We start from the raw sequence: 115,343 nt of genomic DNA, 5'->3' as shown, positions 1-115,343 counted from the left end.
CGACCACCGGAACTTCGATCTCTTTCGCCAAAAGCTTGATGCTGCGCGAGAATTCAGAGACCTCTTGCTGACGGGACTCCACCTTCTTGCCCGATGACATCAGCTGCATGTAGTCGATCACGACAAGCTTGAGATCGTGCTTCTGCTTCATCCGCCTTGCCTTGGCACGGATTTCCATCATCGTGAGGTTGGGTGAGTCGTCGATGAACAGTGGCGCCTCGGAGATTTCACCCATCCGCCGCGCCAGTCGCGTCCAGTCGTCGTCGCTCATCCGGCCGGCGCGCATGTCACCGAGTTTGATCTTCGCCTCGGCGGAGAGCAACCGCATGACGATCTCGGTTTTGCTCATTTCCAGCGAGAACATGGCACTGGCCATGCCGTGCTTGATCGAGCAGGACCGCAGAAAATCCATCGCCAGTGTCGACTTACCGACACCGGGGCGTGCCGCGACGATGATCATCTGGCCGGGATGAAGTCCGTTGGTGAGTTCGTCGAGATCGTGAAAGCCCGTCGGCACACCCCGGGAGAGCCCACCCGTTGAGGCGATGGAGTCGATCTCGTCCATCGTCGGCTGCAGCAACTCTTCCAGTGGCACATAATCTTCGGTGGTCCGGCGCTCGGTGACCTCGTAGATCTCGGCCTGCGCACGGTCGACCACTTCGGCCACATCCTGGCCGTCGGCACCGGCGTAACCGAACTGCACGATGCGGGTACCGGCCTCGACGAGCCGCCGCAGGATCGACTTCTCGGCGACGATTTCGGCGTAGTAACCCGCGTTGGCTGCGGTCGGAACCGTGGAGATCAGCGTGTGCAGGTACGGCGCACCGCCCACTCGACGCAGTTCACCCATCCGGTCGAGCTGGCCGGCCACGGTGACAGCGTCGGCCGGCTCGCCTTTGCCGTACAGGTCGAGGATGGCGTCGTACACGGACTGGTGCGCGGGCTTGTAGAAGTCTCCCGGACGCAGCTTCTCGAGAACGTCGGCGATGGCGTCTTTCGAGAGCATCATTCCGCCCAGGACGGATTGCTCTGCAGCCATGTCCTGCGGAGGTTGACGACCAAAATCCTCGCTCGGGGGTGCCTGATCCCTAGGTTCGGCATGTCCGCGGTCATCAACGACGGCCAAGATGCCACCCTTCGCTAGTTTGTTCGGTTCAAGTCTCGCAGGCCTGTCCGACAGGGCGGAGCAGCCATGCCGGAGTCGACTTGATTCGACACGCTCCGGCAGACACTAAGGGTTGGTGACCATCCCGCCAAACGGGCCTGTGCACCATCCTGTTGACCAGCTGTGGACCGTCCGACACATCTTGTTAGCGCCCTGTGTGCAACTTGTGGATAACACAAGTTGCGGTTCCCAACGTCGCAGGTCAGGTACCATTTAAGAAGTTTAGTTACTGTGGATAGCGTTCTTGCGGCGTGTCCCGAGATGTCCGATTTCGGGCGTGTTCGGTTTGACTCACGATGAATTACAGGTATCGCCTAGCTTTCGGAACTTCGAACACCCCGGAAGTTAGTTTTGGTGGCAAACCTGATCGCCACCATCGTTTCCGCAAGGACCCCGAACCTGCCACACGATCGCATCCAAAGTGGTGCAATGATGTGTTCACAGCATCGACTGCGGGGAGGCGTTCGTGCGAAAAATACTTGGGGTGATCGCTGCGGTCGCCACGGTGGCGGCATTGCTGACAACGGGCTCGGTGGCCTCGGCGGCACCTGCCCCCGACTATCACCAGGTGCCGGACCTGTCCGGTTACTCGGCGGTCGATCCGGCGCCTTACCGCTCCCCGGATTACGCCGACAACGGACGCACCTTCTTCGTCACCCCGAGCGGTCGCACCTGCGCACTGGGCCCCGGCCGCGGCTACAACGGCTGCAGCGGACATCCACAGACCGCGCCCCCGGGAAAGGCCGGCGCGGCAATCTCAGGTGGGCAAAACGGGCCTTACTGGATCCCGTCCAACACCAGTTACCGGACCACACCAAAGGGATGGTTCAGCGCCCCGCTGCTCGACATCGGACAATCCATCACCGTCGACGAATCAAAATGTGCGGTCAGCTCTGACGGGGTGACCTGTGTTGCCGGTCCGCGTGCGTTCACCCTCACCGCATTCTGGTTCAAGTTCGTCTATCCGGCCGGCGACCAGTATCACGACGTGAACTCCGACCCGAAATTCCTACCTGCCGACCAGCGTTGACAACTGGTTCTCGACAGCCCGTGCACGCCCGCCCACCTCGCCTCGATTCACTTGTCGTCACCGAGTGCTTCCGAATAGGTCTGCATCGCACCGCACATCGCCTCGAAAACGCGGTGCGCGGCTTCGAGGTCGGCGTCGGGTAGGTCCGCGATCGCGTCGCGCATATGCCCGCCCAGCGGCGCAAAGAATGCCCGCGCGACGGCCATCCCGTGATCGTCGTAGTGCAACATCACTTTTCGGCGGTCGGCGGCGTGCGAAGCCCGCCTGATGTGATTGCTCGCGATCAGTCGCTCCACCAGATGCGTCACCGCACCGCCGGTCACCTGCATCCGGTGGCCCAGCGCACCCGCGGTCAACGGTTCACCCTGTGAGTCGGCGACCATCACGTACAAGAGCGCACGAAAATCGTTCGCGGTGAGGTTGTTCCGCTGCGCGAACACTCGCGTGATCTGATCCGATTCGGCATTGAGTTGTCGCAGGTCGGCGGACATCTGTGCCTCCAGCGCCCCGCGCGGATCCTCTGCGTGCGGTTCGTCGGGCACTGGAGTTCCTCCTTCGGCCGCCACCAGGCGAACCAGATAGTTTAGTTGCTCAATAGTTGAACATATGAGACGGTTTTGCAATGGTGACCATCAGCCCCATCGATTCTCGCACCCCATGGGACCGGTTTGCCGCGGTTGTCACCGGGCGCCGGTCGTGGTTGGTCGCATTGGTCGTCTTGATCCTCGCCGGCAGCGCGATGGGCTTGATCGGCGACAACGACTCCGAGGGCAAAGCGCCCCAGTCGCTACCCGCATCTGCAGATTCCGCGCAGGTCAAGGACGTTCTCGAAGAGTTCCCCGACGCCGACGTCGCCCCTGCGGTGTTGGTGGTCGAACGCGTCGACGGTGCACCCCTGACCCCGGCTGATCAGCAGTCCGTAGCAGCCGCCCAGGAGCGAATGCTTGCCGTTGATCGATCCGTTCCCGCGGATACACCGGCCGGCCCGCCGGTCATCATGTCCCCCGACGGCAAAGCCGCGATCTCGATCGTCCCCGTCAACACCGACCTCAGTGGCTTCGAACTCACCGACCTCGTCGACGAACTCCGCAGTGCCGCCGACGACGGACTGCCTGCCGACCTCAAGACCTACGTCACCGGAGGCCCCGCATTCGGCGCCGACACCGCCAATGCGTTCTCGGGCGCCAACACCACGTTGCTCGCCGTGACCGCGCTGGTGGTCGCGATCCTGCTCATCGTGACGTACCGGTCGCCGACCCTGTGGCTGATCCCGCTGCTCGTCATCGCGTTTGCCGACCGCGTGGCCAACTCGATCGGTATCTGGCTGGCCGACCTCACCGACTTGTCGTTCGACGGATCCACCGCCGGTATCACCAGTGTTCTGGTCTTCGGCGCCGGAACCAACTACGCACTCTTGCTGATCTCTCGCTACCGGGAAGAACTCCGCGCCGAACCCGACCATCGGATCGCACTCCGGCATGCGGTACGCCACGCCGGCCCGGCGATCCTGGCATCCAACGCCACCGTCGTCCTGGCATTGCTGACACTGCTGTTCGCGGTCCTGCCCAGCACCCGCAGCCTCGGCGCGCTGGCTGCCGCCGGTCTGGTGGTCGCGGTGCTGTTCGCCCTCGTGGTCCTGCCACCTCTGCTGGCACTCTTCGGAACTCGCGTGTTCTGGCCGTTTGTACCCAAGGTCGGTGACCCGGTTCCCACCGAGGGTGGCGTGTGGTTCCGGATCGCCGGTGGTGTCTCACGACATCCGGTTCGCGTGTTGGGCATTTCCCTCACCGTGCTCATCGCCTGCGCGCTCGGCCTGGCCGGCGCCGACATCGGGCTGTCCCAGACCGAACAGTTCCGCGTGAGCTCCGACTCGGTGGACGGTTACGACGTGCTGGCCGAACACTTTCCACCCGGCCAGGCCGATCCGACCACTGTTGTCGCGAAAACTGCGACAGCAGAACAGGTTCAGGTGGCCATCGACAACACCGACGGTGTGGTGTCGGGTACCGAGAACGGACAGTCCGACACCGGATGGACCCAATGGTCAGTCGTGATCGACGCCGCTCCGGGCTCCCAGCAGGCCTTCGACATCATCGAAGACCTGCGCAGCGCGACCGCCGATGTGCCGGACTCCGAAGCACTGGTCGGCGGGTCCGACGCCGAGGCGCTGGACACCCAAAATGCCGCCACGACAGACCGATTCGTGATCATCCCGCTGATCCTCGCCGTCGTGTTCATCATTCTGATCGTGTTTCTTCGAGCCCTGGTTGCACCGGTGGTCTTGGTGGCCACCACGGTCCTGAGCACTCTCGCCGCGATCGGCGTGGGCAGCCTCATCAGCGAACATATCTTCGGCTTTCCGGCCCTCGACGACAACGTGCCGCTCTACGCCTTCCTGTTCCTGGTGGCATTGGGCATCGACTACACCATGTTCCTGGTGATCCGGGCGCGCGAGGAGACCCCCGGCCACGGGACCCGCAGCGCGATCGTCCGCGCCGTGGCCTCGACCGGAGCTGTGATCACCAGTGCCGGAATCGTTTTGGCTGCCGTCTTCTGTGTCCTGGGCATCCTCCCGCTGATCACCCTCACCCAGCTCGGCATCATCGTCGGAATCGGCATATTGCTCGACACCTTCCTGGTACGTACCGTGGTGATCCCGGCGATCTTCAGTCTGATCGGGCCACGCATCTGGTGGCCCGGCAACGTGGATACACAAGCGCGTCCACACTCACAATTGGAACCGCTATCGATGTAGGAGACGACGATATGGCGTTCTCATCTCGACGAATCAGTCAGCTGGTCACCGGAGGTCTGGCGGTGGTGTTTGCACTCGCTTGTGCCGCACCGGCATCCGCCGACATCAGCTCCACCCCTCCACCGTTGAAACCCGTGGCGAAACTCGACACACAGCGCTACCTCGGTGACTGGAATCAGATTGCCGCAGTTCCACAGCCGTTCAATCTCATCTGCGCCCGCGATACGCAGGCCAACTACCAACTGATCGACGAGTCGAACATCCGGGTCGAGAACACGTGTACCACCTGGACCGGCGGCGACAACCGGATCGTCGGTAATGCCCGCGTCAACGACACCGTCACCGGCGCGCAGCTGCATGTCAGTTTCCCCGGTGTCCCGTCACAGGAATCCAAGAGCGGCCCGACCAATTACGTTGTCTCCCATATCGCCGATGACTACTCATGGGCCTTTGTCGGCGACCCGTCGCGCTCGTCGGGGTTTGTGCTGTCCCGCGATCCGGGGGTCAGCGCCAGTCGGTGGAAGGAAATCCGCAAGGTTGCCGAGGACGACGGCTACAACGCCTGCCTGATCCTCACCTCACCGACAACCGGTGGCTTCGGGGAGATCCGGCCACTCTGCACGGTCTGATACCTGACGGCTCGCCCATCATCTCTCTCGCCCACCCGTTTTCGCACGGCCCAACCACAATTGTGGCTGGATAACGCAAAAACGGGTGGGCAGCGGGCGAGGGTGGCCCCAACTACAAAAAGACCCCCGACCCAATGGGCCGGGGGTCTTTCTTGTGAAGCAGTGACTACTCGGCAGCTGCCACGGTCAGGTCGAACTTCGCAACGATGTCGTTGTGAAGGCTGACCACGACCGGGTACTTACCGGTGGCCTTGATGTGCCCCTTGGGCAGGTTGATGCTCCGCTTGTCGAGCGCCGGTCCACCGGCGGTCTTGATTGCGCCGACAACGTCGTTGACGGTCACAGAACCGAACAGCTTGCCGGAATCGTGGGTTTTGACACCCAGCTTGACCTCGGCGAGCCCTTCGATGGCCTGCTTGATCTCGTTGGCGTGCTCGACGCCGCGAACTTCGCGGGCCGCACGTGAACGACGGATGCCTTCGACCTGCTTCTCTGCGCCGCGGGTGGCGGTGATCGCCAGTCCACGCGGGAGCAGGAAGTTACGGCCGTAGCCGTCCTTGACCTCGACGGTGTCGCCGGGGACGCCCAGGTTCTCAACCTCTGCGGTGAGGATCAGTTTCATGTTCTTGGTCCTTTCCGCTTATCGAGAGGTGGAGGTGAAGGGCAGCAAGGCAACCTCGCGCGAGTTCTTCACCGCGATGGCCACGTCACGCTGATGCTGGACGCAGTTACCGGTGACCCGACGCGAGCGGATCTTGCCACGATCCGACAGGAAACGACGCAGCAGCGCTGTGTCCTTGTAGTCGATCAGTAGGTTCTTCTCTTTGCAGAAGGTGCAGGCCTTGGCCTTGACAACCTTTTCTGCGCCACGGACCTTCCGTCCGCCTTTAGCTTTTCCAGCCATGTGTACTTACTCCAAAAGGTTCAGACGTCTCGGGGTTGATCCCGATGGCGTCTGGAAATGTTCGTCAGAACGGTGGTTCGTCGTCCCCGCCACCAAACGATCCACTCGCGGGAGCACTGCCCCACGGATCGTCGTTCGATGCAGCTGCAGCCTGACCGCCGCCTCCGCCGCCACGGTTTCCACCGCCGCCGCTGGATGCGAAGTTGCCACCGCCACCTGCACCGCCGCCTCCGCGCGAGGCCCGATTGACCTTCGCGGTGGCGTAGCGCAGTGAGGGACCGATCTCGTCGACCTCTAGTTCCACCACTGTGCGCTTCTCGCCCTCACGGGTTTCGTACGACCGCTGCTTGAGCCGGCCGGACACGATCACCCGCGAGCCCTTGGTGAGAGATTCGGCAACATTCTCCGCGGCATCGCGCCAGATGTTGCACCGCATGAACAGTGCTTCGCCGTCTTTCCAATCATTGGACTGCCGATCGAACGTCCGCGGCGTCGAAGCCACGGTGAAGTTCGCGACAGCCGCACCGGACGGTGTGAACCGGAGTTCCGGATCGGCTGTCAGGTTTCCAACGACGGTGATGACGGTATCGCCTGCCATGTGTATCTCCCGAGTTCAGTTGCGGTTGCGCAGTGGTTTGGGGTCGATGTGCACCGAGCGAGCCCCCTTGGAAAGGAAGCCTAGAGCCCGGTACCGACACGCACTAGGACGTTCATGGAGAACGTTCGGTTCTCCGTGAACAACCAGATAGCTACTTGGCTACCTTCGGCGGCTTGGCCGCAGCCTTGGCAGCGAACTTGGCAGCGATCTTCGCCCGTCGCACCTTGGCACGCTCGTCCACGCGCATCACCTTGGTGCGGAGCACCGACTCGTTCAGCTTGAGCTGGCGATCGAGCTCGGTGACCGTCGCCGGTTCCGCGTTCAGATCGACAACTGCGTAGATGCCCTCGGTGTGCTTGAGGATTTCGTAAGCAAGACGACGCTTGCCCCAAACATCCACACCTGCAACATTTCCGCCATCTTGGCGAATCACATTGAGGAAAGTATCCAACGATGGAGCAACTGTTCGCTCATCCAGGTTGGGGTCAAGAATGACCATCAATTCGTAATGACGCATAAGACCTCATCACCTCCTATGGACTAGGTAGGCCACGGACGTTCCGTGGCAGGAGGGTCGCCTGCGTCGGCAACCGGCCCAGACTACCCCACGTGACCTTGACCAGCGAAATCCCCCAAACGGGCCAACGAAAAATGCACCACGCGTTAGCTTCTGCTGATGAGCACCCCGACTGTGATCGCCGTCACCGACGATCTGACCACCGGCTGGCTGACCGGAGCGATCGGCGCCGGCACGGTCGCGTCGTTCGAGACCGCCGCGATCGGGACCGGGCAGATGAGCGAAAGCCACCGCGTCACACTCAGATACGGCGACGGCACCGGGCCGGACACCGTGGTGCTGAAGATCGCGGCGTCGGACGAGACCAGCCGCTCGACCGGTGTCTCGCTCGGGCTGTACGAACGGGAGGTGCGTTTCTACTCCGACATCGCCCCCACCATCGGAAACGGCGCACTCGCCCACTGCCACCACGCGACCCACGAACCCGAATCCGGAACGTTCGCCCTGGTCCTCGAGGACGCCGGACCTGCGGAGGTCGGCAACGACATCGCCGGCGCCACCCTCGACCAGGCCGTCCTCGCGATCCGGGCCCTGGCACGTATCCAGTCCGCTGTCGTCGGCAGCGATCAGCTCGCCGCCACCGACTGGCTCAACCGCGAACCTCCCATCACCCAGGTACTGCTCGCCTCGCTCTTCCCCGCATTTGTCGAGCGGTACCGCGATCGGCTCGACCCACGTCATATCGAATTGGCCCAGAGGATGGTCGACAGCTGGGACCAGTACCTCGCCGAGGAACTCGATCAGCCACATCAAAGCCTGGTCCACGGAGACTTCCGGCTCGACAACCTGCTCTTCGGACAACCCGGTGCCGCCCGCCCGGTGACGGTCGTCGATTGGCAGACCGTCACGTGGGGCCCGGCGACCAACGACCTTGCCTACTTTCTCGGTGCCTCGCTGCCCACCGAGCTGCGTCGGGCGCACTTCGACGAGCTGCTGCGGACCTACTTCGACGAACTCGGCGGACGTGGGCCGGCCACCGTCGACGAGGTTCGCGAAGGCGTGCGGCGGCACACCTTCCTCGGAATCCTGATGACCATCGTCCCGTCGGTGCTGGTGGAGCAGACCGAGCGTGGTGACGAGATGTTCATGACGATGTTCGCGCGACATTGCGAGCTGGCCCTCGACCTCGACTCCACCGCAATCCTGCCCGCGCCGGCCACCGTCGAGTCGCTTGCACCCGAACCGTCCGACGAGTTCGCCCACGCACCCGGCCCCGAAGATCTGTGGAACGAGAGCTGGTACTTCGATCTGGCGGATGTCGATGCCGGCGTCGGCGCGTATGTCCGGCTCGGGATCACCCCCAACCAGCGGAGTTCCTGGTACACGGCGATGATCTGCGGACCCGGACGGCCGACCGTGGCGGTCCTCGACTTCGACCTGCCGACACCGGATGACCTGACCATCACCACCGGATCCCTGCAGGCCACCCATCAGTTCGATGAGCCGCTCACGACCGCGACCGTCACCCTGCGCGGCCGGGGTGAGGCCTTCGACGATCCGTCGGCGATCCTGCGTGGCGAGCACGGAAGAGTCGTCGACGTCCGGATGGATCTGCACTTCGCCAGCGTCGGCACGGCATACCAATACCGGCTGACGCCGCGGTACGAGATTCCCTGCCTCGTCAGCGGGACCATCAGCATCGACGACGAGACCATCACGCTCGACGGGGTACCCGGCCAGCGTGACCATTCCTGGGGTGTCCGGGACTGGTGGGGCATGGACTGGGTGTGGAGTGCGATCCACTTCCCCGACGGCACCCACCTCCACGGACTCGATCTGCGGATCCCGGACCTCCCACAGATCAGTGTCGGCTACGCGCAACTGCCGGGGCTGCCGCTGATCGAGCTGTCGGAGCATGTCGCCACCTCGGAGTTCACGTCGGACGGTTTGCCCGTCTCCACCCGGCTGACCATCGAACCCGGGCGGGCGATCCTCGACTTCGAGCCCCTGGGTCACGGGCCCTTGCGGCTGGAATCGGAAGACGGACGTCTGGCCTTCTTCGCACGCTCGTGGGGTCGCGTGATCAGCGCCGATGGCCGCGAAGGGGCCGGTTGGGTGGAGTGGAACCGCAATCAGGGTTCGTGATCGGGGACGGGGGTCCGCTCTCACGATGACCGGATCTCTACCCTGTAGGCCATGCCTTCGCCGCCGGTCCCTTCAACGTGGGAACTGACGACTCCCGACAAACCGTCCTGGCGCACGCGTCTGAGTTCTGGGCGTGGCGAACTGGTTTTGATCCTGCTCATCGCGCTGGTGATCAGCTCGCTGTTCATGTGGCTCGGCTATCTCGGCAAGGCCACCTGTGGCGGACCGCCGTTCGACCAGTCCGGCCGGAGCGCGCACTGGCCGGTCGGAACCGGCGAGATCATCATGCCGTGCTACTCCGACCTGCAGTTCCTGTGGATCGGACGGGACATCAACAATCACGTCTTCCCCTACATCCACGGTGGCATCACCGACAACGGTGTGCTCTACGGCGGTGTCGTCGAATACCCGGTGCTGTCGGGGCTGCTGATGTACTTCGGTGCCAGCGGCGCACACACCGATTCCGACTTCCTCTTCCAGTCCGCTCTGCTCCTCGCACCATTCGGCATTCTGATCGTCATCCTGCTCACGCTGCTGGCGCGCTGGTGGGTATTGCTGTGGGCGGCCGCGCCGGCACTGATTCTCTATGCTTTCCACAACTGGGAACTCCCGGTTGTCGCCACGACCGTGGTCGCCGTCGCGATCATGGTGTTCGGTGCCCGTATCAATCCCCGTACCGGACTGCCCTGGCTGTCGTTGCGCACCAGTGCATTTTGGACGTCGTTTGTCCTGGCGCTCGGATTCTGTCTGAAGATCTATCCGGGCCTGTTCGTCGTACCGCTGGCGATCCTGGTGCTGACCCGGGCGCTTCGTCCGACCCAGATCTCGAAATCCGAGCTGGACTGGAAGGGCGCCGGCGGTGTTGTCGGAGTGGCGGTCGCCACGGTGATCGCCGTGCAGTTGCCGTTCATGATCGCCGGCTTCGACGGCTGGAAGGCGTCGTTGACGTTCCAGGGCAAACGCAAGGCCGACGTCGACACCAACACCATCTGGTACTGGGGCCTGCGGCATCTCGTCGGCGACGGGCCACAGGATGGGGGCAGTGTCTACAACTCGATTGTCGGCGTCGCCTCGCCGCTGCTGATCGTCGTCGGAATGGCCGCGGCCGTCTGGTTCGGTGTCCGGCATTGGCAGCAGGGCAACGTCTTTCCGTGGATCGGCACGAGCGCCGCCATGCTGGCCGCCTTCATGCTCTTCCACAAGGTGCACTCACCCCAGTACACCCTGTGGATCCTGCCGTTTTTCGTGCTGCTCGCCGTCGACTGGCGGATCATCGCGCTCTATCTGATCGGCGATATCGCCCTCGACCTCACCATCTTCCGGATGTTCGGCATCCTCACCCGCGGTGACGACATGACCTGGTGGGTGATGGGCGGTGTCCAGCTGGGTGTTTGGTCGCACGCACTGTGTCTGCTGATCCTGATCTACCACTTCGTCGGAGCGCCGCTACGGGTGCCGCCGAAAACCACTTTTCCGGAGAGGTCCGCAGGCGCTACCGTTCCGGCATGAACTGGTTCACCGCACCTGTCCTGACCGGAAGCCGAGTCACCCTGCGCCCGTTGGCATTGTCCGACGCGTCCGAACTGTGCGCCGCGGTCGACCGGCCGCAGGCCTACCGATGGACAACCGTCCCGACAGACACCGACGGCGCCACCCGCTACATACAAACCGCCCTCGACACCCCGGATCGGGTGGCGTTCGCAGTTGTCGACAACGACAGCGGACACGTCGTCGGATCGACCAGCTTCTACGACATCACCCCCGCGAACTGGACGCTGGCGATCGGCCACACCTGGTATTCGACCGCGGTCCAGGGCACCACGGTCAACCCCGAAGCCAAGCTCCTGCTGCTGCAGCGGGCCTTCGAACAACTCGGTGCGGTCCGCGTCGTGTGGCACACCGACGAGCGAAATGCCCAGTCCCGCGCCGGGATCGCCAAGCTGGGAGCCACCTTCGAGGGACTACTCCGCAAACACCGGCCGCTTCCCGGGCCGCCGGAACAGACACCTCACAACGGCCCTCGGCCCTCCCTGTGGCGCACCACCGCGCAATATGCGATGACTGACGTCGACTGGCCGGGCGCCAAGGCAGTCCTGGAACAGCGAACGCTGGGGTGAGGCACCCCTGAAAGCGCGTCAGACCCTCACGACCGCCTCGAACGCCTCGGTGGGTGGATCTGTTTCCCGGACAGGGGTTTTGGTGGCCTCACGCGGCCACGGCATCCGGTCCGGCGCATTGTCGAGAACGCCACCACCGGGATCGTCGACCACGATGGCGCGCCATCCCCGGCCGCGGCGGACAAGGTCTTTCACCGGGTGGTAGATCTGCCAGATCACCATCACGCACAGACCGATCACGGCCAGGTCGCGGATCACTACCATCGACAGGAACCACTGCTCGGGCAGGCCGTCACCGGTTTCTTTGAACAGATACCACATCATCCGCGGCACCCAGACGAGCGCGTCGATCAGCATCCAGCCCAACAGGATTCGTGTGTGCGGCAGTGCCAGCACCGCCAGCGGCACCAGCCACAGCGAGTACTGCGGGCTCCATACCTTGTTCACCAGCAGGAACCCGGCCACGGTCAGAAACATCAACTGCGCCAGGCGTGGACGCATCGGCGCATGAAATCCGATGAACACCAAGGCCAGAGCGACGAGAACGAACAAACCCATGCTGATGGCGTTGAGCAGCGCCGGTGCCTGACCGGGCTCATTGCCCCACTGATAGCCGGTGATCTCGGAGATGACGTTGAACAGGGTGTCGGGGTCGGTGCCGCGATCTGAGTTGTACCGGAAGAATTCGGTCCAGCCGCGGTAGTGCGTGATCATGATCGGCAGGTTGATCACCAGCCACGTCGCGGCCGTCAATGCCGCGGTCACGCCGAAGTCGCGGACCTTGCCGGCGCGCAGACACAACACCAGCAGCGGGATCAGTAGCAACGCCGGATACAGCTTCGCCGACATACCGATACCCAGGAAAATACCGGTGAGCCAAGGGTTTCGGCGCGACCACGCCAACATGGCCACCGAGAGTGCCGCGATGGCGATGGCATCGAAGTTCGTGAAGATGTGCACGACCACCAGCGGTGACGCCGCGGCCAGAGCCGCGGCCCACACCCGCCGCTGTGCGGTGAGCGCCGTGGCCCAGATCGTCACCAGCCAGCACAGGGCCAAACCCAATGCCACCAGGTTGAAGAACAGGACGACGTCCAATGCCCCTGGCACACCCCAGTTCTCGTGCGCCCACTCCCAGCCCTGGGCACTCTGGGCGGCGGCATACATGAACACGCCCGTCAGGACGGGATACTCCATGAACCGTTGCTGTTGCCCCCCGGCACCGTCGTCCTCGTACCAGGATTTCTTGTAGGGGAACGCACCCTCGTCGAGCCGTTCGGCGCCGTACAGGGGAATGGTGTCTGCATAACACATTGCGGTGTATTGCCGGTGGTTGTCCCAGTCCAGCCCCATCACGCCGGTATCGGCGTTGGGGCCTTGCTGCAGACAACCGGCCTTCGTATACCAACCGAGTGCCAGGAACACCAGGGCGATCAGCATCAGAACCCGAACCGGTGTCCAGGTGCGGCCGCGGCCGACAACGGCGTGCAGCCCGATCGGGCCGCCGATCACGAAACTGCCCGGCGCTACCACGGGGTCGGTGCGACTGGGTAGGTCGCGGGTGGTCACCTCACGCCGGTCCGCCGCGTACACCGCCGGTGAATCGAACAGATTCAGCGTGTCGGTGGGGTGGTTGTGGTCAGGATTTGTGTCCTGCTCCGGCACGTGATGTTCGGCCGGTACCGCAGAGCCCCCCAGATCCCCGTCGGTAGCCACAACCCGCCTACGGATTCCCGATGGGTGGCCCGAACTCAGCAGATGGGTCCGCCGGTTCCGTCTCGGTTTCAGGAACGGTCTCGGTCTCTTCGTCCTGCTGCCCACCCGGCAGCGGGATCACGATGCCCGGCGCCAAGGTCACACCCGGTTGGCTGGTCGGCGTCTCGGTTGTCGTGGTCGGAGGCGTGGTGCGGGTCGCGGTGGCCGACGTCGTGGTCGGGGCCTCGTACGGAACACCCGAAACACCTCCGATCGCGGCCGGCTTCGGGAATTCCTCGATCGGCTGTCCGTCGAGCGCGCCGTTCATGGCCGTCCGCCAGATCTGCGCAGGCAATCCCGAACCGTAGATCGTCGAGCCGGAGTAGTTCACCAACTCCGTGCCGTTGTCGGTGCCGACCCAGACCGCCGTGGACAGCTGCGGCGTGTAGCCCACCATCCAGGCGTCCTTGTTCATCCCGGTGTCCCCGAGCTGAGTGGTGCCGGTCTTGGCGGCCGACGGGCGCTCACCGCCGTCGAGCGCATTGCCGTTGGAGTACGCGGCGATGGGTTGGAGTGCGGCGGTGGTGTTGTCGGCGACCTCGGCCGGGAGGCGACGTTCACCCGGGCTGTCGGCGCGTTCGTAGAGCACCTCACCCTGGGAGTTCTCGACCTTCTGCACGAAGTGCGGCGCCTGGTACATCCCCGACGCTGCCAGGGTTGCGTACGCCGACGCCATGTCGATGACACGCGAGTCGTACTGGCCCAGCACCACACCGCCTTCGACGCCGCCGTCTTCGTTCTGCAAGGTTGCGGTGCCGTCGGGACGCGTCTCCGGGATACCCGCCCGGTGGGCGGCGTCGGCGACCGCGTTGGGTCCTCCGTTGAGGTCCATCATCAGCCGGTAGAACACCGTGTTGAGCGACATCTTCATCGCGGTCGCCAGGTTGCAGGTACCGCATGACGAGCCGTCCGAGTTGTTGATGGTGATACCCGAGTTCTCGAACGGTGCCGAACTGTAAGTCTTCGACAGCGGGATGCCCTGCTCGAGGGCGGCCACCATCGCGAAGACCTTGAACGACGAGCCGGTCTGCAGATCGGCCTGTGCGTAGTCGAAGCCGTTGCCGTCGTTGCCGCCGAAGTAACCCCTCACGGCGCCGGTTCGCGGATCGACCGAGACCACCGCGGTCCGCAGTTCCTTCGGTTCACCCTCCAGCGAACCGTTGGCTGCCTTGACATTTGCGTTCTGCACCTGCGGATCGATAGTGGTGGTGATCTTCAGTCCGCCGGTACGGATCTCGTCTTCGGAGATGTCGAGGCCACCCAGTTCGGCGAGTACCTGGCGTTTGATGAGTCCGTTGGGTCCGTCGCTGGCCGGATCGCCGGCCGCGGCCTGCGGATCGACGACGTTCGGGTACTGCTGCGCAGCAGCCTCGTCCTTGGTGATCGCGCCGGTGCTGACCATGCCGTCGAGCACATACTGCCAACGACCTTGGGCAGCTTCGAGATTGGTTGCCGGATCGTAGTACGAGGGTGACCGGATGGAACTCGCCAGCACCGCCGCCTCGGGCAACGTGATGTCCTTGATGTCTTTGTTGAAGTAGGCCTTTGACGCCGCGGCAACGCCGTAGGCACCGCGACCGAAGTAAATGGTGTTCAGGTAGGCGGCCATGATCTCCGGCTTGGACCACTCGTTGGCCATCTTGGTGGAGATCGCCAGCTCACGGAACTTGCGCTGGTAGCTCGCCTCATCGCCGGTGAGCACGTTCTTCACGTACTGCTGTGTGATCGTCGAACCACCGCCGGCGCTTTCGTTGCCGGTGACCTTGCCGACCACGGCCCGGCCGTAACCGCTGATCGAGAAGCCTGCGTTCTCCTCGAACTCACGATCCTCGGCGGCGATGACGGCTTCCTGGAGCACCGGCGGGATCTGTTCGATCGGGACGTCGGTGCGATTGCCTTCCGCCGGGACGATCCTGGCGATCTCACCACCGTTGGTGTCGACCACCGTGGCGACCTGACTCTGCTTGATCTCGCCGGGAGCGGGCACGGTCACATCTGCGTAGGTGAACAGGAAGACCGCCGCCATCACCAGAACGAAGCCGGGCAGCAGGGCTCCACCGAGCCCGAGAATCCACGCGACCACCTTCTGCCAGGTCCGCTTCTTCTCCACCGGACTCCGACCGGCAGGCGCGGATTGCCGCGCGTCACCATTGTCGGTGGTCCAACCGGACCGATTCGGTCCGTCAGGGCCGTTACTCACAGATACTTCTCCATACCTTCTGTGCCCATGCCTGCTGGGCCTCCATCGGCGTCCACATTCGCGGAACGACCGGTAGTCGCATTGTTCGATGTCCGTCCGCCGGCAACCCGACGGCTCCGCCGCACCGGCGGCCGTGGTGGCAATCCCGACACATACGACTGGACCAGATGGTTCCAGCTGCACGTGCGGCACACTTCCACCACGTGTACCGAGAATTCCTCCCGGCTCATCGCCAGGTGCTGAATCTCTTCATTTGTACGGGCCGAACCTGAAATTTGGCCAAGTTTTTCCCCGAATACCCAGGAGACAATCGTCACCTGCTCTTTTCGGCAGATCGGGCATCGCTCTGAGCTGGTCAGTCCATGAAACTTGGCCGCACGCAGCAGATAGGGGCTGGCGTCGCAGACCTCGGCCACACCGGTACGCCCGGCGTAGACCTCGGCCAGCCGGGACTTCCGCTGTAGCGCGTAGTCCACCACCTGTCGCTGCGATCGCACTCGTCAAGAGTACGTGGCCCGGACCGGCAATCGTTCAGGGTCATCCGACGCGGCGGCTGTGAACAACCTCCCCGCCCGTCCGCCGACCGGGCCGAAAACCCCGTCGACCGTGCCCTTACGACCGCCGACCGTGCCAATCGGTGCAGGTCAACCCATCGTGACGTACCGGTTATATCGGCGCGATACATATGTGTGTAGCATCAGACTCACAGGTTTCTGCAACACGTCGGATGGAGGTGTAATCCCGATGCTCGAACTCGCAGTACTCGGCTTGCTCCTCGAGTCACCGATGCACGGCTACGAGCTGCGTAAGCGGCTCACCGGTCTGCTCGGTGCGTTCCGCGCGTTTTCGTATGGATCGCTGTACCCGTCGCTGCGCCGTATGCAGGCGGACGGTTTGATCGCTGAGGATTCGGGTGCACCGGGGACCTTGAAGCGACGCGCTCGCCGCGTCTACGCATTGACCCCGAAGGGACGGGAGCGGTTCGCCGAACTGCTCGCAGACACCGGCCCGCAAAACTACACCGACGATGGCTTCGGAGTGCACCTCGCATTCTTCAGCCGGACTCCCGCAGAGGCGCGCATGCGCATCCTCGAGGGTCGGCGCCGGCAAGTGGAAGAACGCCGCGAGGGTCTCCGAGAGGCTGTCGGTCGTTCGAACCGCACAGTCGATCGCTACACCAAGCAGCTCCATCAGTTGAGTCTCGAGTCCAGCGAGCGTGAAGTCCGCTGGCTCAACGAGCTCATTGCCGCTGAAGGTTCAGAGCGGGCCGAGGGTTCGACAGAGGTGTCGAGAAACCCTGGGCCGTTGCCTTCAGAAACGGTCATTGCAGAACCCGAAACAACCTCAGTAACACCACACAAAGAAGGGGAACCCGACCATGGGTGACAACAATTCAGTTCGCGTGGCGATTGTTGGCGTGGGAAACTGCGCCTCATCCCTGGTCCAGGGCGTGCAGTACTACCAAGATGCCGATGAGAACGCCAACGTTCCCGGCCTCATGCACGTGAAGTTCGGCCAGTACCACGTCCGCGACGTGCAGTTCGTCGCCGCGTTCGACGTGGACGCCAAGAAGGTCGGATTCGATCTCTCCGACGCCATCTTCTCCAGCGAGAACAACACGATCAAGATCGCTGACGTGCCGCCGACCGGCGTCAACGTCCAGCGTGGCCACACCCTCGACGGACTCGGCAAGTACTACCGCGAGACCATCACCGAGGCTGACGGCACCGGCGTCGACGTGGTCCAGGTCCTCAAGGACAACAAGGTCGACGTCCTCGTCTCGTACCTGCCCGTCGGATCCGAAGAGGCCGACAAGTTCTACGCACAGTGCTGCATCGATGCCAACGTCGCATTCGTGAACGCCCTCCCGGTGTTCATCGCCAGCGACCCGGTCTGGGCCAAGAAGTTCACCGATGCCGGTGTTCCGATCGTCGGCGACGACATCAAGAGCCAGGTCGGTGCCACCATCACCCACCGCGTGATGGCGAAGCTGTTCGAAGATCGCGGCGTCACGCTCGATCGCACGTACCAGCTGAACGTCGGCGGCAACATGGACTTCAAGAACATGCTCGAGCGTGAGCGCCTGGAGTCCAAGAAGGTCTCGAAGACCCAGGCCGTGACGTCCAACCTGACCGGTGCCCTGGCCAACAAGATCTCGGACAAGAACGTCCACATCGGACCTTCGGACCACGTCGCGTGGCTCGATGACCGCAAGTGGGCCTACGTCCGCCTCGAAGGCCGTGCCTTCGGTGACGTGCCGCTGAGCCTCGAGTACAAGCTCGAGGTCTGGGACTCCCCCAACTCGGCCGGCATCATCATCGACGCCGTGCGCGCCGCCAAGATCGCCAAGGACCGCGGTATCGGCGGACCCATCCTCCCGGCATCGGCTTACCTGATGAAGAGCCCGCCGGAGCAGCTCGCCGACGACGTCGCACGCGATCAGCTCGAGGCCTTCATCATCGGTGCAGACGCCTGATTCAGGTCTGCACACCGGTCCACGACCGGTTTTGACAAAACAGAGTGCCGCACACCTTTCGAGGTGTGCGGCATTTTGTCTTCCCTGGGCCGCTGCCCTGAAAACCGGTCCCTACTGGGGCTCCGAGGGAGAATAGCCCTCGGCGATCCGCCATAGGACAGCTTTCAGGGCCGGAGCCGGTCTCACATCTGCCAGTGCACGGGGCGCGAGATGATGTCCGCCAGACGACGCCGGTAGTACTTCGCGGACTCCTCGTTGAATGCGTTCATGGCCGCAGCAGTTGCCTCGGAGTTCCGCTCCCGCATCGCGTCGAGAACATCCTGCTGCATCTCGATCGCGGCGAGCCGGGTGGCCATCGGATGCTCGTTCGGCTCGGCATCGCGCACCAATAGCCAGAGCGTCTCCATCACGATCTTCAGGACGGGGTTACCCGCGGCCTCGTACACGCTGCGCTGAAAGACGGCATTGTTGTCCTGGAAGTTCGGATAGTCACCGGGATCTTCGCGCATGCGGTCGAGGGCGGTCTGCATCACCTCGATCTGCTTGTCGGTGACGTTCGCCGCGGCCTCACGGGCCACGATGGGTTCGAGCATCAGGCGCACGTCGATGACATCGCTGATGTTGGCCCCGTCGATCTGCAGGAACAGCTTCATCGTGTTGCCGAGCGACTCCAGCTCCGGTCGCTTCGCCACCGGGCCACCGCCGATACCCGACTTGATCGTCACCAGGTCGCGGCTCTCGAGCAGGCGCAGCGCCTCGCGAACGGTGGTCCGGGCGACGCCGTGGTCGGCGACCATCTCCTTCTCGGTGGGCAGGCGCTGACCCTCGACGATGCCTCCACCGAGGATCTCGTCAGCGATCAGATTCGCGACCCGGGCCGACACCTTCGGCACGCGGGCACGCGGCCCGGAGTTCTCATCGACGGTCATTCGGCCCCCAACTGGTTAATCACGCGGGTGGTGCGTGTTATCGCGACCTTACCCAGAGCTGAGTGTGATGTACGGCAAATCTGTACATAGTTAGCGTTTTTAGATACTGTAGTCACTGTCAGGAAAGTTGGCGAGCATGACAGGAGGTCTCGGATGTTGCCGTCGCGGCCACCGAATGCCGAAGTCGCACAGTCGTTCCGCTCGTCAGGATACTGGCAGGACCTCCCGGTGGGCCATTTCCTTACGCGCACCGCAGCGCGGTATCCCGACGCCATTGCGGTGATCGACGGCGAGCGTCGACTCACATTCGCCGATGTGAACCGGGAGGCCACCTGTCTGGCAGCGGCCCTGCGGGCCCGTGGGGTGACGGCCGACGATGTTGTGTCCTTTCAACTCCCCAACTGCACCGAAGCCGTGATCGTCTTCCAGGCGGTGATGAAGATCGGCGCGACGGCGAACCCGATCGTGCCCATCTACCGCGGCCGCGAGCTCCGCTTCATCCTCGGCCAGTCGCGGGCGAAGATCGTATTCATCCCGGGCACGGTGCGCGGGGTGGACTACTGCGCGATGTATGCCGACCTCGCCGCCGAACTGCCCGACCTCGAACTGGTCGTGACAATCGGCGACGATTCCTCTTCCGCGCCGGTGACGGCGTGGGACACCCTGATGTCATCGGTCACCGCACCCATGATCTCGGCGGTGGTCTCGCTGGCCGAGCCGGATCCAGACAGCATCTGCCTCCTGCTCTATACGTCCGGGACCACCGCCGAACCCAAGGGCGTCCTCCACAGCCACAACACTCTCGTCTACGAAAACCGTTCGATGATCGAGTGGTTCGGGCTGAACGAACGCGATGTGATCTTCAATCCGTCCCCGGTCACCCATGTCACCGGCGTCAACTGCGCGCTGATACTGCCTTTCCTCCTCGGCGCACCTGTTGTCCTGCAGGACATCTGGGATCCGGCCACCGCCCTGCACCGGATCACCGAGGAACGCGCCAGCTTCATGATCTTCTCGACGCCGTTCCTGCGCGGCCTGCTCGATGCAGCCGAATCGTCGGGGCGGCGAACCCCGTCGATCCGATACATCGTCTGTGGCGGCGCCGACATCCCCGACACCCTCACCGCAGCCGCGACTGAACAGCTCGGTGTGGTCACCCGCATGTACGGGGCAACCGAAGGTCCCTCAGTAACGGCCGCGACCCGGTGGGATTCATTTTTCCTGCGAACCAAGACCGACGGTCGACCGATGGCACCCACCGATGTGGTGGTCTCGGACGGACAGGGCGGTGTGGCCCCGGCCGGTGTGGTGGGTGAAATCCTCTGGCGCGGACCCGATACCTTCCTCGGCTACCTCGATGCCACCCTGAACGACGAAGCCTTCACCCCGGACGGATACTTCCGCACCGGCGACCTCGGCAGATTCGACAGCAGCGGCGGAATCCACATCGTCGGCAGGATCAAAGACATCATCAACCGCTCCGGCGAGAAGATCAGTGCTCACGACGTGGAGAACCAACTCAGTGAACATCCGGCCGTCGTGGAGGTCGCAGTGGTCGCCGGACCCGATCCCAAGAACGGTGAACGCGGTTGTGCCTTCGTCGTCACCCGCGATCAACGTGACCTGACACTGTCCGAGGTGTACACGTTCCTCGTCGAACGCGAGATCGCCGTCCAGAAGATCCCCGAGAGTGTCTTCATCGTCGACTCCCTGCCCAAGACGGCCAGCGGCAAGATCCAGAAGTTCGCGCTGCGTGACTGGACCCGTGACCGCGGCGCCGTACCACCCCAGATGCAGGCGATCAATTTCGCCGCCACACACGAGAAATAGAGGCCGAAGATGTCTGTTCAGCCAGCCGGGGTAGAGCACCTGGTGGTCACCGAACCGGAGCCGGGTATCGCGCTGGTCGAATTGGCCCGGGGCAAAGTCAACGCGATCGATACGCAGATGTACGGCGAGATCGCGACGGTCTTCGATGCCCTCTCTGACAATCAGGACATCCGTGCCGTCGTCCTCACCGGTCGCGGCCGGATCTTCTGTGCCGGCAACGATCTCGGCAACTTCCGCGTCATGGACGCGATCAGCGGTGAGATCGAGATGCGCGAGGTCCGCCGTTCCCTGTTCAGCGTGCTGGACTGTTCGCTGCCCGTGATCGCAGCCGTCAACGGTCCCGCGCTCGGTAGCGGATTCGGGCTGGTGGCGCTGGCGGATCTTGTGGTCGCCTCCGAACGCGCCACGTTCGGACTGCCCGAAATGGGTGTCGGGGTCCTCGGTGGTGGCCGTTTCACCGCCCGGATGCTCCCGCAACAGGCGATGCGGCGAATGTTCTTCACCGCCGAAGCCGTTGATGCCGAAACACTTCGGACCTGGGGTGCACCGATCGAGGTCGCCCGGCACGACGATCATCTCGAGATCGCGATGTCACGGGCCCGCTCGGTCGCCGCCAAGAGCCGGTATGCGATCACCCTCGCCAAACAATCACTGAACGCCTGTGAAGCCCTGGACGTCAAACGCGGCTACGAGCTCGAACAAGGATTCACCGTCCGCCTGTCCGAACATCCCGATTCCAAGATCGCCGTCGAGGCGCGCATCGCCCAGATGGCGAAAGGAGCGAAATAGTCGTGGCAACAGCCAGTTTCGATCACGAGGCACGGACCGAGATGATCAGCGTCGAAGCATTCGCGGACAAGGCCGCGGCCTGGCTCGAGGAGAACCTCGAACGTCGCACCGACGACTCGTCCACTGCACCGGAGCCGAACTACGCGATCTTCCACAACCGGACCCACGACGAGGAACGGGTACTCATCGATGCGGCCCGGGCGTGGCAGGGCCGCCGTGTGGACGCCGGTTTCGGTGCGATCACCTGGGGTCCGGAGTGGGGTGGGCCCGGTCTGACCGCCAGTCATGAACGCGTCTATGCATCCCTGGAACGTCGATACCACGCACCTGATCGCCACGAAAGCGTCTTGGTGACAGTCGAATTGGTCGCCCCGACACTCCACGTACTGGGTACCGCCGAGCAACAAGAACAATTCGTCGCTCCCTTCCTGCGCGCCGATGAACTGTGCTGCCAGCTGTTCTCGGAACCGGGCGCCGGTTCTGACCTCGCCGGCCTGTCGACCAAAGCCGTCAAGGGCGAACATGGTTGGCGCGTCACCGGGCAGAAGGTCTGGAGTTCAGGCGCGCAGTTCTCGGAATGGGGCCTGCTCATCGCCCGGACAGATCCGGCAGCAGCCAAGCACCGTGGAATGACCGCGTTCATGGTCCCGATGGACACACCCGGTGTCGAGGTACGGCCGATCCGTCAGATGTCCGGGGGATCGACGTTCAACGAGGTCTTCCTGACCGACGTCGAACTACCGGATTCGCTGCGTATCGGCGCGGAGGGCGACGGCTGGAAGGTGGCCCTGACAACACTGGGTTTCGAGCGCAGTTCCAGCGCGGGCATCGTAAGCGCCGGCGGCAACGGCACCGACCTGGTGCGCTTGGCGAAGAGTCTCGGAATCACGGACGATCCCCTCGTCCGGCAACAGCTCGCCGACGTGGCCATCTACGAACGGGCTTCGGCCCTGATGGTCGCGCGGTACGCCGAGCGTGAGCTCGCCGGAGGTGTTCCCGGAGTTGAGGGTTCGATCGGCAAGCTGGTCTGGACACAGAACCTCAAGCGGATCGGCGACGCGGCGGCCGCATTTCTCGGGCCCAAGATAGTCGCCGACACCGGCGAACCGGACACGTTCGCCTGGACCGAACATCTTCTCGGCGCCCCCGGCTACCGCATCGCCGGTGGTTCGGACGAAATCCAGCGCAACATCATCGGTGAGCGCGGCCTGGGTCTGCCGCGCGAGCCACGTTAGGAGCAACCATGGCACTCGAATTAACGGTCGAACAGTGTGATCTCGAAGACAGCCTGCGGGGGTCGCTGGCGAAAACAGCCCCGGGAGACAATGTCTGGGACTCGCTCCGCGAGATGGGACTCACCGAGATCCCCTTTCCCGAGAGTTACGGCGGGGCCGGGTTCACCCTCAAGGACACCGCCGTGGTCATGTCGGAGCTGGGTCGATCACTGGGCAGCTCGCCCTACTTTCCATCTGTCGTCCTCGCCGGCCTCACCCTTCTGCACGCCGGCTCCGAAACTGCTTGCGCGCAACATCTTCCCTCGATCGCCGACGGTACCTCGGTCGCGGCCCTGGTGACCGGCTACCCGTTCGAATCGTCGGACGTGACCGCAGTCGACGATGGTCACGACGTCCTGGTACTCGATGGAGCGCAGGAGGCGGTCATCGCCGGGGCGAGTGCCGATCTGCTCGTGGTGATCGCCGGTGGAGCCGATGGTCCGGAGCTCGTGGTGGTCGATGCCGAGGCAACCGGGATCACGCGCACCGTCCGCGAGTCCCTCGATCTGACAAGGGAGTTGGCACGGATCGAGTTCGACGGAGTGCGGGCACAGCGGGCCGGCCGCGGCGACCTGTCGGATCGGCTGGCACGTGCCCAGGCAATGTCGATCACAGCGCTGGCCGCTGAACAGGTGGGCGCGGCCCGGGCCTGCCTGGAGATGTCGGTGGCCTACGCGATCGAACGACAGCAATTCGGACGTGCGATCGGGTCGTTTCAGGCGATCAAGCACCGACTGACCGACATGCTGGTCGCGATCGAATTGGCCGAGGCAGCCGTGCTCGACGCATCCGGCGCCGACACTCGTTCGGACAGTGAGTTCATCGTCGCGGCCGCCACCGCGCGGGTACTGGCGTCACGCGCCGCCACCTATGCCGCCGAGGAGTCCATCCAGGTGCACGGCGGCATCGGATTCACCTGGGAACATCCACTGCACCACTACTTCCGGCGGGCAAAGACCAGTGAGTTGCTGTTCGGAGACACCCGCGTACACGCCGAGACCGTGGGCCGCGCCCTCGTGGCGGGCACCTGACCACACCCACGGAGGATGCTGTCGCCCGGGCATGGCCGGGCGACAGCATCTGATCAGGGACGGTTCACTGCACCGGCATCAATCGAGTACTGCGACGCGGTGACGTGCCTGGCCTCGTCCGATGCCAGCCAGGCGACGAGATCGCTGACCTCTCGGGGTTCGATCCAGGGAATCGGGAGCAGATTCGACACCTTCATCGCCTCCGCCGCCTTCTCTTGACTGGGGTTGGGATCATCCGGCGAGAACAGACCCCAGGTGCGTTTGTTCTGGATCATCGGGGTGTTCACTCCCGTCGGGTGGATCGTGTTCACGCGAATACCGTGCGGACCCAGTTCCTGCGCAAGGCTTTTCATCAGTCCGACCACACCGTGTTTGCTCGCCGTGTAGTGCGGTGCGTTCGCGTAGCCCTGGATACCGGCGGTCGAGCTCGTCAGCAGGATCACGCCCCCATCCCCCTGCTCGATGAGGTGCGGAATTGCCACCTGCGCGGTGAAGAACACTCCCGTCAGATTGATGTCGATGACATCGCGCCAGGCTTCCTCTGGCATGTCGGCCGCGTCGTGGCTGATGAAGATTCCGGCATTGGCGAGCACTATGTCGACCCTGCCGAGTTCTGCAATTCCTTCGGCTAGAGCCGCTTTCAGCGCTCCGAGATCGCGGACATCCGCCTCACGCGCCACGATTCGTCGATCCAGGGCTTCCACCAGGCGGACCGTCTCTGCCAGGTCGGACGGTTCCGCCAGCGAATAGAACGGCGTGACACTGTCGATCGGCCGACAGATGTCGATCGCGATGATGTCGGCCCCCTCTTCGGCGAGCCGCACTGCGTGCGACCGGCCCTGTCCCCGTGCAGCTCCGGTGATGAAGGCGACTTTGCCTTCGAATCGACCTGTCATCTGATTCTCCTTTGTTCAGTTGCTTTGTTACGAGGGCTCGCCCGTCACCAGCAGCAGATCGCCGCCGTCGACCTGCGCGGCGACACCGATCGGAACCCGGGTGACGACGCCGGTCCGTGTGGCCGTGATCGTGGCCTCCATCTTCATGGCCTCGATCGTTCCCACCGAATCACCCTGCGCCACAGTGTCTCCCTCTTTCACCGAGAGGGTGACCACGCCGGTGAACGGTGCCGGCAGATGTCCCGGATCGGAGGGGTCTGCCTTCTCCGCCGATCGGACGGCGGTCTCGATGCCGCGATCTCTCACCTGTACCGGACGCAGCTGCCCGTTGAGGATGCACAGGACACTGCGCATGCCCTTCTCATCCGGTTCGGAGATGGCCTCGAGCCCGATCAGGAGTTGGACGCCTTGCTCCAGCTGGACCCGATGTTCCTCGCCCTGGCGCAGTCCGTAGAAGTATTGATTTGTCGAGAGCTGTGACGTGTCGCCGTAGCTGTCACGGTGTGACTCGAATTCGGCAGTGGGAGCGGGGAAGAGCAAGCGATTCAATATCTCTCGCCGCTCCTCCGACGATCCGTCGAGTGCTGCCTGTTCTCCATCGGTCAGGGGTGTGACCGGGCGCGGCTCACGGCGGCCGACGAGCGCCCGGGTGCGCAGGGGCTCCGGCCAGCCGGCCGCTGGTTCGCCGAGGTCACCGCGAAGGAAGTCGATCACCGAACCCGGGATGTCGAAGTTCGCGGGCTCGGCGGCGAAGTCGGCGGCGGTGGCGTCTGCACCCACCAGCGCCAGCGCCAGGTCGCCCACCACCTTGGATGACGGCGTGACCTTGATCAGTCGGCCGAGTACCCGGTCCGCGCCCGCGTAGGCGGCCTCGATGTCTTCAAATCGGTGGTCCAGGCCCAATGCGGCCGCCTGCTGTCGAAGATTCGACAGTTGGCCACCTGGGATCTCATGCGTGTACACCCGGCCCGTCGGTGCCGGGAGTCCCGACTCGAACGGCGCGTACACCGAACGGACTGCGGCCCAATATGGTTCGAGGTCACAGACCCCGGCCAGGTCCAAACCGGTGTCGCGGTCGGTGTGTTCGGTCGCCGCGACGATGGCCGACAGGGACGGCTGGCTGGTCGTTCCTGCCATCGCGGCACTGGCACCGTCGACCGCGTCCACACCCGCCTGCCAGGCGGCGTAGTAGGTGGCCAGCTGTCCACCCGGGGTGTCGTGAGTGTGCAGGTGGACGGGCAGATCGAAACGTGAACGCAAGGCGCTGACCAGTGTTGTCGCCGCCGCGGGGCGCAGGAGGCCGGCCATGTCCTTGATCGCCAGCACATGCGCGCCGGCGTCGACGATCTGCTCGGCCAGCCGCAGGTAGTAGTCGAGGGTGTAGAGCGTCTCGCGGGGGTCGGCGAGGTCGCCGGTGTACGACATCGCCACCTCTGCCACAGCGGTCCCGGTCTCCCGCACCGCGTCGATCGCCGGCCTCATCTGGTCGATGTTGTTGAGTGCGTCGAAGATCCGGAAGATGTCGACGCCGGTGGCGGTGGCCTCCCGCACGAACGCTTCGGTCACCTGTTCGGGATAGGGCGTGTAGCCGACGGTGTTCCGCCCGCGCAGCAACATCTGCAGGCAGATGTTCGGCATCTCGCTACGGAGGACCGCGAGACGCTCCCACGGGTCTTCATGGAGGAATCGCAGCGCCACGTCGTACGTGGCGCCGCCCCATGCCTCGACCGACAACAACTGCGGGGTCAGTCGCGCGACGTACGGCGCCACGGTAGCCAGGTCCCGGGTGCGCACCCGGGTCGCCAGCAGCGATTGATGCGCATCCCGGAACGTGGTGTCGGTGACGGCAAGCGCGGTCGCCGCCCTCAGGTCGGCGGCGAAGCCCTCCGGCCCGAGGCGTACCAGCCGATCACGAGAACCCGGCGGCGGTGCGATCGCCATATCGATCGGCGGTAGCTTGTCCACCGCGTAGACCGACGACGGGCGCTCCCCATGCGGGCGGTTCACCGTGACATCGGCGAGGTACCTCAGGATTCGGGTTCCCCGGTCCGCGGAAACGTTCTGGGTCAGCAGTTCCGGATGCTCCTCGATGAACGAGGTGGTCACCCGCCATTCCAGGAAGTCCGGGCTGTCGAGGACGGCCTGCAGGAACGGGATGTTGGTCGCCACACCACGCACCCGGAACTCGGCGATCGCCCGGCGCGACCGGGAGCAGGCCGTCGCGAAGTCACGGCCGCGACATGTCAGCTTCACCAGCATCGAATCGAAGTGTGATCCGACCTCGGAGCCCAGTCCGACACTGCCGTCGAGACGAACACCCGAACCACCCGGCGTTCGGTAAGCGGTCACCCGGCCGGTGTCCGGTCGGAAGCCGTCGGTGGGATCCTCCGTGGTGATCCTGCATTGCATTGCGGCGCCGCGTATCTGGATGGAATCCTGGGTCAGGCCGAGGTCGCGCAATGTCTCACCCGACGCGATGCGCAGCTGCGATGCCACCAGATCCACGTCGGTGATCTCCTCGGTGACGGTGTGTTCCACCTGGATCCGAGGATTCATCTCGATGAAGACATGGTTTCCGTTCGGATCGACAAGGAACTCGACTGTGCCCGCGCAGGTGTATCCGATGTGCCGGGCGAACTTCACCGCGTCGTCGCAGATCCGTTCTCGTAGTTCGGGATCGAGACCCGGTGCCGGAGCCACCTCCACCACCTTCTGGTGCCGGCGCTGCAGCGAACAGTCCCGCTCGAACAGGTGGATGACATCACCGGTCGCGTCAGCGAGGATCTGGACCTCGATGTGGCGGGGATCGACCACAGCCTGCTCGAGGAACACGGTGCCGTCACCGAACGCGGTTCGGGCTTCGCGCGACGCGGCCTCGATCGCCGCCCGCAGCAGCGACGGCTCGGCAACGCGTCGCATCCCGCGTCCACCACCGCCTGCCACCGCTTTGACGAACAGCGGAAACTTCATGGACTCGGCGGCCGAAACAAGCTCTGCCACATCATCCGAGGGCTCGGACGACGCCAGGACCGGCAGGCCCGCCTCCCGGGCTGCCGCCACGGCGTGGGACTTGTCGCCGGTGAGCCTCAGGATATCGGCGGACGGGCCGACAAAAGTGATTCCCGCCGACGCGCAGGCCGCGGCGAGCCCCGGGTTCTCGGAGAGGAATCCGTATCCCGGGTAGATCGCGTCGGCCTCGGCACGCTGGGCTGCGCCGATGATCTCGTCGATCGACAGGTACGCGCGGACGGGATGGCCGGGTTCACCGATCTGATACGCCTCGAAGCCTTTGGCCCGGTGTGCCGAGTTCCGGTCCTCATAGGGGTAGACGGCGACCGTCGACGCGCCCAATTCGACTGCTGCCCGGAACGCGCGGACCGCGATCTCTCCGCGGTTCGCGACGAGGACCTTCTTGAACATTTCGTGCTCCCTTGAGATGTGTGTCTGGCGCCGGCCGGATGGCGGATGGAGAAATACGCCGCGCAGAGGATTGCTCGCGGCGCACAACAGGGGATGTGAGCTGAGTCTCCCACAGAATCGACCCTGTTACTAGATGCACCGTCAAGTTAGTGGATCGTACGATATCGCGGAATAGTTGCTCAACTTGCTGAGGAATATCTCTGTACATGTTTCAATTCAGGCGATGTTTCTATAGTGTGACTTGAAATACAGTCCGGCACCGACTTCCAGGAGGACTCCATGAGCAACGAGCAGGAACCCACGTCGGCTGTGCCCGATCGATGGATCACGGACTGGGACTTCAGCGAGGAATACCCCGTCTACACCCGGGCGAATGCCGGCGAGGTCCTACCTGATCCGTCGAGCCCACTGAACGTCACATTGGTCTGGAACAAGGGCCTCAACATCGGCTGGCGCGAGGGATACGTCGAGCATCTCGGGACCCATCTTCCGTCGGAGATCGACGAAGTCATGCCCCAGATCATCGGCAACTTCGGCGGCTACCACTACACCAATTTCTCGATGACCGAACTCAACGGCGCCCGCCTGCCGGGTTTGACGGTGCCCGTCTGGAACACCCTGTGGGTCGGCGATCATCCCGACATTCCGGAGTACGTCGAGAAGCCCGGACACGCGAACGCCGAGTTGACCGCCGGGCTCGCCGAAAAGACCGCGTGGTCGCTGACCACCGATACCTATCCCGAGGCCGAGGAAACCAAGCGTCGCGCTGATCTCGCTCGCGAGCAGCGCCCGGACCTGACGTCGCTGAGCGACCAGGAACTCATCGATCATGCGCGCTCATTCGTCCCCGACCTCATCTTCTGCTACGCCTACCACCCGGTCACCACCACCCTCTCGACGATGGGTCCTGCTGTCGCAGGTGCCCTGCTGGAGACAATCGGCGAGGCCGACAAACTCGGCGACCTGCTCAGCGGACTCGGTGGGGTCGACTCGGCCGCACCGTCTTACGCCCTGTGGAACCTGGGCCGATCAGTCGCGGCTTCCGAAGAATTGACCGCGATGTTCGACAACGGTCTGGCCACGCTCCTCGATGATCTCGCCGCCAGCGGTTCCCCCGATGCCAAGCAGTTCGGAGCGGACTTCGACGACTTCCTCTACAAGTACGGTTCGCGCGCGCCGAACGAGTGGGATATCCGTTCGGACAGTTGGGAATCCAAGCCCGTCCTGGCCTTGCTGGCCATCAACGGGATGCGGCTGAGCCCGCCGGAGGCGGACCCCGCATTGATCCGCGAACGCAACGAGGCCAAACGAATCGCGCTCACGGCTGAACTCGCAGCGAAGATGCCCGACGCCGAAACCCGGCAGAGTTTCCTCGATGCCGCCAAATCGATCACGAAGTTCATGCCGTGGCGCGAGCGCACCAAGACTGCCTGCGTCAAGGTGATGGGCGAGATGCGCATGGCCCTATACGAACTCGGTCATCGCATGGTCGACCGCGGGATCATGGAAGATCATCACGACATCACCATGCTGCTCGACGACGAGCTCGACTCGTTCGCGGCCGATCCCGAATCGTTCAAGGGCACCATCGCCGAGCGCCGTGAGCAGTACCTCGCCCTGTTCGACCTCCAACCGCCGTTCTTCCTGTTCGAGCCGCTCCCGCTCTCCCAGTGGCCCAAGCGAACCGAGCACAAGGCTCAGATCGCGGTCCCGGGTGATTCGTTGTCCGGTGTGGCCGGCGCCCCCGGTGTCAGTCGCGGACGCGCCCGGATCCTGCACGACCCGTACGACATCGGCGACCTTGGTGAAGGCGACATCATCGTTGCGCCCCAGACGGATCCGGCCTGGACGCCGCTGTTCGTCTTCGCGGGCGGCGTGGTGGTCAATGTCGGTGCGACCATCACCCACTCGTCCATCGTCTGCCGTGAACTCGGCATCCCCTGCGCGGTGTCGGTACATGACGCGACCGCCCGCATCCCCGACGGTGCCATGATCGAGGTCGACGGCAACACCGGAACGGTCACGGTGCTCTAGATGCTGAAAGTAGGTCTGACCCTGCCCCAGCTCGGCGAACACGTCGACGCCGGCGCGATCTGCGACTTCGCCAGATCGGCAGAAGAATTGGGCTTCGCGAGCCTGTGGGTCCAGGAACATCTGTTCTACCCGGAAGCGAACGAGTCGGTCTACGGCGGCCGGCACACCACCAGCGTGCACCCGGCTTATCGATCGGTGCTCGGCGCCACCGAGTTGATGGCCTTCGTGGCGGCTTGTACCGGGGACGTGACGATCGGCAGCAGCATTCTGGTCGCCGGCTATCACCGTCCTGTCGAACTCGCCCAACGTCTTTCGACACTCGATGTGCTCTCCGGGGGACGCCTCGTCGCCGGTCTCGGGGCGGGCTGGTCCGATGAGGAACACGCCCAGATGGACGTCGATCCCCGCACCCGCGGCCGGCGGATGAGTGAACTCGTCGCCGCCGTGCAGGCCTGTTGGGGTCCCGATCCGGTCGAGTTCTCGGGCGAGTTCTTCACCATCCCTCGCTCGGTGATCCGGCCCAAGCCCATCCAGCAACCGCATCCGCCACTGCTCTCCGGTCTGCGCTCGGCCACGGGGCTGGCTCGCACCGCGGCGCTCTTCGACATCTGGAATCCCAGTAGCGGAACATCCGAGGCGCTGCTCGAGCAGCTGGACACGATGCGCGAGATGCGTCCTGCCGGCAGGGATCCGGTGCGATTGTTCCTCCGTTCCTATCTGCAGCGGCCGACCGACGCGGTGGGATCCGGCGGGCAGGGCATCGAGGGTGTGCGTGGTGACATCCGCACAGCCGTCGCCGCCGGTGCCGAACAGTTCATCATCGAGATCAATTTCTGGGACGAGATGCGATCCGCGCATGACTGGGCGCAGGCACCGGCCCGGCTCGCGTCCTTGCTCGAGACCGCCCGTGACGAATCCGAGGCGGCGGAAACCACGAAAGAGGTTTGTCAGTGAAGGCAGCAGTATGGGACGGCTCCGGCCCGACCCTGACCATCGAAGACATACCCCGGCCCGAGCCACGGCGCGGCGAGATCCTGCTGAAGGTCACCGCATGCGGCGTCTGCCACACCGATCTGCATGTGTTGAAGTCGGAAGTGAAGTTCCCGGCGCCCGCGGTCCTCGGTCACGAGGTGTCCGGTGTGGTCGAGCACATCGGAGAAGGAGTCGACAACGTCGCCGTCGGCGACCGCGTGGTCTGCAGCTTCATCATGCCGTGCGGGGACTGCCGGCATTGTGTGCGGGGCCTGGAAGACCTGTGCGAGAAGTTCTTTGCGCACAACCGCCTCAACGGAACCCTGTACGACGGGGAATCGCGCCTTGCCCGGCACGATGGCACCCCTCTCGCGATGTATTCGATGGGCGGACTGGCCGAATACTGTGTCGTCCCCGCGTCCGACGCCTTCAAGGTGCCCGACGGTGTCGGCCTCGGCGAGGTCTCCATCCTGGGCTGCAGTTCATTCACCGCGCTCGGTGCAGTGCACAACGCAGACCTCGAACTGGGCGATCGCATCGCCGTGATCGCTGCCGGCGGCGTGGGATCGTCGATCGTGCAGTTCGCGGTCGCAGCGGGTGTCTCGCAGATCATCGCGATCGACGTCAACGACGACAAGCTCAAAGCCGTTGCCGCCCTGGGTGCCACCCACACGATCAATTCGCGGGACACCGATGCGGTGGCCGCGGTGAAGGCATTGACCGACGGGCACGGTGTCGATGTCGCATTCGAGGCGCTCGGCAACCCGCACACCTTCGCAACCGCGATGGACATTCTCGACGACGGTGGCCGTGCGGTCGTCGTGGGTATCGCCCCGGCCGGGAGCACCGGCCAGATCGATCTGGCGCGCCTGGTTCGACGCAAACTCGAGATCCACGGTTCGTATGGAGCCAAGGCCCGCAGCGATATGCCGGCGCTCCTGCGCATGGTGTCGGCCGGAATCGTCGAGCCGGAGCACATCATCACCCGGCGCTACACGCTCGACCAGGTAGACGAGGCATACCAGGCATTGGCCCGCGGTGAGATCGTCGGCCGCGCAATCATCGAAATGGAGGCGACAGCATGAACAATCCAGCCCGCGGCATCGTGGCAGTGGTGACCGGTGCCGCCTCCGGTATCGGACGCGCGGCGGTCGAGATCATCCTGGAGCGCGGTGGGTCCGTTGTCGCCTTCGACACCTCACCCGAATCGCTGACCTGGTTGAGCGAGTATCCGAACGCGGTTCCGTTCATCGGCGACGTCACGATAGACGCCGACAACCGCGCTGCCATCGAACTGGCCGAGACGTCGTTCGGTCGCGTCGATGCCCTGATCCTCAACGCCGGAGTTCCGGCGTCCGGATCGATCGAGACCCTCGACATGGAGGTGTTCGATCAGTCCATCAACGTCAACCTGCGGGCGGTCGCTCTCGGTGTCCGCGAGGTCATCCCGGCCTTTCGCCGCAACGGTGGCGGCTCGGTGGTCATCACCGCGTCCGCGACGGCGCTGGGCGGCGAGCCGAACCGGTGGCCGTATGCGGCCGCGAAGGCAGGCGTCGTGAACCTGGCCCGCTCATTCGCCCTCGATCTCGCGAACGACGGCATCCGGGTGAACACCGTCTGCCCCGGGCCGATCAGTACCGGTATGACCAAGCGCATCGAGGAGAACACCCCCGACCGCTACGAGTCACTCAAAACCATGGTCCCCCTGCATCGTTGGGGAACCGCACGTGAGGTCGGTGAGGTCATCGCCTTCCTGGCCTCACCACTGGCATCGTTTGTCACCGGCGCCACGATCCCGGTCGACGGTGGCGCGACCTGCGGCAGCGGCCAGACCATCCCCGTCCCCCAGCGCGCCGCGGTCTGACCACCCACCACCCCCGCTCCTCCGCCGAGCGTGCCGATAACGCCGCCGACCGTGCCCTCGTTACCGCCGAGCGTGCCTAACCTGCTTGTGTGCAATGCTTTTCGGCACAATGGACGGTGATTTCGGCACGCTCGGCGGTAGCATCGGCACGCTCGACGGTGGTCGGTTTGAGCACGGCCGACGGGGCACAAAGTGCGGCGGCGGTCTGACCCCCGCCCCCTCCGTCGAGCGTGCCGATAACGCCGCCGACCGTGCCCTCGTTACCGCCGAGTGTGCCTAACCTGTTCGTGTGCAATGCTTTTTGGCACACTGGACGGTGATTTCGGCACGCTCGGCGGCGTTATCGGCACGCTCGGCGGCGGGCGGCGGGCGGTTGGGCACGGTCGACGGTGATTTCGGCACGCTCGACGGGGGTGGTGGGGTGGTGGTCAGCGGCGGGGGTCGACCAGGACTTTTGCGTGTTTGCTGGTGCCGGAATCCAACTCGTGGAACATGGGGACCAATTCGCCGAGACCGATGGTGCCGGTGTGGAGCGAGCGCACATCCACCCGTCCTTCGGCGATGAGTGTCATGGCGCCCAGGAAGTCTTCGTGTGAATAGGCCAGCGATCCGATGACCGTCAGCTCTCGGCTCTGCCAATCTCCATAACTCACAGATGAATTGGTTCCCGGGTAGCCGAGCAGGGCCAGGGTGCCGCCGCGACGTACCAATTCGGCGGAGGGCTGGAACAGCTCTGCCACACCGCTACATTCGAACAGCACGTCTGCGCCGAGTCCGGACGACACCTCCGTGAGCAGAGCAGACAGGCCTCCCGGTTCGACGACGTCCGTGAATCCGAGCGCGGACGCCGCGGCGCGGCGGGCCTCCGACGGCTCGCTGACCAGGACTCGGCCGGCACCGCCGGCGCGGGCGTGCTGGGCAGTCAGCAATCCGATGGGTCCGGCGCCCTGGATCACCACCGTCGATCCGAGGCGCAGGTTTGCGCGTCGAACCGCATGGAACGTCACCGTCGCCGGTTCCATCAATGCCGCCTCTTCGTCGGAGAGGGCGTCGAGGACGGGTATGGCCCGCCGTGCAGACACTTTCAGCCTGGTGGCGAATCCGCCATGCACCGGAGCATCGTCGGTGATCCCGTTGGCCTCGGCGAAGGCGAGATCACAGTTCGCGGCGTGCCCGGCCCGACACTGGGCACAGACGCCACAGGCCGGTCCGACGCCGGCGACCACCCGCTGCCCGACCTCGAGATGGGTGACGTCGGCACCGATGGCGCTGATCCTTCCCATCCACTCGTGCCCGAACACCGCAGGCGGCAGGGCGGCCGATGTGAATCCGTGGGTGTCGGTCGCACAGATCCCGCAATAACCGATGTCGACGATCACCCCGTCCGGTGCGGGGACCAGGTCTTCACCGACCACGGTCTCCGCGACACCCGGCGCGCTCATGTGTACGTACTTGCTCTCGGTCGCTGTCGTCATCACTGGGTCTCACTTTCCGGTCATACGCTCGACGACCGGCGCGAACTGCTCATACGCCCGATCACCGATGGTGAAGTAGGAGAAGCCGAACTCCTCGCGGCGTTGCTCCAGCTGGTCGCAGATGTCGTCGACGGATCCGACCAGCGCATGCGGGAACGCACGGAGTTCCTCGCTGGAGAACCCGGTGCGACCCATCAGGGCCTCTTCGGTGACGTCGGTCTGGCCGTCGATGGCAACGAAGTAGGCCCCGGTCTCGAGTTCGATGTCGTCGAACCGATCGCCGGCCCCGGCACGTACCCAACCGATCTTCTTGTGCGTCTCGTCGACCGTGGACGTCAGGACGCTGTCGGACCCCAGCACACCGGATCGATTGTTGAAATTGATGCTGACGATGTCGGCGGACCGGCCCGCCAGCGTGAGTACGCGCCGGGCGCCACCGCCGATCATGATCGGTGGTGTCGATTCCGGAACCGGTAGCGGGAGGAAGTCCTGTGCCTTCACGATCTGACCGTCGACCTTGATCTCCCTGCCGGAAAAATGCTGGGCGATCAGGTCCACGGTCTCTTCGAGGCGGTCGACGCGCAGTCCGGCGGACGGGAACTCGATACCCATGGCCTCATACTCGGCCCCGAGCCAGCCCGCACCCAGCCCGATCTCGATGCGGCCCGGAGCGAACATGGCAAGTGTTGCAGCCTCTTTCGCAAGGACCACCGGCTCGTGATAGCTGGTGCAGAACATTCTGCACCCCACCGTCAAGGTATCGGTGACCTCGGCAGCGACCGCCATGCTCGTGATCGGCGCCATCGTCACCGGGCGATGACCGGTGGGGTCGAGCGCCGCACCCGGGCCGATGTAGTGATCGGACACATGGAGAGCCGAGTAGCCCATGTCCTCAACCTTGTGCGCGACGTCGCGCCATTCCTGCCCGGTGTTCGCCCGGTAGACCTGAGCAGCGAACCGAAAGGGTTTATGGAGTTTATTGGCCATGACTACAGTTTCTCATTCTTTTCGGGTTTTCACTATGCCTGGCTTGGTATTTGGGTCACCGACTCGAGCACTTCACGCGTGGCCTCACCGAGTTCGGCAATCCATCCACGTGGATCGGAGACACTCCGGGCCGACGGTGCCTCAACGCTTATCGCGACAGCCGAGGGCATCGCACGGAGGAGTTCGGTGAGTGGCAATGCTCCCCTGCCGGGAGCGAGCCGATCGGTCCTCGCCTCGGTGATCGCCGCGTTGTGATCGGTGGCAGGTTCGGCGGAGACCGCATCGCAGATCTGGCAATACGGCAGCAAATCGTCGTCGATCGCTTCGAGCTCGGCAAGATCGGACCCCGCGCGCGACCAGTGCAGGGCATCGATGAGCACACCCGCATCCGAATTATGTGCGTCGGCAACGAAGTTCGTCGCTGCGGCCACGTCACGGACCGACGAGAAGATCATCGGCTCCAGACAGCATCGGAGACCGTGGTCGGCAGCGAGCCCCGACAGTTCCGCGAAATTCGCGGTGGCCCTGTCGTAGTCGTCGTCGAGCACCGTCACCAACAGGAAACTCGCATCCAGTTCCGCACCGGCCTCGAGCACCGCGACCCAGTCGGCTCGCGAGCTGCCCGGGTGGAGCTTGACCACTTCGACGTCCAGGACGCGCATCCCGTTGTCGGCCAGAGCCGACTTGGTGTCGCGCAGCATCGCCGATCCCGCGATCAGCTGGAATCCGCGATCGGTGGGTGTCTGCGCCACCCGGACACCCACGGCGTTGAACCCGCCGAGCGCAGCGTACTCGATGAACTGCGGTGGTGGAACCCGAATTGCCGACAGGTGTGAGAGGGACACGATGCGTTGTGCTTGAGGAGCTTTCACTGGCAGATCCGATCTACGGTGTCAGGTCAGATGAACGGACACTGCCCGGGCGGTCACGCTCGGCCCGGGCAGTGTCGCGTCATACTCTGTTGTTCTCTACTTGAGCCACAGGGCCTTGAACTGGTCCTGGTAATCGGCCACACCGACGTAGTAGCCGGTGTCCTCGTCCAGCACCGCCGAGTCGATGTTGTCGGAGTTCAGCAGCTGCGTCGGCAGGAAGGCGGCATCGGCCGGCGCGAGGTCGTCGCCGTTGAAATGCCGGGCCAGCATGTCGAGGACACGCCATCCGAGGATCTGGACCGGGAACCCGACCCACACGCTGTTGTCGCCGTCCTTGAGTGCCTTCAGGTTGTCCGGGGTAGGCGTCTGACCGGCGAAGGTCACCTGATCCTGCAGTCCGGCCGCTCGAAGGGCCGCGTCCACACCGAGTACGAGGTCGCCGAACGAGAACACCACGTAGTTGATGTCGGGATCACGCTGCAGCGTACTGACGATGCTCTGCGGGGTCTTGGTTCCCAGATCGGTGACCTGCTGGTTGACGAGTTCGACCTTGCAGTCGGGGCACAGGGCCTTCATCTGCGCGGTGAAGGCGTCGGTGTACACGTTGAGGATCGGGTAGTCCGTGATGGTGATGACCGCGACGTTGGCGTCACCTTCGCTGTCGGCGACCACCTGGCTGGCGACCATCTTGCCCCACTCCTGAACCTGAGCGGTTCCGTCCAGAGACGTGGAGATGAGGCCGGGGATCGGTTCGTCACCGACACTGTCGGCGATCACCGCGATACCGGCGGCATCGGCCGCGTCGATCTGCTTTTTCAGCATCGAGACCGGCGTACCCGAGAAGTGAATGGCGTCCGGCTTCAACGCAATTGCCTGATCAAATGCCTTGGGTGCGGCTTCGGCATCGGTTCCCATCAGGATCCGCTGGTAGCGCCAGCCGAGCAGATCGGCGGCCTGCTGGATCGCATCGTTCTTCGCACTCGAGATGGGCTGCGGGGTTTCGATACTGATGACGTACTTGCCCTCGGCCGGGGCTTTGCTCAGCGGGGTGTCGAGGACGAGGTTGGTGGGCGCCGTCTCATATTGGTCCGCAACGGCTTGGGCACCGGATACGTCGGCCGCCTGACCGGTTCCACCGTCGTCCCCACTACTACATGCTGTCGCGAAGACGCTCGCGGACACAATGGCGACGATCGCCTTTGTCCAGGTGCTGGTTTTCACTGAATTTCCTTTCAGAGGTAGGCCATTCGGCCATGAAGGTGACGCTGGTGCCGTGGCCGGTGTGGCCGCGGCGCGAAGTCAGGCCCGCCGGGCCGTCCTGGCGGCGAGCGCCACGGCGATGATGAGGGCGAGACCATTGAAGAGGTCGTTGACATAACTCGGGGCGCCCGCCAGCTGCAGCCCCTTGACGCCGGTGGCGAGGAGGTAGATCGCGATGAGGGTGCCGAGCACGTTGACGCGGCCGGCGCGGATCTGGGTCGAACCGAGGAAGACGGCCGAGAATGCCGGGAGCAGGTAGGACGGACCGATGTCGGGTGCGGCGGTACCTAGCTTGGCGGCCAGGATCACCCCTGTCAGCGCTCCGATGGTCGCTGATGTGACCAAGGCGCCGAACATGATTCGCTCGACTCGGAGTCCGGCCAGACGGGACGCCTGACGGTTACCTCCGGTGGCGTAGAGATAGCGGCCCAGTGGTGTCTTCTCCAGTACCAGGTACATGACTGCAGCGACCGCGATCATGTAGTAGAACGGCAGCGGCAGACCGAGGAACGGCTTGCTTCCCATGTCGAGGAAACCGTCGCTGAATCCCTCGGTGATCTGCTTCCCGTCGGTCACCCAGTAGGTTCCGGCGAGCAGGATGCTGGACATACCCAGGGTGGCGATGAACGAGTCGACGTTGAGTTTGACCACCACGAAACCGTTGACCGCACCGATGAGGGCACCGCAGAGCAGCGTGGTGATGATCGCTATCGGGGCACTGATCCCTTTGGAGAGCTGATAGGAGACCATCGCCACGGAGAAGCCCATCACGCCGGCGATCGAGAGGTCGAAAACCCCTGCTGCCAAAGGCACGATGAGGCCGATGGCCAGCATCGCGGTGATGGCCTGATCTCCCGCGATGATGCGGAAGTTGCCCTCGGTCAGGAAGAGATCCGGAATCCAGATCGCGAACAGCACGATGATCGCGACCCACACGTACAGGCCGCTGAATCGATCGAGTCCGAAATTGATCTTGCGGCGCGTGGGCGCGTCTGGAACGGGGCCGCCACCACCCGGCGGTGGGCTCTTCGGCGGCATCGCCTTACCTTCGTGCGATTGCGTTGTCATGGTGATCCTTTCACGGATGCTCGGAAGGAGGTCACGCCTCGGCGCGAGCGGGCTTCTTCAGAGTCGAGGCGGTCAACCGATCAGGGTCGATCCGGGGACGGGAGAAATCGTCGACCACACGGCCGACCGACAGAACGATCACGCGGTCACACAGACGGGCCAGTTCCCCGTGATCGGTGGACACCACCAGTACCGCCGCGCCGGCCTGGGCGGCTTCGTCGACCAGCGTGTGGATATCGGCTTTCGCACCGATGTCGACGCCCTGGGTGGGCTCGTCGAGGAGCAGTACCCGTGGCTTGCGTCGCAGCCATCGCGCCAGCACGACCTTCTGCTGATTGCCGCCGCTCAGGGTGCCCAGATGCCGTTCGGTGTCGCCGGTCGGGCGAACGCCGAGACGCTCGAGCCACGTTGCGACGTCGGACTTTTCGCGCTTGACCCGCAGCATTCCACCCTTGGTGTAGGCCCACGGGTCGGCCACCGAGACATTCTCGCGCAGGGATGCCGAGGCAAAGGCGGCGTTGCTCAACCGTTCGGCGGGAACACAACCCATCCCGGCCGCCATCGCCAGGTCGGGGCGCCCGTTGCCGACCTCCTTGCCTTCGATGACAACCGTGCCGCCGCGTGTTTCGGCCCCGAACAGGGCCGGCACCATCTCTTCCCGTCCCGAACCGGTGATCCCGGCGATGCCGAGAACCTCACCCGCCCGGATCGTGAAGCTGAGGTCTTCCACCGCTCCGCAGGTCAGTCCGCTGACCTCGAGGACCGGTTCGCCGGTGAAGTCTGTGGTCTGCCCCTCGGGATCGGCGAGGAACTCGTCGACGCGTCGGCCGATCATCAGCTCGACGAGCCCGGGTTCGTCAAGTCCTTCGAGCTTGCGGGTGGTGACGACCTTGCCGTCCCGCATCACGGTCACCGAATCACACAACGAGAAGACCTCGTGAAGATGATGCGACACGAAGAGCACGGCGACACCACGATCACGGATCCTGCGGACCAGATCGAAGAGCCGAACTGCCTCGGCTGCAGGAAGATTGGCGGTGGGTTCGTCGAGGACGAGGACGTTGGCCTCACCGGCACGTCCCTGCACGGCCCGGGCTACGGCGAGCATCGTGCGCTCACTCATGGTGAGGTCGGAGGCGAGCTTCTTGAGGTTCAGGTCGAACCCCAGTTCGGCGAGCGCAGTTTTGGCCTGGGCCCGCTCGGCACGATTGTCGATGGTGCCGAAGGAAGTGGTCTTGTAACCGTGCCCGAGAGCCAGGTTGTCGACCACGTCCAGGCTGTCGACGAGGCCCAGCTCCTGATGGACGAATCGGAGGCCGGCAGCCTCGCCACTACCCGGGAGGCCGAGGTGCAGCTCGTGTCCGGCCACCTTGATCTCGGCACCTTCGTCCGGATCATGGTATCCGGCAAGAACTTTGATCAGCGTTGACTTCCCGCAACCATTTTGGCCGACCAGGCCCCGGATTTCGCCCGGCGCCAACAAGAGATCCACGTCGCTGAGGGCCCGCTGGCCGCCGAACGTCTTGGATAGACCGCTGATTGTGAGCGCATCTGTCATGAGTGCCTACCTACGTGAGGTGAGTTACTTGAACTGAACTTTTGTTACCTAGATCATACTGAACTATGTACATGGATATGTCCAGCGTTCGAGCAAGAATCATATTCTGCCGATTAACCTGCACTGTTAGTGCTGAGCGGGGAGCAAAATCTAATCGTTTCGATCATCCTGCTCCTGCGGACAGGCCTATCTATCTATAGTCACTTCAAAGTTAGCCAACAGCCGGTGACGGCCGGGCACCCCAACAGTGAGGACTGGTTCAGTGGTTGATTACGAACTCGGGAGCGTCGTCCAGATCGCCTACATGGTCGACGACGTGGCCTTGGCCGCGAAAGAGTTCTCATTCCGCACCGGGGCGGGCCCCTTCTTCGTCCGGCGTAACCCGGTGACAGACGCTCGTGGTCCGGGTGACACCGTCGGTGGTTTCGATCATTCCTCGGCCTACGGCCAATGGGGCCGCGTCCAAGTGGAACTGGTGCAGACCCACACCGCGCAGCCGGCGGAGTTCGCCGAGACGACGTTGGCACGCAATCGGATCCATCACGTCGCGATCATGGTTTCGTCGTTCGACGATCAGCAACGCCGCTATGCCGAGATGGGCTGGCCCGCCCTCCTGACGGCAACCACCCGCAACGGCAACAACTTTGCCTTCCACGACGCCCGTCCACAGCTCGGACACCTCGTGGAGATCTATGAACCACGGCCGACGATTCTGGCCCTCTACCGCAAGGTCGCCGACGCTGCCACGAACTGGGATCGCACCGACCCGGTTCGTGACATGTGAGCGCTCAGGCGGCGGCGAGCAATGCTGCCGCGCGTTCGCGCGCCATCGTGAGGACCTGCGGATTCCCGGAGTTCCAGAGAACTGTCAGCTGCTTGCGGCAGATCTTCCACTGACCATCCACCCGCACAACGGAATCGGTGTAGTACCCGCCGATGGTGAACATCGCGTCACCTGCCGTGTTCGGCAGGACGTGCTCGGCGCGCACGTAGGAGATGACCGTACCGCGGTCTCCGTCGACGGTGATGTCGAGGTTCGACAGGAAGTGTTGCGACGCAGTCAGTCCGGGAAAGAGCATCCGGCCGCGCTGCACCCAGTCGTCCGCCTTGAACGGGCCTGCGTTGCCCGGCCGATAGCTGCTGTAGTCGATCTCGATCTCGTCGGTGAACACCGACCGGTAGAGCTCCCAATCGCGAAGGTCGATACCGCGTGCGAAACGCGCCATCAGTCCGGTGATCTCACGATGTGCGGTGTTCAGGTCTGCGTCACTGGTCATCGGCATATCACTTTCGTCGTCGGTTCTGGGGTGTCACGAGGGAAGCTGGAGGGAGATCGTCTCGAAGTACTCGTCGAGTCCGTCCGGACCCAGCTCGCGGCCGATCCCTGACTTCTTCATCCCACCGAACGGTGCCAACGGATTGAACCGGCCACCATTGATCGAGACCTGACCCGTCCGCAGCCGGCGCGCGATCGCGATCGCCGCCTCGTCATCGGCCGCGAAGACCCCGCCCGAGAGCCCATAGTCGGAATCGTTGGCGATGCTGACCGCTTCGTCGACACCCTCATAGGTGAGGACGGCCAGGACCGGACCGAAGACCTCTTCACGCGCGATCGCCGCGTTGTTGTCGATACGGCTCACCACCGTGGGCCGCACGAAGAATCCGGTCTGCAACCGCTCGTCCAGGTCGGCCGGTTCTCCGGGACCACCGACGAGGAAGTGCGCCTTCGCCGGCACCTCGGAGAGGAGCCGCTGCACAGTCTGCTGTTGCTCGCGCGATGCCATCGGCCCGATGTCGACCGCCTCGTCCAGTGGATCCCCGACCCGTTGAGATCCCACCAGTTCGACCAGCTTCGCCTCGACCTGCTCAAGCCGGTCGACCGGGACGAGCAGCCGGGTGGTGGCGGCACAGGTTTGCCCGTTGTTGATGTAGCAACTCCGGACCGCCGCCGTGACCGCCGCGTCGACATCGGCGTCCGGCGCAACGATGAAGGCCGACTTGCCGCCGAGTTCGAGGGTCACTTTCTTGATGTCGGCTGCAGCTACCTGCCCGACGCGGGCGCCGGCGGACGTCGAACCGGTCAAACTGACGAGGTCGACATCCGGATGTCCGGCCAGTCGCTCCCCGACCCGGCCACCGGCCCCGGTGACGACGTTGAGCACGCCCGGGGGCAGGCCCAACTCGTCGGCGATCTCGGCAACCACGAATGCGGCAAGGGGCGCAACACTGCTCGGCTTCACGACGGTGGTGCAGCCGGCAGCGATCGCCGGCGCGACCTTGGCCGCGAGCTGGTACAGCGGATAGTTCCAGGGCGTGATCGCCCCGACGACACCGATCCCGACCTTGAGGATCAGCGAGTTACCTCGACGTTCCTCCAGCGGCGTCTGTTCGAGAATGTCGGCCATCGAGCGGAAGATCGTGACACCCAGCCCGACCTGGACGCTGCGCGAACGCGCGATCGGGGTGCCGACCTCGCGGGCCATCATCTCGGCGAGTTCAGTCTCGCGGTCGACCAGCCCGTCGGCGATCTGCCTCAGCACGGCGACGCGGTCGGCGACTGCCGAGTTCGACCACTCACCGAAGGCCGCCCGGGCCGCCGCCACGGCGTTGTCGACGTCGTCTTCCGTGCCTGCAGGCACCGTCGCGAGCAGTTCACCGGTCGCCGCTTCGACGACGCTGATCCGTTCATCGCCCGAGGACGGGACCCATTTGCCACCGATGTAGAACTCGTGCCGATCGTCCATCCGAGGACTCGCTTTCTCTGCCTGTTCGCCCCGAGTGGCGGCCATCACACATACCCTAGCCAACTTAGACGAGTCTGTGTCAAGTAACTAGCACGTTTCAATTCTGTACATATTTCTGATGGCTTTCTTGACATCCACTACTATTTGGGTAGGTTATGAGCACCGTCACAGTCAGGCCCGGTGGCGCGCGTCCGTCACCTGCCAACCAGTCCCCGACCGGGACCCGAACCGTTTTCAGGAGCACCCATGAACGACCTCGCGACCAACACGCCCGCACCAACCGCTTCGAGTGAACTGGTCGATCTCGTGGTCAAGGGAATGGTCCGTGGGCCGATCAGTCCGGAGCTGCAGATGGTCATCGATTCCGGTGACGCGATCGCCAAGGGTCCGATGGTGATGCCCACCCCGGCCGGCAAGGCCACTGCGGGCGAGCTGGTCCGGCTCCCCCAAGGTGGCGAGGAAGAACAGGTCGTCACCGACTTCCTGCACGCCTTCCTGCCCGTCAACCGCCGTCTGCGCGAACTCTGCACGGCCTGGCAGTGCCGCCCCGACGGTTCGCCCAACGACCACTCCGACCCGCAGTACGACGCGGGGATCCGGGATCAACTCGACGACATCCACACCGCGGTCTCGAAGATGCTGCGCCGGGCGGGCAAGCAGTCCGCACCGCTGCTCGACTACCGCGACCGCCTCGGTGTCGCCCTCGAGCGCTTCGACGGCGGTGACACCGCGTCGCTGACCTCACCCCTCACCGATGGCTACCACACGGTGTGGATGTGGCTGCACCAGCACGTCCTGATGATGCTGGGTGTCAGCCGCGCCGAGGACGAGGCCCTCGAAGAGAAGCTCGTCCAGGGCAGCGCCGAATGACACTGTTCGACAACTCCCTTCACACCGCGACCAGGGTGGCCGTACCCTACGGCCAGGGCCGCGCCCGCGGTCTGGGCGCCGATGTTCTCGGCGTCCACGGCGTAGAGATGGACAATCTGGTCGCACTCGGACTCCCGGTCGTACCCGGACTGACGGTCCCGATCGGCTCCGGTACCGGGCTCCAGAATCGGGAGACCGCCAACACCGCGATCGACCTGCTCGAGAAGCTCGCGGTCCGTGGGATCTGGCCCGCCGTGCGCACCGGGCGTCGCCCCATGCTCATGCACTTGCGTTGCAGCGCACCGGTTCCGGTCTCCGCACTACCCCCGGCCATCTCGGTCATCGGCCTGTCCAGCCGGAACATCGACGCGCTCGTCGAGGTCATCGGCCGCGACCGCGACATCTACGACTCGTGGGCCGCCAACCTCCGCTTCGTCGCCGAGGGCGCGCTGGACGTCGACGTCGATGATCTGGATGATCTCGACGACGACCACCCCGACAGCCGGACGCGGGTTCCCGCGCTCCTCGAACTCATCGAGAACACCACCGGTGCACCCTTCCCCGCCGATCCGGCAGAACAACTCGGGTTGGCCGCCAAGGCCATGCTCGCCCGCTGGGCTTCGCCGCGCGGACAGCGGGTACGCAAGGCACTGTCGCTGCCCGACGATCTCGGCATCGCTCTGCACGTTCGGGCGCTACGACTCGGGTCGTGGAACGAGTCCGGATACGGCTCGGCGATCAGCCGCGATCTCGAGACCGGAAAGTACGCACCCCACGGTGTCTTCCATCTCGGTGTCCGTCGCGCCGACCCGAATCCGGGCCCCGGTGAGTCGCTCGGGCACACCCCCGGCGGCGTCGCGATCCTCGACCAGATCTTCGCGACGCTCGAACCCCACCTGCGTGGCGTCGCGGAGATCGAGTTCGAGGTCCGCGACCGTCAACTCGCCCTGCTCAGCGCCGGTGCCCTCGAACATCCGGGGCCACGGGCGGTCACCAACCTCGCCGTCGATCTCGCGAACGCGAACTCGATCGACCGGAGCGAGGCGGTGCGCATGCTCGAACCCGACCTCATGCAGGATCTTCTCCACGCCCAACTGAAACTCACCGGCGGTGAACAGCTCCTGGCCCGCGGGCTGCCGGCTTCGCCCGGTGCCGCGACCGGCGAGATCGCGTTGTCCAGTGAGCGCGCACTGCAGCTTGCCGCCCAGGGCAAAGACGTCATCCTGGTCGCCTCCGAAACCAGTCCGGCCGATGTCCCGGCACTGATGGCGGCCACCGCGGTCGTCACCTCCAACGGCGGGCTCGCCTCGCATGCCGCCGTGGTGGCCCGCGGTGCCGGACGACCCGCGGTGTGCGGTGCCACGACGCTGCGTATCGACGCCGGAGCCGGAACGGTCTCCGCCGACGGCACCACACTGGCCGAAGGTGACACGGTGTCGGTCAACGGCCGCACCGGAGACATCTACTGCGGCACCGTCTCCATCCGTCCCGCCGAACCCTCCGCGGAACTCGAGGTACTGCTGGGCTGGGCCGACGAGATCCGGCAGCTACGGGTCCGCACCAATGCCGACAACGCCGAAGACGCCGCCACCGCATTTCGACTCGGCGCCGAGGGAATCGGTCTGTGCCGCACCGAACATCAGTTCCTCGGGCCGCAGCTACCTCTGGTACAGCGGCTGGTTCTCGCCGAATCCGAGGCCGAGGAGATCGAGGCGATCGCGGCGTTGACCGCCGCCCAGCAGAGCGACTTCACCGACCTGTTGCGCGTCGTCGGGGATCGGCCGATCACCGTTCGGCTCCTCGACGCGCCGCTGCACGAATTCCTGCCCTCCGACGGTGAATACCGGGACGCGGCGCAGGCCGAAAGAGCCGCGGCCACACACGAATCCAACCCGATGCTCGGTCTGCGAGGAGTTCGCTACGCGATGGTGCAGCAGCGGCTGTATCCCGCGCAGGCCGAGGCGCTGTTCCGGGCGTGGGTGACAGTGCGCGCCGAAGGCCTGACGCCGGTACTCGAGGTCATGATCCCGTTGGTCTCGCTACCCGGCGAACTCGAAAAGGCCATCGAGCAGGTCCATCAGGCGGCCGAGGTCGTCGCGACCGATACCGGGGTCCAGGTCCCGTATCTCGTGGGCAGCATGGTCGAAACCCCGCGCGCGGCACTTCTCGCCGAATCTCTCGTCGAGCACGCACAGTTCATGTCGTTCGGGACCAACGACCTCACGCAGCTGACCTACGGGTTCTCCCGCGACGACGTCGAGAAGACGATGCTCGTGCACTACCTGGAGCACGGCCTGCTCACGGACAGTCCATTCGCGGTCCTCGACAGAGACGGGGTGGGCGCGCTCGTCTCGATGGCCGCGCGCGCCGCTCGTGCGGCCCGGCCCGGCGTCAAACTCGGAGTCTGCGGCGAGCACGGCGGCGACCCGGCGTCCATCTCCTTCCTGAACAAGGTTGGCCTGGACTATGTCTCGTGCTCCCCACGCCGCGTTCCCGTCGCCCGACTGGCAGCGGCCCACGCCGCCCTCGAAGAAGAGTGAACTCGATGAGTACCGAACTGGACGACCTGCGGGCAGCCGTACACGCCGCGGCCACCGAACTCGGCGGTCCGGACCTGTGTCGTCGCCTCGACCCGAACGGTTCCGGATGGGACGAGCCCGCGTGGTCGGTCCTGGCCGAACAGATCGGCGTCAGTGCGATCGGGCTCCCCGAATCCGTCGGCGGCATCGGTGGTTTGGCCGAACTGGTTGTCGTTGCCGAGGAACTCGGCGCGGCGTTGCTGCCGGTGCCGTTCCTGTCGTCGGTACTCGCCGGCCAGGTACTCATCCGGGTCAACGATGCCGAAGATGTGCTGACGAGCATTGCCGAAGGGGAACCTGCCGCGTTTGCCGGCCTGAATCGCCAGGGCTGGTGGTCACCGGACGACACCCTGTTCACCGCAACGAAGTCAGATGATCGATGGCTGCTCGACGGCCACGCGCCGTCGGTTGTCGGTGCCGAGGCCTGCCCCTGGATCGTCGTCGTCGCAGATACCGAGTCCGGGCCCGACGTCTTCGTCGTCGAGGCACCGCACGACGGAGTCCTGATCTCCCCGCTGGAAACCCTCGATCTGTCGCGCGCCCAGGCATCGGTCACCCTGTCGAAGGCATCGGGTCGACGCCTGACGACGGGTGGAACAGCTTCCGCCGCAGTCCTTCCCGCACTCGATGTCGCCTGTATAGTGCTGGCGGCAGAGCAACTCGGTGGAGCCCAGGCGAGCCTCGACAACACCGTCGCCTACGTCAAGGAACGCCGCCAGTTCGGACGGGAGATCGGCAGCTTCCAGGCCGTCAAACACACCCTCGCCGACCTGCTGGTGCTCGTCGAGTCGAGTCGCTCCGCCATCACCCGGGCCGTCGATGCGGATGACCTGACCGAGGCGAGTGCAGTTGCCCGCGCCTGGTGCTCGGACGCCTACCGCACGGTCACCGCCGAAGCCGTCCAACTCCACGGCGGAATCGGGTTCACCTGGGAACACAACTGCCACCTGTACTTTCGCCGGGCCCGGGCCGACGCCCAACTTCTCGGCGGCTCAGCGATGCATCGCGAACGCCTAGCTGCCGCTCTCGCCTGGTAACCCGCCCCTACGCACAAAACCACACGCTCCAGTCATAACCAGCAGTTGCAACACCTGGTTTTGACTGGAGCGTGTGGTTTTGTGCGTCTGCCGATCAGCGCTTGTCGCGCTGCGACCACGGCTGATCGCGGTTCTCGCGGGGTTCCGGCGGGAGACCGAGGACCCGCTCACCGATGATGTTGCGCTGGATCTGGTCGGTGCCACCGGCGAGGCGGTAACCCGGACTACCCAGAAGATGCTCGGTCCACGCGAACTGATCGTGATCGATGTCCGCAGTGATGTTGTTGCCCAGCAGATCTGCCGCGATCTCACCGATTCGCCCCAGGACGTCCGACGCCATCAACTTGCCGACCGACGCCGCCGGACCCGGCGACTTCCCGGCTGCGGCGGCCCGGGCAACCCGATCGGCGGTCGCTGCCCGTAGCTCGGAACGGATGTAGACGTCGGCGATGTTCTGACGCACCAACGGATCGTCGGCCATGCCGAGGGACTGCGCGAGTTCGACGAGTTCGGCGACCGAGCCGCCCTTCTTCCGGGTGACCGAACCCGACGCGGTGCGCTCGAAAGCCAGTGTGGCGTTCGCGACCTTCCACCCCTGCCCGACCTCACCGAGACGCATGCTGTCCGAGACCCGCACGTTCTGGAGGAATACCTCGTTGAACGAGCTGCCACCACTCATCTGGCGGATGGGCCGGATCTCCACGCCCGGTGCGTCCAGTGAGATCAGAAATGCTGTGATCCCTTTGTGTTTCGGCAGATCCGGATCGGTGCGTGCCAGCAGCATGCCCAGATCGGCGAACCGCGCACCCGACGACCACACCTTCTGTCCGTTGAACACCCATTCGTTGCCCTCGCGGACACCCCGGCAGCTCAGCGCCGCCAGATCGGAGCCGGCGCCGGGTTCGCTGAAGAGCTGACACGCCAGCAGGTCGGTCCGCAGCAGCGGATTCGCGTAGGCGATGCGCTGTTCCTCGGTGCCGAACATGGCCACGGCAGGTCCGACCAGACCTGTTGTGACGCTGATCAGTTCGGTCGACGGCGGGACCTCGAAGTCTCGCTCGGCCTGTGCGATGGCGGATGCGAACGACGCCGGCAGCCCCCGCCCACCGTGCTCGACTGCCAGGGTGACCGCGCCGTAGCCGGCATCAAAACGCCGTCGCCGATAGTCGCGCACCGCGTTCAGCAATTGCAACTCGTCCTCATCGGACAGATTTCGGAAGACCGCGAGGTCGGGTTTGTCGCGTGAGGACTGCGCCGATCGCGGTGCGAACATGGACGACAGCCAGGCACGTACCTCCTCGGCGAAGTTCGAGAGTTCCGGTACCTGATCGAGTGTTCTTGTCACTGTATGCCTTTCGTGATCACGCTGTCAGGACTGTGCAGGCGGACAGCCCCGGCGCACCGTAGACATGGGTGAAGCCGACAACCGGTCCACCCGGGACCTGATTGCCCTCGGCCCGGCCTTGCAATTGCCGGACCACTTCATGGACCTGCCGGAGGCCGGAGGCCCCGATGGGTTCGCCGCCGGCCAGGCATCCACCGTCGGTGTTGATCGGCAGGCTGCCGTCGTGGTGGGTGGCACCGGACGCCAGCAACTTTCCCTGCTCGCCGTGCGCACACAACCCGGTTTCGGCCATGTGGATGATCTCCGAGCCGGAGTCGGTGTCCTGCAACTGGGCGACCTGCACATCGGCCGGAGCAACGCCGGCACCGGCGAAGGCTGCCGCGGCCGCGTCGATGCTCGGACTGTGGACGGGGTCGGTGTGTAGCCAGGGCGAGAAGACCTCGAACGAACCGAACCGACGCGTCCGGACCTCGACCGCTGCGAGCCGGATCGGCTTGTCGCACATGTCGTATGCGCGATCACCGCGGGCCAGGATCAAACCGACCCCACCTTCTCCCGGTGAGCAGAACATGTACTGGGTGAGCGGATCGTTCACCGGCGCCGATGCGAGCACCTGTTCGGCCGTCAACGGTTTACGTCGCCAGGCCATCGGATGCGCTGCGCCGTTAGCGAATGCGCGTTCGGACACCGCGGCCAGTGCGTGTTCGTCGAGTCCGTGTTCGTGGAAATAGCGTCTGGTCTTCATCGCGAAATACTGTGTGGTGACCATCATCCCGGTGCGGGCATACCACTGGCCGAGACCGTAGGCCGCGGGATCGGTGCCGAAGGCACCCCGTGGATGCTTGTCGAATCCGACCACCGCCACCACATTCGCCCGCCGCGACGTCAACATGTCGGTGGCCGTCGACAGCGCGACTCCTCCGGTGGCGCATCCGTTCTTGACTGTGGTGAACGGAATTCCGGTCAGACCGAGGCGCGACACAAGCGAATCGGGTTTGCCCGAGACGTTGCTGCCACCGACGGCGGCGTCCACGTCGGACCAGCCGATCCCGGCATCGGCCAACGCGGCCCGCAGAGCGTGTTCGCCCATGTCCATACCGGAGACACCGTCGTGCCGCCCGAAGGCATGCATTCCGGCGCCGACCACGTAGATGTCGGACGCGCTCATGGGGCCACCCTCTCGAAGGCGAAGGTGAATTCGGTGTCGTTCACCGGGATCAACCGCAACTCGACCTGATCTCCGATCGCCACCGCACCCACGATGCGTGACTCGACGAGCACCGAACCCAGGTCGATGTACCCGACCACAAAGGGCTCGAATCCCGACGCCGGCTTCTCATACGGCGGTTTGGGGGCGAACGACTGTGTCGTCCAGGTCCAGACCGTGCCGCGAGTCGGCAGCGCTTGGAGCGCCACATTCTCACCGGCACAGCCCGGACACCGTGCCGTCGCGGGAAAGACCACCACATCGCAATCCGCGCAGCCACTTCCCGCCAGGGCCGGAGGATCCAGCTGGGCGAAGAGTTCGTCGTCGACCGGTTTGCCATTCACGACGGCACTGTTCGTCACGATCCGCTCCTCGTCACCCGGCCAGCAGGCTCAGCGGTCGAGCCAGAACACCACGCAGGGTGCGCAGGTACTCCGCGGCCGGAGCCCCGTCGACGGCCCGATGATCGAACGTCAGACTCAGTGTGAGGACCTGGGTTTTGACCGGAGTCTCACCCTCCCATCGGAATCCGTCCTTAACCCGCCCGACACCGAGAATCGCGACATTGCCGGGATTGATGACGGGTGTGAAGAAGTCGACACCGTAGGCGCCGAGCGTGCTCACCGAGAACGTCGCGCCTTCCATGTCTGCCAGAGCCAGCTTTCCGGTTCGGGCGGCGGTGGCCAGTGCTGCTGTCGCACTGCCGATCCCGGACACAGACAGCTCGTCCGCCCCGCGCACGACCGGCACCACCAGACCGTTCTCGACCGCGACGGCCACACCGACATTGATCTCCTCGAAGAGGACGATCTTGTCGTCGGTGATGCCCGCGTTGAGCAACGGGTGCTCGCGAAGTGCCATCGCAGCGGCCTTCACGATGAAGTCGTTGAGACTCGGCGCCTTCGAACCGGACTGCGCGGCTTCGGCCTTGAGCTGTTCGCGTACTGCGACCAGCGCGGTCACGTCGGCTTCGTACCCGTGGGTGAGTTGAGCCATCGTCTGCAGGCTGTCGACCATGTTGCGGGCGATCGCACCGCGCATGCCCGTCAGTGGGATCACGTCGCCGGGTTGCGGTCCGGCCACGAGGGCCGGCGTGGAGGACGGCTTCGCTGCTGCCGGTGCGCTTGACGAGCCGGCCGCCTTCTCGACATCCGACTTCGTGATGCGGCCACCGACTCCGGTGCCGGTGATGTGCGAGAGGTCGACACCGAGCTCGGCCGCGCGACGGCGGACGATCGGTCCGACGAATTGTCCGGCGACCTCGCCGGACACGGTGCTTGCCGGCGCCGGGACGGCAGCGGGAGCTGCGGCCACGAACTCTTCGACATCTTCGGAGACGATCCGGCCGCCGGGACCCGACCCGCGAACGGCCGAAAGGTCGACGTTCGCTGCTGCCGCGACGCGGCGGGCATTCGGTGACGACTTGATGCGAGACCCGTCGTCGGGGCCTCCCACGACCTGGGCCACCGGCGCGGCCGTCTCGACAACCGTCTCCTCTGCAGCCGCCGGAGCAGCGCCCTCGGGAGTCGATTCACCTTCGGCGAGCAGCCAGCCGATGAGTGCCCCCACGGGGAGGACCTCTCCGGTCTGGGCCACGGTGGCGAGAATGCCTTCGCCTTCTGCCTCCACGTCGACGTCGACCTTGTCGGTCTCCAACCGCAGCAAGGTGTCGCCGAGAGCGATGTGCTGGCCAGAACTGGCCACCCACTCCCCGATGACACCCTCCTGCATCGTGAGCCCCAACTTCGGCAGCACGATCTGCTGAGCCACGATCAGTTCCTTTCGAGCAGTCGGCGCGCTCCGGCCACGATGCGATCCGCGTCGGGGACATACGCCTTCTCCAGTGGCGTGCTGAAGGGCACCGGGGTGAACGGCGCACCGATGCGCAGGACCGGGGCATCGAGGTAGTCGAACGCCTCTTCCTGGATCTGGGCTGCGACCTCGGCGCCGATGCCCCCGAACGTCACGGCTTCGTGCACGACGAGGATGCGGTTGGTCTTGGACGCCGACTTCACGATGGCCTCGGTGTCGAGGGGCTGGACCGAGCGGGGGTCGACGACCTCGACGGACACTCCGGATTGCTCGAGGATGTCGGCGGCCTTGAGTGCCTCGGCGACCATGCGGCCGAACGCGACGATGGTGACGTCGTCACCTTCACGCGGGATCGCGGCCTTACCGATCGGGATCTCGTAGATCTCTTCGGGCACCTCAGCGCGTGCGCCGAGCAGCACCTTGTTGAGCATGAAGATGACCGGGTTGTCGTCGCGCACCGCGGCCACCATCAGGCCCTTGGCGTCATAGGCGTTGGACGGCATGACCACCTTGAGACCAGGGGTATGCGCCAGCCAGGTCTCCAGGCTCTGGGAGTGCTGCGCACCGGCGCTCACGCCCGCGCCGTAGGCGACGGCGATGACCATCGGGACCTTGACCTCGCCGCCGTACATGAATTTCATCTTGGCGGCCTGATTGACCACCTGGTCGAGAGCGACCGCGAGGAAGTCCATGAACATGATGTCGACGATCGGGCGCAGTCCGCGGGCGGCGGCACCGACTCCGAGACCGATGAGTCCCATCTCGGCGATCGGGGTGTCGACCGCCCGGCGGGGACCGAACTCGTCGAGGATCCCGTCGTACATGTGGAAGACACCGCCGTAGCCGGCAACGTCCTCACCGATGATGAAGACGTTGTCGTCCTCACGCATCACCTGTGCGACGGCTTCGTTGTAGGCCTTGACGTAGGTGGTCTGGCGGGCTGCGGGTGCCTTTTCGGCTGCCAATTCGGTTGCAGTAGACATAGTTTGAGCTCTCTCGGGTTCAGTCGCTGTAGACGTTGAGGGCGAAGTCGGCCAGGTCTGGGAACGGGCTGTTCTCGGCAAAGGCCACAGATTCGGCGATGTCGGCATCGACCTCGGCCCAGATCGCCGCGAACTCGGACTCCGTGACGATGCCCTCGGACACCGCGCGCGCTTCGAGCAGTTTGATCGCGTCCCGGTCTTTCCAGGCTTCGACCTCTTCCTCGGTGCGGTACGTCTTGCGCAACCCCTTCACACCCTGGTGGTCGTAGTAGCGATAGGTCTTGGCCTCGACGAGCGACGGTCCGCCACCAGTGCGGGCACGCTCGACGGCGCGTCCCACGGCCGCGCGCACCGCGATCGCGTCCATGCCGTCGCAGATCTCACTCGGGAAGCCATATGCCGGAGCACGATCGGCGACGTTCTCGAGTTTCATGTGATTGCGCAGCGCGGTGAACTCGGCGTAGCCGTTGTTCTCACAGACGAAAACCACCGGAAGGTTCAGGATTCCGGCAATGTTCGCGGCCTCGTGAAATGCGCCGATGTTGCTGGCACCGTCACCGAAGAACGGGATGGCCACCGTGTCCTCGTCGCGGTATTTCGCGGCGAACGCAGCACCGACCGCGATCGGGATACCGCCGCCGACGATGCCGTTGGCACCGAGCATGCCGATCGACAGGTCGTTGATGTGCATCGATCCGCCACGCCCTTTGCAGTACCCGTCGACGCGGCCGAAGAGTTCGGCGAACATCTGCCGGAACTGGGCGCCCTTGGCGACGGCGTGTCCGTGCCCTCGGTGGGTGGAGGAGATCTGATCGGTATCGCGCAGGTTGCTCATCGCGCCGGCGGCCACCGCTTCCTGGCCGACATAGAGATGCAGGAAGCCGGGAAGCTTGCCGCCCTCCATCAGACGCCCTGCCTCGGTCTCGAACTGCCGGATCCGCACCATGCGTCGATGCAGATCGAGTAGTACGTCCTTGCTCGGTGTCGGATCGTTGGAGCCGATCGGTTCCGAGACGGAGTCCGCCGGGGCCGCCGACGTTGCGTTGGTCGCGGTCGAAGTCACCACGAACACCTCTTCTCTGGTCTGGGCAAGGCAGCGACGGAGATCGACTGACTTTGTTGATTTGTTCTTCAGTATGGACCACAACAGTAGCCCAATGTAAGTAGAATCACTATAAAGTTACTAAACAATTGACCCAAGCTTGCTGTGTTACTTGACTTGATGTCCAGTAAATCGCACGATAGGGCTCTACGTGGACACTTTGGAGGACTGAGCCGATGCTCGACCGCATTCGAGACCGTGCAACGGTCGACCCCACCGGCGTCGCCCTCGTGGACGACCACACCACCATGACCTGGGGTGATGTCGTAAATACTCTCGATGCCCTCGGTCAGAGCCTGCTGGCACTCGCCGCCGATCCCGATGAACGCGTGGCAGTGGTCGGCGAGAACTCGATCGAAACCCTCCTCGCCCACACGGCCGCCATCGCCCGCGGCGTCGGGACGGTCGCCGTCTCCCGCCAGCTGAAGGCCGACGAGATGGCCGACCAGTTACTCGACTCCAGGTCCGTCGCGATTGTGACAGGGCCCGCAGGCCTGGACGCTGCCCGAGCCGCCGCCCAGAAGGCCGGATTACGCGCGGTCATCGCCCACAACACTGACGGCACGGCCGACGTGACGCCGTGGTCGCAGATCGTCGCTCCCGGCGCTCCGGCCGGACCCCCACCGACCGAGCGACCCGCACGACCTCCGCTGGTCTACACCTCCGGTACCACCGGGCGGGCGCGGGGCACCGAGGTCCGCTGGTTGCCCGGTCAGTCGGATAGCGCCGACGATTTCGCCGCCCGGGTCGCCGCCCGCTCCGGCTATCCCACCGGAACGCACCTGGTGGTGGGTCCGTTGCAGCACAACGGGCCACTGACCTCCATCCGGCATCTGCTGTCCGGTCAGCCCGTGGTGGTCCTCGGTCGTTTCGACGCCGAGCGTGTCCTCGCGCTCATCGAGGAGTACGCCGTCACGTCCACTCTGATGGTGCCGACGCATTTCCAGCGGCTCCTGGCACTTCCGGATGAGGTGCGTGGCAGGTACAGCGTCACGAGTCTGCAGTATGTGGCGCACACCGGCTCGGCCTGCCCGCCGGACGTCAAGCGGGCGATGATCGACTGGTTCGGTCCGGTCCTGATCGAGTCATACGGTGGCAGCGAGATCGGTACCGTCTGCAAGATCGACTCGACGGAATGGCTCGCGCATCCCCGGTCTGTCGGACGCGCGGTACCGCCCTTCGAGGCGATCGTCGTCGGCAGCGACGGCACCGAGCTCGAACGCGGCAATGTGGGTGTTCTCGGGTTCCGGACACCACCCGACCGCAGCGTCGTCTACCACTCGGATCCCGAGAAGACCGCTTCCGCATACATTCTCCCCGGTGTCGCCACACTCGGCGATGTCGGATACGTCGACGAGGACGGCTACGTCTTCATCACCGACCGGATCGCCGACATGGTGGTGTCCGGTGGCGTCAACCTCTATCCCGCCGAGAGCGAGCGAGTGCTGTCGACCCATCCCGGCGTCGCCGAGGTCGCGGTCATCGGCGTGCCCGATGCCGATCTCGGCGAAGCCCTACTCGCCCTGGTGGTTCCCGCTCCCGGTGGCACCCTCGACATCGACGATCTCGCCGCATTCGCGAAGCAGTCGATGGCGTCGTACAAATGCCCGAAGAAGTACGTCGTGGTCGATGAACTGACCCGCAACGTCATGGGCAAGCTCGACAAGAAGGCTTTGCGGGCTCCGTATTGGAGCACCGACCGCACCATCGCCGGCTGAAGTCCGGCACCCGCCCCCCTGAAAGGCACACATGATCGAGGTCCTGTTCGTTCGGCACGGCCAGCCCGTCTCGGGGGTGCGTAATCCGGAGTTGGCGCCCGAGGGCATCGCGGACGCCGAGAAGCTCGCCACCTGGTTGCGTCATGAGCACATCGACGCCATCGTCGCGAGTCCCCTGGCAAGGGCTCTGCAAACCGCCGAAACCATTGCCGCCGGCCTTGATCGGGAGGTCGATCTCGTTCTCGAGGACCTCCGCGAATGGGACGACGACATCAGCCCGGAAGACTACGTGGCCCTGGAGGACATGGGTCCCGACGATCCCAGACTGCGTGCTGTGATCGATGGTCGTTTCGAGGACTATGTGCCGGCCCTCAACCTCCCCAAGTTCCGGGCGCGGGCACGGTCGGCATTCGAGCAGATCATCGACAAGTACGGTTCCGGCCGCATCGTTGCGGTCGCCCATGGTGGAATCATCAATGCCACCATCGCCGACGTCCTCGAGATGCCGAAGACGTTCTGGCACAACCCCGCCTACACGTCGGTGGCCCGGCTGCGGCGGCTCGATTCGGGTGTGACCATCGTCGACTGCATCAACGACACCGCCCACCTGCGCGGCACGGTGTTCGCATGACGGAATTGGTCGATGCGCGAGCGGTGTCGACCGATGACACCGTCGCCGCCGCGACCACCATCATCCTGGTGCGGCACGGACTGCCCGCCGCCTCCGGCGTCGCCGATCCAGGTCTCGGGGACGAGGGCATCGAACAGGCTCGACGACTGGGTGAATGGCTCCGGAATGAACCTGTGGCACAGGTTGTCTCGAGTCACTACAGCCGCGCGTATGAAACGGCACTGTACGCCGCCGGGCCGCACGGACTCGACGTTGTCGTGGACAAACGGCTACGCGAATGGGACAGCGACCGCACCACATACGCCACACCGGAGGCCATCGCCGACACTCCTCGCGGACGAGCATTCGCCGAGGGCCGGTACGACGAATTCATCCCGGACTACGACAAAGTCGCCGCCGCCGAGCGCATGCGCGCCGCGGTCCTGGAAGCGGCTGCACGTAAACCCGGAGAACTCACGGTGATCGCCTCACACGGCGGCGTGATCAACACTCTGCTCACCGACATCCTGCAGGCGCCATCTCCATTCTTCTTCAACCCCGGCTACACATCGATGAGTCGTATCGCCGTGCTGCGGTCCGGGCGATGTGTCATCCAATCAGTGAACGAGACCGCGCACCTGCGGTGATCCCCCCACCACCCGCGCCACCGCCGAGCGTGCCCAAATCACCGCCCGCACCACCGTCGAGCGTGCCCAAATCACCGCCGAGCGTGCCGAACCAACCATCGAGTGTGCCAAAACTGCTCGGATTATCGATCTTTGGCACGGTCGGCGGCGATATTGGCACGGTCGGCGGCGTTTTGGGCACGGTCGGCGGTGGTTTCGGCACGGTCGGCGGGTTTTTCGGCACGGTCGGCGGCAGGTAATGGTTGGGATCAGTTACTTGACAGTCATACCTGTTTGGTGGTTGACTTCCATTAACTGAGGCGCAGATCACACAGTTCGCGCCGGTGATTCGAGGGATCTCTCCATGAGCAAAGCCGGACTGACCGCAAGTCGCATTCTCGCCGACAGGTATTCGACCGTGGTACGGAGCCTTACACCTGATGAGTGGGAGGCTCCGAGCCGCTGTGCCGGCTGGTCCGTGAAAGACCTTGTCGCTCACACCGGTTCCAACTTCAAGGTCATGGTTGAGCCCCCGGAGGAAGACCCCTCCGTCCCTCCGCCCACGACCGCCGAGGAGCTCCAGAATCGACTCGTCGACGTGCGCCGCGACTGGACACCCACCCAGGTCGCAGACGAGTTCCTGGCCAGTGTCGACGGCGCGATGGGTGTACTCGACGCACTGCAGCAGGACGAACTGGCATCGACGCCGATGACGCTCACCGACCTGGGAACCTATCAGTCACATCAACTTTCGGATGCCTTCGCCTTCGACATGTGGTGCCACATGTATGTCGACCTCCTCGGCCCGGAAGCGCCGGTGACCCGCGAGGTACCCGATCCCGAGGACGATCTGGTCCGCATCGCAGTGGACTGGATGTGGTCGGGCCTGCCACAGATGTGCAAGCCCGTGAGCGGCGTACTCGACCGTCCGCTCGGCGTGCGACTGACTGGCGCCGGCAGTGGCGAGTGGACGTTGAAGCCGGGCTCAGACCTCCTGGTCGTCGAACCCGGGTTGTCCATCGCCGACACCGTGATCACCTCAGCGGCAACAGATTTTGTCCTCTGGGGCACCACGCGATCACCGTGGCGCGAGCATGTCACAGTCGAGGGTGACACCGCCTACGCCGAGACCGTGCTCGACACCGTCGACATCGTCTGACGCGCGTCACTGCGCCCGCCGCAGCAAAATTCGCTCCACCTCCCTGCATGTGATCCTGTTGCAACTGGATCGAACGCAGGGAGGTGGAGCGAATTTGCCGGAGGGGCCGGTCTCAGCCGAGACCGACCAGCATCTTGCCGACGTTGCCGCCACGGAGCATGGACAGGAAGGCGTCGACCGCGTTGTCGAGGCCGTCGTAGATCGTCGATTCGGCCACCAGCTCACCGGCGTCAAGCCAGCCGGCGACCCGGTCTTCGAACTCGGGGCGCAGGTCCTCGTGGTCCCGAACGATGAACCCCCGGATGGTGATCCGCTTCAGGATGGCGTTCATCAGATGATCGATCGGCGGACTGTCCGGGCCGCCGTTGGAGATCATGCCGCACAGGGCGATGCGTCCACGCAATCGCAACGCCGTCAGTGCTGCCACCAGGTGGTCGCCGCCGACATTGTCGAAATAGAGATCGATTCCGTCGGGTGCCGCCTCGCGAAGACCGGCCCCGATGGGCTGGGCGCGATAGTCGATACCCGCGTCGAAGCCGAGGCGCCCGGTCAACAGCGACGCCTTCTCCGCCCCTCCGGCGCTGCCGATCACCCGCGAAGCGCCGAGAAGTTTCGCGAACTGGCCGGCCGTACTGCCCACGGCTCCGGCGGCCGCGGACACAAAAACCTCGTCGCCGCTGCGTAATTCACCCGCACGTACCAGCCCGCAGTAGGCCGTGAACCCGGTTTGGCCGAGCACGCCGAGCCAGTGGTGCAAGTCGATTCCGCGGGGGTCGATCACGGTGGCCGCGGCGGTGTCGACCACCGCATGTTCGCGCCAGCCGAGTCGATGCCTGACGTATGACCCGGCAGGTACCTCCCTGTTGCCCTCAACGACCACACCCAGCGCGGACCCGTCGAGCGGCGCGTCCACCTGAAAATTGGTGGTGTAGTGCATTTCTGAAGTGCCCAGGCGTCCACGCATCGACGGATCAACGCTCATGAACAAATTGCGGACGAGAAGCTGCCCGCTGGTCCGCTCGGGAATCGCCAGGTCCCGGACCTCGAAATGCTCGGGACCGGGATCGCCGTCTGCAGGACGCTCGGACAGGAAGACCGCCCGCGTCGTGGTCATCACGCCGCTACTCAAGGCAGTTCCAGGATCGTGACCGTGCCCTTGGACCCGTCGACCTCGACGAGCGCGCCGTTCGGGATACGCCGCGTGGCCGCCTGAACACCGGCAGCACAAGCGATTCCGAGCTCACGGCTGACGATCATGGCATGCGAGCCCATCGCACCGACATCGGTGATCGCGCCACCGGAGACCATGAACAGCGGTGTCCACGACGGATCGGTTTGCGGCGCCACGAGAATCTCGCCGACCTCGAACTCGTCCAGCGCTGCCATCGAGGTGATCACGCGCGTGCGCCCACGCGTGATGCCCGGCGATGCACCTGAACCCTGCAACACATCGCCCACCTTGACGGCGTCGACCGCGGTCTGACCCTTGCGGCCCAGCGACGACAGCGGCGGCAGCGGTTCCCGTGCGTCGAGGAAGGTCGGCAGTTCGAGTCCGAACAACCCTTCCCATTCCTTGTGGCGCTCGGCCAGCGTGACCTTCATCGACTCCGGGGCGCTGGCCAGCGCGTCGAGTTCGTCATCCACGGCCATGAACACGTGGTCGGCCGATTCGAGATGACCGTCCGCATGCAACCGGCGGCCGAGTTCGACAAGTGGGACCCGGGCCTCGTGGATCACCTTGATGCAGTTGGTCTTGGCCCGCTCGCGCCACGCCGCGAACCGGCGGGCCGATGCCAATGCTGCGGTGAGGGTGGCCTGCCCCTCGGCGTCGTCACCCACGATGGCAACCGCCTGCGCCATCGCGGCCTCGGTGGCCGCGGCATGGTCGGAGAGTCGCGCCCCTGGTGAGGCCGCATCGTCCTGTAGCCGGAGACGGTCGATGAGCCCGTATACGAGCTCGGGCTGGGTCTCCCACGACACCGATCCGAGATCCCATTCGTTGGGTCCCCGGTAGCCGAAGTCGAGGATGAACTGATCGAACGTGTCGTCGAATTTGGGATCGACTCCCGCGATCCGGTCTCCGACACCCTTCACACCGGCGTCGAATGCGGCCATCAGCTTCTCGTCGGCCCGCACCATCCGGCCGAGTTCCCACAATGCGTAGGACGGCAACGCCGAGTCCACATCGCCGGCCGCACCCACGAGGGTGACGATCAAGTCCTGGTGCTCGGCGCCGAGCAGCTGGCCGAGAACCGCCGGGCCGACCGCGGCGCAGTTGGTGGCAACGACCTCGCCGCGCCACGCGACCCGCTCGAGCGGCATCACCGAGCGGGCCCGCGCGACGAGCGCGGCCGGGGTCAGCGAGCGCAGGTCGGGCCGCTCGGTGCGCAACCGGTCGGCGAGGGTGCGGTCTTCTTCGAGTTCGGGGAAGGTCTCGGTCGACAGCGCCCAGGCGTTGCGCGATTCCAGCCGACGACTGGCATCGGCGTTCTCGTCTTCCGGGTGTCCGACATAGGCCGGAATGTTCGGGTCGCCGCCGTACCAGAGCTGGTCGACGAGTTCGACCGGGATCCCGCCGCGGATGCCGACCAGGCGCGACATGGACAGGTTGATGTAGAGGTGTCCGTAGAAGATGCCGGACGACGCCGCCACGTCGGGCTTCTCCGCGAGGGAGTAGCTACCGAGGCTGGCGTAACCGAAGTTCCATCCCGGAAGGATGTTCTGGATCCAGCCGAGATCGGCGCCCAGGGGCGTGATCGGGTCCGACAGGACATCGCTCGCATTGAGCCGTGTGTAGACGGGGAGACGGTCGCTCGGATCGGTGTCGACCAACCAACGCTGTTCGGACATTTGTGTTTCTCGTCTCTGCTCTCACCGATCGCGCCGCGATGGGTAGTTTCTTTATTCGGACTTGACTAGTGTGTGACATGTGACACTCTACATGCAAGACTGTAGTCGATCACAAGTTACTTGTCTGTGGTCCAGCCTGAAATCGTAGAGGAGAACTTCGATGAAACTGCAAGACAAGGTTGTTGCCATCACAGGCGGCACCCAGGGAATCGGTCGCGGCATCGCCGAGGCGGCTTTGGCAGAAGGCGCGAAGGTGTCTCTCAACGGTCGGTCAAAGGAGAAGGGCGATAAAGCTCTGGCCGAATTCGGTGTCGGTGACCGCGCCGCGTTCTTTGCCGGTGACGTGACCGTGCAGGCCGATGTCGAAGACTTCATCGAGCAGACCGTGGCCAAGTTCGGCCGGATCGACGTACTGGTCAACAATGCCGGTGGCGCAAAGGATCTCCAGCCCACCGTCAACCTGACGGACGAGGAATGGACTCTGGTCATGAACTGGAATCTCAACTCGAATTTCTGGGCCACTCGACGCGCCTTGCAGCACATGCTGCCGAACAAATACGGCCGGATCATCAACATCTCCTCGGTGGAGGGCAAGCACGGCAAGCCGGTGTTCACCGCCTACGTGGCCGCCAAGCACGCGATCAACGGGATGACGAAGTCCATCGCCCGCGAGGTGGGTACCGAGGGCATCACCGTCAACTCCATCTGCCCAGGCCTGGTGATCACGGACATCATCAAGGACAACGGCCCCGACACCGCGAAGGCGATGGGGATGTCGTTCGAGGAGATGGTGGCACTGTTCGCCGAGGAGTCCGCCCTCAAACGCCCCAACACCGTCGAGGAAGTCGCCGCCATGGCGATGCTGCTCGCCTCGGACGCCGGCGCCGGTATCACCGGTGCGCTGATCAGCGTCGACGGCGGCACCGCCTCGTACTGATGCTCGCTCGCCGGTTTCGACCGGCGGGCAAAGAAGAAGGTGGTTCACCGGTCGACCCCTCCAAGGACCGGTGGACCACCTTTTCAGTTCAGGTGAGACCTTCTAGGCCGCCCGGGAGATCTCCCCGGTGACAGCCCAGGACAGGCAGCGCCCCAGGATGGTGTGGAACTCCGGTACGGCCCAGCTGCCGAGATCAACCCTGCCGAGGTCGTCGATGCCCAGATCCTGCACGTCGAAGCGTCCCCGGCAATGCCCGAGCGTGAAGTAGCAGACCGTTCCGCTGCCGTGCTGCTTGAGGTACAAGACCGGTCTCGGCTCGTCGACCGTCGTGTGGCCTTCTTCGAATCCTGTTGACTCACCGACGAAACGGGTGTGCGCCAGGACATCGAAGGGTGGATGCAACTCACTGATGTAGAGCTCGTCGGTGACCTCGAACGGTTCGACGCCGGCGACAAATGGATGCTCGGGCGCAGTGATTTCGACGAGATAGGGGGCAATCGGCGGATGTCCGAGGAATTGACTGCCGAGAACCTCGGGGAGATCTCCCAGAGTTCGCGGTGTCACGTACTTGCTCGCCGAACCGGGAGGTGTCCGGTCGATCGCGGAGTTGGTCCCGTGCAGCGCCAGCCATCGGCCCCCACCGGATACGAAGTCCGCCAAAGCCTTCTGCTGCACTTCATCCGGCACCCGATTGCAGGTGTAGGTGATCAGCAGATCGGCCGATGCCAGGGCATCGAGGCAGTTGTAGTCCTCGAAGACCCTGGTGCGGACGTTCTCGTACTCGCCGAGAGCCGAAAGTAACTGCAGCCGAGCGTAATCGAAGTCGTGCCACTGACCACCGCACACCACGACCGCGTCGAGCCGGCCTGCTGGTCCCGACATTGTTCCTTCTTTCTGCGACGGCGGCCGTGTCAGCCGTGCGCGTGGAGTGCCTTGCCCGCGAGTGCCAGATGCGCTTCTCCCAGGGCCTCGGCCTGCGTGGGATGGGCATGGATCAACGGCGCCACGTCTGCGGCGGTCGCCTCCCAGTTGTAGATCAGTTGCGCTTCGCCGATGAGTTCCCCGACGCGCGCTCCGACGAGGTGGATACCCACCACCGGCCCGTCATCGCCCTGGCGCACGAGTTTCACGCCGCCCGAGGTACGCAGGATCCGGCTCTTGCCGTTGCCGCCCAGGTCGTACACCGCGGTGCTCACCTCGCCGTATTCCGCAGCGGCCTCCGCCTCGGTGAGACCGACCGAGGCGACCTCGGGGTTGGAGTACGTGACGCGTGGAATTCCCTTGTCGGCGATGGGCATACAGTCGACCCCCGCCAGCTGTTCGGCGACGAGGATGCCCTGGGCGAAACCTCGGTGTGCCAGTTGCGGTCCGGCGACGATGTCGCCCACGGCGAACACACCGGGAACCGAGGTCTGCAACCACTCATCGGTGACGACGAAGCCACGATCGATGTCGATGCCGGCCTCGGCGAATCCCATGTCCGCGGTGCGTGGACCGCGACCCACCGCGACGAGCATCAGGTCGGCTTCGATGTGTGAGCCGTCGGCGAGTTCGACGTCGACGCCCGCCTGATCGCCCTGGGTGACGGCGGCGAAGGCCGTCTTCGTCCGGAGCACCAATCCACGTTTACGGAAGGCACGTTCGACCTGTTTCGAGGTCCAGACATCCTCTGTGGGAAGGAGATTCGGCGCCGCCTCGACAATCGTGACGTGCGCACCGAGAGAGGACCAGACACTGGCGAACTCACACCCGATCACTCCACCGCCGAGCACGACCACGCGATCGGGAACGCTGTCTAGTTCCAGTGCACGATCGCTGGTCATCACCCGCCCACCGATCTCGAGCCCGGGCAAGGATTTCGACTCCGAGCCGGTGGCCAGCACCAGAGCTTCACCACGGTAGGTGGCAGTCCCCCCATCGGCGAGTTCGACCTCGACGACGCGATCACCGACAACACGGCCACGACCGCTGACGAGCTCGATCTCACGCGACGCGACCAGCCCCTGCAAGCCGCGGTAGAGACCGGCGATGACGTCGTTCTTATAGCTGTTGACCGCGCTCATGTCGATACCATCGAGGGTCGCCTTGACCCCGAAACCCGGTGCCTCGCGGACAGAATCGGCAACCTCGGCCGCGTGGAGCAACGCCTTGGTCGGGATACATCCGTTGTGCAGGCAGGTTCCGCCGAGTTTGTCGGCTTCGATCAAGATGACCGACATACCCAATTGCGCGGCCCGCAACGCGCACGCATAGCCACCCGAACCTCCACCGAGGATCAGGACGTCGGCACTGCCGGTAACCTCACTCGCCATGTCGATCTCAGAAATCGAAGCGGTTGGTGAATCCGCCGTCGACGACCAGATTGGTTCCGGTGATGTGGCCGGCGGCCGGAGAAGCCAAGAACGTCACCGCATTTGCGATGTCCTCGGCCGCGCCGAGTTTGCCCAGCGAGGCGACGGCCAGGGTGGACTCATACAGTTCCGGTCGATTGGTCTTGATCTTGTCCCAGTCGCCGCCATCGAAGTAGATCGGGCCGGGCGACACCGCGTTGAATCGGATGCCCTTCGGGCCGAGCGCCCGCGCCTGAGCCGAGGAATGCTGCAGCACAGCGGCTTTCAACGCACCATAGCTGTTGGCGGTCGTGAAGGGACCTGCCTCGAGCGCCGACGTGGTGGCGATCGTGACCACCGCTGCCGCCTCACTGGCTTCGAGATGGGGTTTCGCCGACTCGATGAATGTCACATAGCTCATCAGGTCCACGTTGAAGCTGTTCACCCACGACTGTGGGCCTTTGCCGGTGGACGCCGAAGCGTTGACCACAACGATGTCGAGACCACCCAGCGCTTCTGCGGCCTCGCCTACGAACGACGTCACTGCGTCCGCGTCACCCACGTCGAACGCTTTGTGAAAGACCGTTCCCTGCTCGGATAGTTCGGCGGCGATTTCATTGAGATGGTCCGCACCACGAGCACAGATGGCCACCGACGCACCCTCGGCCAGCAGAGTGCGGGCGATGGCCAGACCGATGCCGCGGCTGGCTCCGCTGACGAGTGCTCGTTTGCCTTTGAGGTTGAGATCCATGGGGACTCCTTTGTATGAACCGGGCTTTCACACCCAGCTGGTTTCTAGAGATTCATCGCTCCGACGTGGGTCTGGAACGGAAGTACGTGCGAAAAGTCGTTGACAGACTGGACGGCCCGGCGGGTGTCTGCGCCGCGGAGCACGGACAGCGAGGTGTGGTGAACCCGGACCGGCATGTCGAAACCACTCCCGAGCGCGTCGGCGAGCACCGCGTTGATGACGCCACCGTGGCAGGTCACCACCACCCGTTCGCCCAGGTGATCGTCGACGATCGCGGCGATCTGGCCCAGTACGCGGGCGCGGAACTCGATCGGGTCTTCGGCGTAGGGGAACGCCTCGTAGCGACGAGTCCGGATGTGTTCGCGGAAAATTTGTGAGATCTCGTCATGAGGCAGCACCTCGAAGGGTGACTGGTCGGCGGGAAACCGCTGCCACGGTTCGTACTCGGTCAGTTCGTCGCGAACCACCGGTACCAATCCGTGTTGGTCCGCGATCTCGGTGCCGGTGCGCAGCGCTCGGCGCAGTGGCGAGCTGTAGACCGCATCCACTTGCTTGGTGGCCAGGCGTTGCGCAACGGCACGCACCTGGCGTTCACCGAGTTCGGACAACGGCGGGTCGACGGTCTCGCCGGCACTGAGTTCTTTGCTGAGCTGCTGTTCGCCGTGACGGACCAACACCAACTCACACAGCCCGGTCAACGGCGCGAAGGGGTTGTCGAGGTCGATGGACCGGGCGCGGGACTGGTTGAGCACAACGACAAGTCAACCACAAACTGTCGCTGGTCTAAAGATACTTTCGATAATTGCCTGGTCAGACCACTCTGGGCGTGGGGTTACTGCTGATAATCACCAGCGATGTGGATCACACACTTCCGATGTCGGCCGCCAGTTCGCGTACCTCGTCGGAGAACTTTCGGCGCCCGAGGTTGGCCAGTACCGCGTCCTCGGTGAGCCACGAGGAGGCCGACACCTCGAGCAGACTCGACAATGCCGTTGCGGCGGCGGCCTGTTTGGCGCGCGCGGTGATCCCGTTTCGGGTACGCAACTCGTCAGAGAAGAGGTTGAGCATCTCCAACCGCACCTCGCGACGCAGGGCCTCGATCGACAGACTCCACCCGGGTGAACGCACGAAGTACACCAGCGATGCCGCACGGTGCCGATCCGTCCACTCGAGCAGTCGCACGATGATGTCACCGAGCGGAGCGTCCCGGTCGTTCGCGAGTTCGGCCCGGAGCTCGTCGAGGAGTCCGTTGGCATACAACCGGAGTCCACCGAGCAGGACTTCATCCTTGGAGGGGTAGTGGTAGTAGACCGCAGCCGAGGTCATGTGAGCCTCGGCGGCGATATCCGCGACGGTGACGTCCTCGATCGACCGCACCGAATACAGATGCATGGCCGCCTCGACCACGACCTCGCGGCGAGACGGGCGGTGCGCCGCCCGCTTCGTCCCCTTGCCGGACGGTGCCGTCGCCGATTTCCGTTTCGCCCCGGTCTGCCCAGACGTCACTTCGTTGCCTGCCATGGGCTAGATCATGACACCAAACGGCCGGGCACGGATCCCGCCAGCTGCCCGGAGGAGTAACTTTGGGGTGAATCCAGTGATCCAGGGCCGAGGAAGGACCGCTGTGCCACGACGAAGCAGCAGTACGGAACACGTCACCGCGGAAGCCGACGGGCTCGAACCCGACCGGCTGGGCTGGGACTCGTCCCCCGCCGCCGACGACATCTCGCCAACCCTGGTGGTCGCGGACGCGCCTGAGCCGGACCTCGACGACGCACCACCCGCCGAGCCGACCACCCCGACCAAAGGTTCGGCCCATCGGCCCTCACGGCGACATCTCATCGTGAAGGCCGCGGTCCGGGTGTTCTCGAAGAAGGGCTTCGCCGAGGCCTCGATCCAGGAGATCGCCGAGGAGGCCGGCATGGTTCCAACGGCCGTCTACTACCACTTCGCCAGCAAAGAAGAGTTGTTCGAGAGCGCCTTGGGCTATGCCATGGACGCAAGCTCCGCGGCCGCCCAGGCAGCCCGCCCAGACGATGTCTCAGGTGATGCCGACTCGTTCAAGGACGTATTGTCCGCCGTCTGGGACTGGACTGCCGAACATCCCAATTCCGCGCGAATGCTCTTCCTGCAGATGGCCGGTGGTGCGACCCCGGGCACCCGACTGCTCACCAAGGAGTACGAGGAACGCCACATCCGCCGCGCGTTCGACTACTTCCCCGTTGAGGAGACACCGGCCAACAAGCGGTCGGCCGCCGCGCAACAGGCAGCACGTTCGCTGCGAGTGCGGACGATGATCGCCACCACCATCGCCATCCAGCCGCTCCGCATCGAGGGCGGACCACTCTCCAACATCTCGGTGCCACGGCTGCGATCGGCGACCACCGATGTGTGCTCGAAAATGATCGAAGGTCGCTGAACCCCCTCGTCGCGGACACTCTTGTCGAGTAACTTGACTGCAACACCAGTTGAACTTCTCAGACAGGAGAGCGGCCATGCGCATTGCGGCCTTCACCGGCGGACACTCGTTTGATCGCGCGGCCTTTGCCGATTTTCTGGATTCGCTGCCCGGCGAGGTCACCTGGCACGAGCATCCGAACGCCGACCTGAGCCCGGACGACCTCGCGGCGTTCGACGTCTCGCTGCACTACGACATGCCCGGCACGCTGCCCACACCGTCGGACCCGCCGGCCACACTCCGCGCAGCGGTCGCCGCGGCACCGGAGACCGGGCACGGCTATGTGGTGCTGCACCACGCCATCGCATCCTGGGCGCAGTGGGACGGGTGGGCGGAGTTCGTCGGCGGTCGCTATCTGTACCAGCCCGGAGTCGTCCGGGGCGTTGATTGCCCCGATTCCGGTTATCGCCATGCCGTCGAGCAGCAGATATCTGTCCTCGACACCTCCCATCCGGTGGTGTCCGGCCTACCCGCGACGTTCGACCTGATCGACGAGACCTACCTGTGTGAGGTCTTCGAGGACGACGTGACACCACTGCTGCAAACCGACGCGGAGATGACCGACGCGGTGCATTGGTCGACGGCGCTGGCGATGGCCGGCCGACGTGATGAGCGGGAGGGCTGGCACCACCGGCCGGGCTCCCAGCTCGTCGGGTGGACGAAAACCAACGGACGCAGTCGATTGGTGTATCTGCAGCCGGGCGACAAGGCTCCCACGCTGTCCGATCCCACCTACCGGCGCCTGGTGGCCGGCGCGCTCGAATGGGCCGCCCGAAAGCGCTGACGGCACTCGTCCCGCGCCCGGCTCCGCTTTGTCGCGCTAGTTTTTGGAGCCAACCTAAAGAAAATTGTGCTCGCGGTCACCTTTCGCTGCTACAGTTAGTGCATTCGGTACCAAGTAAGACCAACTCAGCCGACAAGGAGACCGTGATGCGACAGATCCAGCATCCGATGAGCCGCGCAATCTACGAGTTCGACGAAGACTTCAACGTCCTGGTGACCACCAAGGACGGCAAAACCGGGACCTTCGATCCCGAGGGCCGATACCTGCACGGCGAAGTGAAGTCGGTGGACCCCGAGCTGGCCCGATGGGTGGGTCTCGGTCCCCGAGAACCGGTCCCGATCACCCAGAACCGGCGCTTCATGGGTGCAGCGAAAATGCTCAAGAAGATGCAGGCCCACAAAATGGCAGACGACGCCCGCGCGATCGCGCTGGAACAGGGAGGCAAACTGTGACCAACATCGAAGAGCGCCGGGCCGGCCAATCCGCTGATGCCGGTTTCATCGACAACGGCACGGGCTACCAGCGACTGCTGGACACCGACACCCACCCGGTCCCGGACATCCTGCGCGAGGAATCGCACGAGCTGTACGAAGACCAGAACTTCGTACCGGTCTCGCGCTACATCAGCCGCAAGTATCACGAGCTCGAACGTGACCGGGTCTGGTACAAGGTCTGGCAGATGGCCTGCCGTGAAGAAGAGATTCCCGAGCCCGGCGACACGCTGGTGTACGAGATCTGCGAAAAGTCGATCTTGCTCGTCCGCGGCAAGGACATGGCCATCCGGGCGTTCTACAACTCCTGCCTGCATCGCGGCCGGACGCTTCGGGAGGAAGACGGACCGGCAGGCGATATAATACGTTGCCCATTCCACGGATTCGCCTGGAACTTCGACGGTTCCCTGAAGTCGATGACCTGCGCGTGGGACTTCCCCCAGGTCGACAAGGGCAAGATGGACCTGCCGCAGGTCAAGGTCGACACCTGGGGTGGCTTCGTCTTCATCAACATGGATCCCGCGTCCGAATCGCTCGACAGCTTCCTCGGCGACCTCGGAAAGCATTTCGAGGCTTGGCCTTTGGAGGACCGGTACATCCAGGCTCACGTCGCCCAGGTGATCCAGGCGAACTGGAAGATCGCACAGGAGGCCTTCTCCGAGGCCTTCCACGTGGTCACCACGCATCCACAGCGCGTGATCGGTACCGGCGACTCGAACAGCCAGTACGACAGCTGGGGCAACTTCAACCGTGGCATCACCGCCAACGGGGTGCCCAGCCCGCACATCAACTTCGTCCCCACGGAGCAGGAGATGTTCGACTCGATGGTCGACGCCCGCATCGACGAGGATCCGATGCTGACCCTGCCCGACGGTGTCACCGCCCGCGAGATGTCTGGCCTGCTGGCTCGCGAGGGTCTGCGCGACATCATCGGAGATGTCAAGGCCGACAACATGTCCGACGCCGAATCTCTCGACAGCATCTACTACACCGTGTTCCCGAACTTTCACCCGTGGGGGGCGTACCAGCGCATCGTCTACCGGTTCCGGCCCAACGGTGACAACCACGAGACCTCGATCATGGACGTATATCTGCTCGCCCCGTTCAAGGGTGAACGGCCCAAGCCTGCGAAGACGCAATGGCTCGAGCCGGATCAGTCGTGGATCGAGGCCACCGTCCTCGGTAGTTCGGCGCGGGTGTTCGATCAGGACGCCTACAACATGCCCAAGGTGCACAAGGGTTTGAAGTCGGCGCAGTCGAAGACTCTGCCGCTGGCCCGCTACCAGGAGGTCAAGATCCGCCACATCCACCATCTGCTGGCGAAGTGGATCGGCGAGGAAGCGGACTGACGCCATGCCGACGATGAGGGCCTTGCAGTACCGCGAGTTCGGAGCCCGCCCGGAGGTGGTCGAGATCGCCAGGCCGGTGCCGGGAGCCGGTGAGGTCTTGCTGAAGATGACCGCGTCCGGAGCCTGTCACTCCGACGAGTTCATCATGTCGACACCCGCGGATCAGTATGTATTCGCGCCGCTGCCGCTGACCCTCGGACACGAGGGCGCGGGAGTGGTCGCCGAGCTCGGACCCGGCACGACCGGAGTCGAGGTCGGCGACGCGGTGCTCGTCTACGGACCGTGGGGCTGCGGGGTCTGCCACTCGTGTGCTCAGGGCAGTGAAAACAACTGCGTCAAAGGCATTTCCGCACCGGGTATCCATCGTCCCGGCACGATGGCGGAATACCTGATCGTCGACGACGTCCGGCATCTGGTTCCGCTGGGCGATCTCGACCCGATCCCGAGTGTGTCGCTCACGGACGCGGGACTGACGCCGTACCACGCGGTCAAACCGTCGATCTCGCGGTTGATACCCGGGACCACGGCGCTGGTGATCGGCGTCGGCGGCCTGGGTCATGTGGGTGTCCAGCTCCTCAAGGCCCTGACACAGGCCTCGATCATCGCCGTGGACATCAATCCGGCGAGCATCGAACACGCTCTGGAACTCGGTGCCGACCATGCCTTCGCGTCGGATGCCGACGCAGCCGCCCGCATTCGGGAACTCACCGATGGGCGTGGAGCCGACGTGGTCTTCGACTTCGTCGGGGCCGAACCGACGGCGGCGCTCGCGCAGTCGTCCGTCGCGGTTGCCGGCGAGATAGTCATGATCGGCGTCAGCACCGGTGCGGTGCCCGTCGGCTACCTCACCGTCCCGTTCGATGTGTCTGTGCGCGTGGTCAACTGGGGTACCCGAGCAGAACTGATCGAGGTCGTCGAGTTGGCCCGTCGGGGCGCGATCGAGATCGCGGTGGAAGAATTCTCGATGGCCGACGCACCCGTTGCGTATGAACGACTCCACGCCGGTGAGATCCGCGGACGGGCAGTGGTCGTTCCGACCAGATAGCCCCGCGCGATCCCCAAAGTGGTGGGTTCTGGAGAGCCTGACCTGCGAGAACGCTCACCAGAACCCACCACTTTCGGAGTTACATATCTCCGTCGAGGTATGCCTTGTAGGCCGGCAGGTCCAGTTGACCGTGGCCGCTGAGGCCGATGACGACGACCTCTTCGGTATCCGAATCACGGACGCGGTCGACGGCGGCCGCGATCGCGTGAGTGGATTCCGGGGCCGGAACGATGCCCTGTGTGCGAGCGAAGAGGACACCGGCAGCGAACGCGTCCTTCTGTTCGATCGCAACGCCGTCGACGTAGCCGAGTTCGACGGTGTGGCTCAAGGCCGGCGACATCCCGTGGTAGCGCAGGCCGCCGGCGTGGATGGGGTCGGGCACGAAATCCATACCCAGCGTGTGCATCTTGAGCAGCGGCGTCAGACCCGCGACATCGCCGTGGTCATAACGGTATTCGCCCTGGGTGATCGATGGGCAGGCGGACGGCTCGGCGGCGATGATCTTCGGGTTCGACCGCCCATGGATCAGCTCGCGGATGAATGGGAACGCCAGGCCGGCGAGGTTGGATCCGCCTCCGGCACAGCCGAAGACGTAGTCGGCGCCACCGGCCTCCACCAGGGCCAGCTGATCGACGGCTTCCTGACCGATGACACTCTGATGCAGCACAACGTGATTGAGGACGCTACCGAGCGCGTACCTGGCGCCGGGATCCTTCACCGCCGCTTCGACCGCCTCACTGACCGCCATGCCGAGGCTGCCGGTGGTGTCGGGGGTTGCCTTCAGGATCGCGCGGCCGGCCTCGGTCAGCTCCGAGGGGCTCGAATGCAGCGTTCCACCGTAGGTTTCGATGAGATGGCCGCGGTATGGCTTCGACTCGTACGAGGCGCGCACCTGCCACACCTCGACGTCGATTCCGAACAGCGCGCCCGCGAACGCCAGTGCGCTACCCCACTGCCCGGCGCCGGTCTCGGTGGTCAGACGGGTGACACCGTCCACGGAGTTGTAGTACGCCTGTGCCACTGCCGAGTTGGTCTTGTGGCTGCCGACCGGGCTGACACCCTCGTATTTCACGTAGATCCGCGCCCTGGTGTTCAGCGCCTCCTCGAAGCGACGCGCACGGATCAGCGGCGATGGCCGCCACATCTTGTAGATCTCGCGGACCGGCTCGGGAATCTCGATGTAGGTCTCCGAGGACACCTCCTGCGCGATGAGTCCCGCCGGGAACAGCGGCGCAAGATCGTCGGGGCCGACCGGCTCCTTGGTCCCGGGATGCAGATGCGGCGGGATCGGCTCGGGCAACTCCGCTGCCAGGTTGTACCAGTGTGTCGGGACGTCGACGATTGTCAGGTCGGCAGTGACCTCAGGGGTGTCAATGGTCATGCACACGACTGTAGGTCGTCCCCCCGGCACCGTCACCCGGGTTACGCCGATTCCGGGACAGGTGGCGGCGATACCCGGCTAGCATCCGTGGTGATGATCAAACGCATTCGTAATCGCCACGTATTCCACCCTGACCTGCGCTTGCCCTCGCTGTTCATACCCCAGCGAGTGGTCACGCCCCGGACCGTGCCGGTGATCCGCAGGCTGTCCAAGCGGATCCGCGGCAGTTCCACCGCAACCGTCCACCACGTTGCTCCCGGTGTGAGTGTGCGGTTGTTCCGGCCGACCACACCGACCGCTGTTCCGGGGCCGGCGATCCTGTGGATCCACGGCGGCGGCATGGTGATCGGCACCGCCGCGCAGGACGATGCCACGTGCAGGCATTTCGCCGACGCGGTGGGCGCCACCGTCGCATCTGTCGAGTACCGGCTGGCCCCCGAGAACCCCTATCCCATCCCCGCGGAGGACTGCTACGCCGCACTCCGATGGCTTGCCGAACGACCCGAGGTCGATTCCGACCGGATCGTGGTCGGTGGTGCGAGCGCCGGTGGCGGACTGGCCGCGACTGTCGCGGCCTTTGCCCACGACCGCGGTGAAGTCACCCCGGTCCTGCAGTTGCTGGTCTATCCGATGCTCGACGACCGCTCGGTGACGCCCGATCCGAACCATCGACTGTGGGACGCGAAGAGCAACCGATTCGGCTGGGAGAGCTACATCGGTGATGCCTCGCCAGAAGACGCGGTCCCGGCCCGACGCGCCGATCTGAGCGGACTGGCCCCGGCCTGGATCGGCGTCGGGTCACTCGACCTTTTCCTCGAAGAAGGCCGGACCTATGCCGAGCGGCTGGAGGCAGCCGGGGTGCCCTGCACGTTGACGGTGATTCCGGGGGCCTTCCACGGCTTCGACGCAGTCGCCCGGGCGCGCGTCTCCAAGGATTTCCGGGCCGCCCAGACCAGTGCCCTGCAGACCGCGCTGCGTTCCGGCGAACACTGCTAATAGATCGCGGCCGGGTACGGGTCGAAGTGGTGGCGAGAACCGAGAAGTCGCGGTGATCAAGGGATCCGAACTGCTTGAGGACGAAACCGTTCACTACGAGACGATCGGCGTCATCCAGGGCATGCGGCACGCCGGTGACGGTCCGGCGCGCCGCCGCGGACCTGTCGTAGCTGACCGATCCGGAGAGGCGCCGTCGAGCGTGCCGATCCGACCGTCGAGCGTGCCGATCCGACGGCGATTTGGGCACGGTGGGCGGCGTTTTCGGCACGGTCGACGGATGGTCGGGTGGTATTGGCTACTGTCGGTGGGCTCAGTAGATCGCGGCCCGGTCCGGGTCGAAGTAGTGGCCGATCCGGCGGGCGGACAGCTGACGGAAGATCTCGCCCGCCGCCGATGGCCAGGCGGACGTGGTCACCGATTCGCTGGCACGAAGAATGGTCACCGTGATCAGCCCGACGCGCCCTAGCGGAGTGTCGAATCCGCTCGGCGCACCCCAGCCCTTGTTGCTGAGGAGAACGCCGGCCGTGTTGTTCACCAGCCACTCCCGGGGGCCGGTGATACCGGGTAGTTCGACATAGACGGCGTCGGGTGCCCCGGTGATCGACCCGACAAAATCAGAACCGTCGGTGGCCGTCCGTTCCGCAACCGCCGACAACACCGCGAAAAGCCAATGCTCACGGGCACTCTCGTCGGGCCGGAGTCCGGGATCGATCGACTCGAGGAAGAACTCCGCGCCGACACCGAGCATCGAACCCCCGGGTACCGGACCGTATGCGGTGATCTTTCCGCCGCCGGTCAGGCTCGGTGCCGACAATCCGTCGGTGGCGATCAGGGTGGTCCGCTCACGTCGCACCGCCCGGTAGGCCCGCGTTCCGCCCGGCCAGAGCACCCCGTCCGTGTCGGTCGGGGAGAGTAGCGACTCGTACAGGTTCCCGACACTGCGCCAGAGGTTGTCCCGAGCCGTCTGGGCCTCGCGGGCACCCGGGATATCCGCGGTGGACTCGGGTTCGCCTCGACTGGCGACCGCAACGCCGCCGTGGTGCACCGGAGTGGGGGCCGACGGTATCTGGCTCGCCAGATGAGCGCGCTGGAAAGCCCGTTGGGTGAAGGCCATCTCATTCGCGTCGGGAGTCATCGCCGGCGTGGGTATCTCGACGACACCGTCATCGGCGACGAGGAAGATCAGCCGCATCTGGCCACCGGCCCGGGACGGATCGGCGGGCACCTGGGTGAAAACCCGCCATCCGGCCTGAATGCGTTGCGCAGTCAGGGAATACAGATTGTGTCCGACGAAGTCGATGCGCCGGACGCGAATGAAGTCGAGAGCGATGGCAACCGCCGCGCCGGCGTCGGTCGCGTGGGACGGCACCGATTCCGGGTTCGGAAATGGGAAATACGTCCCGGACAGCAACTGGGCCAATGGCATTCCACCGACATAGTCGATCAACCACTGCGGTGCGGCCCGCGGATATCGGAGCAGATCGTCCCGATAGGAGTCGGGATCGAAGATCAGCCCAGGGTCGATCGGACCCATCTCCCCGTGGTCGAACCGAACCACCGGCGGTGCCGCACTCAGCGTGATCTCGAGGATCAGCGCCGCGTCGTGGCCGGCCTGATAGCGCCCGACCCGCAGATCTCGGGCCAGATCCAATGCAACCGGCGGCGCCGGGACCGGGGTCGGCGGGACCTGACCGAAGTAGGTGAGCGTGTAGCGGGTGGCGGTTCCGGCGAAGCTGAATCGGATCTTCGCCCCGTTGGCCCCGGGCGGCGCGACGGCCTGGATCGCGTGTCCGATGGCGGCGACGAACTCGGCTTCGGGCAGCAGACGGTTCTGCGATGTCGACCAATAGGTCATCGCATCTCACCTCGCTGCCTGACTCGCCGGGCCCCCCGACAGGCCTGGATGGAACACGGATCGGACGTACAGCGACCATTATCGCCGAAATTCACCCACCCGTAGTTCATCCGAGTGGGTGAATTCTCGCCGAAACGTGGACGCTACGCGCCGTTGCGCTTATCTCGCCAGGCACACAGCTCGGTGACCAGCGACAGATCGTAGTCCGGGCCGTTCAACCCAACGGTGAACAGTGTCACGCCCTCGGCGACCAGACTGTCCGCCAAAGAGATGGTTTCGTCGAGCGTCCCCTTGTTGGCCAGCTCGCTGGATCGGACGATCTCACTGGGATCGCGGCCGACCGCTGCGCAATGATCGGCCAGGACCTGGGCTTTGTGACGGTAGGTCTCGACATCGACAAACGAATGCCAGTAGTGCGCATGTTGGGCGACGTACTTCAGGGTCTTCTTCTCACCGCCGTCACCGATCAGGATCGGGATCTCGCGGGTGGGGGCCGGGTTGAGTTTCCCGAACCGGTCTTTGATCCGGGGCAGCGCCTCGCCGAGCGCATCGAGCCGACCGCCCGCGGTGCCGAACTCGTATCCGTACTCGCTGTAGTCACGTTCAAACCAGCCTGATCCGATTCCGAGGATGAGCCGTCCATCCGAGATGTGGTCGACCGTGCGTGCCATATCCGCGAGCAGTTCCGGATTGCGGTAGCTGTTACAGGTGACGAGCGCACCGATCTGGATGTTCGACGTCTGTTCCGCCCAGGCACCGAGCATCGTCCAGCACTCGAAGTGCGCACCGTCGGGTTCGCCGTACAGCGGGAAGAAATGGTCCCAGTTGAACGCGATGTCGACGCCGGCGTCTTCGGACCGAAGGACCGCGTCGCGGATGTCGGAGTAGGTGGCGTGCTGGGGCTGAAGCTGAACGGCGATCTGAATGGGTGTGGTCATGAATCCCAGTCTGCCTGAGAGTCAGCCTGAATTCTCCTGGGCTATCGCGGCTTCCGCCGCGTATTTCCCGCACATTCCATGGACGCCCCCACCCGGCGGGGTCGACGCGGAACACAAAAAGACTCCGGGTACCGGCGTTGCATACGGCACCCGGGCAGCCACCGGCCTGGTGAACTGCTGCCGCAGATCCGAAATGCCCGAATTGATATCACCGCCTACATAATTCGGGTTGTATACCGAATACTGCTTCGCGGTCATCGTGTGCCGAGCGATCACGACGTCCCGAAAACCCGGTGCGCACCGCTCGATCTCTGCCTCCACCACTTCCGTCATGTCGACGTCGCTGCCGTGTGGTACATGGCAGTACGCCCAGGCCACGTGCTTGCCGTTCGGCGCTCTTGTCGGGTCCAACACGGACGGTGTGCCACCGATCAGGTTCGGACGTTTGGGGATCCGACCGGCCTGCACGTCTTTCTCGTTCTCCCTGATCTGTTGGTCGCTCTCCGCGATGTGGAAGGTGACCGAGGATCCGGTGTGGGGATCGGCCCACGGGATGGGTTCGGACAAGGCGTAGTCGACCTTGAACGTGCCGGGGCCGAAGCGAAACCTCCCGAGCCGGCGGCGATACCGGGCCGGCAGCCGATCGCCCATGACCGCTGCGAACTGCCGGGGATCGATGTCGAAGAGCTTCACCGGCGCATCCGGCAGATCCTCGAATTTGTAGACCGGGTGATCGGTCTCGACGTGTCCGCCGAGTTCCCGGAGTCCGGCGGCGAGCGCATCGGCGATCGACTGACTGCCGCCGCGCGCCAGTGGCCAGCCGCCGGCGTGGATCAGCATCCCGAGCAGCAGACCCACAGCTGCCGTCGCGATCGCATCAGGTGGCCGGACCACATGCGTGGCGATCGCCGAGAACACTGTGCGCGTCCGCGGATCCCGAAAAGCGATCCGGTTGAACAGATCCGCGCTCAGCAGCGCCTGCGGACCAAAACGGGCGGCGGGCAACGGGTGCCGCGGAATCCGAAACGGCCCGAAGAAGTCGGAGATCAGCGCGTCAGAATGCGCGGCCAGGTACCCCAGGGTTGCCGACCACGCCCGGGCGTCGCGGCCGAGGAACTGCGCGCTACGTGCCAGGTCGGTGTACAGCGGCAACGCGGTGCCGTCACCGAACACATGCGAGAGACCGATCTCGGGTACGAGCCACTGCAGGCCGTGCCGGGACAGGTCCATCGAATTGAATGCCGGCGATGCCATCCCGGTCGGGTGGACCACCGAACACACGTCGTGAAGAAAGCCCGGTTCGGTCAATTCAGCCGTCCGGGTTCCGCCCCCGATCGTGGGTTGCGACTCGAGCACCAGCACCTTACGGCCTGTCTTGGCCAGGGTCAGTGCGGCGGACAAACCGTTCGGACCCGAGCCGACCACCACCGCGTCATACCCGCCTGATCCCATAGCCCACAACGGTAGACCCCGGAGTGCAGAACTTAACCGCTGATTCATCGCGGGTTCGGGTGCCGGTTGGTTGTTCCGCCTAACGTTCGACCGGTTGCTCGACTTCTGTCTACCGGGGGGATCTGCGGTGCGTATTCCGCTCACAATCATCGACAAACACCAGGGCGCGTCCGCACGTTCGTTCATCACCTGCCGATACAAGTGTGGCGACGCCTGCCGGCACGAACCGCCCAACACCAGCACCAACACCTACTTTCGTGACATCGCGCGGGGCGCCATTTCGCGACGCTCCATCTTGCGGGGTTCGGCGGCCGCGGTGGTTGCGGTCGGCGCCACCTCGGCCCTGGCCGCCTGCGGCGACGACAGTGGATCGTCGGCCGGCGGCAACAGCACCTCTGGTGCCGGTGACACCGGCGCGGCCGGCGGAACCGTCGGAATGAACTTCCAGCCGGTTGCACCGAATACCGAAGACGCCCTGTTGATTCCGGCCGGCTACGAGCAGGCGGTGGTCATCAAGTGGGGCGAACCGGTAGTGCCCGGTGCCCCGGAGTTCGACTTCGACAACCAGACCGCCGAAGCGCAGGAGAAGCAGTTCGGATTCAACAACGATTTTGCCGGACTGATCCCCATCGACGGGCAGGCCGGGAATTTCTATCTGGTGGTCAACCAGGAGTACACAACCGAAGAGTTCATGTTCAAGGGCTACAAACCAAAGGAACCCACCGAGCAGCAGGCCCGGGTCTCGATGGCGGCACACGGGATCACGGTTGTCGAGGTGAGCAGCGAAAACGGTTCAGGCAAGCTGACACCCGTGGTCGGTGACCGCAACCGCCGGCTGACCGCGATGAGCCCGTTCACCCTCACCGGTCCGGCGGCGGGGAGCGAGTTCGTGAAGACTGCCGCAGATCCTGCCGGTACCACAATTCTCGGCACGATCGGCAACTGTTCCGGAGGCCTGACACCGTGGGGCACGATGGTCTCCGGTGAGGAGAACTTCAACAACTACTTCACCGGCGCCGCATCGGTCACCGAACCCGTCGCCAAGGAACGTCTCGATCGCTACGGCTTCGACGACGAGGACGACCACCACCAGTGGGGCCGATACGAGACCCGTTTCGACCTGGCTTCAGAACCCAACGAGGGCAACCGATTCGGCTATATCGTGGAGGTCAACCCCCACGATCCGACCTCCACGCCGGTAAAACACTCCTCGATGGGCCGCCTCAAGCATGAAGGCGCCAACATCTATGTCACCGACGACGGCACCGTGGTCGCCTACACCGGCGACGACCAGAAGTTCGAGTACATCTACAAGTTCGTTTCCGACAAGAAGATTCAGCCGGGTCCCGGCGCCGCGGCGATGCAGCACAACATGAGCATCCTGACCACGGGCACCCTGTATGTCGCCCAATTGACCGGTAACGAACCAGATCAGATCGACGGCAGCGGAAAGCTCCCGTCTTCCGGATCCTTCGCCGGTACCGGCGCGTGGTTCCCGCTGCTGACGGTCACTGACGACGGCGCCCAATCTCGCGTCGACGGGATGACCGCCGAAGAGGTCGCGGTGTTCACCCGGCAGGCCGCCGACAAGGTCAACCCGACCAAGATGGACCGCCCCGAGGACATCGAGGCACATCCGCTGACCGGCAAGGTGTACTGCGCACTGACCAACAACGACGACCGTGGCACCGAGGGTGAGGCCGCGGCCGATGAACCGAACCCGCGCAACGAGAACAAGAACGGCCAGATCATCGAGATCACCGACAACCACGCGGGCACCGACTTCACGTGGGATCTACTGCTCGTCTGTGGCGACCCCGCGGCCGCCGACACCTACTACGGTGGCTTCGACAAAACCCAGGTCAGTCCGATCTCCTGCCCCGACAACGTAGCCTTCGATCCCCACGGCAACCTGTGGGTATCCACCGACGGAAATGCACTCGGCAACAACGACGGTCTGTTCGCGGTCGCACTGGAAGGTGAGAACCGCGGTGAGACAAAGCAATTTCTCACCGTGCCACGCGCAGCCGAGACCTGTGGCCCGATCATCGGAACCGACCGGGTCATCGTGTGTGTTCAGCATCCCGGCGAAGAGGACGAATACTCGGCCGACAGGCCCTACTCGCATTGGCCCGATGGTGGCGACAGCCAGCCCCGTCCGGCAGTGGTGTCGGTGTGGAAGTCCGGCGGTCAGATCGGCACCTGAGACCGCCGTCAGGCCAGGGGGCGGTCGAGTTTCCGGAAACAGTGGTCACGAAACCTATCCACGCGGGCCGCAATAGGTTACGTTTCCAGGGATCCGACGGGGAGGGATCTACGGGGCGGGAGCATTTCCTGGCATCTTGACCAGGGCTGATTCGGCGCGTGAATCACCAACCAGACCGATCACCCATTACCGACTATCCACGGAGCGTACGAACGTGTCAGAGCAAGCCAAGGAACCCACCCGTATCCAGAAAATCATCGGGGCGATCGTCATCAAGGCCTACCAGCTGAAGCAGAAGATCAAACCCGCCAAGCCTGCGCCGCCGGCCGCGCCACAGCCCGAGGCCGAGACCGAGTCCACGAACCCCTGATCTGGTCCGCTAGGTGAACAGCTTTTCCATCACGTCGATCACCTGCGCGGCCAGATAGTCCCCGGCGGTGGTGTCACCGCCGAGCCAACGGAGCAACGCCTGCTGGAACAGTCCGTCGATCAGCGCGTACGCCTGCGGCGGTGTCAGCGCCGGGGGCGCATGGTCCAACTCGGAATAGCGGACGGCGACCCGCCAGATCATGTCTTCGAGACCCTTTTCGATCTCACCGACCGCCGGCCGGAAACTTTCGTCGAAGTAGCTCTGCGCCCGCATGTCGTACCAGAGCCGGTGCATCTCGGCGTCTTCGACGACCGTGTCGTTCAACGCCGCGGCAAAACGGACGCACAGGTCGGCCGGGCTGTTCGCAAGTTCCAAGGCAGTGTCATATCGCTTCACGCATTCAACTTTGTACTCACGGACCACAAAGATCATGAGTTCGTTCTTGTCCGCGAAGTAGTAGTGCAGGACACCGTGTGTGAAGTCCGAATTGTTTGCGATGTCGCGCAGACTCGTGTTCGCATATCCGCGCTGCGCAAGTGTCAACAGCGCCGACTGCGCGAGTTCTCGGCGACGGTCCCCGAACTTGTCGGGACGCCGCTCCGCTCGCGGCTTGTTCATTGGCGTACTCATCACAGGGGATTCTATGGCCCTCGATCGCCGCGACCAATTATCTATCCATTCGTCAAGAGAATTGGCGGATCCGTCAAGAGGCCTCCGTTCATCACGAATTCCGGCGCAAATAGCCGACGATCAACTCCCCGACGACCTCCGGCCGTTCGAGGTGCAAGAAGTGTCCGGCATCGGCCACCACATGGGACTCGCTACCCGGCGGCAGGACCTTTGCAGCACGTTCGGCGAACCCGGACTGCATACAGCCGTCGATGGCGCCGTGGAGATACAGCAGCGGCGTCAGCGGCGCACCGAACGCCGCGGCCCGCATCCGGTGATTGCGGCCACTGCCGCGCGCCGGGCGCAAGGTCGCCCGGTAGTACCCGAGCACCGCGCTGCGATGCCGTCCGGCCGGCAGCGCGGCGAAAATCTGACGCAGATCATGGCGTGCGTCGTAACCCGGTGACCAGCGACGCCACAGCAGCGGGATCAGCCGGCCCAGGCTGCGCTCCGACACGCGCGGCAGCTGTACGAACACCATGTACCAACTCATGAAGAGCTGACGGCCGAGCAGTTTGACCAGCTGTGCCGTGTTGTCCGACAGCGACGTGAATGCCCCGACCGGTGGCACCGCCATCGACACCACCGCCGCGAACGGGGAATCCCCATACGCAGCAAGTCCATTGGATGTGAGCGCACCCCAGTCGTGGCCGATCACCACCGCGCGGTTGTCGGCCTCGAGCACCCGATGGATGTCGACGGCGTCGGACATCAGCGCGCCCACGTGGTAGTCGCCGTCCGATGCGACCGTCGACGGCGCATATCCCCGGGTGAAGGGTGCGACCACCCGATATCCCTCTGTCGCCAGCTGTGGCCCCAGATGCCGCCAACTGTGCGCGGTATCCGGGAAACCGTGCAGACACAGCGCAAGTGGGCCATCGATCGGGCCCCACGCAAAGGCCTGCAAAGTGACCGTCGGCAATTCCAGGGTGATCACCTCGGCGCCGCCGGGCACCGTGAAGTCAGATGGAGTCGCTTCGGATGGTGTCCCCTCTGTTCCCATCGGATCACTCAAGTCGAAGACCCGTGCCCTTGTCCAGACCCCAATAGTGCGGCCTTCGAGGTGTTGGTCAGTCGAGCCAGTCGAGTACCGCCGCGGCCGTCCACGACTGCTGCATGCTGCCCAGCGGCGCGCCGGTGAACGGTTCGTAATACTCGGCGAACGACCCGTCCTGGGCCTGCCGCAGGCCTTCTTCGCGCAGTTGCGCCGACCGCTCCGTCCACCCTCGCCGGGCAAACGCCCACGAGAACAGCCAGGTCATCACGGGCCAGACCGGTCCTCGCCAATACTCACGTGGCTTGAAGTCCGCGGAGATCGGGGACGTCGACGGCGGGACCGCGTATTTCAGGTCGGGGTGCCCGCAGAAGCGCGGACCCTCGAACAGACGGAGCAGCGCGCGTTCCCGGTCGCGGGGCAGACCGCCACAGAGCAGCGGTGCAAACATCGCGATGGTCTCGGTGTTGATCCAGCGGTTCGCGCGGATGTCGAAATCCCGCGCTGCGCCGTTGCGCTCCGACGCCGAGGCGGCGACCCCGGATCGGAAGCGATCAGACCAGGCCCGCAGGTCCCGGACGTCGGCACGCGGCTTCGAGTAGTCCTCACCGATCGTTGCCAGTACGTCGCAGGCGACCGCAAAGATTGCGCTGACGAACACGTCCTCGATCGCGAAACTCATCACGTCGGGCAGGACGGCGTCGTCGTAGTTGGCGCGTTTCATCTGCTCGACGAGCCACAGGTACCGGTCGTATTCGATGTCGGTGGGACGCATGGACGCATCGGCGCCGTGCGAGAGATCCGCCCTCGTGTACGACGGGAGGTCGGCACCCGGGATCACGTTGTTGTAGGCCGCGTCCCACCGCGGCGAGTTGTCCATCCCGGACTCCCACCCGTGATAGAGCGTGATCCGGCCCCGGCCCTTCGGGTCCCGCGCGTGCGCCAGCCATCGGTGCCAGCGCACCAGGTCACCCCAGCGCCGGTCCAGGAACTCCGCCGCCATCGACCTGGTGGTGCGTCCTTGCCGGCGGGAATGATCGAGGATCCGCTGAACGGCGATCGCGTGCACGGGCGGCTGCGTGATGCCTGAGGTATGCGGCGCCCGCGGCGCGTTGAACGCGAGTTCGGCGCATTCCCAGCGGGCCGGTCCGGGGAAGTAACCGTCACGACCGTTGGCGAACACGATGTGCGGGATCATCCCGTTGCCCCACTGCGCCGAGAGAAGCGTGTCCATCTCGACCACTGCCCGCTCGACGCTCAGCGGCGCCAGACCCACCGTGACAAAAGCGGCATCCCAGCTCCACATGTGCGGATACAGGCGCGGTGCCGCGCTGGTCATCGTCCCCAGATCGTTGCCGCGCAGAAGGTACGCCGCCCGGGCGGAGAGTTGTGTGTTCGTGAAGCCGGAATATCCCACGCTCCACATTCTGACGCCCCGCAACCATTCGTGCCCGTCCTGGTCGCCCGACCCGCCGGACTCCGGCGACTCGGGACACTAGGGTCGAACGCATGCCAACAGCGTTGATCACCGGTGCCAGCCGCGGACTGGGTGCAGCCATCGCCCGCCAGCTTGCCCCCACCCATGACCTGCTGCTCGGCGGTCGTCCGTCGACCGAGCTCGACAACATGGCGCTCTCGCTCGACGGCGCGAGCACATGGCCGGTCGAGTTGACCGATCCCGAGGAACTCGAGGCCGCCACCGAGGCGATCAGTTCGCTCGACGTGCTGGTCCACAATGCCGGGGTGATCAGCTGGGGCACCGTCGAAGAGTCCCCCGCCGACGAGTGGCGACGGGTCCTGGAGGTCAATCTGATCGCGGCAGCCGAACTCACCCGGCTGTTGCTGCCGGCGTTGCGCCACGCCGGAGGACATGTCGTGTTCATCAATTCCGGTGCGGGCCAACGTGTCAACCCCGGCTGGGGTGTCTACGCGGCAAGCAAGTTCGGGCTGCGAGCGCTGGCCGACGCGGTCCGCGTGGAAGAACCGGCACTACGGGTCACCTCGATCTTCCCGGGCCGGATCGACACCGACATGCAGGCCGAACTCAATGCGCTGGAAGGTGGCGGTGACTACGACGGCACCCGCCATCTTCGGCCGGAGACCGTGGCCGCTGCCGTGGTCTCGGCCATTCACACACCCGTCGACGCCCATCCGCACGAGATCATCCTCAAACCCACCGGGCGGCGCTGACCGGACTCAGCCGACACATCACCGGTCGAGCGTTGTCGCGAACTCCACCAGGGCGTCGCTGACCTCGTCGGCGCGTTCCATTTGGATGAAATGACCTGCGCCATCATATGTTTCGACTGTGTAGAGGCGAGGCATCATCTCGCGCATCCGGGTGATCGCACCCGCGCCCGCGATCGTCAGCACCGGGTCGTTGGCACCGCAGAGGAACATCGCGGGCACGTCGAGTGTCCGTGGCCGGTCGCCCTGCCGCTCCCAGTTGAGGTCGGCGGCGCGGTACCAGTTCAGCCCACCGGTGAAACCCGCTTTGCGATAAGCGTGTTCGTAGACATCCATGTCGGCTGCCGTCAGCCACGACCACGGCAGGGGTGGTGCTTCGGGCAGGACGTCGAGGTATCCGAGCCGGTGACCGGCGCGATGACTCGGGTGCTGCCAGATGTCGAGGTACCGGTACGACCCCGACAGCGCGTGATGAATGCGGGTGAGGAATTCCCTCGGATTCGCATCGAGTTCCGCGTCAGCGGGTCCTGGCTGCAGGAAGTACTCGAAGTGGAAGAAGTGCTTCTTCGCCATGTGGGCGAATGCCTCGGACGGCCGGACCGGAATCCGGTCCGGCGCGTACGGCATCGACAGCAGTGCCAGTCCCGCGACACGAGACGGGTGCTCGAGCGCCAGCGTCCACGCCGTGGGTGCACCGAAGTCGTGGCCGACCACAATCGCCTGTTCCACATTCAGGGCGTCGAGCAAGCCGATCAAACGCCTGCCGACGGAGGTGTACGTGTAATCGATGAGGTCCCTCGGTGCTGCGGTGCCCCCGTATCCCGGCATGTCCGGGGCGATCACCCGGAACCCGGCGGTCACCAGCGGCGCGATCTGGCGTCGCCAGCTGTACCCGAGCCCCGGAAAGCCGTGGCAGAGCAGGATCGCCGGACCCGAACCCTCGTCGATGAGGTTCCAGTCGAATCCGGCGACCCGCAGTTGCCGACTGCGCACGAAACTAGAGCTGCTGCAGGTCCTCGGGACGCCACACGGCACGCATCGTCTTGATCTTGCCGTTGTCGTCGAACACCATGATGTCGACCGGGGTGATCTTGAATGACATCCCGGCGGTTTCGGTGATCAGTGTGAACTCAAAGACCGCCGTGTTCCCGGCGATCTTGGTCCACAGCAGTTCTGAGGTGACCTTTTCCATCGCCGCGATCACGCCGTAGAACTCGATCAGCGACTCGCGGGTGTTCCGGATCTCGGCGCCGATGGGATCTTCGACGGTGGCGCCGTCTGCGTAGAGGTCTGCGACCTGTTCCGGCGTCCCGTTCGCGACCAGATCCACGTAGGACTCGACGATTTTCTGCAGTTCTTCAACACTCGCCATCTGGCGTCTCCCTCGACTGTGTAGAACGTGTTCTAGTTCGAAGGGCGACAATACCCCGCCGACAAGTTCTGTCGACGGGGTATTCACAGATCGATCAAGCGTCGGGTCAGCGACTCTTCTTTGCCGCAGCTGCCTCGGTCTTGGTGCCGGCATTGGACAACTCGCCCGACGAGTTCTCCAGGTGCGCCCGGACAAACCAGTGGAACTTCTCGAGTTCCGCGGTCTGACCGATGAACATGTCCTCGGTGACCGGATCGATCTCACCGGCGATGGCGATCGCCTCGCGGTGGGAGGAGATGAAACCGACGTACACCAGGTCAAGCGCACCGAGATGTGCCTGCACGGTGTCGCGGCCGACGGAATAGTCCTTCCACGACCGATCGTGTTCGATGGCCTTTGCGGTTCCGTTCGGAGATCCGCCCAGGGTCGCGATTCTCTCGGCGACGGTGTCTGCGTACCCGCGCGTCAGCTCCACTTGCGGATCGATCATTTCGTGGACACCGATGAAGTTGGCTCCGACCACATTCCAGTGAATGTGTTTGAGGGTCAGATGGAGGTCATTGAACGCACTCAGTCGTTCCTGCATGACGCCGATCAGCTTCTTGGTGGCCTTGTTCGAGAGGCCCGGTGCGGTGAATGTCATGTCTGCCGGTTTCCCTCACCCACCGATGCCTAAACTTGTCGTGGCCTGATCGATTCGCGACGCCCGCGAACGGCCAGGTCGCGAAAGGTTCCCGTTCGTGGCCACAGATCCCGCACCTGTCGATCTTCGTACCTACGTCGACGCCGATGAAGTCCTCGCACACGGCCGTCGCCTGCGCGAACAACTCCCGCAGTCGGCACACGATCACCAGACCGCCGCCGACAACCGGCCCGGCGTACTCGACTACATCGAGTCGAGCAACGTCGGCAGACTGCCGGATCTGACACCGCTGCGCATCGGACGGATGAGCGCATCACCGTATGCATTCTTTCGCGGCGGCGCCGGTCTGATGGCGGCCGACCTCGCCGCCACCCCGAACAGTGGGTTGGTAGCCCAGTTGTGCGGTGACGCCCACGCCGCGAACTTCGGCCTGTACGGCACTCCGGATGGTCAGATTGTCATGGACATCAACGATTTCGACGAGACGATCCCCGGTCCGTGGGAGTGGGACCTCAAACGTCTCGCGGCGAGTCTGGTTCTGGCGGGCCGCGAGGGCAACGTGTCGGAGACAGGCTGCCTCGAGGCCGCCCGCGATGCCGTGAAGTCCTATCGGAAGACCGTCCACAAACTCGCCAAGACGCCCTTCCTACGCTCGTGGTCGGCGTTGCCGGACGCGTCCATCCTCGATCGGGTCAAGGCCGATGCGCTTCTCGACAACTTCAACGATGCCTCGAAGAAGGCTCGGCGCAACACCAGTTCGAAGGTGGTCGCCAAGTGGACCGAACACCTCGAAGACCACACCACCGGTATCCGGCGACACCGATTCGTCACCGACCCGCCGATCCTCACCCACGTCGACGCGGCCACTGCCGACGCGGTGACCACCGGGTTGAGCACCTACGTCGACACGCTGCGCGAGTCCAGGCGCAATCTGATCACCCGGTTCGCGGTCTCGGACGTCGCCTTTCGCATCGTCGGCACCGGAAGCGTCGGACTGCGCAGCTACGTGGCGCTGCTGCACGGTAATCGCTCGGAGGATCTGGTGCTGCAGGTGAAACAGGCCGGCCCGTCTGCCCTGGCGCCGTTCGTGACGGCCGCAACTCCGCGACACGAGGGCAAACGAATCGTGCGAGGTGCCCGAATGGTCCAGGCCGAGACCGACATCCTGCTCGGCTGGACCACCATCGACGGACTGCCCTTCATCGTCCGGCAGTTCCGCAATCTCAAGGGGGACATCGACCCGACCTCCCTGAAGCGAACCCTGCTCGACGATTACGGTCGCCTTGCCGGCGCTCTTCTCGCCCGGGCACACTCGAGGTCACTCGACCCGCGTTTGTTGTCAGGGTATTTCGGTGAGGGTGGCGCTCTCGACAAGGATTTCGCGAGCTTCGCCGTCCGCTATGCGGACCAGACCGAGAAGGACCACTCCGTCCTCGTATCCGCAGTGACCGCGGGAACGATTGAGGCACAGATCGAATAGCCACGCGCCGATGTCCTTGACACCCCATACCCGGTGGGATTGGGTCAATTGAACACTTTTGCCGAAGTCCCAACGGATTGTCGAAGGATTCGAAAAATGACGCAGAACCCGCCCCCGCCCGGGAACGAACCGAACGTTCCCCTCGGAAAGAATCCAGGACAGCCCGAACCACCGCAGGGCGGGCAATACCCACCGCCCGGCGGCTACCAGCCCCCGCAGGGTGGTCAGTACCCACCGCCGCAGGGTGGGGGTGGTCAGTACCCGCCGCCGCAGGGTGGCGGTGGTCAATACCCGCCGCCGCAGGGCGGTTACCAGCCTCCTCCGCAGCAGGGTGGCTATCAGCCCCCGCAGGGTGGTTACCCGCCACCACCACCGGCCGGTCAGTACGCACCGCAGGGCGGCGGTTACCCCGCGGCCGGCGGCTTCGGACCGCCGCAACTGTCCGTGGGCGCGGCGATCAACTACGGCTGGGACAAGTACAAGGCAAATCCCGGACCGTGGATCGCGATCTGCCTGCTTGGGTTTGTTGTCAGCGTGTTTGTCCAGTTTGCGTTCTCGGGCTTCAGCTTCAACAACGATTCGCTGGTCCTGAGCCTGCTCGGCAGCCTGGTGTCGTTTGTCGTCAGCACACTCTTCAAGGCCGCCTTCACCAACGGCGCCCTGTCCGAACTCGACGGACAGCGTCCCACCTTCAGCGCGTTCTTCAATTTCAGGAACCTGAGCGCGGTGTTCATCGTTGCCATCATCGTGGGCATCGCCACCGTGATCGGCTTCATCCTGCTGATCATCCCGGGCCTGATCGTCATGTTCCTGACCTGGTACGCACTCACCTTCGCGATCGATCGGGACATGGATGCGATCACCGCTATCAAGGCGAGCTTCGAGCTGACCTCGAAGAACGTCGGACCGCTGTTCCTGCTGGCACTGGCCTGCATCGGCCTGAACATCGTGGGCGCGATCCTTTGCGGCCTCGGGCTGCTGGTGACCATCCCACTCACGCTCATCGCGAGCACCTACGCCTACCGCGTCCTGACCGGCGGTACCGTCTCGCCCACCGCGTAATCGACAGCGGATAGGCGAGTAGACAACTCGTCCAAGCCCGATACCGGCACCGATCGTGGTGCCGGTATCGGGTTTTCGTGTCCCTGGCCTGGTACTAGCCTGAACCGGTGAGTGGACATCGTCAGTCGAGTAGTCGCCGGCCCAGCGTGGTTCTCGCCTCCTGCCAACAACTTCCGAACAGCGACGGCGACGACGACGGGCTCGTCGAAGCCCTCGCACGGGCCGGTGTCGACGCCAGGTGGTTGCCATGGGACGACCCGACAATCCACGACGCCGACGCCGTCATCCTGCGGGCGACCTGGGATTACCCGGAGCGATTGGCCGAGTTCATCGACTGGACCAAAAGTGTTCACCGACTGATCAATTCGCCGGCCATGGTGCAGTGGAACCACGACAAGGGATACATGCTCGACCTCGAACGCGCGGGGATCCCGATTGTCCCGACCGCGGTCTTTGCGCCCGGTGATCACGTGACGATCCCGGACGGCGAAGTGGTGGTGAAGCCGGCAGTGGCCGGCGGCAGTCGCGGTGCCGCACGGTTCATCGAACCCGCCGGCGCGCTTGCCCATTCCGCGTTGTTGCACCGCGACGGCCACCGGGTGCTGGTGCAGCCGTTCGATCCGTTGATCACCGCCGGGGAGACCGCGCTCGTATACCTCGCGGGCGAGCGGTCGCACGCGTTCAGCAAGGGCCCGATGCTCCCGCAGCCCGGTGAATCTGGAGAGCTGGATGAGTCCGGTCTCTATCTCGTCGAGAAGCTCACACCGGCGTTGCCGCCAGAATCGTTCTGGGCGTTGGGTGATGCCGTCATGAAAGCCGCCGCCCACGCGGTCGGCGTGGTGCCGTCGGATCTGCTCTACGCACGGGTGGATCTGGTGGGCACCGCCGAGGCAGGTCCCAAGCTACTCGAGTTCGAGGCGATCGAACCGTCACTCGGTTGGCGGCAGATCGCTGCTGCCACTGACCGCGGAATGGCGATGGACCGCTTCGCTGCTGCCACCGCCGCTGCCCTCGCCGGGCACTGACACCGCCGCAGGTACCGGGACTTCGATGGGTCGGACCCGAGCTTCGCGGCGCGCCCCGCCGCGGGTGACCAGGACGCCCACGATGGCGATGAACCACACGGCGAACTGCACGGTCCAGGCGACGCGGAACGAGCCGAAGGAGTAACCGCCCATCGCGCCGATGATGCTGCCCATCGTCTGCATCACCACCATGGACACCAGGAATCCGCCCATGTTGACCAGACCCTGCGCGGTACCCAGGACCGAACCCGGGTTCGAGGTCCGGGCGAAGTCGAATCCGATCACCGACCCGGGACCCCCGACCGAGATGACGACCACCAAGAGCACCAGCAACCACATGGGTGCCTGTGTGGGAAGCAGCAATACGATCGCCCAGATCACCACGTTGCTGCCCATGATCACCAGGACCAGATCAGACCGTCGCGCCGGATGACGCCCGGTGAACACTCCGATCCCGATCCCGGCGACGATCATCACGCCGACGGACACCGTCAGGATCCCACCGGCGGTCTCTTTGGAAAGTCCCTGCGCAGTGGTCAGGTACGGGATGCCCCACATCAGCGCGAACACCGTGAGCGAGAACTGGGTGCCCATGTGGGTGAAGAGGCCCAATTTGGTCCCGGACCGCGACCACACCGTCTTGACGCCACCCAACGTGCGGCGCAGCGATGTCCGCGGCACGGCGGTTTCTGTTCCGGCCGGCGCATTGCGCACCACTGCCACTGTCAGTACCACCGACAACATGCCGAGGGCCGCGGCCGACATGTACGCCGCCGTCCACCCGCGGGCATTGAGCAGCATGAGGAACGGCACCGCCGACAGCACCTGGCCGAACTGCCCACAGATACCGGTCAATTGGGTGACCAGCGGAACCCGGCGCGGAGTGAACCACCGCGGTACCAGCCTCAGCACCGAGATGAACGTGAACGCGTCGCCGATCCCGACCAGGACGCGCGCCGCGATGGCGACCGGCAGTTCTTCGGTCAGCGCCATCGTCATCTGACCGGTGACCAGGATCAACCCACCGGTCACGAGCATCGCGCGCGACCCGAAGCGATCCAGCAGCAACCCGGCGGGTACTTGCGAGAGTGCATAGACGGAGAGCTGCAGGACCACAAAAGTCGAGAGCACACCGGGCGGCGCCGAGAATCGTTCAGCGGCGTCGAGCCCCGAAACACCCAGTGTCGTCCGGGCGAGAATCGCCACCACATAAGCGAATACACCTGTCGCCCAGATCACCCATGAGCGCACAGCTGTCCCTTCGCGTTTTCGGTCCCCAGATTTCAAGCATGGTCCTGACCGATTCGCCGGCGTCATCCGCCCCTGGAACACCGTGGGTGATGCGCGATGATGGAACCGTGCCGACTCCGGATGGTTCACCGAGGGACCCAGGGCCCACTCCTGGTGCGGTCGACGCCCGCTTCACTCTCGCCGCCGAGCGAACGGTGTTGTCGTGGATCCGGACCGCACTCGGGCTGATCGCAGCCGGGCTCGCGGTGATGCACGTGCTGCCCGACTACTCGACGCAGACCTCCCGCGACGTACTCGGCATCGGCCTGGTGGCATTCGGGGCATTCACCGCGATCGTTGGCGGTGTTCGCTGGCGACAGACCACCACAGCGCTGCGCGACGGCGGCGACATGCCCGGTCCGCTGCCGGTGTGGCTGCTGATCGCGCTGCTCACCTTGTTCTCGGTGCTCGCCGTGATTCTCGGGCTGCAATCGCACTGATCGAGACCGGGTCGATGGAACACTCGCCAGTCGGGACGATGGAACACCGCGGCGTCGTCCGTCGTTATACAACCGAGCTCCACGACTCCCGCCGAATGCCCGACACGGGCACCCGGTGGTGACAATTTACGAAGGAGAGTCCACGTGTCGAATGAGTACCGCAAAGACCCCGACGCCATCGCCCGGCTGAACCCGGCGCAGTTTGCCGTCACGCAGGAATCGGCCACAGAACCGGCCTTCCGGAACGAGTTCTGGGATAACCACGAAGCCGGCCTCTACGTTGACATCGTGTCCGGCGAGCCGCTGTTCACGTCGACCCAGAAGTTCGACAGCGGTTGTGGCTGGCCGAGTTTCACGACTCCGATCGAACCGGCCAATGTTGTCGAGAAGCGCGACGCCACGCATGGGATGGTCCGCACCGAGGTGCGTTCAACCCACGGCGACAGCCACCTCGGCCACGTCTTCAACGACGGACCCATCGCTGAGGGTGGTCTGCGCTACTGCATCAACTCCGCTTCGCTTCGCTTCATCCAGGTCGCAGACATGGAGAAGGAAGGCTATGGCGAGTACCTGAAGCTGTTTTCAACCGAGGAGGCGAAGTAGATGACCGACAAGGCGATTCTGGCGGGTGGATGTTTCTGGGGCGTGCAAGATCTGATCCGTAAGCGCCCGGGTGTTGTCTCTACCCGGGTCGGATACACCGGCGGCGACGTACCGAATGCGACGTACCGCAACCACGGCACGCACGCCGAAGCCCTGGAGATCGAATACGACCCGGAACAGATCACCTACCGCGATCTGCTCGAGTTCTTCTTCCAGATCCATGACCCGTCGACCAAGAACCGGCAGGGCAATGACGTCGGCGCCAGCTACCGGTCGGCGATCTTCTACACCGACGACGAGCAGAAGCAGGTTGCCCAGGACACGATCGCGGACGTCGACGCATCCGGTTTGTGGCCGGGCAGGGTGGTCACCGAGGTGACCCCCGCCGGCGACTTCTGGGAGGCAGAGCCCGAGCATCAGGACTACCTCGAACGCATTCCGAACGGCTACACGTGCCATTACGTGCGGCCGGGCTGGAAGCTCCCACGGCGGACGCAAACCACCAGCTAGACGTCGATTTCTCAAATCCCCGCCCGACCACGGTCGAGCGGGGATTTGACTTTCCCATCAGGAAAGTAGAGACTACTTTCCAACCAGGAAAGTGAGATTTCATCATGGCCGACATCGATCCAGAAGAAGCCCGCGGTGCCTTGGAGTCCGCCGACCGCGCCCGCCGCCAGATGAGCGACGAAGTCGGTTTGCCCGCCACGTACTGGTGGGGCCTGGCCGCCGGCTGGCTCCTGTTGGGAGTTGTCGTCGAATTCTGTCCGTGGTGGATATCGATGGCGGCAACAATCCTCTTCGGCATCGGGCATTCCGTCGTCGCTTCGCGGCTGCTGAGCGGCCGTCGGCGCACCTCCGGAGTCCAGGTGAGCCGCGAGGTGACCGGCGCAAAGAACGCGATGCTGGTGGTCGGGATCCTGCTGATGCTGGTGGCGCTGACCATCGCGTTCGCGCTCATCCTCGACGCCCAGGATGTCGGGATGCCCGCGCTGTGGTCGGCACTGATCGTCGCCGTACTGACCGGAATCGGCGGACCGGAGATCCTCGCGGCCGTGCGCAAGTGGACACGTGCGTGAGCGCAACCGACGGTTTCGACGAACTCATCCACCCGAGTACGCGTCTGACGTTGGTCGCCACCCTGGCAGCTGCAGACTGGGCCGAGTTCGCATTCTTGAAGGAACACCTCAATCTTTCCGATTCGGCGTTGTCCAAGCAGCTGTCGACGCTGGAGGGTGCCGGTTACCTGATCACCGAACGGGCCACCACCGGGCGTAGGCGCACTGTCCGGGTCAGCCTCACCGAGGCGGGCCGACAAGCATTCGACGGCCATATCGCAGCGCTGCAGGCCATTGTCGGCGGCAGCGACCCCCGCTCTCCCGAACCGGGATCACACACCCCGACCTCGTAACATCCTTGATGCCGTCGCGCCAACCACTGGGGCTCGTGCCTCCTGAGCGTCGACCATCCGCTCCCGGCGGTCCTGTTGCGCGACAACGGTTCTGGCCTGAGAAGACATAGCCGACGCTCGCGTCCAGGCTGCCTCAAAACTTCGAACGACGAGCGCCGTAGTACGTCCGTACGATTCTGCGACAAAACGGTCATTTCGGCCAACTCGGAACGCGGGCATTCCATACGATCCAGCAGTCACCCCCGCTGAGATCCAAGGAGACCAAAGTGAAGCCCTCGCAGGCAAATCGTGCTGATCGTCGTCAATCTGCGCGCGAACATGCGCGTTCCTCCAAGAAACTGACGAAAACGGTGGCCGCGCTTGGGGCTGTACTGGCGATCGGCACCGGGGTGGCAGCCCCGGCGATGGCCGCCGAGCTGAACGCCGGACAGATCGCGCAGAACAACTACGCGACAACCGAGAACATCATCACGATCACTGACAACCTAGGGCGCACGCAGGTCGCGTTGCTTGCCCCGCTGGGTTCGGTGCTGCCCGCCGGGTGGGTACCGGCGGTGACGACCACGACGTCCTCGACCACGGAAACACTCAACATCCTCGGGATCATCCAGGAGACCACCGGGATGTTGCTCGCGGTTCCCGATACCGGCCACGTTCCCGGAATTCCTGCACTCGCCGGTGTCGGCACGCTCCCCGCGCAGCTACTTCTCGGCGGAGAGCTCCTCGAACCGCTGGTCGGATTGGGTGCCGCCAATCTACAAGTCGCCCTTGCCGCCGGCCTCCTGGGGACGATCAATCCTCTGACCAACGTTGCAAACACCGCAGCAAACGTCGTCCAGACGGTTGGCGGCGACAAAGTCACCCAGCAGGCAGGGCAACTCACCGGGATTCCGTCCATCGATGAGGCCCTTGGCTTCGTCGGGGGAACCAAGAACTCGAGCTCGTGGAATGGCACGTTCAACTGGCCCGTAGCCGGAATCAGCAATCAAAGCTGGATCACACAGGACAAGCTGACAGTCGACTCGATCAGCTCGGACGAAATCCAGGAGAAATTCTCCGCCGGCCTCAACACGCCGGATTATTTGAAGGTGCAGAAGGGCAAGACCAGGTACTACCTATGTGGGTTCAAGCTGTGCTCTGAATGGGTACCGACGAAGGACGTGAACGGCAACCCGGTTTACGCCGTCACATACGACCCGAACTCGCAGGTCGCTAACATACTGGCGACGCTCGACAACGTCGATGTCCAGGGCTTCTCCCTCATCAAACGCGAGATCGGCAGCAAATCCAGCCTCCCATTTGACGGTTCGGCGGGCTGGCTGGCCGGTGTGACGCAGGTGATCGTGCCGGGCGCCGAGGGTGAGCCGGACAAGGTGTCGACGGTCCCGATCATGGCCGGCGGATTCGCGTCCCCGGGTGATCTGTTCACCGTCGGTGGCCTGTACTCCCCCGGCATCGTCACCAACGGTCCCCAGTCGATCCAGTCCATACTCGGCAGCCGGTCGTCGAGCTTCTCGATTCCGCGGGCCGGCTTCGGCGTCGAACAGACGTCGATCCTGCAGTCCTTCTACATCGGCCCCGACGGGTTCATCTCCGACTCGGGGTGGACCATCGCGATGATCAACGTCGGTGGCACCCCGATCCCGGTGATCTACTCGCTCGGGTCGGTGAACTTCGGACCGCAAGGAGTTGGGTACACCAGCCCATCGATCTTCGGCGTCGGGTTGCCCGGCTTCCAGCTCGGCACAACTCCTACGGGTGCCGGCGAGTCCACCGGTGGACTCCTTGGAGGAATCGGCGGTATCGACATTCCGACATCGCTCATCGTGCTCGACCCGAAACTGGTGTTCGACGCACTCGGCATCACCGACCCGACCGGACTCGGACTCAACGATCCCGTCGGGACGCTTCGCAAGGTGGAAGCGGTCCTGAGTCCGCTGTTCACCCAGTATGTGACGCCAACGGCCTCCCAGATCTCGCAGGCTCTCGCCGACGCCGCAACGGACATCGTGAACGAGGGATCGGCCGCGGTGAAGGACACGGCGACGTCCCTGGTTGGCATTACCAACGAGATCGCCGACACCGTCGAAGAGGTCACCGACCAGACGGACACGACGTTGACTGCCGGCAGGCACGCGCTCGACGACACCACCTACACCGGAAAGCATCGCGCGGACGACTCCGATGCGCCGCTTGTGGCGACCTCCTATACCGACGAGCAGGACTCCACCCCCTCGACCGACACAGAGGAGACTGATGGTGGGTCAAACGACGAGGGCGAAGCGACCGACGACAGCAAGGCCAACGACGACAACGCACCGAACGAAGACAACGGTGCCAACGACAGCGGATCTGATCCAACCGGTTCCAGCGGTGACAGCAGTTCGTCGTCAGACGAGTAGCATTCGAGCGCGTCTATCTCTGGTCGGCGGTGGACCCAGGCTAAAAGCCCAGCCCCATCCAATCGGTGGCGGTGAAGGCCTTCTCCAGATGCGCTGCCTCGACCTTGACCTCATCGGGGTCCGGGTCGAGGCCGTCTCCGGCAATGGCACGCAAGGCGGCGGTGACACCCGCCTCGTAGGTCTCGAACCCGCCGATGACCACGCTGTCGGCACGCCACCACACGAGCAGGTGGGATCCACTCGGGGACGGGCAGAAGCCGATCACCTGACCATCGCGGGCCAACGTCGGGCAGCCGTCCGGGAAGGCGTCGGTTTCACTCATGGGAGCACTGTATTCCGGGCTTCCGACGCCCCTGTGAACAGCGACGACACCGGCCGCACCGAACCGATTTGTTTGCAGCCACGACCCGGCGGGTAGTCCTACAGCAACATCAATCATTGGAGCTGATCATGGACACCGTTGTCTGGATTGTTATCGCAGTTGTGGTCGTACTTCTTCTGATCGCTCTCGCGTTCGCGCTGATGCGCCAGCGGAAAGCCCGGCGTCGCGTCCAGGCCGGGGAAATCCGGGAAGCCGCCTCTCGCCGTGTGAACGATGTCCAGCGGGAAGAGGCCATCGCCGAGGAAGCCGCCGCACGGGCCCGTCGCGCGAAGGCCGATGCGGACGCCAAGGCAGCCGAGGCCAAGCGCCTGTCGGCCGAGGCCCAGAACCGCCATGGGGTTGCGGCATCGTCGCGTGAGGAACTGCAGTCCGAGTTCGCACAGGCTGACAAGATCGATCCCGATGTGCCGAAGAACCAGAATCGGAACCAGAACGAGAACCTGAACCCGAACCAGAACCCGAACCAGAACCAGAACCATGGTCGGCACGAAAGCCCGCAGAACATCGGGAACGACGGCGTGCCGAACAACCGGAATGACATCCCGCAGAACAACCGGAACGACGGCGTGCCGAACAACCGGAACGACATCCCGCAGAACACTCGGCGCCAGACCCCGGAGAACACACAGAATTTGTGAGGCGCGTTCGGCGCGTTTCCGTTTAGGCTCAGCAGATGCGCTATGGGATCTCGATTCTTCCGGATCAACCATGGCGGGAAGCTCGCCCGAAATGGGAACGCGTCGACGCGATGGGTTTCGACCACGGGTGGTTCTTCGATCACCTGGTGTGGGGTGGACTTCCCGATTCCCAGTGGTTCTCCTGCATTCCCACCATGACCGCCGCCGCGGCGGTGACACCGATCAAGCTCGGAACGTTTGTCGCAACACCCAACTTTCGACATCCGGTGTCGTTTTCCCGCGAGATCGAAACTCTGCTCGACATCGCCGGTGACCGGATCCTGTTGGGGCTCGGGGCGGGTGGAACACCTGACGACGTTGTCGAGGGAAGGCCGCCGTTAACCGCAAAAGAGAAGGTCGACAGGTTTCAGGAGTTCACCGGCCTGCTCGGACAGTTACTAGGTGAGGACCATGTCACCGCTGACGGTGACTACTACCAGGCCCGGGACATGCGCCTGGTCGGTGGCGCCGTCCGCGACAACGTCCCGTTCATCCTCGCCGGCAACGGCCCGCGATCGGTTCGCTTCGCCGCGAAACACGGCGACGCCTGGATGACCACCGGCACCAAGGTCGAGACCCTCGACGAGTGGTTCACCGGGATCGCCGCGAATTGCGGACTACTCGACAAGACACTGATCGAAAATGACCGCGATCCAGAAACGTTCGATCGCTATCTGAACCTCGACGCCTCACCACAATTCTCGCTGGAGAGCATCGGGGTCTTCGACGATATGGTCGGTCAGGCAGCGGAACTCGGATTCACCGATGTGATCACGCACTGGCCACGGGCCGACGATCCCTTTCGAGGATCGGTCTCGGTCCTCGAATCATTGGCCGAGCGCGGATTCGAAGGTCGGTAGAGCCGACGAATTCATGGCCTCTCAGCGTCGGCCCATTCGGATACAAACATCTGCCCGTTCGCGCAACACTGACCGCAATCCTGCCCCGGCGGCTGCTGCTCGGTCTGACGGGTGAAGATCGGGTAATTCGGTGGCGCCTGCTTCAGCTTGTTCGATGACAATGGCCAATTGATGACCCCGCTGGTGGCCATGTAACCAGATCCCGCACCGATCTCCGGAACATCCGGAGAATCTTTTCGTAGTGTTTGAGGGTCGGTTCGCAAGTCGACTCAACCTATCATCTCCGCGTAATCAGTTGGGCCACAATACTATTAACACTTCTTCGTGGATGACGCCATGAATCATGAAATCAAGACTGGCCTGGGCGGAAAATGCCACTTCTAGGCTAAGCCCTGAGTTCCCGACTTTGGGGGCTCGCTCTACCAACGAAGGGTTCGAAGATGGTGCTTCTATTGACAGTTACGTTCGCGGCCATCCTGATGCTGGCGGGCGTTGCCGGCTCATATTTCAGGGAAGTTGTGAGCGATGGCCCAACACCACCCGCAGTCGCGATCGGATCGGCCGCAGGCCTGATGGCCGTAGTGGGTTGCGGATTGCTCTACTCCTACGCAATGGCTATTGCCACGTGACCGGAATGATCGCAGTGGAATCTGTAACCCGATCAATCTCGGCGGCCGGGTAATCGACTGTTGGAACAAGGGTCTCGTCTGACGGATCTAGGCGACGGGACCCTTGTTCCAATGCGATCAGACAAACTGCGGCTTCCGCGAGGGGGCCAGCGCTGGTCTTGATTTCTCAGGCACCGTCAGGTCTGGTGGGCTCAGAAGTGCAGGTATATCGTTCGCCGCGCCTTCGAGGTTGCAATTCTCGGTATCGGCTTGGAAATTCACTTCTCGTTTGGGCCCATTTTCCTTGATCACAGTACGGGTTCCAGTGTGTAGCTCCGTGGAATACACAGACTCGGTTTCGGTTTCGACGACGGCTGGTTTGTCATCGCCAGACCCCGCCCCCTTTGCGGCCTCTCCCCGCGTTCGATTGCTCGTTCGCGATGCCCGCTGTGTGCGGTCGGACAGAAACGGGCTGGCTCGGGCGGAGCCGGAGTTTGCCGCAGCGTGATGGGCCAAGGACCTGGCGCAGTACTTGCAGTGCGCCGGTGTGCGCTCGATAAACACATCCACACCGCGGCGTTCGGGGCGAACCAGGCCTGCGTCTGCTTCCCCGGGCATGGATCCTGGTTTGTTCAGGCTGCCGATTCCCGAACCGTTGCCGATTTTCGATGTCGATATGCAGCGCAGATTAGCGGGACGCGCCGAGCTACTTTATCCGATCTCCGGCGCGTCGCCCGGCCCCGCTAATTCGAATGTGCAGTCAGTCAGACGATGGCGAACCGAGTTATCGCCTTCCTTCGTCAACTGTTGCCGGCCGTCACCCAGCCGTCAGGGAACCGGAGGATCGTCAGCATCGCCGTCAAGGTCCTCAACAACGACGCATCGAGCTTGTCGAACGCAGCCCTGATTGTCGCCTCCTGATTGCGCTCAGCACAGGACGCACCCTTGATCCACTGCTTTGTGATCCGAGGTCACCGCCTGGACGTTGACCATGAGGTGCTAGCACCCTTCGCGCGGACCCGACGACGCGAGTCGTATGACGGGGAAGTGTGCCGCGCAACCCCACAGCCGCTGTCAGAGGAAGCTGACATACTTGACGTGAGCGTCGCAGCGAGGCACGAGGCGGTCGCCGACGAGAAGGAGAGAGCACGCATGGACGACGCGCCTGACGAGGTTGCCAGCGAAGACGACGGCGTTGACATGCGGCCTGATGAAGAGGGGCAGAACAGCTCGGATGCCCTGGAGATCGCACCATCCACGACCCTCGTCGAGGTGACACCCGGTGTCGCAGTGGTGTTCGGTGAAGTCCCCGAAGGCCTTGAACTCATCAGCCTTGATCTGGTGCCATCATTCGACCGAACACAGCTCTCGACTGCTCTGGGCTCGATCGGCAACGTGGGCGCGATGGCTGGAAACGTTGCGGAGGCTGTAGCAAGCGCGCAGGGCCTCTACCGGGTCAACGACGCGACGATGTCTCTGCTGAAGGGCGGCGGGCAGTTGGCCGCAAAAGACGGCGCCCACCTCGGAGCGATCTTCCAAAATGGCAAGCTGATCGGACAGGCACGCTTCATCCCGGCTTCGATGACGGCCGCCGCGGCCATCGCAGCAATCGGCCCGGCCGTGGCTATGATCGCACTCCAGATGCAGCTCGGTGAGATTTCGGGTCTCGTCCGCACCAACATCGCGCTCACCACACAGACACTCAAGACCATCCGAAACGAGCAGTGGGCCGAACTTGAAGGACTCGCGGAGGCCGTCGATGAGGCGATCAAGGAGGCTCGCGAACTCGACACCATAACGGACTCTGTCTGGGAGCCCATCGCTCCTAGCCGCCCCATGATCCACAAACAGGTGAAGCTCTACCGAAAGAACGTGGCCGGACACGTTCAGGAGCTAGGGAAACTGGACGGACGCGCGCGCCGCCAATACCTCGAATCCAGCGCCGAGGCAACCGTCTTCGACACCCATGCGCTGCTCAGTTCGCTGAAGACACACGCTGAGTACCAGGCGATTCGTGCTGCGCTCGCCCGAACCCGAAGCGCTAACGACGAGAGCGAGGCGCAGCTCTTCGACATGATCGCGCAGAAAATACCCGCCGAGATCGAAGACTCTCTCCACGAGATCAGGCTGCTCACGGAATCGCTCGTGCGTGAATTACGGATCATCGCTGAGCTCCCCAACCGAGCTACAGTTCCGCTCACGAAGAAGCGCAAAGATGCGAAGGCATCCCGACTGACGTGCAAGCAGCTCCTCGATGCCATCGAACCCCTAGCCAACATGCTCCATCCGGCAGTCGAGATGCCTGCCGTACCAGAAACTCTATGCGCGCCCAACGGCCTTGATCTTGAGCCGTACCTTCATATCCTTCGGTGGTTCCTTGAGGACGGCGAGACGCTTCGCAGCGTCGCATTCCCCTACGAGGCAGGACCTCACAACCTCACTGGAGTCGTACCAGCAATCCTCGCCAAACGAGTTGACGCCACCTGGGACGCACTCGCACCAGGCAAGGCTGGCGCGGTGGTCGAGAAGCTCACTTCGAGCACCTTCGTGGCAGTAACTGACCGCCGGATCGTCACCGCCACCCCGAGAACCCTTCTGCGACGCGGCGAACTCGGCTCGATCTATCCACTGGACGAGATTAAATACGTGCGCCCACGATCGAATCACGGTGCGGGCGTGCGCCCAACCATCGGCATAGCCACGGACCGTCGCGACGTCCAGTGGATGTTCCCGGGCGACGCCGACCACGAACACATAGACAACCTGGCTGCGGTGATCTCAGACGGAGCATCCGCCACAACCCAGGATCCAGCGGCGATCGACCACTCCGCCACACGAGGCATCACCGTCGGTTCCTAAGCTCGGCGACACAGCGGCACGGTGGCCGGGAGTCCGACCGACCAACGCCTACAGGACTGAGACAACTGTTCGACCTTATGTCCCTCGGCAGCCGAGATCCCCTCGTTGATCTCGACGAACACCAGCGCGCTCGCGGATCAGTATCGGTGCGGGTCGACGAGCGTGACGACCTCGTCATACGCCGCGACGGTCCAGTCGTAGACCGGGCCGTTCGAGAGCACCAGGACATGGCCGCTCTCGCGCCGGGCACCGACGGCAGCTCTCACTCGAACTTCTCGTCGGCACCGATACCGAGCCCGGCGGGGTAAGTCTTCCGTGCAGTTCGCCCCCGACACCCAGGTCGATGATCATCCGGCACACCGTCGCCGCGTCTAGTGGGGTCGGATCCGAACTTGGTGCAGCGCCATCCAACGAACAGCCGGCGGCTCCCAGGGCCACGGAGAGCGACGAGTGGCACCAGGCGCCACGCCTTGATCATGAGGTACTCCATACAGCAGTCCCAACCCATAGATCACAGGCAGACACACAGTCGGCACGTAAGGGCACGAACAACCGACAGACATGACGCCCAGGAGTGAAAAACACGCGCACAACAGACTTCCCACTGGCAGCGCGGGAGTCAGGGGTTCGAGTCCCTTTGCTCCACAGAAGGAAACCCCTCCGACTCAGGTCGGAGGGGTTCCTTCGTATATGAACCAGACGGGCGATTTCGCTGTCGATGAACAGGACCGACATGGGGAACAAAGCTCCTAAAAAAGAAGTTGAGCCCAGAGTACTTAACTTTGGAGGAAACATGACGGAACTCAATCGTTTGCCGGTGCTGTTCCTGACCGACCCCGTTTTGCTGCCTGGCATGGTGGTCCCGGTCGAGCTGGATGACGCCGCACGCGCTGCTGTCGATGCCGCGAAGGCATCTGACGCCGGCAAACTCCTGGTCGCTCCACGCCTGGACGACCGCTATCCCGCCTACGGCGTCGTCGCCTCGATCGTGCAGCTCGGCCGGATGGCCGGCGGCCAATCGGGTGCTGTGCTCAAGGGCGAATCCCGAGCCCACATCGGGTCCGGCACCACCGGACCGGGCGCCGCGCTCTGGGTCGAGGTCGAGCCCGTCGACGAACCCGACGTCACAGACGACGTCCGCGAACTGGCCGCCGAATACAAACAACTGGTGCTCGCGATGCTGCAGCGCCGTGAGGCCTGGCAGGTCATCGACTCGGTGAACAAACTGAGCGACCCCTCGGCACTCGCCGACACTGCCGGGTACGCCTCGTACCTCACCGATGTGCAGAAGCGCGAGATGCTCGAGACGCCCGATGTGGGCGAGCGTCTGCGCACCCTGATCACCTGGACCCGTGACCATCTCGCGGAGGTCGAGGTCAACGACAAGATCGCCGGTGACGTCCGCGACGGCATGGAGAAGACCCAGAAGGAATTCCTGCTGCGCCAGCAACTCGCCGCGATCCGCAAGGAACTCGGCGAAGACGAGCCCGACGGTAGCGACGACTACCGCGCCCGCGTCGAATCCGCCGAGCTGCCCGACAACGTGCGCGAAGCCGCGATGCGAGAGGTCGGCAAGCTGGAGCGGGCCAGCGACCAGAGCCCCGAATCCGGTTGGATCCGAACCTGGTTGGACACCGTCCTCGACCTGCCGTGGAACGTCACCACCACCGACTCCACCGACATCAAGGGCGCCCGCGCGATCCTCGACGCCGATCACCACGGTCTGGACGACGTGAAAGATCGCATCGTCGAGTACCTCGCCGTGCGTGCCCGCCGGGCCGAACGTGGCCTGCAGGTCGTCGGCGGACGTGGCTCCGGTGCCGTGATGGTCCTGGCCGGGCCTCCCGGTGTGGGCAAGACATCGCTGGGCGAGAGCGTGGCCCGGGCTCTGGGCCGCAAGTTCGTTCGTGTCGCCCTCGGTGGCGTCCGCGACGAGGCCGAGATCCGGGGCCACCGGCGCACCTACGTCGGGGCCCTGCCCGGACGCATAGTGCGAGCCATCGGCGAGGCGGGATCGATGAATCCCGTTGTGCTGCTGGATGAGATCGACAAGGTCGGCGCCGACTATCGCGGCGACCCCAGCGCGGCACTGCTCGAGGTCCTGGATCCGGCGCAGAACCACACGTTCCGCGACCACTACCTCGACCTGGACCTTGACCTGTCCGACGTGGTCTTCCTGGCGACCGCCAACGTGATCGAGCAGATCCCGTCGGCCCTGCTCGACCGCATGGAGCTCGTCACCATCGACGGCTACACCGAGGACGACAAGGTGGTCATCGCTCGCAACTACCTGCTGCCCCGGCAACAGGAACGCGCCGCGATCACCGGTGACGAAGTGGAGGTCACCGACTCGGCCCTGCGGAAGATCGCCGCGGACTACACCCGGGAGCCAGGCGTCCGTCAGTTCGAGCGATTCCTTGCGAAGCTGATGCGCAAAGTCACTACAGCACTGAGTGATTCGTCCGACGGCACCAAGATCACGGTCGACGAACCCGATCTGGTCGGCTATCTCGGCAAGCCGCGATTCACGCCGGACTCGGAAGAGCGCACGGCGGTGCCGGGTGTCGCAACCGGGCTCGCGGTCACCGGACTCGGCGGCGATGTGCTCTACATCGAGGCCGGTTCCACCGACGGAGAAGGGCTGGTCCTCACCGGACAGCTCGGAGACGTGATGAAGGAGTCCGCGCAGATCGCACTGAGCTATGTGCGTTCGCACGCAGTCGAATTCGGCATCGATCCGAAGTCCCTGGAGCGCAGCATCCACGTCCACGTCCCGGCCGGTGCCACTCCCAAGGACGGACCGTCCGCGGGTGTCACCATGGTCACCGCCCTGGTGTCGATGGCAACCGGGCGTAAGGTTCGCGCGGACGTCGCGATGACCGGCGAGGTGACGCTGAACGGACGCGTCCTGCCAATCGGCGGCGTGAAGCAGAAGTTGCTCGCCGCGGCGCGATCGGGAATGAAGACCGTGTTCATCCCGCAGCGCAACGAGCCGGATCTGGATGATGTTCCCGCCGAGGTTCTGGAGGCACTGACCGTGCATCCGATGACCGATGTCGCCGACATCATCGCCCAGGCGCTGGAGCCGGTGGAGCAGGACGCGACCGCCGCGGCCTGAAGACAATCGACACCAAGACCCCACCGACATCTCGACTGTCGGTGGGGTCTTCGTCTATCGTCCATGTGGTGCCGACTGATCGTCGTAACCGCATCACCCTCACTCTCCAGAGGCGAGTGGGCAACCCCATAACCAAACTGTCCCCGTTCCAGACACTCCTGGAGACCACCGGCCGGAAGTCCGGGCAACCGCGTCGAACGGCCCTCGGAGGCAGACGGGTGGGCAACGAGTTCTGGCTCGTGTCGGAGTTCGGGACCGGGTCGCAGTACATCAAGAACATTCAGGCCGATCCGACTGTCCGGGTGCGCCTGCGCGGTAAGTGGCACACCGGAACCGCTCATCTGCTTCCCGACGACGATGCCGCCGCACGCCTCAAGGCACTGCCGACTGTCAACAGTTTCGGAGTCAAGACGTTCGGTACAAATCTCCTGACCGTACGCATCGATCTGGACTGAATACCGGCGCACGCCACATCGAACAGATCCGCCTCCCGATCTGACCGGGCACAGAAGCACATCAATCAGGTATAAGCACATGTGTGCAGCGCGAGCTTTTGACTGAAGAATGTGCATTTCGTCTGGGAGTCCGGCTTGACTGCCAAATGGCCACTTTCGCAAATCATCTACAGCACAGTGCAATTAGTCACCCCGAACGGGAGTGACCGGTCTCACATCACTCGCTTCACCACCCAAAACGGGCAAAACTCTTGAATCGGAAATGGATTCGTCACGTCAGATCACGTCGACGAAACAAACCATCCCTATTTTTATGCACGTACACGGAATCGTATACACGCAGTTCTGGGTCGTCGCTGCTTGCCGACCTCCCTTTTCTCAGTGCAGCGCAACACAAGTGAAAGGCCGCTATGCCGCAACCCGATGCTGTTCCCCAGAGGTCCCGGTTCCGCCGGTCCACCCTCGTTGCACCTGCCGCACTCGCAGTCGTTGCCCTCGCACTCAGTGCCTGTGGTAGCTCGGCCAGTGAAGAGTCCACTAGCTCGGCCACCTCGTGTGTCGACACCTCTGGCAGCACGATCAAGGTCGGTTCTCTCAACTCGTTGTCGGGAACCATGGCGATTTCCGAAGTCACCGTTCGTGATTCGATCGCACTCGCGGTCCAGGAGATCAACGCCGCCGGTGGTGTCCTGGGCAAACAGATCGAGGTCGTCGGAGAAGACGGCGCATCCGAACCGACCATCTTCGCCGAAAAGGCCGAGAAACTGATCAGCAGCGACTGTGTCGCAACGGTTTTCGGTGGATGGACCTCATCGAGCCGCAAGGCGATGCTTCCGGTCTTCGAGGACAACAACGCACTGCTCTACTATCCGGTGCAGTACGAGGGACTCGAGTCGTCCCCGAACATCTTCTACACCGGTGCCACCACCAATCAGCAGATCGTTCCGGCCCTGGACTACCTGAAGGAGAAGGGCGTCAAGTCCCTCTACCTCGTCGGTAGCGACTACGTCTTCCCGCAGACGGCCAACCGAATCATCAAGGCATACGCAGAAGCCAACGGTATCGAGATCAAGGGCGAGGACTACACGCCTTTGGGTTCGACCGACTTCTCGACCATTGTCAACAAGGTTCGTTCCGCCGACGCCGATGCAGTCTTCAATACCCTCAACGGTGACTCCAACGTCGCATTCTTCCGCGAGTACAACAACGTCGGCCTGACCGCGCAGGACATGCCTGTTGTCTCGGTGTCGATCGCCGAGGAAGAAGTCGGCGGTATCGGTGTACAGAACATCGACGGTCAGCTCACGGCGTGGAACTACTACCAGACCCTCGACACCCCGGTGAACAACGCCTTTGTCGCCGCGTACAAGGCGAAGTATGGCGCGGACAAGCCCACCTCGGATCCGATGGAGGCCGCGTACACCGCGGTGTACCTCTGGAAGAACACTGTTGAGAAGGCCAATTCCTTTGATGTACCGGCCATTCAGGACGCTGCCGGCGGCGTCACCTTCGAAGCACCCGAGGGACTGGTGACCATCGACGGTGAGAACAACCACATCACCAAGACCGCGCGAATCGGCGAGATCCGTTCCGACGGACTGATCTACACGGTCTGGGAGTCACCGGCACCCATCGAGCCCGATCCGTACCTCGAGGGTTACCCCTGGGCCGAGGGTCTGAGCGGCTAGCGACGATCGGGTCACAGTAGATGACGGAAGCCGGCAAGAAGTGATCGGGAAGGAAACGCACTCGTGGATGTGCTGATAGGACAGACGTTTACCGGACTCAGTCTGGCGTCGATTCTGCTACTCGCGGCATTGGGACTCTCGCTGACATTCGGTCAGATGGGTGTCATCAACATGGCACATGGTGCGTTCATCATGCTCGGTTCGTACACCGCCTACGTGGTGCAGGAACACTTGGTGTCCAATACGAATGCCTCCCTGATAGTTTCACTTTTTGTCGGCTTCCTCGTCGGTGGTCTGATGGGTGTGATCCTCGAAGTCACACTCATCCGGCGCATGTATCACCGTCCACTGGACACCCTGCTCGTCACATTCGGTGTGGGTCTGATCCTGCAACAGGCGGCCCGCGACATCTTCGGGGCGCCGGCGGTCAACGTGGTCGGCCCGGACTGGCTCAGCGGGGGCGTGGAAATCCTCGGCGCTGTGGTGCCGAAGAGCCGGATCTTCATCATGATCCTCGCCGTCGTCTGTGTTGCAGTGCTGGCAGCAACCATGAAGTACACCCCGATGGGCCGCCGGATCCGGGCGGTGGTGCAGCACCGCGAGCTCGCCGAGACCAGTGGAATCTCCAGTCGCAGAACAGATATCACGACCTTCTTCATCGGGTCCGGTCTCGCCGGTGTCGCGGGTGTGGCCCTGACACTCATCGGCTCCACGAGCTCCAACACCGGCACCGTCTACCTCATCGACGCCTTCCTCGTGGTTGTGATCGGTGGGCTCGGCCAGATCAAGGGGGCCGTCATCGCAGCCATAGCGCTCGGGCTGCTCAATTCGTTCATCGAATACAACACCACCGCGTCGGTGGCCAAGGTGATCGTGTTCATCCTCATCGTGATCTTCCTGCAGATCCGGCCGCAGGGCCTGTTCACCGTCAAGACGAGGAGCCTGGTATGAAACAATTCTTATCTTCACGCTGGCAGGTCTACTCCGGCTTCGCACTCGCCGCGGTCATCCTCTTTGCGGTTGCCCCGGCCGTGCTCAGCGATTTCCGGCTCAACCTCCTGGGAAAGTTCCTGTGCTTCGGCATGGTGGCCGTCGGCATCGGATTGGCCTGGGGCCGTGGCGGAATGCTGGTCCTGGGACAGGGCGTCTTCTTCGGTCTGGGCGCCTACATCATGGCCATGCACCTCAAGATCGCCGACGCCGAACTCCGCGGCGACACCGTTCCCGACTTCATGAAGATCGCCGGCATATCCGAATTGCCCGCCTACTGGAAACCGTTCGCCTCGCCGGTGGTCACCATCCTGGGCATCCTCTTCATCCCCGCCGGCGTCGCATTGATCCTCGGCCTCGGAATCTTCAAACGCCGCGTAAAGGGCGCCTACTTCGCCATCCTGTCGCAGGCACTCGCTGCCGCCTTCGCCATCCTGCTCATCGGCCAGCAGAGCACCGGAGGAAGCAACGGGCTCAACCGGTTCCGCAGCTTCTTCGGACTGGCGCTGAACGACCCGGCCAACAAGCGACTCCTGTTCTTCATCGCCGCAGCCACGCTGCTCATCATCGTCGCGTTGACGCGCCAGCTGATGTACAGCCGATACGGCGAACTGCTGGTCGCCGTCCGCGACCAGGAAGAGCGCGTCCGCTTCCTCGGCTACGACCCCGCCAACATCAAGCTCGTCGCGTACACCGTCGCCGCACTGTTCGCGAGCATCGCCGGTGCCTTGTTTGTTCCGATCGTCGGAATCATCTCGCCTGCGGATGTGGGTATCGTCCCGTCGATCGCGTTCCTGATCGGTGTCGCCATCGGTGGCCGCACCACCCTGCTCGGTCCGGTACTCGGTGCCATCGGTGTCGCATGGGCCCAGACCAACCTGTCGGAGAACTTCCCCTCGGGCTGGGTATACGCCCAGGGCCTGCTCTTCATCGTTGTCGTCGGATTCTTCCCCGCCGGTCTGGCCGGCCTCGGCGCGCTGACGAAGTGGCGGCGCAAAAGAACCGAATCCGGCCCGCCCGAATCTGATCCCGACCCGGACAAGGCCGACGTCACACCAGTGGGAGCAACCTCATGAGCGCGGAACAAGCACCGGTTGTGGACAAGGAACCCGTCATCGGTGGCAACGCCGGTATGTCTAGTGAGTATCTCGAGGTCCGTGACCTGACCGTCAGCTTCGACGGGTTCAAGGCCGTCAGCGGCGTGGATCTGACTCTGTTGCAAGGTGATCTACGATTCCTCATCGGCCCCAACGGCGCCGGAAAGACCACCGTCATCGACGCCATCACCGGTCTGGTGCCGGCCACCGGGTCCATCCAGAAGTCCGGTGTCGAGCTGGTCGGCAAGAAGGTACATCGCATCGCCCGGTTGGGTGTGGGCCGAACCTTCCAGACCGCCAGCGTCTTCGAAGAACTCACCGTGCTTCAGAACCTCGACATCGCCGCCGGCGCCGGGCGCGGTCCGATGACACTGCTGCGTCGCCGGTCCGGCATCCTGCCCGAGATCGAAGAGGCTCTGGAGACCATCGGATTGCAGGACCTGCGCGACTCCCCCGCCGGAATCCTGGCCCATGGTCAAAAGCAGTGGCTCGAGATCGGGATGTTGCTGGTGCAGAACGCTTCTGTGCTGCTTCTCGATGAACCGGTCGCCGGCATGAGTCACGAGGAACGCGAGGAGACCGGACAACTGTTGCGGCGCATCGGCGGACAGCGAACGGTGGTGGTCGTCGAACACGATATGGAGTTCATGCGCTCGTTCGCCACCTCGGTGACCGTGCTCGCCCGCGGCAAGGTCATCGCCGAGGGCTCCGTCGCCGACGTACAGGCCAATCCGCAGGTGCAGGAGGTCTATCTCGGAACCGCAGCGGGCGGCACCGAGATCGAAGAAGTTGCCGCCGCCGCAGAATCCGAAGGGGCTTCCTGATGCTCGAATTGATCGACGTCCGAACCGGTTACGGCCGCACCGAAGTCATCCACGGGGCCAGCATCGAAGTACCCACCGACGGTGTGGCCGCCGTTATGGGGCACAACGGGGCGGGCAAGACCACCCTGCTGCGCGCCGCCGTGGGTCTGCTGAAGGTCACCAAGGGGACCGTCAAGTTCGATGGCACCGACATCACCTCGATGCGCCCGAGCGCGCGGGTGGCCCGGGGGCTGGCCTACGTCCCACAAGGTCAGCAGAGTTTCGGCTACCTGACCACGGCAGAGAACCTCCAGGTGGTCGCCGACGGTCGCAAGCGTGGCAAGGAACTCGTGGACGAGGCATTGGATCTGTTCCCGGCACTGAAGGAATTGCTGACCCGTCGTGCCGGGCTGCTGTCCGGCGGTCAGCGCCAGCAGCTGGCCATCGCGCGGGCGCTGATCACCGAACCGAAGATGCTCATCCTCGACGAACCCACCGAAGGTATTCAGCCGTCGGTGGTCGCCGAGATCGAGAACACCATCACCTCACTCACCCAGCGCGGTGACATGGGAGTCCTCCTGGTGGAACAGCAGATCGGCTTCGCCCTCGAAGCCGCCGATCGGTACTACATCCTCGAAGGCGGTCACATCACCTCATCCGGAGCGGGCGGCGTCGACGCCGAAGCCGGTGTGCGCGAGGCCATGACCATCTGATCGCGGTTACGATCGTCCGCCTCAGCCAACTCAAGGGGAGTACGCCCTCGGTGACCATTGGCGGGGACGATCATGGGCACCGCAAATAGCTCATCGGGGACCAAAGGGACCTCCTGCTGTCGGACAATAGGACCATGGCGTACGACGAGCATCTCGCCGGCCGGATCCGCGAATTGGTCGGGCCCGAACCCGGCGTGTCCGAGAAGCGCATGTTCGGCGGGCTGGCGTTCCTCGTAGACGGCCACATGGCGGTCGCGGCGAGCGGTCAGGGCGGCCTGATGGTGCGGGTCGCCCGCGACGAACAAGAGATCCTGCTTTCCCGAAAGCACGTCTCACCGATGGTGATGCGTGGCAACGAGACCCGGGGCTGGATTCGGGTCGACGCCGAGGGGGTCAAGACCAGGCGTCAGCTGCAGACCTGGGTCACCCGCGGCATCGCGCAGGCCCGCTCGGCTCCCTGATCCAGCAGAGGTTTCGACATCGCCGCAGATCGGTACTCTCTGGGCGTCTGATCCGCGTTCGAGAAGGGAAGCACATGAGTCTCACATCCAAAGCCATGTACAAGCCGTTGTCGCTGGCAACCGGGGTGCTGGGTGGACTGGCTGCTTCCGCTGCCTTCGGGCAGGTCTGGAAACGGTTGGGAAATGACCGGGACGTCCCGGACCCGAAGGATCTGAACAAGAGCAACACCGAGGTGCTGGCCGCCGCCGCCCTGCAGGGATTGATCTTCGGTCTGGTCCGCGCGGCGATCGACCGCGCCGGCGCACGCGGCTACAAGGCCGTGACACACGAGAACCCGGCCTGAGCGAGGAGTCGATCTCTTTATCTCTCCGCCGGGCTCATCGCTCACGAGCCGTTCAACCTCGCTGCCCCGGATCCGGCCAACGCACCCGCCGGAACCGGTCTGCCCGACACCGCCAGCAGTAGATCGATTGCGCGACCGCGGACGTCATCCCCGGCATCGGGGGCGTGCACGAACTCTGCGTCGGTCGCGGTCATGCGCAGCCCCGCAACCCGCTCACGCCCACCACCGAAGCCGACCGCGGTCGTTGCCTGATATCGCAGAGCATCGACGACGAACTCGACGGGGTAGTCCGAACCGATGCCAAGTGGCCGGCGGATGTCCTCGCCGTGGACGAAGCATTCGACCAGACGTGTGACCGGATTGGCGGGCGGCGTGCTGGTCGATCCGATGACGGCGCGCATGGCCTCGAGCGTGTCGCGGGGGTCCTCACACTTTCGCCGCGCGAGCCCGGTGGCGTTGTCCCGGTCGAAGTCGAAGCGTGCCCGGATCATCCGCCGGACGAAGCCGAACCTCGTCGTCGTGGCCGAGTCGATCAGGTGGGCCAGAACATCGTGTACATCCCACCCCGGACACAGCGAGGCTGTCGACCAAGCACCAACGGGTAGGTCCCCCAGATCATCGATGAGCTTGGCGCGCTCGGCATGCACTATCGGCCACACGTCCGAGAACTTACGTTTCATGCAGAAACGGACCGATGCCGGACGCGAAACTCATCGCGTCCGGCAGGTCCGGCAATTTCTACACAGTTGCTTGGAGCGCACCCACCGGTTCCCTACCGGCGGACTCCGCTGACTCCAGCTGACCGAAGTCGAGCTTGACCAGCTGGTCGGCGAGATCGAAGTAGCGATCGTCGTGCGTGATCACCACAACTGTCTTGCCGGCTTCCTTGAGGTCGCTCAGGATTCGGCGGTAGAAATACTCCCGGAACTGCGGTTCCTGATCGGCCGCCCACTCGTCGAAGACATAGATCGGACGATCCTCGAGCAACGCTGTCACCAGGGTCAGACGCTTGCGTTGTCCCTGCGACAGTGCTGTCGTCGACAACTTCCCGTCCTGAACCGTCACCTTGTGCGCGATCTGCAACTGATGCAGGTAGCCCCGCACCTGGTCGTCGATCCCTGGCCCGTCGAATCCGAGGTAGTCCTCGAACAGGTGGAAGTCGGTGAAGACGGCCGAAACGTTCTGGCGATACCACTCGACATTGCTGTAATCGATGGGTTCGCCGTTGAGCACCACCTGTCCGTGATGGGGTGCGTACAAACCCGTGATCAGTTTGGCCAGAGTCGACTTGCCACTTCCGTTGCCGCCCACGACGAAGGTCACCTGCCCGGGGTCGAGCACCAGATCGATCGGTCCGAGATGGAAACCTGAACCCTCACCGGGACCACCGGGAGGAGGTCCGGCCGGCCGGCCGGCCGACTTGGGCGGACCGGCCGACGGTGGTGCCGGCGGACCACTCATCTGCTCACCGCGGTACGCGTACCCGAGGCCACGCAGCTCGACCCGGGCGTGGGAGGCGGTGGGGCGCTCGATGTACGGGAGGTTTGATTCGTCCTGTCCCGATTCCATGGACAGGTTCATGTCCTGAATCTTCGCCAGCGCCACATCTCCGCGGAGGATGTCCGGGATCAGGTGCATCATGTTCTGCATCGGCATCGACAAGAACGTGGTGATGAGGACGTAGCCGATCATGTCATCACGCGGAATCTTCAGCAGCACAGCCAATCCGAACAGGATGAAGGCCATCGTACCCAGCTGGCACAGCTGCCCGAAACCCTGCGCCATCGAGAACTTGGTGCCGGCGGAGACGTTCTTGCCGCGCAGATCCTCCGCCGTACCGAGCAGGTGCCGGTCCATGAAGTCGCGGCGGCGACCACGGTGCAGCTTGAGTTCCTTGATACCGAACGTGACCGACTGGAAGGACCGGAGCAGGTCGTCCTCCCGCTCACGGGCGTGGTGGTAGATCGATCGCACCCGTCGCAAAACCGTTTCGACACAGAGGATTGCGGCCAGAGTGGAGCCCACCGTGATCGCAAAGATCGGACCGGACACCATCGCTAGGTAGGCCAGGCAGCCGACGATCGTCGCGGCGTCGATGCAGATGCTCGGTATCGCCGAGACGGCCTGCGACAGAGCCCGCACGTCCTCTGTGAGGGTGGCCATCAACCGGTGCATGCCCAGACGTTCGAGGTGTTCCAGTGGAGCCGAGACCACACCGGTGCTGAGCTTCGCACGCAGTCGGTAGATCGCGTTCTGCGCCAAGTGGATCAACAGAATCTGGGAGAGGAGACCGGTGACCAGGACCACCGCCGCGGTGACGGCGAACCGGGTGATTGTGCTGTCGGGGTGGGGCTGCGGAGAGATGATGCTGTTGATCTGGGTGACCAGGTACGCGTTGGCCGCGCCGCCGATCAGGCCGGCGATCACCGCGAAGGCGATACCTTTCCACGACACCGAGATCAGAAATCGGATGAGCTGCATGATGATTGACCTTTGGGTTGGTTGACTCGGAGCCGCTCAGCGACGAACGATGTCGAAGAGGAGTCCCTCGAGGGTGACTCCCGGGGCGAAGGAGAAGGCAACGCCGGTGGTGACCCTCTCGTCGGTGTCGGTGCGCTGCGCCATCTGCTCGAGGACGAAGATCAGCGAGACGCTGAGCATGTTCCCGTAGCGCGCCAGGATGTCCCAGCTGGCGTCGGCCCGCTCCGGGTCGAGGCCGAGCGAATGTGCCGACTCGTTGATGATCTTCGGACCGCCCGGGTGGATGGCCCACAGGTCGATGTCGGACTTGCCCAGCCCATGCTCACCCAGCACCCGGCTGATGACCGGATCGACCCCCCGATAGATGTACTGGGGAAGGTCCTCGGCGAGTTCACAGGTGATCCCGTTGTCGTTGACGCCCAGCACGATTCCGTCTTCGGCATCATCGAGGAGGTGGCTGAATGTGTCCCGGATGACGATGTGGCCGGCGGGGATCGGCTGGCGCACCTCGCTGGCACCCACCACCACAGCGCCGCACCCGTCACCGAAAAGGCTGTGGGTGATGACCTCGTTGATGTCGCCGGAGAACACGGCATTGACCGATGACACCTCCAGGGCGATCACCAACGCCTTCTTGTCCGGGTTGGCGCGGGCGAAATCGCTGGCGATTCGGATGCCGTTCATCGCGGCGGCGCAGCCCATGAAGTTGACGACCACGCGGTTGGTTGTGCGGGGCAATCCGAGTTCCTTGATGACCGCCACATCGACGCCCGGTGCGATGAACCCGGTGCTGGTGACAAACACCAGGAGACCGACCTCGACTTCGCCGGGCACACTGCCCAACGCCCGGCGGGCCACGTCGACCGCGAGCGGAGCGGCATGCTCGAAGTAGAGATTCATGCGGTCCCGGATGGTGCCACGCCGCTCGCTGAAGTCGCGGAACTCAGGGTCGGTGGGGTCGATTGCCAAATGGCGCTCGTTGATTCGTGTCTTCTCGTAGACCCGGCGGATGCGGGCCTGCTGAATCGGATCGGTGAACAGCGCGGCCACCTCGTCGGCGGCGTCGGTCTGGGAGAAGACCTGCTCCGGTGCGCCGGTGGCGATACCTTCGATGACGGCAACTGTGGTGGGCGGAGCCGGCGGGAGGATCGACCGGGTGTGCGGGCGCCGGCCCACGAACGTGGGATGCGATGCGGTGATGGGGCGTTCGGGGATGACAGACATGAGCGTGGTCCTTTCGGGGATTGCTTGAAATGTTTGGTGGAGAATGTGTTTCGATCTGAGATTGGTCAGACTGTGCCGATTCCGGTGAAGCCCTTGATGGTGTAGTCGGCGCAGGTCTTCAGTGCTGCGGGTGAGAAGTGCTCTCGGAAGAAGCCCCATCCGTGTTCCTGGGCCGGCCGCGAACGGGAACCCAGGTAGACGCGGCATTGTTTCGGCAGTCGATCGGTCACAAAGCTCTTGGCCGGCAACCATTCGACACCGAACGCCGCGGCTTCTTCGCGCACCACGTCTTCGGTGGCGATGTTGGCAAAACCACTGCGCTGGAACGGAAGAACGTGGTGGACGCGATGCGAGCTGAGGCCGGCGGACAGGAAGCAGTCGGCGTACCGGTTGCCGATGACCTTGAGGTCGTACGCCTTCTCCAGCTGATCCACGGCCCAGTCGTCGGTCTCGACCTCGGGCAGGTCGTG

The 115,343-nt window shown here is 64.2% G+C and carries 106 protein-coding genes and 2 pseudogenes (2 of these 108 cut by a window edge); 58 read left to right on the top strand and 50 right to left on the bottom strand.

The features are described 5' to 3' along the window. Nucleotides 1–1,126 carry the 5' portion of a replicative DNA helicase gene (dnaB, locus tag H290_RS0111680; protein ID WP_155976805.1) on the bottom strand. It extends 260 nt beyond the left edge of the window, so only the first 1,126 of its 1,386 coding nucleotides appear in the window; the start codon lies at nucleotides 1,124–1,126; the stop codon falls past the left edge of the window. A gap of 505 nt (nucleotides 1,127–1,631) precedes the next feature. On the opposite strand from dnaB, the gene H290_RS28390 reads away from it, so the two are divergent. Beyond that, nucleotides 1,632–2,195, top strand: coding sequence for a hypothetical protein (locus tag H290_RS28390; protein WP_155976804.1), 564 nt, complete (start codon nucleotides 1,632–1,634; stop codon nucleotides 2,193–2,195). A gap of 47 nt (nucleotides 2,196–2,242) precedes the next feature. On the opposite strand, the gene H290_RS0111670 is transcribed toward H290_RS28390, so the two are convergent. Then, on the bottom strand, nucleotides 2,243–2,737 hold the full coding sequence (locus H290_RS0111670) for a MarR family transcriptional regulator (RefSeq protein WP_020106988.1): 495 nt from the start codon (nucleotides 2,735–2,737) through the stop codon (nucleotides 2,243–2,245). Nucleotides 2,738–2,817: 80 nt separating this feature from the next. On the opposite strand from H290_RS0111670, the gene H290_RS0111665 reads away from it, so the two are divergent. Next, nucleotides 2,818–4,950 carry an MMPL family transporter gene (locus H290_RS0111665; RefSeq protein ID WP_020106987.1) on the top strand — a complete coding sequence of 711 codons (2,133 nt, stop codon included), beginning with the start codon at nucleotides 2,818–2,820 and terminating at the stop codon, nucleotides 4,948–4,950. An 11-nt stretch (nucleotides 4,951–4,961) separates the two neighbouring features. Continuing rightward, the gene (locus tag H290_RS0111660) at nucleotides 4,962–5,579 is read left to right on the top strand and encodes a lipocalin family protein (protein ID WP_020106986.1); all 618 of its coding nucleotides are present in this window, start codon (nucleotides 4,962–4,964) and stop codon (nucleotides 5,577–5,579) included. A gap of 166 nt (nucleotides 5,580–5,745) precedes the next feature. Here H290_RS0111660 and rplI read toward each other — a convergent pair whose 3' ends face one another. The 4 genes and pseudogenes from rplI to rpsF all read right to left on the bottom strand — a co-directional run. Further along, the gene (gene rplI, locus H290_RS0111655; protein WP_020106985.1) at nucleotides 5,746–6,201 is read right to left on the bottom strand and encodes a 50S ribosomal protein L9; all 456 of its coding nucleotides are present in this window, start codon (nucleotides 6,199–6,201) and stop codon (nucleotides 5,746–5,748) included. An 18-nt stretch (nucleotides 6,202–6,219) separates the two neighbouring features. Beyond that, the gene (gene rpsR / locus H290_RS0111650) at nucleotides 6,220–6,483 is read right to left on the bottom strand and encodes a 30S ribosomal protein S18 (protein WP_020106984.1); all 264 of its coding nucleotides are present in this window, start codon (nucleotides 6,481–6,483) and stop codon (nucleotides 6,220–6,222) included. Nucleotides 6,484–6,547: 64 nt separating this feature from the next. Further along, nucleotides 6,548–7,081, bottom strand: coding sequence for a single-stranded DNA-binding protein (locus H290_RS0111645; protein WP_020106983.1), 534 nt, complete (start codon nucleotides 7,079–7,081; stop codon nucleotides 6,548–6,550). 241 nt (nucleotides 7,082–7,322) lie between these two features. Further along, a pseudogene (gene rpsF / locus H290_RS28385) lies at nucleotides 7,323–7,598 on the bottom strand (30S ribosomal protein S6); the annotation flags it as partial. 159 nt (nucleotides 7,599–7,757) lie between these two features. Here rpsF and H290_RS0111635 point away from each other — a divergent pair. The 3 genes from H290_RS0111635 to H290_RS0111625 are packed head-to-tail and all read left to right on the top strand — an operon-like array spanning nucleotide 7,758 to nucleotide 11,860. Beyond that, complete coding sequence (locus H290_RS0111635; RefSeq protein ID WP_020106981.1) at nucleotides 7,758–9,743, top strand: phosphotransferase; 1,986 nt, start codon at nucleotides 7,758–7,760, stop codon at nucleotides 9,741–9,743. A gap of 51 nt (nucleotides 9,744–9,794) precedes the next feature. Beyond that, entirely contained in the window at nucleotides 9,795–11,252 is a 1,458-nt protein-coding gene (locus H290_RS0111630) for a hypothetical protein (protein WP_020106980.1), read from the top strand. Beyond that, nucleotides 11,249–11,860 (top strand): GNAT family N-acetyltransferase, encoded by a 612-nt coding sequence (locus H290_RS0111625; protein WP_020106979.1) that lies wholly within the window; start codon nucleotides 11,249–11,251, stop codon nucleotides 11,858–11,860. The genes H290_RS0111630 and H290_RS0111625 overlap by 4 nt, the downstream gene beginning before the upstream one ends. 18 nt (nucleotides 11,861–11,878) lie before the next feature. On the opposite strand, the gene H290_RS0111620 is transcribed toward H290_RS0111625, so the two are convergent. From H290_RS0111620 to H290_RS28375, 3 genes and pseudogenes are all read right to left on the bottom strand, one after another. Next, complete coding sequence (locus H290_RS0111620) at nucleotides 11,879–13,525, bottom strand: glycosyltransferase 87 family protein (RefSeq protein ID WP_020106978.1); 1,647 nt, start codon at nucleotides 13,523–13,525, stop codon at nucleotides 11,879–11,881. A 58-nt stretch (nucleotides 13,526–13,583) separates the two neighbouring features. Next, complete coding sequence (locus H290_RS28380; RefSeq protein ID WP_155976822.1) at nucleotides 13,584–15,641, bottom strand: transglycosylase domain-containing protein; 2,058 nt, start codon at nucleotides 15,639–15,641, stop codon at nucleotides 13,584–13,586. 275 nt (nucleotides 15,642–15,916) lie between these two features. After that, nucleotides 15,917–16,312 (bottom strand): annotated as a pseudogene (locus tag H290_RS28375) (DUF5318 family protein); the annotation flags it as partial. Nucleotides 16,313–16,559: 247 nt separating this feature from the next. On the opposite strand from H290_RS28375, the gene H290_RS0111605 reads away from it, so the two are divergent. Beyond that, nucleotides 16,560–17,201, top strand: a complete 642-nt coding sequence (locus H290_RS0111605; RefSeq protein WP_020106975.1) for a PadR family transcriptional regulator — start codon at nucleotides 16,560–16,562, stop codon at nucleotides 17,199–17,201. Continuing rightward, nucleotides 17,194–18,291, top strand: a complete 1,098-nt coding sequence (locus H290_RS0111600) for an inositol-3-phosphate synthase (protein ID WP_020106974.1) — start codon at nucleotides 17,194–17,196, stop codon at nucleotides 18,289–18,291. The genes H290_RS0111605 and H290_RS0111600 overlap by 8 nt, the downstream gene beginning before the upstream one ends. Nucleotides 18,292–18,473: 182 nt before the next feature. Here the strand turns inward: H290_RS0111600 and H290_RS0111595 are convergent, their stop codons facing one another. Further along, nucleotides 18,474–19,220, bottom strand: a complete 747-nt coding sequence (locus H290_RS0111595; protein ID WP_020106973.1) for a FadR/GntR family transcriptional regulator — start codon at nucleotides 19,218–19,220, stop codon at nucleotides 18,474–18,476. 153 nt (nucleotides 19,221–19,373) lie between these two features. Between H290_RS0111595 and H290_RS0111590 the strand changes: the two genes are divergently transcribed. The 4 genes from H290_RS0111590 to H290_RS0111575 are packed head-to-tail and all read left to right on the top strand — an operon-like array spanning nucleotide 19,374 to nucleotide 24,144. Continuing rightward, nucleotides 19,374–21,050 carry an AMP-binding protein gene (locus H290_RS0111590; RefSeq protein WP_020106972.1) on the top strand — a complete coding sequence of 559 codons (1,677 nt, stop codon included), beginning with the start codon at nucleotides 19,374–19,376 and terminating at the stop codon, nucleotides 21,048–21,050. A gap of 9 nt (nucleotides 21,051–21,059) precedes the next feature. Beyond that, the gene (locus H290_RS0111585; protein WP_028463066.1) at nucleotides 21,060–21,839 is read left to right on the top strand and encodes an enoyl-CoA hydratase-related protein; all 780 of its coding nucleotides are present in this window, start codon (nucleotides 21,060–21,062) and stop codon (nucleotides 21,837–21,839) included. A gap of 41 nt (nucleotides 21,840–21,880) precedes the next feature. Then, the gene (locus H290_RS0111580) at nucleotides 21,881–23,074 is read left to right on the top strand and encodes an acyl-CoA dehydrogenase family protein (protein WP_155976821.1); all 1,194 of its coding nucleotides are present in this window, start codon (nucleotides 21,881–21,883) and stop codon (nucleotides 23,072–23,074) included. Nucleotides 23,075–23,082: 8 nt separating this feature from the next. Continuing rightward, nucleotides 23,083–24,144, top strand: a complete 1,062-nt coding sequence (locus H290_RS0111575; protein ID WP_020106969.1) for an acyl-CoA dehydrogenase family protein — start codon at nucleotides 23,083–23,085, stop codon at nucleotides 24,142–24,144. Between the two features lie 53 nt (nucleotides 24,145–24,197). Here the strand turns inward: H290_RS0111575 and H290_RS0111570 are convergent, their stop codons facing one another. Next, entirely contained in the window at nucleotides 24,198–25,040 is an 843-nt protein-coding gene (locus tag H290_RS0111570; RefSeq protein ID WP_020106968.1) for a mycofactocin-coupled SDR family oxidoreductase, read from the bottom strand. 27 nt (nucleotides 25,041–25,067) lie between these two features. After that, nucleotides 25,068–28,460: a pyruvate carboxylase gene (locus H290_RS0111565; protein ID WP_020106967.1), complete on the bottom strand. Its 3,393-nt coding sequence runs from the start codon at nucleotides 28,458–28,460 to the stop codon at nucleotides 25,068–25,070. A gap of 279 nt (nucleotides 28,461–28,739) precedes the next feature. On the opposite strand from H290_RS0111565, the gene H290_RS0111560 reads away from it, so the two are divergent. From H290_RS0111560 to H290_RS0111545, 4 genes are read left to right on the top strand one after another with little or no spacing between them, the layout of a single operon-like run. Further along, the gene (locus H290_RS0111560; protein ID WP_020106966.1) at nucleotides 28,740–30,494 is read left to right on the top strand and encodes a PEP-utilizing enzyme; all 1,755 of its coding nucleotides are present in this window, start codon (nucleotides 28,740–28,742) and stop codon (nucleotides 30,492–30,494) included. Next, on the top strand, nucleotides 30,495–31,448 hold the full coding sequence (locus H290_RS0111555; RefSeq protein WP_020106965.1) for a TIGR03619 family F420-dependent LLM class oxidoreductase: 954 nt from the start codon (nucleotides 30,495–30,497) through the stop codon (nucleotides 31,446–31,448). Further along, a complete protein-coding gene (locus H290_RS0111550; RefSeq protein ID WP_020106964.1) occupies nucleotides 31,445–32,551 on the top strand; it encodes a zinc-binding dehydrogenase in 1,107 nt (368 codons plus the stop codon). The genes H290_RS0111555 and H290_RS0111550 overlap by 4 nt, the downstream gene beginning before the upstream one ends. Next, the gene (locus H290_RS0111545) at nucleotides 32,548–33,330 is read left to right on the top strand and encodes an SDR family NAD(P)-dependent oxidoreductase (RefSeq protein ID WP_020106963.1); all 783 of its coding nucleotides are present in this window, start codon (nucleotides 32,548–32,550) and stop codon (nucleotides 33,328–33,330) included. Before H290_RS0111550 ends, H290_RS0111545 begins: the two co-directional genes overlap by 4 nt. 428 nt (nucleotides 33,331–33,758) lie before the next feature. Here H290_RS0111545 and H290_RS0111535 read toward each other — a convergent pair whose 3' ends face one another. The 6 genes from H290_RS0111535 to H290_RS0111510 form a co-directional block, all read right to left on the bottom strand. Further along, nucleotides 33,759–34,805 (bottom strand): zinc-binding dehydrogenase, encoded by a 1,047-nt coding sequence (locus H290_RS0111535; RefSeq protein WP_020106961.1) that lies wholly within the window; start codon nucleotides 34,803–34,805, stop codon nucleotides 33,759–33,761. Between the two features lie 9 nt (nucleotides 34,806–34,814). Continuing rightward, the gene (locus H290_RS0111530; RefSeq protein WP_020106960.1) at nucleotides 34,815–35,792 is read right to left on the bottom strand and encodes a TIGR03621 family F420-dependent LLM class oxidoreductase; all 978 of its coding nucleotides are present in this window, start codon (nucleotides 35,790–35,792) and stop codon (nucleotides 34,815–34,817) included. 32 nt (nucleotides 35,793–35,824) lie between these two features. Next, nucleotides 35,825–36,637 (bottom strand): sugar phosphate isomerase/epimerase, encoded by an 813-nt coding sequence (locus tag H290_RS28370; RefSeq protein WP_020106959.1) that lies wholly within the window; start codon nucleotides 36,635–36,637, stop codon nucleotides 35,825–35,827. A gap of 123 nt (nucleotides 36,638–36,760) precedes the next feature. Then, a complete protein-coding gene (locus H290_RS0111520) occupies nucleotides 36,761–37,885 on the bottom strand; it encodes a substrate-binding domain-containing protein (RefSeq protein WP_020106958.1) in 1,125 nt (374 codons plus the stop codon). 78 nt (nucleotides 37,886–37,963) lie between these two features. Then, complete coding sequence (locus H290_RS0111515) at nucleotides 37,964–38,992, bottom strand: ABC transporter permease (protein ID WP_155976803.1); 1,029 nt, start codon at nucleotides 38,990–38,992, stop codon at nucleotides 37,964–37,966. 31 nt (nucleotides 38,993–39,023) lie between these two features. Continuing rightward, the gene (locus H290_RS0111510) at nucleotides 39,024–40,550 is read right to left on the bottom strand and encodes a sugar ABC transporter ATP-binding protein (protein WP_020106956.1); all 1,527 of its coding nucleotides are present in this window, start codon (nucleotides 40,548–40,550) and stop codon (nucleotides 39,024–39,026) included. A gap of 262 nt (nucleotides 40,551–40,812) precedes the next feature. Here H290_RS0111510 and H290_RS0111505 point away from each other — a divergent pair, with 262 nt between their 5' ends. Continuing rightward, complete coding sequence (locus H290_RS0111505; protein WP_020106955.1) at nucleotides 40,813–41,334, top strand: VOC family protein; 522 nt, start codon at nucleotides 40,813–40,815, stop codon at nucleotides 41,332–41,334. A gap of 4 nt (nucleotides 41,335–41,338) precedes the next feature. On the opposite strand, the gene H290_RS0111500 is transcribed toward H290_RS0111505, so the two are convergent. Further along, nucleotides 41,339–41,827 (bottom strand): nuclear transport factor 2 family protein, encoded by a 489-nt coding sequence (locus tag H290_RS0111500; protein WP_036518735.1) that lies wholly within the window; start codon nucleotides 41,825–41,827, stop codon nucleotides 41,339–41,341. Nucleotides 41,828–41,860: 33 nt separating this feature from the next. Further along, the gene (locus H290_RS0111495) at nucleotides 41,861–43,339 is read right to left on the bottom strand and encodes an aldehyde dehydrogenase family protein (RefSeq protein WP_020106953.1); all 1,479 of its coding nucleotides are present in this window, start codon (nucleotides 43,337–43,339) and stop codon (nucleotides 41,861–41,863) included. A gap of 201 nt (nucleotides 43,340–43,540) precedes the next feature. Between H290_RS0111495 and H290_RS0111490 the strand changes: the two genes are divergently transcribed. From H290_RS0111490 to H290_RS0111480, 3 genes are read left to right on the top strand one after another with little or no spacing between them, the layout of a single operon-like run. Then, nucleotides 43,541–44,164, top strand: a complete 624-nt coding sequence (locus H290_RS0111490; RefSeq protein ID WP_020106952.1) for a hypothetical protein — start codon at nucleotides 43,541–43,543, stop codon at nucleotides 44,162–44,164. Then, the gene (locus tag H290_RS0111485; RefSeq protein ID WP_020106951.1) at nucleotides 44,161–46,704 is read left to right on the top strand and encodes a putative PEP-binding protein; all 2,544 of its coding nucleotides are present in this window, start codon (nucleotides 44,161–44,163) and stop codon (nucleotides 46,702–46,704) included. The genes H290_RS0111490 and H290_RS0111485 overlap by 4 nt, the downstream gene beginning before the upstream one ends. Nucleotides 46,705–46,709: 5 nt before the next feature. Beyond that, nucleotides 46,710–47,780, top strand: a complete 1,071-nt coding sequence (locus H290_RS0111480) for an acyl-CoA dehydrogenase family protein (protein WP_051121973.1) — start codon at nucleotides 46,710–46,712, stop codon at nucleotides 47,778–47,780. Between the two features lie 94 nt (nucleotides 47,781–47,874). On the opposite strand, the gene H290_RS0111475 is transcribed toward H290_RS0111480, so the two are convergent. Genes H290_RS0111475 through H290_RS0111450 form a run of 6 tightly spaced genes read right to left on the bottom strand, consistent with a single transcriptional unit; the run spans nucleotide 47,875 to nucleotide 54,190 of the window. Then, nucleotides 47,875–49,125, bottom strand: a complete 1,251-nt coding sequence (locus H290_RS0111475; protein ID WP_020106949.1) for an acyl-CoA dehydrogenase family protein — start codon at nucleotides 49,123–49,125, stop codon at nucleotides 47,875–47,877. A 16-nt stretch (nucleotides 49,126–49,141) separates the two neighbouring features. Beyond that, entirely contained in the window at nucleotides 49,142–50,293 is a 1,152-nt protein-coding gene (locus H290_RS0111470) for a thiolase family protein (protein WP_020106948.1), read from the bottom strand. Continuing rightward, the gene (locus H290_RS0111465) at nucleotides 50,290–50,694 is read right to left on the bottom strand and encodes a Zn-ribbon domain-containing OB-fold protein (protein ID WP_020106947.1); all 405 of its coding nucleotides are present in this window, start codon (nucleotides 50,692–50,694) and stop codon (nucleotides 50,290–50,292) included. Before H290_RS0111465 ends, H290_RS0111470 begins: the two co-directional genes overlap by 4 nt. A 13-nt stretch (nucleotides 50,695–50,707) precedes the next feature. Further along, nucleotides 50,708–52,102, bottom strand: coding sequence for a 2-oxo acid dehydrogenase subunit E2 (locus H290_RS0111460; RefSeq protein ID WP_020106946.1), 1,395 nt, complete (start codon nucleotides 52,100–52,102; stop codon nucleotides 50,708–50,710). Between the two features lie 2 nt (nucleotides 52,103–52,104). After that, entirely contained in the window at nucleotides 52,105–53,127 is a 1,023-nt protein-coding gene (locus tag H290_RS0111455; RefSeq protein WP_020106945.1) for an alpha-ketoacid dehydrogenase subunit beta, read from the bottom strand. Nucleotides 53,128–53,146: 19 nt separating this feature from the next. Then, nucleotides 53,147–54,190: a thiamine pyrophosphate-dependent dehydrogenase E1 component subunit alpha gene (locus H290_RS0111450; RefSeq protein ID WP_231373559.1), complete on the bottom strand. Its 1,044-nt coding sequence runs from the start codon at nucleotides 54,188–54,190 to the stop codon at nucleotides 53,147–53,149. Nucleotides 54,191–54,405: 215 nt separating this feature from the next. Between H290_RS0111450 and H290_RS0111445 the strand changes: the two genes are divergently transcribed. The 5 genes from H290_RS0111445 (at nucleotide 54,406) to H290_RS0111425 (ending at nucleotide 58,342) form a co-directional block, all read left to right on the top strand. Continuing rightward, nucleotides 54,406–55,947, top strand: coding sequence for an AMP-binding protein (locus H290_RS0111445; RefSeq protein WP_020106943.1), 1,542 nt, complete (start codon nucleotides 54,406–54,408; stop codon nucleotides 55,945–55,947). A gap of 31 nt (nucleotides 55,948–55,978) precedes the next feature. Beyond that, nucleotides 55,979–56,578, top strand: coding sequence for a histidine phosphatase family protein (locus H290_RS0111440; protein WP_020106942.1), 600 nt, complete (start codon nucleotides 55,979–55,981; stop codon nucleotides 56,576–56,578). Beyond that, entirely contained in the window at nucleotides 56,575–57,204 is a 630-nt protein-coding gene (locus H290_RS0111435) for a histidine phosphatase family protein (protein ID WP_020106941.1), read from the top strand. The genes H290_RS0111440 and H290_RS0111435 overlap by 4 nt, the downstream gene beginning before the upstream one ends. 104 nt (nucleotides 57,205–57,308) lie before the next feature. Continuing rightward, nucleotides 57,309–57,443, top strand: a complete 135-nt coding sequence (locus tag H290_RS31940; RefSeq protein ID WP_020106940.1) for a hypothetical protein — start codon at nucleotides 57,309–57,311, stop codon at nucleotides 57,441–57,443. Between the two features lie 104 nt (nucleotides 57,444–57,547). Then, nucleotides 57,548–58,342 (top strand): maleylpyruvate isomerase family mycothiol-dependent enzyme, encoded by a 795-nt coding sequence (locus H290_RS0111425; RefSeq protein WP_020106939.1) that lies wholly within the window; start codon nucleotides 57,548–57,550, stop codon nucleotides 58,340–58,342. Nucleotides 58,343–58,454: 112 nt separating this feature from the next. Here the strand turns inward: H290_RS0111425 and H290_RS0111420 are convergent, their stop codons facing one another. Further along, nucleotides 58,455–59,471 (bottom strand): NADP-dependent oxidoreductase, encoded by a 1,017-nt coding sequence (locus tag H290_RS0111420; protein WP_369758817.1) that lies wholly within the window; start codon nucleotides 59,469–59,471, stop codon nucleotides 58,455–58,457. Next, entirely contained in the window at nucleotides 59,468–61,192 is a 1,725-nt protein-coding gene (locus H290_RS0111415) for a PEP-utilizing enzyme (RefSeq protein ID WP_020106937.1), read from the bottom strand. Before H290_RS0111415 ends, H290_RS0111420 begins: the two co-directional genes overlap by 4 nt. Before the next feature lie 160 nt (nucleotides 61,193–61,352). Between H290_RS0111415 and H290_RS0111410 the strand changes: the two genes are divergently transcribed. Continuing rightward, nucleotides 61,353–62,129, top strand: a complete 777-nt coding sequence (locus H290_RS0111410) for an SDR family NAD(P)-dependent oxidoreductase (RefSeq protein WP_020106936.1) — start codon at nucleotides 61,353–61,355, stop codon at nucleotides 62,127–62,129. Between the two features lie 102 nt (nucleotides 62,130–62,231). Here the strand turns inward: H290_RS0111410 and H290_RS0111405 are convergent, their stop codons facing one another. The 5 genes from H290_RS0111405 to H290_RS0111385 all read right to left on the bottom strand — a co-directional run bounded on the left by H290_RS0111405 (nucleotide 62,232) and on the right by H290_RS0111385 (nucleotide 66,731). Continuing rightward, the gene (locus tag H290_RS0111405) at nucleotides 62,232–63,011 is read right to left on the bottom strand and encodes a ThuA domain-containing protein (RefSeq protein ID WP_020106935.1); all 780 of its coding nucleotides are present in this window, start codon (nucleotides 63,009–63,011) and stop codon (nucleotides 62,232–62,234) included. A gap of 29 nt (nucleotides 63,012–63,040) precedes the next feature. Then, nucleotides 63,041–64,441 carry a dihydrolipoyl dehydrogenase gene (lpdA, locus tag H290_RS0111400; protein WP_020106934.1) on the bottom strand — a complete coding sequence of 467 codons (1,401 nt, stop codon included), beginning with the start codon at nucleotides 64,439–64,441 and terminating at the stop codon, nucleotides 63,041–63,043. Nucleotides 64,442–64,448: 7 nt separating this feature from the next. Then, nucleotides 64,449–65,210: an SDR family NAD(P)-dependent oxidoreductase gene (locus H290_RS0111395; RefSeq protein ID WP_020106933.1), complete on the bottom strand. Its 762-nt coding sequence runs from the start codon at nucleotides 65,208–65,210 to the stop codon at nucleotides 64,449–64,451. Nucleotides 65,211–65,254: 44 nt separating this feature from the next. Beyond that, a complete protein-coding gene (locus H290_RS0111390; RefSeq protein WP_020106932.1) occupies nucleotides 65,255–65,962 on the bottom strand; it encodes a histidine phosphatase family protein in 708 nt (235 codons plus the stop codon). 109 nt (nucleotides 65,963–66,071) lie between these two features. Next, entirely contained in the window at nucleotides 66,072–66,731 is a 660-nt protein-coding gene (locus H290_RS0111385; RefSeq protein ID WP_020106931.1) for a TetR/AcrR family transcriptional regulator, read from the bottom strand. Between the two features lie 103 nt (nucleotides 66,732–66,834). Here H290_RS0111385 and H290_RS0111380 point away from each other — a divergent pair, with 103 nt between their 5' ends. From H290_RS0111380 to H290_RS0111360, 5 genes are all read left to right on the top strand, one after another. Next, the gene (locus H290_RS0111380; RefSeq protein WP_020106930.1) at nucleotides 66,835–67,629 is read left to right on the top strand and encodes a TetR/AcrR family transcriptional regulator; all 795 of its coding nucleotides are present in this window, start codon (nucleotides 66,835–66,837) and stop codon (nucleotides 67,627–67,629) included. A gap of 76 nt (nucleotides 67,630–67,705) precedes the next feature. Further along, nucleotides 67,706–68,452, top strand: coding sequence for a ThuA domain-containing protein (locus H290_RS0111375; RefSeq protein ID WP_020106929.1), 747 nt, complete (start codon nucleotides 67,706–67,708; stop codon nucleotides 68,450–68,452). Between the two features lie 146 nt (nucleotides 68,453–68,598). Next, the gene (locus H290_RS0111370; protein WP_051121971.1) at nucleotides 68,599–68,904 is read left to right on the top strand and encodes a hypothetical protein; all 306 of its coding nucleotides are present in this window, start codon (nucleotides 68,599–68,601) and stop codon (nucleotides 68,902–68,904) included. After that, nucleotides 68,901–70,292 (top strand): SRPBCC family protein, encoded by a 1,392-nt coding sequence (locus tag H290_RS0111365; RefSeq protein ID WP_020106927.1) that lies wholly within the window; start codon nucleotides 68,901–68,903, stop codon nucleotides 70,290–70,292. Before H290_RS0111370 ends, H290_RS0111365 begins: the two co-directional genes overlap by 4 nt. Nucleotides 70,293–70,305: 13 nt before the next feature. Next, nucleotides 70,306–71,337, top strand: coding sequence for an alcohol dehydrogenase catalytic domain-containing protein (locus tag H290_RS0111360; protein WP_028463063.1), 1,032 nt, complete (start codon nucleotides 70,306–70,308; stop codon nucleotides 71,335–71,337). Between the two features lie 79 nt (nucleotides 71,338–71,416). Here the strand turns inward: H290_RS0111360 and H290_RS0111355 are convergent, their stop codons facing one another. Continuing rightward, nucleotides 71,417–72,718 (bottom strand): TrpB-like pyridoxal phosphate-dependent enzyme, encoded by a 1,302-nt coding sequence (locus H290_RS0111355; RefSeq protein ID WP_020106925.1) that lies wholly within the window; start codon nucleotides 72,716–72,718, stop codon nucleotides 71,417–71,419. A gap of 93 nt (nucleotides 72,719–72,811) precedes the next feature. Here H290_RS0111355 and H290_RS0111350 point away from each other — a divergent pair, with 93 nt between their 5' ends. After that, nucleotides 72,812–73,714 (top strand): alpha/beta hydrolase, encoded by a 903-nt coding sequence (locus tag H290_RS0111350; RefSeq protein WP_051121970.1) that lies wholly within the window; start codon nucleotides 72,812–72,814, stop codon nucleotides 73,712–73,714. 310 nt (nucleotides 73,715–74,024) lie between these two features. On the opposite strand, the gene H290_RS0111345 is transcribed toward H290_RS0111350, so the two are convergent. From H290_RS0111345 to H290_RS0111335, 3 genes are all read right to left on the bottom strand, one after another. Beyond that, nucleotides 74,025–75,569 carry a hypothetical protein gene (locus H290_RS0111345; RefSeq protein WP_020106923.1) on the bottom strand — a complete coding sequence of 515 codons (1,545 nt, stop codon included), beginning with the start codon at nucleotides 75,567–75,569 and terminating at the stop codon, nucleotides 74,025–74,027. 143 nt (nucleotides 75,570–75,712) lie between these two features. After that, nucleotides 75,713–76,507 (bottom strand): LLM class F420-dependent oxidoreductase, encoded by a 795-nt coding sequence (locus H290_RS0111340; protein ID WP_020106922.1) that lies wholly within the window; start codon nucleotides 76,505–76,507, stop codon nucleotides 75,713–75,715. A 21-nt stretch (nucleotides 76,508–76,528) separates the two neighbouring features. Beyond that, nucleotides 76,529–77,959 carry an NAD(P)/FAD-dependent oxidoreductase gene (locus tag H290_RS0111335; RefSeq protein ID WP_020106921.1) on the bottom strand — a complete coding sequence of 477 codons (1,431 nt, stop codon included), beginning with the start codon at nucleotides 77,957–77,959 and terminating at the stop codon, nucleotides 76,529–76,531. Between the two features lie 127 nt (nucleotides 77,960–78,086). Here H290_RS0111335 and H290_RS0111330 point away from each other — a divergent pair, with 127 nt between their 5' ends. Then, nucleotides 78,087–80,165 (top strand): PhoX family phosphatase, encoded by a 2,079-nt coding sequence (locus tag H290_RS0111330; protein WP_020106920.1) that lies wholly within the window; start codon nucleotides 78,087–78,089, stop codon nucleotides 80,163–80,165. Nucleotides 80,166–80,379: 214 nt separating this feature from the next. Further along, nucleotides 80,380–80,535, top strand: coding sequence for a hypothetical protein (locus tag H290_RS31145; RefSeq protein WP_020106919.1), 156 nt, complete (start codon nucleotides 80,380–80,382; stop codon nucleotides 80,533–80,535). A gap of 9 nt (nucleotides 80,536–80,544) precedes the next feature. Here H290_RS31145 and H290_RS0111320 read toward each other — a convergent pair whose 3' ends face one another. The 3 genes from H290_RS0111320 to H290_RS0111310 all read right to left on the bottom strand — a co-directional run bounded on the left by H290_RS0111320 (nucleotide 80,545) and on the right by H290_RS0111310 (nucleotide 83,615). Further along, nucleotides 80,545–81,165, bottom strand: a complete 621-nt coding sequence (locus H290_RS0111320; protein ID WP_196809535.1) for a TetR/AcrR family transcriptional regulator — start codon at nucleotides 81,163–81,165, stop codon at nucleotides 80,545–80,547. Between the two features lie 91 nt (nucleotides 81,166–81,256). Then, a complete protein-coding gene (locus H290_RS0111315; protein ID WP_020106917.1) occupies nucleotides 81,257–82,207 on the bottom strand; it encodes an alpha/beta hydrolase in 951 nt (316 codons plus the stop codon). 67 nt (nucleotides 82,208–82,274) lie between these two features. After that, nucleotides 82,275–83,615 (bottom strand): glycogen debranching protein, encoded by a 1,341-nt coding sequence (locus tag H290_RS0111310; protein WP_110259541.1) that lies wholly within the window; start codon nucleotides 83,613–83,615, stop codon nucleotides 82,275–82,277. Between the two features lie 92 nt (nucleotides 83,616–83,707). Here H290_RS0111310 and H290_RS0111305 point away from each other — a divergent pair, with 92 nt between their 5' ends. Further along, the gene (locus H290_RS0111305; protein WP_020106915.1) at nucleotides 83,708–84,388 is read left to right on the top strand and encodes an SDR family oxidoreductase; all 681 of its coding nucleotides are present in this window, start codon (nucleotides 83,708–83,710) and stop codon (nucleotides 84,386–84,388) included. Nucleotides 84,389–84,406: 18 nt separating this feature from the next. Here H290_RS0111305 and H290_RS0111300 read toward each other — a convergent pair whose 3' ends face one another. The 3 genes from H290_RS0111300 to H290_RS0111290 all read right to left on the bottom strand — a co-directional run bounded on the left by H290_RS0111300 (nucleotide 84,407) and on the right by H290_RS0111290 (nucleotide 86,400). Continuing rightward, nucleotides 84,407–85,378 carry an alpha/beta fold hydrolase gene (locus H290_RS0111300; RefSeq protein WP_020106914.1) on the bottom strand — a complete coding sequence of 324 codons (972 nt, stop codon included), beginning with the start codon at nucleotides 85,376–85,378 and terminating at the stop codon, nucleotides 84,407–84,409. Between the two features lie 4 nt (nucleotides 85,379–85,382). Beyond that, complete coding sequence (locus H290_RS0111295; protein ID WP_020106913.1) at nucleotides 85,383–85,757, bottom strand: nuclear transport factor 2 family protein; 375 nt, start codon at nucleotides 85,755–85,757, stop codon at nucleotides 85,383–85,385. A 106-nt stretch (nucleotides 85,758–85,863) separates the two neighbouring features. After that, complete coding sequence (locus tag H290_RS0111290) at nucleotides 85,864–86,400, bottom strand: Dps family protein (RefSeq protein ID WP_020106912.1); 537 nt, start codon at nucleotides 86,398–86,400, stop codon at nucleotides 85,864–85,866. A 97-nt stretch (nucleotides 86,401–86,497) separates the two neighbouring features. On the opposite strand from H290_RS0111290, the gene H290_RS0111285 reads away from it, so the two are divergent. The 3 genes from H290_RS0111285 (at nucleotide 86,498) to H290_RS0111275 (ending at nucleotide 89,967) form a co-directional block, all read left to right on the top strand. Beyond that, nucleotides 86,498–87,880 (top strand): DUF2252 domain-containing protein, encoded by a 1,383-nt coding sequence (locus tag H290_RS0111285; protein WP_020106911.1) that lies wholly within the window; start codon nucleotides 86,498–86,500, stop codon nucleotides 87,878–87,880. Between the two features lie 96 nt (nucleotides 87,881–87,976). After that, entirely contained in the window at nucleotides 87,977–88,942 is a 966-nt protein-coding gene (locus tag H290_RS0111280; RefSeq protein WP_020106910.1) for a hypothetical protein, read from the top strand. A gap of 107 nt (nucleotides 88,943–89,049) precedes the next feature. Beyond that, nucleotides 89,050–89,967 (top strand): RimK family alpha-L-glutamate ligase, encoded by a 918-nt coding sequence (locus H290_RS0111275; protein ID WP_028463060.1) that lies wholly within the window; start codon nucleotides 89,050–89,052, stop codon nucleotides 89,965–89,967. On the opposite strand, the gene H290_RS28365 is transcribed toward H290_RS0111275, so the two are convergent. Then, on the bottom strand, nucleotides 89,872–91,218 hold the full coding sequence (locus H290_RS28365) for a nitrate/nitrite transporter (RefSeq protein ID WP_081631558.1): 1,347 nt from the start codon (nucleotides 91,216–91,218) through the stop codon (nucleotides 89,872–89,874). The two genes, H290_RS0111275 and H290_RS28365, sit on opposite strands and share 96 nt — an antisense overlap. 89 nt (nucleotides 91,219–91,307) lie before the next feature. On the opposite strand from H290_RS28365, the gene H290_RS0111265 reads away from it, so the two are divergent. The 6 genes from H290_RS0111265 to H290_RS28360 all read left to right on the top strand — a co-directional run bounded on the left by H290_RS0111265 (nucleotide 91,308) and on the right by H290_RS28360 (nucleotide 96,113). Next, a complete protein-coding gene (locus H290_RS0111265) occupies nucleotides 91,308–91,697 on the top strand; it encodes a YidH family protein (protein ID WP_036518723.1) in 390 nt (129 codons plus the stop codon). Between the two features lie 144 nt (nucleotides 91,698–91,841). Further along, complete coding sequence (gene msrB / locus H290_RS0111260; protein WP_020106906.1) at nucleotides 91,842–92,300, top strand: peptide-methionine (R)-S-oxide reductase MsrB; 459 nt, start codon at nucleotides 91,842–91,844, stop codon at nucleotides 92,298–92,300. Further along, entirely contained in the window at nucleotides 92,301–92,810 is a 510-nt protein-coding gene (gene msrA, locus H290_RS0111255; RefSeq protein ID WP_020106905.1) for a peptide-methionine (S)-S-oxide reductase MsrA, read from the top strand. Nucleotides 92,811–92,914: 104 nt separating this feature from the next. Beyond that, nucleotides 92,915–93,379 (top strand): hypothetical protein, encoded by a 465-nt coding sequence (locus tag H290_RS0111250; protein ID WP_020106904.1) that lies wholly within the window; start codon nucleotides 92,915–92,917, stop codon nucleotides 93,377–93,379. Next, nucleotides 93,376–93,711, top strand: coding sequence for a transcriptional regulator (locus H290_RS0111245; protein WP_020106903.1), 336 nt, complete (start codon nucleotides 93,376–93,378; stop codon nucleotides 93,709–93,711). The genes H290_RS0111250 and H290_RS0111245 overlap by 4 nt, the downstream gene beginning before the upstream one ends. A gap of 266 nt (nucleotides 93,712–93,977) precedes the next feature. Continuing rightward, nucleotides 93,978–96,113, top strand: a complete 2,136-nt coding sequence (locus H290_RS28360) for a hypothetical protein (protein ID WP_155976799.1) — start codon at nucleotides 93,978–93,980, stop codon at nucleotides 96,111–96,113. A 40-nt stretch (nucleotides 96,114–96,153) separates the two neighbouring features. Here the strand turns inward: H290_RS28360 and H290_RS0111235 are convergent, their stop codons facing one another. Continuing rightward, nucleotides 96,154–96,435 (bottom strand): hypothetical protein, encoded by a 282-nt coding sequence (locus H290_RS0111235; protein ID WP_020106901.1) that lies wholly within the window; start codon nucleotides 96,433–96,435, stop codon nucleotides 96,154–96,156. Nucleotides 96,436–96,563: 128 nt separating this feature from the next. Here H290_RS0111235 and H290_RS30190 point away from each other — a divergent pair, with 128 nt between their 5' ends. From H290_RS30190 to H290_RS0111210, 5 genes are all read left to right on the top strand, one after another. Further along, the gene (locus H290_RS30190; RefSeq protein WP_051121953.1) at nucleotides 96,564–97,133 is read left to right on the top strand and encodes a hypothetical protein; all 570 of its coding nucleotides are present in this window, start codon (nucleotides 96,564–96,566) and stop codon (nucleotides 97,131–97,133) included. A gap of 35 nt (nucleotides 97,134–97,168) precedes the next feature. After that, nucleotides 97,169–98,032: an LLM class flavin-dependent oxidoreductase gene (locus tag H290_RS0111225; protein ID WP_028463059.1), complete on the top strand. Its 864-nt coding sequence runs from the start codon at nucleotides 97,169–97,171 to the stop codon at nucleotides 98,030–98,032. Between the two features lie 440 nt (nucleotides 98,033–98,472). Next, nucleotides 98,473–98,661, top strand: coding sequence for a hypothetical protein (locus H290_RS0111220; protein WP_020106899.1), 189 nt, complete (start codon nucleotides 98,473–98,475; stop codon nucleotides 98,659–98,661). 750 nt (nucleotides 98,662–99,411) lie between these two features. Beyond that, the gene (locus H290_RS31140) at nucleotides 99,412–99,561 is read left to right on the top strand and encodes a hypothetical protein (RefSeq protein ID WP_020106898.1); all 150 of its coding nucleotides are present in this window, start codon (nucleotides 99,412–99,414) and stop codon (nucleotides 99,559–99,561) included. 231 nt (nucleotides 99,562–99,792) lie between these two features. Further along, nucleotides 99,793–101,499 (top strand): hypothetical protein, encoded by a 1,707-nt coding sequence (locus H290_RS0111210; protein ID WP_020106897.1) that lies wholly within the window; start codon nucleotides 99,793–99,795, stop codon nucleotides 101,497–101,499. Nucleotides 101,500–101,636: 137 nt separating this feature from the next. Here the strand turns inward: H290_RS0111210 and H290_RS31935 are convergent, their stop codons facing one another. Continuing rightward, nucleotides 101,637–101,765 carry a hypothetical protein gene (locus H290_RS31935; protein WP_020106896.1) on the bottom strand — a complete coding sequence of 43 codons (129 nt, stop codon included), beginning with the start codon at nucleotides 101,763–101,765 and terminating at the stop codon, nucleotides 101,637–101,639. A gap of 527 nt (nucleotides 101,766–102,292) precedes the next feature. Here H290_RS31935 and lon point away from each other — a divergent pair. The 9 genes from lon to H290_RS0111160 all read left to right on the top strand — a co-directional run bounded on the left by lon (nucleotide 102,293) and on the right by H290_RS0111160 (nucleotide 111,168). Further along, nucleotides 102,293–104,617 carry an endopeptidase La gene (lon, locus tag H290_RS0111200; protein ID WP_020106895.1) on the top strand — a complete coding sequence of 775 codons (2,325 nt, stop codon included), beginning with the start codon at nucleotides 102,293–102,295 and terminating at the stop codon, nucleotides 104,615–104,617. Nucleotides 104,618–104,685: 68 nt separating this feature from the next. Next, the gene (locus tag H290_RS0111195) at nucleotides 104,686–105,072 is read left to right on the top strand and encodes a nitroreductase/quinone reductase family protein (RefSeq protein ID WP_036518715.1); all 387 of its coding nucleotides are present in this window, start codon (nucleotides 104,686–104,688) and stop codon (nucleotides 105,070–105,072) included. Between the two features lie 410 nt (nucleotides 105,073–105,482). Beyond that, nucleotides 105,483–106,760, top strand: a complete 1,278-nt coding sequence (gene urtA / locus H290_RS0111190) for an urea ABC transporter substrate-binding protein (RefSeq protein WP_020106893.1) — start codon at nucleotides 105,483–105,485, stop codon at nucleotides 106,758–106,760. A 63-nt stretch (nucleotides 106,761–106,823) separates the two neighbouring features. Then, a complete protein-coding gene (gene urtB / locus H290_RS0111185; RefSeq protein ID WP_020106892.1) occupies nucleotides 106,824–107,711 on the top strand; it encodes an urea ABC transporter permease subunit UrtB in 888 nt (295 codons plus the stop codon). Continuing rightward, a complete protein-coding gene (gene urtC, locus H290_RS0111180; RefSeq protein WP_020106891.1) occupies nucleotides 107,708–108,826 on the top strand; it encodes an urea ABC transporter permease subunit UrtC in 1,119 nt (372 codons plus the stop codon). Before urtB ends, urtC begins: the two co-directional genes overlap by 4 nt. Then, nucleotides 108,823–109,671: an urea ABC transporter ATP-binding protein UrtD gene (gene urtD, locus H290_RS0111175; RefSeq protein ID WP_020106890.1), complete on the top strand. Its 849-nt coding sequence runs from the start codon at nucleotides 108,823–108,825 to the stop codon at nucleotides 109,669–109,671. The genes urtC and urtD overlap by 4 nt, the downstream gene beginning before the upstream one ends. Further along, the gene (urtE, locus tag H290_RS0111170) at nucleotides 109,671–110,363 is read left to right on the top strand and encodes an urea ABC transporter ATP-binding subunit UrtE (RefSeq protein ID WP_020106889.1); all 693 of its coding nucleotides are present in this window, start codon (nucleotides 109,671–109,673) and stop codon (nucleotides 110,361–110,363) included. The genes urtD and urtE overlap by 1 nt, the downstream gene beginning before the upstream one ends. A gap of 134 nt (nucleotides 110,364–110,497) precedes the next feature. Continuing rightward, the gene (locus H290_RS0111165; protein ID WP_020106888.1) at nucleotides 110,498–110,824 is read left to right on the top strand and encodes a TfoX/Sxy family protein; all 327 of its coding nucleotides are present in this window, start codon (nucleotides 110,498–110,500) and stop codon (nucleotides 110,822–110,824) included. Nucleotides 110,825–110,898: 74 nt separating this feature from the next. After that, a complete protein-coding gene (locus tag H290_RS0111160; protein ID WP_020106887.1) occupies nucleotides 110,899–111,168 on the top strand; it encodes a DUF4235 domain-containing protein in 270 nt (89 codons plus the stop codon). 41 nt (nucleotides 111,169–111,209) lie between these two features. Here the strand turns inward: H290_RS0111160 and H290_RS0111155 are convergent, their stop codons facing one another. From H290_RS0111155 to H290_RS0111140, 4 genes are all read right to left on the bottom strand, one after another. After that, a complete protein-coding gene (locus tag H290_RS0111155) occupies nucleotides 111,210–111,848 on the bottom strand; it encodes a maleylpyruvate isomerase family mycothiol-dependent enzyme (protein WP_020106886.1) in 639 nt (212 codons plus the stop codon). Nucleotides 111,849–111,906: 58 nt separating this feature from the next. Beyond that, nucleotides 111,907–113,649, bottom strand: a complete 1,743-nt coding sequence (locus H290_RS0111150; RefSeq protein WP_020106885.1) for an ATP-binding cassette domain-containing protein — start codon at nucleotides 113,647–113,649, stop codon at nucleotides 111,907–111,909. Nucleotides 113,650–113,685: 36 nt separating this feature from the next. Then, entirely contained in the window at nucleotides 113,686–114,873 is a 1,188-nt protein-coding gene (locus H290_RS0111145; RefSeq protein ID WP_020106884.1) for a type III polyketide synthase, read from the bottom strand. A gap of 65 nt (nucleotides 114,874–114,938) precedes the next feature. Further along, nucleotides 114,939–115,343, bottom strand: partial view of a cytochrome b5 domain-containing protein gene (locus H290_RS0111140; RefSeq protein ID WP_020106883.1) — the end only. Its footprint extends 1,098 nt past the window's final position; only the last 405 of its 1,503 coding nucleotides appear in the window; its start codon lies off the right edge, out of view — the gene reads right to left on this strand; the stop codon is at nucleotides 114,939–114,941.

This window comes from Nocardia sp. 348MFTsu5.1 (genome assembly GCF_000383535.1).
GTDB classification, from domain to species: Bacteria; Actinomycetota; Actinomycetes; order Mycobacteriales; family Mycobacteriaceae; genus Williamsia; species Williamsia faeni.
The sequence above is the reverse complement of the archived record's forward strand: the minus strand, read 5'-3'. Positions and strand labels throughout refer to the sequence as shown.

What these genes read in the sequence shown, in the direction of transcription:
- H290_RS0111665 (WP_020106987.1), top strand. Translation starts at nt 2,818, where the DNA reads ATGGTGACCATCAGCCCCATCGATTCTCGCACCCCATGGGACCGGTTT.
- H290_RS0111660 (WP_020106986.1), top strand. Translation starts at nt 4,962, where the DNA reads ATGGCGTTCTCATCTCGACGAATCAGTCAGCTGGTCACCGGAGGTCTG.
- rplI (WP_020106985.1), bottom strand. Translation starts at nt 6,201, where the DNA reads ATGAAACTGATCCTCACCGCAGAGGTTGAGAACCTGGGCGTCCCCGGC.
- rpsR (WP_020106984.1), bottom strand. Translation starts at nt 6,483, where the DNA reads ATGGCTGGAAAAGCTAAAGGCGGACGGAAGGTCCGTGGCGCAGAAAAG.
- H290_RS0111645 (WP_020106983.1), bottom strand. Translation starts at nt 7,081, where the DNA reads ATGGCAGGCGATACCGTCATCACCGTCGTTGGAAACCTGACAGCCGAT.
- H290_RS0111635 (WP_020106981.1), top strand. Translation starts at nt 7,758, where the DNA reads ATGAGCACCCCGACTGTGATCGCCGTCACCGACGATCTGACCACCGGC.
- H290_RS0111630 (WP_020106980.1), top strand. Translation starts at nt 9,795, where the DNA reads ATGCCTTCGCCGCCGGTCCCTTCAACGTGGGAACTGACGACTCCCGAC.
- H290_RS0111625 (WP_020106979.1), top strand. Translation starts at nt 11,249, where the DNA reads ATGAACTGGTTCACCGCACCTGTCCTGACCGGAAGCCGAGTCACCCTG.
- H290_RS28380 (WP_155976822.1), bottom strand. Translation starts at nt 15,641, where the DNA reads ATGGCGGCGGTCTTCCTGTTCACCTACGCAGATGTGACCGTGCCCGCT.
- H290_RS0111605 (WP_020106975.1), top strand. Translation starts at nt 16,560, where the DNA reads ATGCTCGAACTCGCAGTACTCGGCTTGCTCCTCGAGTCACCGATGCAC.
- H290_RS0111600 (WP_020106974.1), top strand. Translation starts at nt 17,194, where the DNA reads ATGGGTGACAACAATTCAGTTCGCGTGGCGATTGTTGGCGTGGGAAAC.
- H290_RS0111595 (WP_020106973.1), bottom strand. Translation starts at nt 19,220, where the DNA reads ATGACCGTCGATGAGAACTCCGGGCCGCGTGCCCGCGTGCCGAAGGTG.
- H290_RS0111590 (WP_020106972.1), top strand. Translation starts at nt 19,374, where the DNA reads ATGTTGCCGTCGCGGCCACCGAATGCCGAAGTCGCACAGTCGTTCCGC.
- H290_RS0111585 (WP_028463066.1), top strand. Translation starts at nt 21,060, where the DNA reads ATGTCTGTTCAGCCAGCCGGGGTAGAGCACCTGGTGGTCACCGAACCG.
- H290_RS0111580 (WP_155976821.1), top strand. Translation starts at nt 21,881, where the DNA reads ATGATCAGCGTCGAAGCATTCGCGGACAAGGCCGCGGCCTGGCTCGAG.
- H290_RS0111575 (WP_020106969.1), top strand. Translation starts at nt 23,083, where the DNA reads ATGGCACTCGAATTAACGGTCGAACAGTGTGATCTCGAAGACAGCCTG.
- H290_RS0111570 (WP_020106968.1), bottom strand. Translation starts at nt 25,040, where the DNA reads ATGACAGGTCGATTCGAAGGCAAAGTCGCCTTCATCACCGGAGCTGCA.
- H290_RS0111565 (WP_020106967.1), bottom strand. Translation starts at nt 28,460, where the DNA reads ATGTTCAAGAAGGTCCTCGTCGCGAACCGCGGAGAGATCGCGGTCCGC.
- H290_RS0111560 (WP_020106966.1), top strand. Translation starts at nt 28,740, where the DNA reads ATGAGCAACGAGCAGGAACCCACGTCGGCTGTGCCCGATCGATGGATC.
- H290_RS0111555 (WP_020106965.1), top strand. Translation starts at nt 30,495, where the DNA reads ATGCTGAAAGTAGGTCTGACCCTGCCCCAGCTCGGCGAACACGTCGAC.
- H290_RS0111545 (WP_020106963.1), top strand. Translation starts at nt 32,548, where the DNA reads ATGAACAATCCAGCCCGCGGCATCGTGGCAGTGGTGACCGGTGCCGCC.
- H290_RS0111535 (WP_020106961.1), bottom strand. Translation starts at nt 34,805, where the DNA reads ATGACGACAGCGACCGAGAGCAAGTACGTACACATGAGCGCGCCGGGT.
- H290_RS0111530 (WP_020106960.1), bottom strand. Translation starts at nt 35,792, where the DNA reads ATGGCCAATAAACTCCATAAACCCTTTCGGTTCGCTGCTCAGGTCTAC.
- H290_RS0111515 (WP_155976803.1), bottom strand. Translation starts at nt 38,992, where the DNA reads ATGACAACGCAATCGCACGAAGGTAAGGCGATGCCGCCGAAGAGCCCA.
- H290_RS0111510 (WP_020106956.1), bottom strand. Translation starts at nt 40,550, where the DNA reads ATGACAGATGCGCTCACAATCAGCGGTCTATCCAAGACGTTCGGCGGC.
- H290_RS0111500 (WP_036518735.1), bottom strand. Translation starts at nt 41,827, where the DNA reads ATGACCAGTGACGCAGACCTGAACACCGCACATCGTGAGATCACCGGA.
- H290_RS0111495 (WP_020106953.1), bottom strand. Translation starts at nt 43,339, where the DNA reads ATGGCCGCCACTCGGGGCGAACAGGCAGAGAAAGCGAGTCCTCGGATG.
- H290_RS0111490 (WP_020106952.1), top strand. Translation starts at nt 43,541, where the DNA reads ATGAACGACCTCGCGACCAACACGCCCGCACCAACCGCTTCGAGTGAA.
- H290_RS0111485 (WP_020106951.1), top strand. Translation starts at nt 44,161, where the DNA reads ATGACACTGTTCGACAACTCCCTTCACACCGCGACCAGGGTGGCCGTA.
- H290_RS0111480 (WP_051121973.1), top strand. Translation starts at nt 46,710, where the DNA reads ATGAGTACCGAACTGGACGACCTGCGGGCAGCCGTACACGCCGCGGCC.
- H290_RS0111470 (WP_020106948.1), bottom strand. Translation starts at nt 50,293, where the DNA reads ATGAGCGCGTCCGACATCTACGTGGTCGGCGCCGGAATGCATGCCTTC.
- H290_RS0111455 (WP_020106945.1), bottom strand. Translation starts at nt 53,127, where the DNA reads ATGTCTACTGCAACCGAATTGGCAGCCGAAAAGGCACCCGCAGCCCGC.
- H290_RS0111445 (WP_020106943.1), top strand. Translation starts at nt 54,406, where the DNA reads ATGCTCGACCGCATTCGAGACCGTGCAACGGTCGACCCCACCGGCGTC.
- H290_RS0111440 (WP_020106942.1), top strand. Translation starts at nt 55,979, where the DNA reads ATGATCGAGGTCCTGTTCGTTCGGCACGGCCAGCCCGTCTCGGGGGTG.
- H290_RS0111435 (WP_020106941.1), top strand. Translation starts at nt 56,575, where the DNA reads ATGACGGAATTGGTCGATGCGCGAGCGGTGTCGACCGATGACACCGTC.
- H290_RS0111425 (WP_020106939.1), top strand. Translation starts at nt 57,548, where the DNA reads ATGAGCAAAGCCGGACTGACCGCAAGTCGCATTCTCGCCGACAGGTAT.
- H290_RS0111415 (WP_020106937.1), bottom strand. Translation starts at nt 61,192, where the DNA reads ATGTCCGAACAGCGTTGGTTGGTCGACACCGATCCGAGCGACCGTCTC.
- H290_RS0111410 (WP_020106936.1), top strand. Translation starts at nt 61,353, where the DNA reads ATGAAACTGCAAGACAAGGTTGTTGCCATCACAGGCGGCACCCAGGGA.
- H290_RS0111405 (WP_020106935.1), bottom strand. Translation starts at nt 63,011, where the DNA reads ATGTCGGGACCAGCAGGCCGGCTCGACGCGGTCGTGGTGTGCGGTGGT.
- lpdA (WP_020106934.1), bottom strand. Translation starts at nt 64,441, where the DNA reads ATGGCGAGTGAGGTTACCGGCAGTGCCGACGTCCTGATCCTCGGTGGA.
- H290_RS0111395 (WP_020106933.1), bottom strand. Translation starts at nt 65,210, where the DNA reads ATGGATCTCAACCTCAAAGGCAAACGAGCACTCGTCAGCGGAGCCAGC.
- H290_RS0111385 (WP_020106931.1), bottom strand. Translation starts at nt 66,731, where the DNA reads ATGGCAGGCAACGAAGTGACGTCTGGGCAGACCGGGGCGAAACGGAAA.
- H290_RS0111375 (WP_020106929.1), top strand. Translation starts at nt 67,706, where the DNA reads ATGCGCATTGCGGCCTTCACCGGCGGACACTCGTTTGATCGCGCGGCC.
- H290_RS0111370 (WP_051121971.1), top strand. Translation starts at nt 68,599, where the DNA reads ATGCGACAGATCCAGCATCCGATGAGCCGCGCAATCTACGAGTTCGAC.
- H290_RS0111360 (WP_028463063.1), top strand. Translation starts at nt 70,306, where the DNA reads ATGAGGGCCTTGCAGTACCGCGAGTTCGGAGCCCGCCCGGAGGTGGTC.
- H290_RS0111355 (WP_020106925.1), bottom strand. Translation starts at nt 72,718, where the DNA reads ATGACCATTGACACCCCTGAGGTCACTGCCGACCTGACAATCGTCGAC.
- H290_RS0111350 (WP_051121970.1), top strand. Translation starts at nt 72,812, where the DNA reads ATGATCAAACGCATTCGTAATCGCCACGTATTCCACCCTGACCTGCGC.
- H290_RS0111345 (WP_020106923.1), bottom strand. Translation starts at nt 75,569, where the DNA reads ATGACCTATTGGTCGACATCGCAGAACCGTCTGCTGCCCGAAGCCGAG.
- H290_RS0111340 (WP_020106922.1), bottom strand. Translation starts at nt 76,507, where the DNA reads ATGACCACACCCATTCAGATCGCCGTTCAGCTTCAGCCCCAGCACGCC.
- H290_RS0111335 (WP_020106921.1), bottom strand. Translation starts at nt 77,959, where the DNA reads ATGGGATCAGGCGGGTATGACGCGGTGGTGGTCGGCTCGGGTCCGAAC.
- H290_RS0111320 (WP_196809535.1), bottom strand. Translation starts at nt 81,165, where the DNA reads ATGAGTACGCCAATGAACAAGCCGCGAGCGGAGCGGCGTCCCGACAAG.
- H290_RS0111315 (WP_020106917.1), bottom strand. Translation starts at nt 82,207, where the DNA reads ATGGGAACAGAGGGGACACCATCCGAAGCGACTCCATCTGACTTCACG.
- H290_RS0111305 (WP_020106915.1), top strand. Translation starts at nt 83,708, where the DNA reads ATGCCAACAGCGTTGATCACCGGTGCCAGCCGCGGACTGGGTGCAGCC.
- H290_RS0111295 (WP_020106913.1), bottom strand. Translation starts at nt 85,757, where the DNA reads ATGGCGAGTGTTGAAGAACTGCAGAAAATCGTCGAGTCCTACGTGGAT.
- H290_RS0111290 (WP_020106912.1), bottom strand. Translation starts at nt 86,400, where the DNA reads ATGACATTCACCGCACCGGGCCTCTCGAACAAGGCCACCAAGAAGCTG.
- H290_RS0111280 (WP_020106910.1), top strand. Translation starts at nt 87,977, where the DNA reads ATGACGCAGAACCCGCCCCCGCCCGGGAACGAACCGAACGTTCCCCTC.
- H290_RS0111265 (WP_036518723.1), top strand. Translation starts at nt 91,308, where the DNA reads ATGCGCGATGATGGAACCGTGCCGACTCCGGATGGTTCACCGAGGGAC.
- msrA (WP_020106905.1), top strand. Translation starts at nt 92,301, where the DNA reads ATGACCGACAAGGCGATTCTGGCGGGTGGATGTTTCTGGGGCGTGCAA.
- H290_RS0111250 (WP_020106904.1), top strand. Translation starts at nt 92,915, where the DNA reads ATGGCCGACATCGATCCAGAAGAAGCCCGCGGTGCCTTGGAGTCCGCC.
- H290_RS0111235 (WP_020106901.1), bottom strand. Translation starts at nt 96,435, where the DNA reads ATGAGTGAAACCGACGCCTTCCCGGACGGCTGCCCGACGTTGGCCCGC.
- H290_RS30190 (WP_051121953.1), top strand. Translation starts at nt 96,564, where the DNA reads ATGGACACCGTTGTCTGGATTGTTATCGCAGTTGTGGTCGTACTTCTT.
- H290_RS0111225 (WP_028463059.1), top strand. Translation starts at nt 97,169, where the DNA reads ATGCGCTATGGGATCTCGATTCTTCCGGATCAACCATGGCGGGAAGCT.
- H290_RS0111220 (WP_020106899.1), top strand. Translation starts at nt 98,473, where the DNA reads ATGGTGCTTCTATTGACAGTTACGTTCGCGGCCATCCTGATGCTGGCG.
- H290_RS31140 (WP_020106898.1), top strand. Translation starts at nt 99,412, where the DNA reads ATGGCGAACCGAGTTATCGCCTTCCTTCGTCAACTGTTGCCGGCCGTC.
- H290_RS0111210 (WP_020106897.1), top strand. Translation starts at nt 99,793, where the DNA reads ATGGACGACGCGCCTGACGAGGTTGCCAGCGAAGACGACGGCGTTGAC.
- lon (WP_020106895.1), top strand. Translation starts at nt 102,293, where the DNA reads ATGACGGAACTCAATCGTTTGCCGGTGCTGTTCCTGACCGACCCCGTT.
- urtA (WP_020106893.1), top strand. Translation starts at nt 105,483, where the DNA reads ATGCCGCAACCCGATGCTGTTCCCCAGAGGTCCCGGTTCCGCCGGTCC.
- urtC (WP_020106891.1), top strand. Translation starts at nt 107,708, where the DNA reads ATGAAACAATTCTTATCTTCACGCTGGCAGGTCTACTCCGGCTTCGCA.
- urtD (WP_020106890.1), top strand. Translation starts at nt 108,823, where the DNA reads ATGAGCGCGGAACAAGCACCGGTTGTGGACAAGGAACCCGTCATCGGT.
- urtE (WP_020106889.1), top strand. Translation starts at nt 109,671, where the DNA reads ATGCTCGAATTGATCGACGTCCGAACCGGTTACGGCCGCACCGAAGTC.
- H290_RS0111165 (WP_020106888.1), top strand. Translation starts at nt 110,498, where the DNA reads ATGGCGTACGACGAGCATCTCGCCGGCCGGATCCGCGAATTGGTCGGG.
- H290_RS0111160 (WP_020106887.1), top strand. Translation starts at nt 110,899, where the DNA reads ATGAGTCTCACATCCAAAGCCATGTACAAGCCGTTGTCGCTGGCAACC.
- H290_RS0111155 (WP_020106886.1), bottom strand. Translation starts at nt 111,848, where the DNA reads ATGAAACGTAAGTTCTCGGACGTGTGGCCGATAGTGCATGCCGAGCGC.
- H290_RS0111150 (WP_020106885.1), bottom strand. Translation starts at nt 113,649, where the DNA reads ATGCAGCTCATCCGATTTCTGATCTCGGTGTCGTGGAAAGGTATCGCC.
- H290_RS0111145 (WP_020106884.1), bottom strand. Translation starts at nt 114,873, where the DNA reads ATGTCTGTCATCCCCGAACGCCCCATCACCGCATCGCATCCCACGTTC.